Origin of the sequence: Paraburkholderia sp. BCC1886, assembly GCF_900996245.1 — a bacterium.
Classification (GTDB): Bacteria; Pseudomonadota; Gammaproteobacteria; order Burkholderiales; family Burkholderiaceae; genus Paraburkholderia.
In genome coordinates this window covers 226,477-338,364 of sequence record NZ_CAAJGK010000063.1, presented here as the reverse complement: position 1 = coordinate 338,364, position 111,888 = coordinate 226,477, and the positions used below count along the sequence as shown (strand labels likewise).

At 62.7% G+C, this 111,888-nt stretch carries 109 protein-coding genes, 1 tRNA gene and 1 riboswitch (2 of these 111 cut by a window edge); of the genes, 61 read left to right on the top strand and 49 right to left on the bottom strand.

Annotation, left to right across the window (positions count from 1 at the left end; genetic code table 11):
- From FQ746_RS23765 to ribB, 4 genes are all read left to right on the top strand, one after another.
- A protein-coding gene (locus FQ746_RS23765) for a VOC family protein (RefSeq protein WP_144112067.1) crosses the window boundary here: on the top strand, nucleotides 1-380 show its 3' portion. Its footprint begins 19 nt before the window's first position; 380 of the gene's 399 nt are visible here — the last part of the coding sequence; its start codon lies beyond the left edge, outside the window; its stop codon occupies nucleotides 378-380.
- Between the two features lie 17 nt (nucleotides 381-397).
- Complete coding sequence (locus FQ746_RS23760; protein ID WP_144112066.1) at nucleotides 398-1,564, top strand: MFS transporter; 1,167 nt, start codon at nucleotides 398-400, stop codon at nucleotides 1,562-1,564.
- 239 nt (nucleotides 1,565-1,803) lie between these two features.
- Nucleotides 1,804-2,493 carry a helix-turn-helix domain-containing protein gene (locus FQ746_RS23755; protein WP_144112065.1) on the top strand — a complete coding sequence of 230 codons (690 nt, stop codon included), beginning with the start codon at nucleotides 1,804-1,806 and terminating at the stop codon, nucleotides 2,491-2,493.
- A gap of 124 nt (nucleotides 2,494-2,617) precedes the next feature.
- Nucleotides 2,618-2,801, top strand: a riboswitch (FMN riboswitch).
- Between the two features lie 146 nt (nucleotides 2,802-2,947).
- Nucleotides 2,948-3,667 (top strand): 3,4-dihydroxy-2-butanone-4-phosphate synthase, encoded by a 720-nt coding sequence (gene ribB / locus FQ746_RS23750; protein WP_144112064.1) that lies wholly within the window; start codon nucleotides 2,948-2,950, stop codon nucleotides 3,665-3,667.
- Between the two features lie 100 nt (nucleotides 3,668-3,767).
- Here ribB and FQ746_RS23745 read toward each other — a convergent pair whose 3' ends face one another.
- The 3 genes from FQ746_RS23745 to glpD form a co-directional block, all read right to left on the bottom strand.
- Complete coding sequence (locus FQ746_RS23745) at nucleotides 3,768-4,454, bottom strand: HAD family hydrolase (RefSeq protein ID WP_144112063.1); 687 nt, start codon at nucleotides 4,452-4,454, stop codon at nucleotides 3,768-3,770.
- A 140-nt stretch (nucleotides 4,455-4,594) separates the two neighbouring features.
- Nucleotides 4,595-6,094 carry a glycerol kinase GlpK gene (gene glpK / locus FQ746_RS23740; RefSeq protein ID WP_144112272.1) on the bottom strand — a complete coding sequence of 500 codons (1,500 nt, stop codon included), beginning with the start codon at nucleotides 6,092-6,094 and terminating at the stop codon, nucleotides 4,595-4,597.
- A 93-nt stretch (nucleotides 6,095-6,187) separates the two neighbouring features.
- On the bottom strand, nucleotides 6,188-7,717 hold the full coding sequence (gene glpD, locus FQ746_RS23735; RefSeq protein ID WP_144112270.1) for a glycerol-3-phosphate dehydrogenase: 1,530 nt from the start codon (nucleotides 7,715-7,717) through the stop codon (nucleotides 6,188-6,190).
- A gap of 245 nt (nucleotides 7,718-7,962) precedes the next feature.
- Here glpD and FQ746_RS23730 point away from each other — a divergent pair, with 245 nt between their 5' ends.
- Entirely contained in the window at nucleotides 7,963-8,337 is a 375-nt protein-coding gene (locus tag FQ746_RS23730; RefSeq protein WP_144112062.1) for a hypothetical protein, read from the top strand.
- A 108-nt stretch (nucleotides 8,338-8,445) separates the two neighbouring features.
- Here FQ746_RS23730 and FQ746_RS23725 read toward each other — a convergent pair whose 3' ends face one another.
- Together FQ746_RS23725 and FQ746_RS23720 are read right to left on the bottom strand one after the other, a co-directional pair.
- Complete coding sequence (locus FQ746_RS23725; protein ID WP_186310821.1) at nucleotides 8,446-8,643, bottom strand: hypothetical protein; 198 nt, start codon at nucleotides 8,641-8,643, stop codon at nucleotides 8,446-8,448.
- 401 nt (nucleotides 8,644-9,044) lie between these two features.
- Nucleotides 9,045-9,824, bottom strand: a complete 780-nt coding sequence (locus FQ746_RS23720; RefSeq protein ID WP_144112268.1) for a DeoR/GlpR family DNA-binding transcription regulator — start codon at nucleotides 9,822-9,824, stop codon at nucleotides 9,045-9,047.
- A 303-nt stretch (nucleotides 9,825-10,127) separates the two neighbouring features.
- On the opposite strand from FQ746_RS23720, the gene ggt reads away from it, so the two are divergent.
- The 3 genes from ggt (at nucleotide 10,128) to FQ746_RS23705 (ending at nucleotide 13,564) form a co-directional block, all read left to right on the top strand.
- Entirely contained in the window at nucleotides 10,128-11,765 is a 1,638-nt protein-coding gene (gene ggt, locus FQ746_RS23715) for a gamma-glutamyltransferase (RefSeq protein ID WP_144112060.1), read from the top strand.
- A 307-nt stretch (nucleotides 11,766-12,072) separates the two neighbouring features.
- Nucleotides 12,073-12,900, top strand: a complete 828-nt coding sequence (locus FQ746_RS23710; RefSeq protein WP_144112059.1) for a ferritin-like domain-containing protein — start codon at nucleotides 12,073-12,075, stop codon at nucleotides 12,898-12,900.
- Nucleotides 12,901-13,030: 130 nt separating this feature from the next.
- A complete protein-coding gene (locus FQ746_RS23705; RefSeq protein WP_144112058.1) occupies nucleotides 13,031-13,564 on the top strand; it encodes a hypothetical protein in 534 nt (177 codons plus the stop codon).
- Nucleotides 13,565-13,643: 79 nt separating this feature from the next.
- Here the strand turns inward: FQ746_RS23705 and FQ746_RS23700 are convergent, their stop codons facing one another.
- The 4 genes from FQ746_RS23700 to FQ746_RS23685 form a co-directional block, all read right to left on the bottom strand.
- Nucleotides 13,644-15,221 carry a DEAD/DEAH box helicase gene (locus tag FQ746_RS23700; protein WP_144112057.1) on the bottom strand — a complete coding sequence of 526 codons (1,578 nt, stop codon included), beginning with the start codon at nucleotides 15,219-15,221 and terminating at the stop codon, nucleotides 13,644-13,646.
- Nucleotides 15,222-15,456: 235 nt separating this feature from the next.
- Complete coding sequence (gene trhA, locus FQ746_RS23695; protein ID WP_144112056.1) at nucleotides 15,457-16,077, bottom strand: PAQR family membrane homeostasis protein TrhA; 621 nt, start codon at nucleotides 16,075-16,077, stop codon at nucleotides 15,457-15,459.
- A 130-nt stretch (nucleotides 16,078-16,207) separates the two neighbouring features.
- Nucleotides 16,208-17,506 (bottom strand): c-type cytochrome, encoded by a 1,299-nt coding sequence (locus FQ746_RS23690; protein WP_144112055.1) that lies wholly within the window; start codon nucleotides 17,504-17,506, stop codon nucleotides 16,208-16,210.
- Nucleotides 17,507-17,527: 21 nt separating this feature from the next.
- The gene (locus tag FQ746_RS23685; RefSeq protein ID WP_144112054.1) at nucleotides 17,528-18,259 is read right to left on the bottom strand and encodes a c-type cytochrome; all 732 of its coding nucleotides are present in this window, start codon (nucleotides 18,257-18,259) and stop codon (nucleotides 17,528-17,530) included.
- A 305-nt stretch (nucleotides 18,260-18,564) separates the two neighbouring features.
- Between FQ746_RS23685 and copC the strand changes: the two genes are divergently transcribed.
- Nucleotides 18,565-18,990 (top strand): copper homeostasis periplasmic binding protein CopC, encoded by a 426-nt coding sequence (copC, locus tag FQ746_RS23680; protein WP_144112053.1) that lies wholly within the window; start codon nucleotides 18,565-18,567, stop codon nucleotides 18,988-18,990.
- Nucleotides 18,987-19,916: a CopD family protein gene (locus FQ746_RS23675; RefSeq protein ID WP_144112052.1), complete on the top strand. Its 930-nt coding sequence runs from the start codon at nucleotides 18,987-18,989 to the stop codon at nucleotides 19,914-19,916. The genes copC and FQ746_RS23675 overlap by 4 nt, the downstream gene beginning before the upstream one ends.
- A 185-nt stretch (nucleotides 19,917-20,101) precedes the next feature.
- Here the strand turns inward: FQ746_RS23675 and FQ746_RS23670 are convergent, their stop codons facing one another.
- From FQ746_RS23670 to dgoD, 3 genes are all read right to left on the bottom strand, one after another.
- Nucleotides 20,102-20,332, bottom strand: a complete 231-nt coding sequence (locus tag FQ746_RS23670) for a YodC family protein (RefSeq protein ID WP_144112051.1) — start codon at nucleotides 20,330-20,332, stop codon at nucleotides 20,102-20,104.
- A 23-nt stretch (nucleotides 20,333-20,355) separates the two neighbouring features.
- The gene (locus FQ746_RS23665) at nucleotides 20,356-20,658 is read right to left on the bottom strand and encodes a hypothetical protein (protein ID WP_144112050.1); all 303 of its coding nucleotides are present in this window, start codon (nucleotides 20,656-20,658) and stop codon (nucleotides 20,356-20,358) included.
- A gap of 290 nt (nucleotides 20,659-20,948) precedes the next feature.
- Nucleotides 20,949-22,097, bottom strand: coding sequence for a galactonate dehydratase (gene dgoD, locus FQ746_RS23660; RefSeq protein WP_144112049.1), 1,149 nt, complete (start codon nucleotides 22,095-22,097; stop codon nucleotides 20,949-20,951).
- 105 nt (nucleotides 22,098-22,202) lie between these two features.
- Here dgoD and FQ746_RS23655 point away from each other — a divergent pair, with 105 nt between their 5' ends.
- Nucleotides 22,203-22,934, top strand: coding sequence for a FadR/GntR family transcriptional regulator (locus tag FQ746_RS23655; protein ID WP_144112048.1), 732 nt, complete (start codon nucleotides 22,203-22,205; stop codon nucleotides 22,932-22,934).
- A gap of 30 nt (nucleotides 22,935-22,964) precedes the next feature.
- On the opposite strand, the gene FQ746_RS23650 is transcribed toward FQ746_RS23655, so the two are convergent.
- A complete protein-coding gene (locus FQ746_RS23650; RefSeq protein ID WP_144112047.1) occupies nucleotides 22,965-24,503 on the bottom strand; it encodes a DHA2 family efflux MFS transporter permease subunit in 1,539 nt (512 codons plus the stop codon).
- A gap of 145 nt (nucleotides 24,504-24,648) precedes the next feature.
- Between FQ746_RS23650 and FQ746_RS23645 the strand changes: the two genes are divergently transcribed.
- Entirely contained in the window at nucleotides 24,649-25,092 is a 444-nt protein-coding gene (locus tag FQ746_RS23645) for a MarR family winged helix-turn-helix transcriptional regulator (protein ID WP_144112046.1), read from the top strand.
- Between the two features lie 6 nt (nucleotides 25,093-25,098).
- Here FQ746_RS23645 and FQ746_RS23640 read toward each other — a convergent pair whose 3' ends face one another.
- The 5 genes from FQ746_RS23640 to FQ746_RS23620 all read right to left on the bottom strand — a co-directional run bounded on the left by FQ746_RS23640 (nucleotide 25,099) and on the right by FQ746_RS23620 (nucleotide 29,891).
- Entirely contained in the window at nucleotides 25,099-25,440 is a 342-nt protein-coding gene (locus FQ746_RS23640) for a hypothetical protein (protein ID WP_144112045.1), read from the bottom strand.
- Between the two features lie 106 nt (nucleotides 25,441-25,546).
- Nucleotides 25,547-25,623 (bottom strand) — tRNA-Met (locus FQ746_RS23635).
- A gap of 102 nt (nucleotides 25,624-25,725) precedes the next feature.
- The gene (locus tag FQ746_RS23630; protein ID WP_144112044.1) at nucleotides 25,726-27,384 is read right to left on the bottom strand and encodes an MFS transporter; all 1,659 of its coding nucleotides are present in this window, start codon (nucleotides 27,382-27,384) and stop codon (nucleotides 25,726-25,728) included.
- 103 nt (nucleotides 27,385-27,487) lie between these two features.
- Nucleotides 27,488-29,086, bottom strand: a complete 1,599-nt coding sequence (locus tag FQ746_RS23625; RefSeq protein ID WP_144112043.1) for a sensor histidine kinase — start codon at nucleotides 29,084-29,086, stop codon at nucleotides 27,488-27,490.
- A gap of 13 nt (nucleotides 29,087-29,099) precedes the next feature.
- Nucleotides 29,100-29,891: a response regulator transcription factor gene (locus FQ746_RS23620; RefSeq protein WP_144112042.1), complete on the bottom strand. Its 792-nt coding sequence runs from the start codon at nucleotides 29,889-29,891 to the stop codon at nucleotides 29,100-29,102.
- A 247-nt stretch (nucleotides 29,892-30,138) separates the two neighbouring features.
- Here FQ746_RS23620 and recA point away from each other — a divergent pair, with 247 nt between their 5' ends.
- The 8 genes from recA (at nucleotide 30,139) to FQ746_RS23580 (ending at nucleotide 38,673) form a co-directional block, all read left to right on the top strand.
- Nucleotides 30,139-31,221 carry a recombinase RecA gene (gene recA, locus FQ746_RS23615; protein WP_144112041.1) on the top strand — a complete coding sequence of 361 codons (1,083 nt, stop codon included), beginning with the start codon at nucleotides 30,139-30,141 and terminating at the stop codon, nucleotides 31,219-31,221.
- A 7-nt stretch (nucleotides 31,222-31,228) separates the two neighbouring features.
- Complete coding sequence (recX, locus tag FQ746_RS23610; protein ID WP_144112040.1) at nucleotides 31,229-32,044, top strand: recombination regulator RecX; 816 nt, start codon at nucleotides 31,229-31,231, stop codon at nucleotides 32,042-32,044.
- A 215-nt stretch (nucleotides 32,045-32,259) separates the two neighbouring features.
- The gene (locus tag FQ746_RS23605; protein WP_144112039.1) at nucleotides 32,260-32,961 is read left to right on the top strand and encodes a DUF2889 domain-containing protein; all 702 of its coding nucleotides are present in this window, start codon (nucleotides 32,260-32,262) and stop codon (nucleotides 32,959-32,961) included.
- Nucleotides 32,958-34,127: an ADP-forming succinate--CoA ligase subunit beta gene (sucC, locus tag FQ746_RS23600; RefSeq protein WP_144112038.1), complete on the top strand. Its 1,170-nt coding sequence runs from the start codon at nucleotides 32,958-32,960 to the stop codon at nucleotides 34,125-34,127. The genes FQ746_RS23605 and sucC overlap by 4 nt, the downstream gene beginning before the upstream one ends.
- 117 nt (nucleotides 34,128-34,244) lie before the next feature.
- Nucleotides 34,245-35,126, top strand: coding sequence for a succinate--CoA ligase subunit alpha (gene sucD, locus FQ746_RS23595; RefSeq protein WP_144112037.1), 882 nt, complete (start codon nucleotides 34,245-34,247; stop codon nucleotides 35,124-35,126).
- Nucleotides 35,127-35,269: 143 nt separating this feature from the next.
- On the top strand, nucleotides 35,270-35,974 hold the full coding sequence (locus FQ746_RS23590; RefSeq protein ID WP_144112036.1) for a TerC family protein: 705 nt from the start codon (nucleotides 35,270-35,272) through the stop codon (nucleotides 35,972-35,974).
- Nucleotides 35,975-36,151: 177 nt separating this feature from the next.
- Nucleotides 36,152-36,718, top strand: a complete 567-nt coding sequence (locus FQ746_RS23585; protein WP_260854150.1) for a pilin — start codon at nucleotides 36,152-36,154, stop codon at nucleotides 36,716-36,718.
- 170 nt (nucleotides 36,719-36,888) lie between these two features.
- Nucleotides 36,889-38,673, top strand: coding sequence for a PglL family O-oligosaccharyltransferase (locus FQ746_RS23580; protein WP_144112034.1), 1,785 nt, complete (start codon nucleotides 36,889-36,891; stop codon nucleotides 38,671-38,673).
- Between the two features lie 57 nt (nucleotides 38,674-38,730).
- Here the strand turns inward: FQ746_RS23580 and FQ746_RS23575 are convergent, their stop codons facing one another.
- Together FQ746_RS23575 and FQ746_RS23570 are read right to left on the bottom strand one after the other, a co-directional pair.
- On the bottom strand, nucleotides 38,731-39,201 hold the full coding sequence (locus FQ746_RS23575; RefSeq protein WP_144112033.1) for a hypothetical protein: 471 nt from the start codon (nucleotides 39,199-39,201) through the stop codon (nucleotides 38,731-38,733).
- On the bottom strand, nucleotides 39,192-39,707 hold the full coding sequence (locus FQ746_RS23570; RefSeq protein ID WP_144112032.1) for an ImmA/IrrE family metallo-endopeptidase: 516 nt from the start codon (nucleotides 39,705-39,707) through the stop codon (nucleotides 39,192-39,194). The genes FQ746_RS23575 and FQ746_RS23570 overlap by 10 nt, the downstream gene beginning before the upstream one ends.
- Before the next feature lie 560 nt (nucleotides 39,708-40,267).
- Between FQ746_RS23570 and FQ746_RS23560 the strand changes: the two genes are divergently transcribed.
- From FQ746_RS23560 to FQ746_RS35625, 6 genes are all read left to right on the top strand, one after another.
- Nucleotides 40,268-41,179: a hypothetical protein gene (locus tag FQ746_RS23560; protein ID WP_144112031.1), complete on the top strand. Its 912-nt coding sequence runs from the start codon at nucleotides 40,268-40,270 to the stop codon at nucleotides 41,177-41,179.
- 131 nt (nucleotides 41,180-41,310) lie between these two features.
- Complete coding sequence (locus FQ746_RS23555) at nucleotides 41,311-41,877, top strand: hypothetical protein (RefSeq protein ID WP_144112030.1); 567 nt, start codon at nucleotides 41,311-41,313, stop codon at nucleotides 41,875-41,877.
- Nucleotides 41,853-42,236, top strand: coding sequence for a hypothetical protein (locus FQ746_RS23550; RefSeq protein WP_144112029.1), 384 nt, complete (start codon nucleotides 41,853-41,855; stop codon nucleotides 42,234-42,236). Before FQ746_RS23555 ends, FQ746_RS23550 begins: the two co-directional genes overlap by 25 nt.
- Nucleotides 42,200-42,439 (top strand): hypothetical protein, encoded by a 240-nt coding sequence (locus FQ746_RS23545; RefSeq protein ID WP_144112028.1) that lies wholly within the window; start codon nucleotides 42,200-42,202, stop codon nucleotides 42,437-42,439. Before FQ746_RS23550 ends, FQ746_RS23545 begins: the two co-directional genes overlap by 37 nt.
- Nucleotides 42,440-42,983: 544 nt before the next feature.
- Nucleotides 42,984-43,574: a hypothetical protein gene (locus FQ746_RS23540; RefSeq protein ID WP_144112027.1), complete on the top strand. Its 591-nt coding sequence runs from the start codon at nucleotides 42,984-42,986 to the stop codon at nucleotides 43,572-43,574.
- Between the two features lie 251 nt (nucleotides 43,575-43,825).
- Entirely contained in the window at nucleotides 43,826-44,179 is a 354-nt protein-coding gene (locus tag FQ746_RS35625; RefSeq protein WP_186310819.1) for a lipoprotein, read from the top strand.
- A gap of 407 nt (nucleotides 44,180-44,586) precedes the next feature.
- Here the strand turns inward: FQ746_RS35625 and FQ746_RS23535 are convergent, their stop codons facing one another.
- The gene (locus FQ746_RS23535) at nucleotides 44,587-44,799 is read right to left on the bottom strand and encodes a hypothetical protein (RefSeq protein WP_144112026.1); all 213 of its coding nucleotides are present in this window, start codon (nucleotides 44,797-44,799) and stop codon (nucleotides 44,587-44,589) included.
- A 123-nt stretch (nucleotides 44,800-44,922) separates the two neighbouring features.
- Between FQ746_RS23535 and FQ746_RS23530 the strand changes: the two genes are divergently transcribed.
- The 4 genes from FQ746_RS23530 to FQ746_RS23515 all read left to right on the top strand — a co-directional run bounded on the left by FQ746_RS23530 (nucleotide 44,923) and on the right by FQ746_RS23515 (nucleotide 48,646).
- A complete protein-coding gene (locus tag FQ746_RS23530) occupies nucleotides 44,923-45,957 on the top strand; it encodes a hypothetical protein (protein WP_144112025.1) in 1,035 nt (344 codons plus the stop codon).
- A 42-nt stretch (nucleotides 45,958-45,999) separates the two neighbouring features.
- Nucleotides 46,000-46,995, top strand: a complete 996-nt coding sequence (locus tag FQ746_RS23525) for a restriction endonuclease (protein WP_144112024.1) — start codon at nucleotides 46,000-46,002, stop codon at nucleotides 46,993-46,995.
- A gap of 72 nt (nucleotides 46,996-47,067) precedes the next feature.
- Complete coding sequence (locus tag FQ746_RS23520) at nucleotides 47,068-48,234, top strand: FRG domain-containing protein (RefSeq protein ID WP_144112023.1); 1,167 nt, start codon at nucleotides 47,068-47,070, stop codon at nucleotides 48,232-48,234.
- A 145-nt stretch (nucleotides 48,235-48,379) separates the two neighbouring features.
- Entirely contained in the window at nucleotides 48,380-48,646 is a 267-nt protein-coding gene (locus FQ746_RS23515; RefSeq protein WP_144112022.1) for a hypothetical protein, read from the top strand.
- Between the two features lie 96 nt (nucleotides 48,647-48,742).
- On the opposite strand, the gene FQ746_RS35300 is transcribed toward FQ746_RS23515, so the two are convergent.
- From FQ746_RS35300 to FQ746_RS23475, 9 genes are all read right to left on the bottom strand, one after another.
- Complete coding sequence (locus FQ746_RS35300; protein ID WP_260854141.1) at nucleotides 48,743-49,180, bottom strand: site-specific integrase; 438 nt, start codon at nucleotides 49,178-49,180, stop codon at nucleotides 48,743-48,745.
- Between the two features lie 96 nt (nucleotides 49,181-49,276).
- Complete coding sequence (locus tag FQ746_RS35295) at nucleotides 49,277-49,666, bottom strand: hypothetical protein (protein WP_260854140.1); 390 nt, start codon at nucleotides 49,664-49,666, stop codon at nucleotides 49,277-49,279.
- 140 nt (nucleotides 49,667-49,806) lie between these two features.
- Entirely contained in the window at nucleotides 49,807-50,286 is a 480-nt protein-coding gene (gene moaC / locus FQ746_RS23505) for a cyclic pyranopterin monophosphate synthase MoaC (protein WP_144112021.1), read from the bottom strand.
- 54 nt (nucleotides 50,287-50,340) lie between these two features.
- Nucleotides 50,341-50,940 (bottom strand): DUF2946 family protein, encoded by a 600-nt coding sequence (locus tag FQ746_RS23500; protein ID WP_144112020.1) that lies wholly within the window; start codon nucleotides 50,938-50,940, stop codon nucleotides 50,341-50,343.
- Nucleotides 50,933-52,033 carry a YheT family hydrolase gene (locus FQ746_RS23495; protein ID WP_144112019.1) on the bottom strand — a complete coding sequence of 367 codons (1,101 nt, stop codon included), beginning with the start codon at nucleotides 52,031-52,033 and terminating at the stop codon, nucleotides 50,933-50,935. Before FQ746_RS23495 ends, FQ746_RS23500 begins: the two co-directional genes overlap by 8 nt.
- Before the next feature lie 148 nt (nucleotides 52,034-52,181).
- Nucleotides 52,182-52,628, bottom strand: a complete 447-nt coding sequence (locus tag FQ746_RS23490) for a nuclear transport factor 2 family protein (RefSeq protein ID WP_144112018.1) — start codon at nucleotides 52,626-52,628, stop codon at nucleotides 52,182-52,184.
- A gap of 188 nt (nucleotides 52,629-52,816) precedes the next feature.
- Nucleotides 52,817-53,842: a lipopolysaccharide heptosyltransferase II gene (gene waaF, locus FQ746_RS23485; protein WP_144112017.1), complete on the bottom strand. Its 1,026-nt coding sequence runs from the start codon at nucleotides 53,840-53,842 to the stop codon at nucleotides 52,817-52,819.
- 146 nt (nucleotides 53,843-53,988) lie between these two features.
- Entirely contained in the window at nucleotides 53,989-54,183 is a 195-nt protein-coding gene (locus tag FQ746_RS23480; RefSeq protein ID WP_007180502.1) for a zinc-finger domain-containing protein, read from the bottom strand.
- Nucleotides 54,184-54,235: 52 nt separating this feature from the next.
- A complete protein-coding gene (locus tag FQ746_RS23475) occupies nucleotides 54,236-55,159 on the bottom strand; it encodes a branched-chain amino acid transaminase (protein ID WP_144112016.1) in 924 nt (307 codons plus the stop codon).
- Between the two features lie 390 nt (nucleotides 55,160-55,549).
- Between FQ746_RS23475 and FQ746_RS23470 the strand changes: the two genes are divergently transcribed.
- From FQ746_RS23470 to FQ746_RS23440, 7 genes are all read left to right on the top strand, one after another.
- Nucleotides 55,550-56,743 carry a phosphoglycerate kinase gene (locus FQ746_RS23470; protein ID WP_144112015.1) on the top strand — a complete coding sequence of 398 codons (1,194 nt, stop codon included), beginning with the start codon at nucleotides 55,550-55,552 and terminating at the stop codon, nucleotides 56,741-56,743.
- Nucleotides 56,744-57,101: 358 nt separating this feature from the next.
- The gene (pyk, locus tag FQ746_RS23465) at nucleotides 57,102-58,538 is read left to right on the top strand and encodes a pyruvate kinase (protein ID WP_144112014.1); all 1,437 of its coding nucleotides are present in this window, start codon (nucleotides 57,102-57,104) and stop codon (nucleotides 58,536-58,538) included.
- A gap of 227 nt (nucleotides 58,539-58,765) precedes the next feature.
- Nucleotides 58,766-59,830, top strand: coding sequence for a class II fructose-bisphosphate aldolase (gene fba, locus FQ746_RS23460; RefSeq protein ID WP_144112013.1), 1,065 nt, complete (start codon nucleotides 58,766-58,768; stop codon nucleotides 59,828-59,830).
- A gap of 179 nt (nucleotides 59,831-60,009) precedes the next feature.
- The gene (locus FQ746_RS23455; protein ID WP_144112012.1) at nucleotides 60,010-60,900 is read left to right on the top strand and encodes a phosphoribosylaminoimidazolesuccinocarboxamide synthase; all 891 of its coding nucleotides are present in this window, start codon (nucleotides 60,010-60,012) and stop codon (nucleotides 60,898-60,900) included.
- Nucleotides 60,901-60,938: 38 nt separating this feature from the next.
- Complete coding sequence (gene purE / locus FQ746_RS23450; RefSeq protein ID WP_144112011.1) at nucleotides 60,939-61,457, top strand: 5-(carboxyamino)imidazole ribonucleotide mutase; 519 nt, start codon at nucleotides 60,939-60,941, stop codon at nucleotides 61,455-61,457.
- Nucleotides 61,458-61,630: 173 nt separating this feature from the next.
- Nucleotides 61,631-62,827: a 5-(carboxyamino)imidazole ribonucleotide synthase gene (locus FQ746_RS23445; RefSeq protein WP_144112010.1), complete on the top strand. Its 1,197-nt coding sequence runs from the start codon at nucleotides 61,631-61,633 to the stop codon at nucleotides 62,825-62,827.
- Nucleotides 62,828-62,836: 9 nt separating this feature from the next.
- On the top strand, nucleotides 62,837-63,883 hold the full coding sequence (locus FQ746_RS23440) for an L-threonylcarbamoyladenylate synthase (protein ID WP_144112009.1): 1,047 nt from the start codon (nucleotides 62,837-62,839) through the stop codon (nucleotides 63,881-63,883).
- 582 nt (nucleotides 63,884-64,465) lie between these two features.
- Here FQ746_RS23440 and FQ746_RS23435 read toward each other — a convergent pair.
- The 3 genes from FQ746_RS23435 to dacB form a co-directional block, all read right to left on the bottom strand.
- Nucleotides 64,466-65,617: an SGNH/GDSL hydrolase family protein gene (locus FQ746_RS23435; RefSeq protein ID WP_144112266.1), complete on the bottom strand. Its 1,152-nt coding sequence runs from the start codon at nucleotides 65,615-65,617 to the stop codon at nucleotides 64,466-64,468.
- 97 nt (nucleotides 65,618-65,714) lie between these two features.
- Nucleotides 65,715-66,647, bottom strand: a complete 933-nt coding sequence (locus tag FQ746_RS23430; protein ID WP_144112008.1) for a sterol desaturase family protein — start codon at nucleotides 66,645-66,647, stop codon at nucleotides 65,715-65,717.
- 230 nt (nucleotides 66,648-66,877) lie between these two features.
- Nucleotides 66,878-68,578, bottom strand: a complete 1,701-nt coding sequence (dacB, locus tag FQ746_RS23425) for a D-alanyl-D-alanine carboxypeptidase/D-alanyl-D-alanine-endopeptidase (protein ID WP_144112264.1) — start codon at nucleotides 68,576-68,578, stop codon at nucleotides 66,878-66,880.
- A gap of 200 nt (nucleotides 68,579-68,778) precedes the next feature.
- Here dacB and FQ746_RS23420 point away from each other — a divergent pair, with 200 nt between their 5' ends.
- From FQ746_RS23420 to FQ746_RS23395, 6 genes are all read left to right on the top strand, one after another.
- Nucleotides 68,779-69,441: a response regulator gene (locus FQ746_RS23420; protein WP_144112007.1), complete on the top strand. Its 663-nt coding sequence runs from the start codon at nucleotides 68,779-68,781 to the stop codon at nucleotides 69,439-69,441.
- Nucleotides 69,442-69,445: 4 nt separating this feature from the next.
- On the top strand, nucleotides 69,446-70,747 hold the full coding sequence (locus FQ746_RS23415; RefSeq protein ID WP_144112006.1) for an ATP-binding protein: 1,302 nt from the start codon (nucleotides 69,446-69,448) through the stop codon (nucleotides 70,745-70,747).
- Between the two features lie 111 nt (nucleotides 70,748-70,858).
- Entirely contained in the window at nucleotides 70,859-72,388 is a 1,530-nt protein-coding gene (locus FQ746_RS23410) for a DegQ family serine endoprotease (RefSeq protein ID WP_144112005.1), read from the top strand.
- A 284-nt stretch (nucleotides 72,389-72,672) separates the two neighbouring features.
- The gene (locus tag FQ746_RS23405; RefSeq protein ID WP_144112004.1) at nucleotides 72,673-73,170 is read left to right on the top strand and encodes a carboxypeptidase regulatory-like domain-containing protein; all 498 of its coding nucleotides are present in this window, start codon (nucleotides 72,673-72,675) and stop codon (nucleotides 73,168-73,170) included.
- 162 nt (nucleotides 73,171-73,332) lie between these two features.
- Complete coding sequence (locus FQ746_RS23400; RefSeq protein ID WP_144112003.1) at nucleotides 73,333-73,731, top strand: DUF427 domain-containing protein; 399 nt, start codon at nucleotides 73,333-73,335, stop codon at nucleotides 73,729-73,731.
- 35 nt (nucleotides 73,732-73,766) lie between these two features.
- The gene (locus tag FQ746_RS23395; RefSeq protein ID WP_144112262.1) at nucleotides 73,767-74,516 is read left to right on the top strand and encodes a CoxG family protein; all 750 of its coding nucleotides are present in this window, start codon (nucleotides 73,767-73,769) and stop codon (nucleotides 74,514-74,516) included.
- Nucleotides 74,517-74,567: 51 nt separating this feature from the next.
- Here the strand turns inward: FQ746_RS23395 and FQ746_RS23390 are convergent, their stop codons facing one another.
- On the bottom strand, nucleotides 74,568-75,209 hold the full coding sequence (locus FQ746_RS23390; RefSeq protein ID WP_144112002.1) for a TetR family transcriptional regulator: 642 nt from the start codon (nucleotides 75,207-75,209) through the stop codon (nucleotides 74,568-74,570).
- 430 nt (nucleotides 75,210-75,639) lie between these two features.
- Between FQ746_RS23390 and FQ746_RS23385 the strand changes: the two genes are divergently transcribed.
- The 3 genes from FQ746_RS23385 to FQ746_RS23375 are packed head-to-tail and all read left to right on the top strand — an operon-like array spanning nucleotide 75,640 to nucleotide 81,658.
- The gene (locus tag FQ746_RS23385; protein WP_144112001.1) at nucleotides 75,640-76,869 is read left to right on the top strand and encodes an efflux RND transporter periplasmic adaptor subunit; all 1,230 of its coding nucleotides are present in this window, start codon (nucleotides 75,640-75,642) and stop codon (nucleotides 76,867-76,869) included.
- A gap of 18 nt (nucleotides 76,870-76,887) precedes the next feature.
- Nucleotides 76,888-80,109, top strand: a complete 3,222-nt coding sequence (locus FQ746_RS23380) for an efflux RND transporter permease subunit (RefSeq protein WP_144112000.1) — start codon at nucleotides 76,888-76,890, stop codon at nucleotides 80,107-80,109.
- A gap of 1 nt (nucleotide 80,110) precedes the next feature.
- A complete protein-coding gene (locus tag FQ746_RS23375) occupies nucleotides 80,111-81,658 on the top strand; it encodes an efflux transporter outer membrane subunit (protein WP_144111999.1) in 1,548 nt (515 codons plus the stop codon).
- A 144-nt stretch (nucleotides 81,659-81,802) separates the two neighbouring features.
- On the opposite strand, the gene FQ746_RS23370 is transcribed toward FQ746_RS23375, so the two are convergent.
- Nucleotides 81,803-83,215 (bottom strand): nucleobase:cation symporter-2 family protein, encoded by a 1,413-nt coding sequence (locus FQ746_RS23370; protein WP_144111998.1) that lies wholly within the window; start codon nucleotides 83,213-83,215, stop codon nucleotides 81,803-81,805.
- A 356-nt stretch (nucleotides 83,216-83,571) separates the two neighbouring features.
- On the opposite strand from FQ746_RS23370, the gene FQ746_RS23360 reads away from it, so the two are divergent.
- The 3 genes from FQ746_RS23360 (at nucleotide 83,572) to fghA (ending at nucleotide 87,182) form a co-directional block, all read left to right on the top strand.
- Nucleotides 83,572-85,020 carry a xylulokinase gene (locus FQ746_RS23360; protein ID WP_144111997.1) on the top strand — a complete coding sequence of 483 codons (1,449 nt, stop codon included), beginning with the start codon at nucleotides 83,572-83,574 and terminating at the stop codon, nucleotides 85,018-85,020.
- A 179-nt stretch (nucleotides 85,021-85,199) separates the two neighbouring features.
- The gene (locus FQ746_RS23355; protein ID WP_144111996.1) at nucleotides 85,200-86,306 is read left to right on the top strand and encodes an S-(hydroxymethyl)glutathione dehydrogenase/class III alcohol dehydrogenase; all 1,107 of its coding nucleotides are present in this window, start codon (nucleotides 85,200-85,202) and stop codon (nucleotides 86,304-86,306) included.
- A 24-nt stretch (nucleotides 86,307-86,330) separates the two neighbouring features.
- Nucleotides 86,331-87,182, top strand: a complete 852-nt coding sequence (gene fghA / locus FQ746_RS23350) for an S-formylglutathione hydrolase (protein WP_144111995.1) — start codon at nucleotides 86,331-86,333, stop codon at nucleotides 87,180-87,182.
- A gap of 57 nt (nucleotides 87,183-87,239) precedes the next feature.
- Here fghA and FQ746_RS23345 read toward each other — a convergent pair whose 3' ends face one another.
- Genes FQ746_RS23345 through FQ746_RS23335 form a run of 3 tightly spaced genes read right to left on the bottom strand, consistent with a single transcriptional unit; the run spans nucleotide 87,240 to nucleotide 89,927 of the window.
- Nucleotides 87,240-88,022 carry a metal ABC transporter permease gene (locus tag FQ746_RS23345; RefSeq protein WP_144111994.1) on the bottom strand — a complete coding sequence of 261 codons (783 nt, stop codon included), beginning with the start codon at nucleotides 88,020-88,022 and terminating at the stop codon, nucleotides 87,240-87,242.
- Nucleotides 88,015-88,986 carry an ABC transporter ATP-binding protein gene (locus FQ746_RS23340; RefSeq protein ID WP_186310817.1) on the bottom strand — a complete coding sequence of 324 codons (972 nt, stop codon included), beginning with the start codon at nucleotides 88,984-88,986 and terminating at the stop codon, nucleotides 88,015-88,017. The genes FQ746_RS23345 and FQ746_RS23340 overlap by 8 nt, the downstream gene beginning before the upstream one ends.
- A complete protein-coding gene (locus tag FQ746_RS23335; protein ID WP_144111993.1) occupies nucleotides 88,983-89,927 on the bottom strand; it encodes a metal ABC transporter solute-binding protein in 945 nt (314 codons plus the stop codon). Before FQ746_RS23335 ends, FQ746_RS23340 begins: the two co-directional genes overlap by 4 nt.
- 375 nt (nucleotides 89,928-90,302) lie before the next feature.
- On the opposite strand from FQ746_RS23335, the gene FQ746_RS23330 reads away from it, so the two are divergent.
- The 9 genes from FQ746_RS23330 to FQ746_RS23290 all read left to right on the top strand — a co-directional run bounded on the left by FQ746_RS23330 (nucleotide 90,303) and on the right by FQ746_RS23290 (nucleotide 99,266).
- Nucleotides 90,303-91,085 carry an L-iditol 2-dehydrogenase gene (locus tag FQ746_RS23330; RefSeq protein WP_144111992.1) on the top strand — a complete coding sequence of 261 codons (783 nt, stop codon included), beginning with the start codon at nucleotides 90,303-90,305 and terminating at the stop codon, nucleotides 91,083-91,085.
- Between the two features lie 78 nt (nucleotides 91,086-91,163).
- Complete coding sequence (locus FQ746_RS23325; protein ID WP_144111991.1) at nucleotides 91,164-92,486, top strand: ABC transporter substrate-binding protein; 1,323 nt, start codon at nucleotides 91,164-91,166, stop codon at nucleotides 92,484-92,486.
- Nucleotides 92,487-92,644: 158 nt separating this feature from the next.
- A complete protein-coding gene (locus tag FQ746_RS23320) occupies nucleotides 92,645-93,580 on the top strand; it encodes a carbohydrate ABC transporter permease (RefSeq protein WP_144111990.1) in 936 nt (311 codons plus the stop codon).
- Between the two features lie 38 nt (nucleotides 93,581-93,618).
- Entirely contained in the window at nucleotides 93,619-94,452 is an 834-nt protein-coding gene (locus tag FQ746_RS23315) for a carbohydrate ABC transporter permease (RefSeq protein WP_409932422.1), read from the top strand.
- Nucleotides 94,449-95,150: an HAD family hydrolase gene (locus FQ746_RS23310; protein WP_144111988.1), complete on the top strand. Its 702-nt coding sequence runs from the start codon at nucleotides 94,449-94,451 to the stop codon at nucleotides 95,148-95,150. The genes FQ746_RS23315 and FQ746_RS23310 overlap by 4 nt, the downstream gene beginning before the upstream one ends.
- Nucleotides 95,151-95,208: 58 nt before the next feature.
- The gene (locus FQ746_RS23305) at nucleotides 95,209-96,318 is read left to right on the top strand and encodes an ABC transporter ATP-binding protein (RefSeq protein ID WP_144111987.1); all 1,110 of its coding nucleotides are present in this window, start codon (nucleotides 95,209-95,211) and stop codon (nucleotides 96,316-96,318) included.
- A 123-nt stretch (nucleotides 96,319-96,441) separates the two neighbouring features.
- On the top strand, nucleotides 96,442-98,199 hold the full coding sequence (locus FQ746_RS23300; protein WP_260854139.1) for a cholesterol oxidase substrate-binding domain-containing protein: 1,758 nt from the start codon (nucleotides 96,442-96,444) through the stop codon (nucleotides 98,197-98,199).
- A 94-nt stretch (nucleotides 98,200-98,293) separates the two neighbouring features.
- Entirely contained in the window at nucleotides 98,294-98,800 is a 507-nt protein-coding gene (locus FQ746_RS23295) for a hypothetical protein (protein WP_144111986.1), read from the top strand.
- A gap of 169 nt (nucleotides 98,801-98,969) precedes the next feature.
- Nucleotides 98,970-99,266, top strand: coding sequence for a DUF1330 domain-containing protein (locus FQ746_RS23290; protein ID WP_144111985.1), 297 nt, complete (start codon nucleotides 98,970-98,972; stop codon nucleotides 99,264-99,266).
- 25 nt (nucleotides 99,267-99,291) lie between these two features.
- Here FQ746_RS23290 and FQ746_RS23285 read toward each other — a convergent pair whose 3' ends face one another.
- From FQ746_RS23285 to dalD, 3 genes are all read right to left on the bottom strand, one after another.
- Nucleotides 99,292-100,239: a sugar-binding transcriptional regulator gene (locus FQ746_RS23285; RefSeq protein ID WP_144111984.1), complete on the bottom strand. Its 948-nt coding sequence runs from the start codon at nucleotides 100,237-100,239 to the stop codon at nucleotides 99,292-99,294.
- A 36-nt stretch (nucleotides 100,240-100,275) separates the two neighbouring features.
- Nucleotides 100,276-101,757: a xylulokinase gene (gene xylB, locus FQ746_RS23280; RefSeq protein WP_144111983.1), complete on the bottom strand. Its 1,482-nt coding sequence runs from the start codon at nucleotides 101,755-101,757 to the stop codon at nucleotides 100,276-100,278.
- Nucleotides 101,758-101,896: 139 nt separating this feature from the next.
- Complete coding sequence (gene dalD / locus FQ746_RS23275) at nucleotides 101,897-103,312, bottom strand: D-arabinitol 4-dehydrogenase (protein ID WP_144111982.1); 1,416 nt, start codon at nucleotides 103,310-103,312, stop codon at nucleotides 101,897-101,899.
- A 335-nt stretch (nucleotides 103,313-103,647) separates the two neighbouring features.
- Here dalD and FQ746_RS23270 point away from each other — a divergent pair, with 335 nt between their 5' ends.
- On the top strand, nucleotides 103,648-103,875 hold the full coding sequence (locus FQ746_RS23270) for a hypothetical protein (RefSeq protein ID WP_144111981.1): 228 nt from the start codon (nucleotides 103,648-103,650) through the stop codon (nucleotides 103,873-103,875).
- A gap of 17 nt (nucleotides 103,876-103,892) precedes the next feature.
- Here FQ746_RS23270 and FQ746_RS23265 read toward each other — a convergent pair whose 3' ends face one another.
- The 5 genes from FQ746_RS23265 to kynB all read right to left on the bottom strand — a co-directional run bounded on the left by FQ746_RS23265 (nucleotide 103,893) and on the right by kynB (nucleotide 108,189).
- On the bottom strand, nucleotides 103,893-104,342 hold the full coding sequence (locus FQ746_RS23265) for a hypothetical protein (RefSeq protein ID WP_144111980.1): 450 nt from the start codon (nucleotides 104,340-104,342) through the stop codon (nucleotides 103,893-103,895).
- Nucleotides 104,343-104,418: 76 nt separating this feature from the next.
- Entirely contained in the window at nucleotides 104,419-104,886 is a 468-nt protein-coding gene (locus FQ746_RS23260) for a hypothetical protein (protein ID WP_144111979.1), read from the bottom strand.
- A 373-nt stretch (nucleotides 104,887-105,259) separates the two neighbouring features.
- A complete protein-coding gene (kynA, locus tag FQ746_RS23255; RefSeq protein ID WP_144111978.1) occupies nucleotides 105,260-106,219 on the bottom strand; it encodes a tryptophan 2,3-dioxygenase in 960 nt (319 codons plus the stop codon).
- Nucleotides 106,220-106,229: 10 nt separating this feature from the next.
- A complete protein-coding gene (gene kynU, locus FQ746_RS23250; protein WP_144111977.1) occupies nucleotides 106,230-107,480 on the bottom strand; it encodes a kynureninase in 1,251 nt (416 codons plus the stop codon).
- A gap of 70 nt (nucleotides 107,481-107,550) precedes the next feature.
- Nucleotides 107,551-108,189 (bottom strand): arylformamidase, encoded by a 639-nt coding sequence (gene kynB / locus FQ746_RS23245; protein WP_144111976.1) that lies wholly within the window; start codon nucleotides 108,187-108,189, stop codon nucleotides 107,551-107,553.
- 130 nt (nucleotides 108,190-108,319) lie between these two features.
- Between kynB and FQ746_RS23240 the strand changes: the two genes are divergently transcribed.
- Nucleotides 108,320-108,835: an Lrp/AsnC family transcriptional regulator gene (locus tag FQ746_RS23240; protein WP_144111975.1), complete on the top strand. Its 516-nt coding sequence runs from the start codon at nucleotides 108,320-108,322 to the stop codon at nucleotides 108,833-108,835.
- Between the two features lie 79 nt (nucleotides 108,836-108,914).
- Here FQ746_RS23240 and FQ746_RS23235 read toward each other — a convergent pair whose 3' ends face one another.
- Entirely contained in the window at nucleotides 108,915-109,424 is a 510-nt protein-coding gene (locus FQ746_RS23235) for a flavin reductase family protein (protein ID WP_144111974.1), read from the bottom strand.
- 292 nt (nucleotides 109,425-109,716) lie between these two features.
- Here FQ746_RS23235 and msrA point away from each other — a divergent pair, with 292 nt between their 5' ends.
- Nucleotides 109,717-110,265, top strand: a complete 549-nt coding sequence (msrA, locus tag FQ746_RS23230; RefSeq protein ID WP_144111973.1) for a peptide-methionine (S)-S-oxide reductase MsrA — start codon at nucleotides 109,717-109,719, stop codon at nucleotides 110,263-110,265.
- Here msrA and FQ746_RS23225 read toward each other — a convergent pair.
- Entirely contained in the window at nucleotides 110,213-111,586 is a 1,374-nt protein-coding gene (locus FQ746_RS23225; protein WP_144111972.1) for a DUF72 domain-containing protein, read from the bottom strand. The two genes, msrA and FQ746_RS23225, sit on opposite strands and share 53 nt — an antisense overlap.
- Before the next feature lie 113 nt (nucleotides 111,587-111,699).
- Nucleotides 111,700-111,888, bottom strand: partial view of an SAM-dependent methyltransferase gene (locus FQ746_RS23220; protein ID WP_144111971.1) — the end only. The gene runs 1,026 nt beyond the window's last position; the window shows 189 of its 1,215 coding nt (coding positions 1,027-1,215); its start codon lies off the right edge, out of view; the stop codon is at nucleotides 111,700-111,702.

Here is a 111,888-nt window from a genome sequence, read left to right as displayed (position 1 = left end):
CGATCGTTACCGCCGACCTCGATACGGCCCGACGCTTCTTCGTCGATGTCGTCGGCCTTGCCGACGGCGCGAGGCCGCCGTTTTCGGTCGATGGCGCCTGGCTGTATGCGAACGGCCGCGCGCTGATTCATCTGATCGACGCAACCATGCCGGCCGCCACCGGGCGCAGCGCGCCGCGTATCGATCACATCGCGTTGCGGATCGACAGCGTGGCCGAGTGGCAGGCGCTGCTGCAACGCCTGCGCGCAACCGGCTGGCCGTATCAGCGCGCCGAGGTGCCGCAACGCGGCCCCCAAGCCGCCGAGGTGCAATTGTTCGTCGCCCTCGCGCCGGGCGTCGTCGTCGAATTCGTGAGCTCGCCCGAACACGCACAACCCTGAAACCCTGGAGTAGAAAAATGCCCATCCCTTTACTGGCGCTCGCGATCAGCGCCTTCGCCATCGGCACGACGGAGTTCGTGATCATGGGCCTATTGCCCGACGTGGCGCGCGATCTCGCGGTGTCCATTCCGTCAGCGGGGCTGCTGGTGAGCGGCTATGCGCTGGGCGTCGCGGTCGGTGCGCCGCTGCTCGCGGTGCTGACCAGCAAGATGCCACGCAAGCTCGCGCTGCAGTTGCTGATGGGCGTGTTCATCGTCGGCAACACGCTGTGCGCGATCGCGCCCAGCTATTCCGTGCTGATGATCGCGCGGGTGGTCACGTCGTTCGCGCACGGCTCGTTCTTCGGCATCGGCGCGGTGGTGGCGGCGTCGCTCGTGCCGGCCGAAAAGCGCGCCAGTGCGATCGCGCTCATGTTCACCGGCTTGACGCTCGCGAACGTGCTCGGCGTGCCGTTCGGCACTTTTGTCGGGCAGCAGTTCGGCTGGCGCGCGGCGTTCTGGATCGTCAGCGTGTTCGGCGTGCTGTCGCTAGTAGGTGTCACGGCGCTGGTGCCAAATCGTCACGACAGCGGACCGGTCGGCCTCGGCCACGAAGTGCGCGTGCTGAAAGACCCGCAAGTCTGGACCGCGCTCGCTATGACCGTGCTCGGCTTCGGCGGCGTATTCGTGGTGTTCACCTATATCGCGCCCATCCTCGAACAGGTGAGCGGTTTCTCGCCGCGCGGCGTCACGTTGATTCTCGTGCTGTTCGGCGTGGGGCTCACGATCGGCAACACGGTCGGTGGAAAATTGGCGGACCGGGCGTTGATGCCTTCGTTGATGGGCATTCTCGTCGCGCTGGCGGTGGTGATGGCGATCTTCGCGCGCACCAGCCATTCGCAGGTGGCGGCCGCCATCACCATTTTCGTGTGGGGCATCGCCGCGTTCGCCACCGTGCCGCCGTTGCAGATGCGCGTCGTCGAAAAGGCCGCGGCGGCGCCGAATCTGGCGTCCACGCTGAATATCGGCGCGTTCAACGTCGGCAATGCGGGCGGCGCGTGGCTCGGCGGGCTCGTCATCGGTCACGGTCACGCGCTCGATACGCTGCCGTGGGTCGCGGCGGCCGTGAGCATCGCGGCCTTGCTGGTGACGTGGATCGCGGCGCGTATGGATGCGCCCACCGCGCGTGCCGTGCAGCGCGCCTGAGTTGGACCGCAGACGGGCCTGAGACGAGATAAGGATCGAAGACTCGCCTTGCTCGCTGTCATTGTCTGCACAGCGCCTGCTCAGGCCATATGAATTTTTCGCACAAGCTTTGCGAGAATCGTCCTCCGCAATGCTGATAACAGTGTGAAGATAACTTCGTTGGGCTGAGCGTGACGCAATGCTATCTTGCTTCCACTAACCGCTTGCCCGCCTTCGTGGCGGTGCTTCAGGAGGCAATCATGCATTCCCCGCTTGCGCTCGTTCGCGATCCCGCTACCGACGCCGATCCGGCGGTTCGTGGCGCCGAACCTCTCGATGCGCTCGAACATCTGGTCGGCGTGAATCTCGCGCGTTTGCGCGCCGAGCGGCAACTGTCGCTCGACGCGCTGGCCCGCGCCTCGGGCGTCTCGCGCGCCATGCTCGCGCAGATCGAATCGGCGCGCAGCGTGCCGTCCATCAAGGTGCTCTGCAAGGTGGCAGCAGCGCTCAAGGTGTCGGTCGCCGCTTTCCTGCGCCGCCACGCAACCAACGGTTTCGAACATCTGCCAGCCGACCGCTCGTCGCGTCTGGTGAGCGCGAACGGCCGCTATTCGGCTCGCCCGCTTTATCCAGATGCCGAGCCGACTGCCGCCGAGTTCCACGAATTGCGGATTGCGCCGTTGCATACCGAAGCCGGCATTCGCCGCGCGCCGGGCACCACGGTGAATCTGGTGGTGAGCGAAGGCACGCTGGAAGTCAGCGTGCACGACCAGCGCCAGTTGCTGGCTACCGGCGACGCGATCGTGTTCGACGCCGACCAGCCGCACAGTCTGCGTAATCCGGGCGATACGGAAGCGCGCGCATTTCGCGTGACGCTGAAAGCGGAAACGCCGCCGCGTTGGGACGTGCCCGCCGCGACCGACGCGACGCGTCAGCCGGCACCGGTTTGAGTTTTTCGTTTGTTGCGTCGAGTCGTGCTTGCAGCGGTCAGCGCGTACGGCTCGCCGATTCGTGTTGCGCTGCATGCGCGACGCGACTGTTGTATGCTTTGCCCGCCGGTCAGTCCGGCAATCAGTGCGTCTTCAGGGCGGGGTGAAATTCCCCACCGGCGGTATGCCGGGCAGCGCGAAAGCGTGAGCCGGCGAGCCCGCGAGCGCCCGCGTTCATTTGGTTTTCAGTTCATGGAAAGCCGGCGGGGTCAGCAGATCTGGTGAGAAGCCAGAGCCGACGGTCAGAGTCCGGATGAAAGAAGATGTGCAGATAGTCAGGTTCGTCTCCGCCGTGTCGCAGGAAGTCTAGCGGTGCGCGTGCGTCGCCTTGTGCGGCGTTCAGCGGTGCGTCTTTGTCTGTTTGCAATGCCCTGAAACGTTTTTCGCCCCACTTTCTGCGATGAGCGTTTCAATTATGTCTTTTGCTACTTTTCCCCCTCCGTCCGTGATCGCCGACGACGCGTCGCTCGATCTCCCGTTGCTCGCCACCGAAGCCGTTCCGCCGCGTATCGCCGCCGCCTTGCAGGCCATGCGCGATGGCCGCGCCGTCGTGCTGCAGGACGACCACGACCGTGAGAACGAAGCCGATCTGATCGTGTCCGCCGAACGTCTGTCCGTCGAAACCATGGCGTTGCTGATCCGCGAATGCAGCGGCATTGTCTGCCTGTGTCTGCCCGACGAAAAAATCCGCGCGCTCGAATTGCCGCCGATGGCCGTCAACAACGAAAGCCGTCACGGCACGGCCTTCACGGTGTCGATCGAAGCGCGCGACGGTGTGACGACCGGCGTGTCCGCGCTCGATCGCGTCACGACCATTCGCGCGGCAATCGCCGATTCGGCGAAGCCGGCCGACATCGTCCGTCCGGGTCACGTGTTTCCGTTGCGCGCGCAACCGGGCGGCGTGCTGGCGCGGCGCGGTCATACCGAAGGAACGGTCGACCTCGCGGTGCTCGCGGGTCTGAAGCCGGCCGGCGTGCTGTGCGAACTGATGAATGCCGACGGCACGATGACGCGCGGCGCCGACGTCGAACGTTTCGCCCAGCAACACAATCTGCCGATGCTGACGATTGCCGAACTGGTGGAGTTTCGCCAGGCGTTGGCGATCGTGCGTGAGTGCGTGGCCGACGAGGCTTGACTCGCGGCTGAACCGCTTTGAATGACGAGAAGGCCGGCCGCCTGTGAAGCACGCGGCCGGCCTTTTTTGTCTGAGTCGATGTGTGTGGCTGCTGCGGCGGCTACGACTGCACGTCGCCGAACTCGCCGCGCACGCCGGCTTCGATCAGCGCAGGAAGTTCGTCCATGTGCTTCATGATCCGCGTCATGCCCATCTTGCGCAGCGCGTCCGCATAGCCATCGGGAATATGGCTCGCGCCGACGAAGGCGATGGTTTTCATGCCCGCCGCGCGCGCCGCGTTCAGGCCGGCAACGCTGTCTTCCACCACGACGCAGCGTGACGGCTCGACGCCCAGCGTGCTTGCCGCGAACAGATAGACATCGGGATAAGGCTTCGGCCGCGCGACCTGTTCGGCGCTGAAAATGCGCTCGCCGAAAATCTGCTGCAAGCCCGCGCGGCGCACGGACGCATTCACGCGCGACAGGCGGCTGTTCGACACCACGGCCGCCGGCAGGCTGACGCGTTGCAACGCATCGCGCACGCCGTTGATCGGACTAAGCGAGGCCGCCAGTTCGAGTTCGACGTTGTGTTCGATCGTATCGATGAAATTCGGCGGCAGCTGGATATCGAACGTTTTCTCGATGCCTTCGAGAAAACGCGAGGTCTGCTGGCCGAATGCCGTTTTGACGACGGGTTTGAAATCGACGCCGGGGAAGGTGGCGCTGAGCGTGTCGAGCATCACGCGGTCGGCGATGATTTCGCTGTCGACGAGCACGCCGTCGCAGTCACAGATGAGATGGTCGATCATGCTTGGGAACGGAAAAAGCGGGGATGCGGGGCAAGCCCCGCATGGAGTTTGAAAGCAGCATGATACGTGCTTTGCCGGCGACTGCGCGGCAGCGACGTCGCAGTGCGCGGCACCGCTTGCTGTCCCGCCAGCCGTTGTGCTCAGGCCGTATCCGCCCACGCTTTGGCGGCGCGGATCGCGCGGTGCCAGCCGTTCAGGCAGGCCTCGACCTCGGCGCCCGGCAGCGCGGGCGTGAAGCGGTGTTCGAGTTGCCACTGGCTTTGCAATTCCTCCACGTCTTTCCAGTAGCCGACCGCGAGGCCCGCCAGATAGGCCGCTCCTAGTGCAGTGGTTTCCACGACGCGCGGACGCACGGCATCCACCCCGAGCATGTCTGCCTGGAACTGCATCAGCAGATCGTTCGCGCACGCGCCGCCGTCCACTCGCAGTTCGTCGATGCGCATGCCGGAGTCGGCTTCCATCGCTTTCAGGACATCCACCGACTGATACGCGATGGAATCGAGCGCGGCGCGGGCGATATGCGCCGCGGTCGTGCCGCGCGTCACGCCGAACAGCGTGCCGCGCGCGCGCGCATTCCAGTGCGGCGCGCCGAGACCCGCGAAGGCCGGCACCATATACACGCCGTCGCTGTGCGGCACGCTGCGCGCGAGTGCTTCGATCTCCCCGGCATGACGGATGATGCCCAGGCCGTCGCGCAGCCATTGCACCACCGCGCCCGCAATGAAGATGCTGCCTTCGAGCGCATAGTCGACGCGCTCGCCGATCTGCCACGCAATCGTGGTGACCAGCGCGTTGCTCGACTCGATCGGCTTGTCGCCGGTGTTCATCACGAGGAAGCAGCCGGTCCCGTAAGTGTTCTTCACCATGCCCGAGCGCGTGCACATCTGGCCGAACAGCGCCGCGTGCTGATCGCCGGCGATGCCCGCGAGCGGAATCTGCGAAGCGAAGACGGTCGTTTTGACGGGACCGTACACCTCGGACGACGCGCGCACTTCCGGCAGCATGCTGCGCGGAATGTCGAACACGTCGAGCAGTTCGTCGTCCCATTGCAGCGTGTGGATATTGAAAAGCAGCGTGCGCGACGCGTTCGTGACATCGGTGATGTGCAGGCTGCCCTTGGTGAAATTCCACACCAGCCAGCTGTCCACCGTGCCGAAGGCGAGGCGCCCCTGGCGCGCCTTCTCGCGCGCGCCGTCGACGTTCTCGAGAATCCAGCGGATCTTGGTCGCCGAGAAATACGAGTCGATCGGCAGGCCGGTTTTCGCGCGGATCTGTGCTTCGAGGCCCTGGTCTTTCAGCTGGTCGCAGAAGTCGGCGGTGCGGCGGTCCTGCCAGACGATCGCGTTATAGATCGGCCGGCCGGTCTCGCGGTCCCACACGATGGTGGTCTCGCGCTGGTTGGTCATGCCGATGGCGGCGATTGCGCTGCCGTTCAGCCCGGCGCGCGTGACCGCTTCGGCCGCGACGCCGGCTTGCGTCGACCAGATTTCCTGCGGATCGTGCTCGACCCAGCCGGGGTGCGGGTAGATCTGCTGGAATTCCTTCTGGGCCGTCGACACGATATTGCCGAGCCGGTCGAACAGCATCGCGCGCGAGCTGGTCGTGCCCTGGTCGAGCGCGAGGATGTACTGGTCCTGCATCTGTCTCTCCATGCGTGTTTCGAATCGCCGCCATGGTAGGGCGGCGATGGGAACGGCTGGTTATGGTTAGTGTGCTGCGGGTCCGGGTTTGCGTCAGGCGATGTGGCGCTCCGTTGCGCCGGCAAACCACGCGTCGATCTCGCGCGTCACGCTGTCGAGCGTGCCGGCTTCGACGTGCAGACCGAGCTTCGAGCGCCGCCATAGTACGTCCTGCGCGCTGCGGGCCCACTCGGCGTCGCGCAAATAAACCAGTTCGTTTTCGTAGAGCCCGGGCGCGAACACGCGACCGAGACCGGTTAGTGCCTCTGCGTTGCCGATGACCTGCTCCGCCCGCGTACCGTACGCGCGGGCCAGGCGGTGCGCCAGATCGGCGGGCAGCCATGAATGCCGTTGCTGGAATCCGCGCAGGAAACCCGCGAAATCGGCCCGTGGAATATCGCCGCCGGGCAACGCTGCGCCGGCCGTCCACGCCGGGGCCGTGTTGTGCAGAGCGGGCGCGAGCTTATCGACGGCTTCTTCGGCGAGCTTGCGAAAGGTCGTGATCTTGCCGCCGAACACCGACAGCAAGGCGGCCCCGCCTTCGGGCGCGTCGAGTTCCAGCGAGTAGTCGCGCGTCACGGCCGAGGGATTGTCCGCGCCTTCTTCCTCAAGCAGCGGGCGCACCCCGGAGTAGGTCCAGCGAACGTCTTGCGGCGAGATTTTCTGTTTGAAATAGCGGTTGATCGAGTCGCACAGATATTGAATTTCTCCGGCGTCGATCGCGACCTTCGACGGGTCGCCGCGATATTCGATGTCGGTCGTGCCGATCAGCGTGTAGTCCTGCTCGTACGGAATCGCGAAGATGATGCGCTTGTCCGGATTCTGGAAGATGTACGCGTGGTCGTGCTCGAAGAGCCGACGCGTCACGATATGGCTGCCCTTGACGAGCCGCACGCTATGCGACGCCTTGCGGCCGAGCGCGCCTTGCAGCAGTTCGCCGACCCACGGACCCGCGGCGTTGGCGATGGCGGCGGCTGTGATGTCGAGGACAGTCCCGTTCGCTTGCTGAAGCCGTGCCTGCCACTCAGTGCCCACGCGTTTCGCACTGATCAGCCGGGTTCGCGTGAGGATTCGTGCGCCGCGCTCCTGCGCACCCAGCGCGTTCAGCACGACGAGTCGGGCATCGTCGACCCAACCGTCCGAATAGACGAAACCACGTTTGATCGAGTCGATCAGCGGCGCGCCGGCCGGGTGGTCGCGCATCAGCACGCCGCGCGAGCCCGGCAGCAATTCGCGCCGCGCGAGGTGATCGTAGAGGAAGAGGCCCGCGCGGATCATCCAGGCGGGACGCAGATCGGGCATGTGCGGCATCACGAAACGCAAGGGCCACATGATGTGCGGCGCGGCGCGCAGCAGCGTTTCGCGCTCCTGCAAGGCTTTGCGGACCAGGCCGAACTCGCGGTACTCGAGGTAACGCAGGCCGCCGTGGATCAGCTTGGTACTCGCCGACGAGGTGTGCGCGGCGAGATCGTCCTGCTCGCACAACAGCACCGACAGGCCGCGGCCGGCCGCATCGCGGGCAATTCCCGCACCGTTGATTCCGCCACCGACCACCAGCAGATCGTATTTCGAGCCTTGCGTCACCGGATGGATTCCTTGCTGGATGGTTTGGAGCACGTGGGGACACCAATCGAATTCTCACCGGGTTCCCCGCTCCCCTCGATGTTCGTTTGCGAACTCTAATGAACACATTCGAAAAAGTAAAGTTCGATTCAGGCGGTTCAACATCTGGCCGAAATCCGAAGCGCCCTTGGCCGATTGGCGATGAGGGTGGCGCAACGCGCGGCCACGGACGATACTCTCGACAGCACTCATTTCGAGGTGAATTCATGCGTGGAATCTGGATGATCGGCGCCGCTATGCTCCTGAACGGATGCGTCAGCTCGCCGAGTTTGAGCGGAACGGCCGGCGCGCCGTCGTTCGCAGCCTTGCAGCAGATGTGCAGCGCCCAGCCGGTCGATTACGGCAGCGACGCCCAGGGCGTCTACGCCGCGCTGTTCGATGCGTATGTAGCGAGCCGGCGGGGCAAGTTGCCGAAAGAGGATTTTTGCGGGTTTCAGGCTGCGCTTGCGCAGCACTATACGAGTGAGGGCGCGAGCGCCGACCCGCAGGTGCGCAATCAGTGGGTGGCGTTTCTAACCGATCAGCGGGCGCGGGCGTTGAGTTGGCGCGCGGCGGTCGATCCGACGCTGCGCAACGGGTGAGGCTTGGGATTGGGCTGTCGTTCCGGCAGCTTCGCGGCGGGGAACCTGGAGGGACGTGAAAAGCCGGATGCCGGTTCGACCGGCATCCGGCTCATTGCGGCGGTTGGTTCACGAGTGACGCTTGATGGCTCGCAAAGCGCTGTCGCCGGATTCGGTAATACGCCACTCCTCGTTGCCTGACGCGAGCCGTTCGAGTTGAACCAGCTGCCGTTCCAGAAGGGCGTCGAGCTCCTCTCTTTCCATATCGACCTGATTCGGGGCGTCTTTCACGAGCAACAACGTGGCGAATTCATGCGGACTCAGCATCGTTCTCTCCATGTCAAGCAAACGCGGACAGCCTGATTGGCGATCGGCCGGAAAGCCGTAGGTCCGCTGGCGGGTCGGGCGGGAGGCAGGACTCAACAGGTGCGACTGGGGTGAAGCTCGGGTTCAACTCAGGGTGAAGCTCAGCGCGCGGTGCGGTGCGGTGCGATGCCGTGCCTCGTGCTGCCGGCAAGTCCGCAGAACGCGGAACGAACGCCGGGGAACTGGAGTGTAGTCAACGGGCTGTTAAACGCCAAACGCGTGCTAGCAAATTTTCCCTTTGACAACGCGCGGCTGTTCCGGCGGTTTGGGGGCGCGGACCGAATCGCGATTTCACTCGAAGTTTTGTTTGCGCTGCAGCATGAGCGGGAGCGCTGGGCTAACCCCGGCCAATAGCACGGCAATTAGCCGGCGACGTACACCTGGCAGTTGGCGGCGGCGAGAATCTCGTTCATCTCGGCGGGCGGGGCGACGTCGGTGAACAACGCGTCTACCTGGTCGAGATGCCCTTGGCGAACCAGCGCGGGGCGGCCGAACTTGGAGTTGTCGGCGGCCAGAAAGACGGTGCGCGCGTGCTGCATGATCGCTTCGGCCACTCGCACTTCGCGGGTGTCGAAATCGCGCAGCGTGCCGTCGGCTTCGATGCTCGACGTGCCGACGATCGCGAAATCCACCTTGAATTGCCGGATGAAGTCGATTGCCAGTTCGCCGACAATGCCTTTGTCCCAAGGCCGGACGACGCCGCCCGTCACCAGCACCTCGCAATCGGGGTAGCCGCTCATCATGCTGGCGACGTTCAGGTTGTTGGTGATCACGCGTAAGCCGCGGTGCCGGTTGAGCGCCCGGGCCACCTCTTCGGTGGTCGTGCCGAGGTTGATGAACAGCGAGGCCTGGTCGGGAACGTGAGTGGCCACTAACGCGGCGATGCGCCGCTTCTCGTCGTGGAACATCCGCTGGCGCGCGGTGTACGAGACGTTTTCGGAGCTGGTCGGCAGGCTGGCGCCGCCGTGATAGCGCCGCAGCAGATTCATGTCCGCGAGCCAGTTGACGTCGCGGCGGATCGTCTGCGGGGTGACGTCGAAGTGTGCCGCCAGGTCGTCCACGGTCACGAAGCCGTCGCGTTGCACCCACTCCAGCAGTTCCTGCTGCCGGGCATTGAGAGTCAGGCGGGGGTCTCGGGTCATGGGTTCCGTTGATGTATGCACGAGGTGTGCGCGAAGCGTTCGCGGATGGTCGGTATTGTAAGACCCGCCCGGATTCAGCCGCTCGACGAATTCGTTCATGTAGCAAATGCATTTGTCTTTTTGCGTGGATCGCGCTGCAATCGCGGGTCCGCTGATTTACGCTGCGTTATTTGCGATACGTATTGCGCTACGTATTGCGCTACGTATTGCGCTACGTGTTGCGCTACGTTATCCGCGGCTGATCGTAACCTTCGGAGCCCGGCCTCCCCGACGAGCCGGCTCCCGCTATCGAGAGTGTCCGACATGACTGGCTTCAACTGGCAAAACCCCTACCCGACGCCGCGCCTGCCGGTATTTGCGCGCAACATCGTGTCCACCTCGCATCCGCTGGCCGCGCAAGCCGGACTGCGCATGTTGTGGAAAGGCGGCAATGCGGTCGACGCGGCGATCGCCGCCGCGGCCGCCATCACGGTAGTCGAACCGGTTTCGTGCGGGCTCGGCGGCGATGCGTTCGCGCTCGTATGGGACGGCGCGAAACTGCATGGTCTGAACGCGTCGGGCGTCGCGCCCGCTGCCTGGAACGTCGATTACTTCAAGCACAAATACGGCGAGCAGAACGGCCTCGCGCAGCAGCCCAAGCGCGGCTGGGACGCGGTGACGGTGCCGGGTGTGATTGCCGGCTGGGAGGCGTTGCATCAGAAGTTCGGCAGCCTGCCGTTCGCCGACCTGATGGAGCCGGCCATCGAAATCGCCGAGCGCGGACATGCGGTGGCGAGCATCGTCGCCTATAAATGGGCGGCAGCCGTGCCGGAGTTGAAAGACTTGCCCGGCTTCGCTCAAACCTTCATGCCGCGCGGGCGCGCTCCGGAAGTCAGCGAACTGGTGCGGTTTCCCGGTCATGCGAAGACCTTGCGCATGCTGGCCGAGCAAGGTCCGCGTGCTTACTACGAAGGTGAAATTGCGGAGCGCATCGTCGCGTTTGCCCGCGAAGGCGGCGGCGCGCTAAATGCCGACGACCTGCGCAACTACCGCGCCGATTGGGTCGAACCGATTGCCAAGGATTATCGCGGCTACACGGTGCACGAAATTCCGCCGAACGGTCAGGGCATCGCCGCACTGATCGCGCTGGGCATCCTTGAAAAATTCGACGTGAAGGAACTGGCGCTCGACAACGTCGAGTCGCAGCATCTGCAGATCGAAGCCATGAAGCTGGCGTTCGCCGACGTGTACCGCTACGTGGCCGATCCGCGCTCGATGGAAGTCACGCCCGAGCAGATGCTCGACGACGCGTATCTCACGTCGCGCGCGAAGCTGATCGACCACAAGCGCGCCACCCAGTTCGACTTCGGCATGCCGAAAGCGGGCGGCACGATCTACATGTCGGTGGCGGACGAGCGCGGCATGATGGTCAGCTTCATCCAGTCGAATTACATGGGCTTCGGCTCGGGCATCGTCGTCCCGGACATGGGCATCTCGATGCAGAACCGCGGCTGCGGTTTTTCGATGGATCCGAAGTCGCCCAACGTCGTCGCAGGCGGCAAGCGACCTTTTCACACGATCATTCCGGCCTTCCTCACGCAACAGGTGGACGGCGCTCAGGAAGCGGTCATGAGCTTCGGCGTGATGGGCGGCGACATGCAACCGCAAGGGCATCTGCAATCCATCGTGCGTATGCTGGACTACGGCCAGCAGCCGCAGGCCGCATGCGACGCGCCGCGCTGGAAGGTCAATCACGACTTCACCATCGACATCGAATCGACGCTCGATCCGAAAACCGCCGAGGCGCTGCAGAAGATGGGTCACACCATCAAATCGGTCGACGACCCGTATATGGACTTTGGCTCGGGCCAGTACATCTGGAAGCTCGATCGCAACGAACCCGAGCGCGGCTATGTGGCGGCCAGCGACAGCCGGCGCGACGGGCTCGCTGCCGGGTTCTGATTGCGAACTCGACGGCGCACGCGACCAAGGGCGATTGGTGTGTCGTGCGCCGACTGAATGTTTCGACTACGCGGGAATGGGAACTGCTGCGGCTCGGCATGGTCTGTGCTGGGTTATCTGCAGAGTCGCGAGACACCGGCTAAGATGCGAGATACAAAAGTGGTTGAGCCCGGCGGTTGAGCCCGTCGATTTGACCCAGCGATTAAATCCAATTCAAGGCGCTGTATCCGACACGACGGGCTGCCCAGGCAAGCGGGCGGTTTCCAGCATGCTCCCCGAGTCGATACAGCTTTCGGAGCAAGACACGATGCACACAGAGCTGAACCATGTCATGCCCTGGCGGATCGAGGACATCGACCTCACCCGCATCGACCGGCAAAAGGCCGTCGCTAACGAAGATCTGCTGCTACTGTTGTGCGCCGCTTCGTTCATCGAAAGCGGCACCGATCTTTACACCAGCAATCTCAGCACGTTCTTCGACGGCGACCCCGAAGTGTCGGCCTGGCTCAACCAGGAATGGGAGCCGGAGGAAATGCAGCACGGCCGCGCGCTGAAAACTTACATTGCGTATGTTTGGCCCGAGTTCGACTGGGACACCGCGTTTCAAAAATTCATGGAGGAGTATTCGCTGACCTGCTCCGTGGAAGATTTCGAAAAAACACGTGCGCTGGAAATGGTCGCGCGTTGCGTGGTGGAAACCGGCACGGCAACGCTGTATCGCGCCATCGGCGAATGCTCGGACGAGCCGGTGCTCAAGCAGATTACCGACAACATCCGCACCGACGAAGTCCGTCACTACAAGCACTTTTTCAAGTTTTTCAAGAAGTACAACAAGATCGAAGGCAACGGCCGTCTCGCCGTGCTCGGCGCGCTGATGCGCCGCGTGATGGAAATCAAGAACGAAGACTCCGAGATCGCGTTGCGTCATGTGTTCGCGATTCGCTATCCGGAGCGCGTGCACGACTCGGCGTACAACCGCGAGCGGGCAGCGCGTATCAACGCACTCGTGCGGCGCAATCTGTCGGCGGACATGTGCGTGAAAATGCTGCTCAAGCCGCTCGACCTGCCGGCGCGAATTCAACCGGGCGTGCATTACCCGCTCGCCAAGATCACGCAACATGTGTTCTTTCGTTGAGTCCGGCGACGGGCTCGCTGTAACAGCTTGAAAATTGAAGACAAATGGCCCGCTCATGCGGGCCATTTGTTTTGCGAGACGCGGTACTTGTTGCGTCTGCGTCGTTGAAAACCGGAACCGGATCGATCTCATGAGCCCACCCTCCATCCCCGCGCAGTCACTCGACCAGAATGTTTTCGACGAATGGCCCGCGCCCGTGCGCGCGCTGCTCGACGGTTCGTCGCTGGCCGGCAAGCTCGGCTTCACCGCGTCGCTTTTGACCGTCGATGCCGAAGGTCGCATACGCACGTCGCTGCTCGGCGTGGGCGAGTTGTATGCGCCTGACTCGCGCACGCTGTGCATCGCGCTGTGGCCCAACGCGCGGGCGGCCCGTGCGATTGCCGGAAGCGGTCGCGCGGCGTTGAGTTTCGTCTGCGAGGCGGCTTTTTATCAGGTGCAGTTGCAGGTCGTGCCGCTCGCCGACGTCGAAGGGGACGAGAGCGGGCTGATCTATCTGAGTGGATCGATCGACACGGGGGAAGCGCAGAGTGTCCCTTATGCGCGCCTGACGAGCGGCATCACGTTCGAGCTGGAAGGAGAGAAGGGTGCGGGAGAAGCGGTGCTCGACCGTTGGGAACGGCAGATCGAGCACCTCAAGCAGGCGGCCGCAGCGGGCGGCCGTTAGCCGGCAAAGTGCGGCAGCTATCGAGCCCCACGCGTGCAGCCCGCCTCGGACTGCGGCTTAGGGCCCTTACGCCGGAAGCTTACCGGCCGCGCTGGCCGCTACGCGTAGGCTGACCACCGCGCGGCGCGTCGCCGCGTTGCTTGGCGCCGCCCAGCAACGCACCCGGATTGCCGCCTTGCGGTTTGCCCGCTTGCGGCTTGCGCGGCGCGTGCTGCGCGCCACTGCCTTCATGCGCGGCGGCGCGCGGACGGTCGTCGTGACGTTGACCGTCGCGGCGAGCCTGCCCGCCATTGCCGTTCGCCTGATTACCGTTCGCGGCCGGCTTTGCGCCTTGCGCACGCGGCTGCTGACCGTTGTTGCTGGCCGGACGCTGTCCCGAACGCGGCGCCGGCTTCGCGCCCGCGCCGCCGTCACGCTTCGGCGCGCCTTGCCCCTGACGCGGCGAACGACCGCCACCGCCGCCGCCGCCGCCGCCCTGGCCGCGACGCAGAATCGGTTCCGGCTTCGCCGTCGGATCCGGTTCGAAGCCCGGAATCACTTCTTGCGGGACCGCCCGCTTGATCAGCTTCTCGATGTCCTTCAGCAACTGCAACTCGTCGACGCACACCAGCGAGATCGCCTCGCCCGTGGCGCCCGCGCGCCCCGTACGGCCGATGCGGTGCACGTAGTCTTCCGGCACGTTCGGCAGGTCGAAGTTGACCACGTGCGGCAACTGGTCGATGTCGATACCGCGTGCGGCGATGTCGGTGGCGACCAGCACCTGCAGCGTGCCGTCCTTGAACTCGGCGAGCGCGCGCGTGCGCGCCGACTGGCTCTTGTTGCCGTGAATCGCCAGCGCGCTGATGCCGTCCTTGGTCAACTGCTCGGCGAGACGATTGGCGCCGTGCTTGGTGCGCGAAAACACCAGCACCTGAAACCAGTTGTGCTGCTTGATCAGATGCGTGAGCAACTCGCGTTTCTTGTCGCGGTCGACCGGGTGAATTTTCTGCGCGACGGTTTCGGCCGTCGTATTGCGGCGGGCGACTTCGATCAGCGCCGGCGAGTCGAGCAGGTTATCGGCGAGCGTCTTGATCTCGTCCGAGAACGTTGCCGAGAACAGCAGGTTTTGACGCTTCGGCGGCAGCTTCGCCAGCACGCGTTTGATGTCGTGGATGAAGCCCATGTCGAGCATGCGGTCGGCTTCGTCGAGCACGAGAATCTCGAGATGCGACAGGTCGATGGTCTTCTGCTGCATGTGATCGAGCAGGCGACCCGGCGTCGCGACCACGATATCCACGCCGCTGCGCAGCGCGCCGATTTGCGGATTGATGCCGACGCCGCCGAACATCACGGTCGACTTCAGTTTCAGGTACTTGCCGTACGCACGCACGCTTTCTTCGACCTGGGCGGCCAGTTCGCGCGTCGGCGTGAGGATGAGCGCGCGGACCGCGCGCTTGCCCGACGCGGTGGCGACGGCGGGCATGGTGTTCAGGCGCTGCAGGATCGGCAGCGTGAAGCCGGCGGTCTTGCCGGTGCCGGTTTGTGCGCCGGCCAGCAGGTCGCCGCCGTTCAGCACGGCAGGGATGGCCTGCGTCTGGATGGGGGTCGGCGTGGTGTAGCCAAGTTCGAGGACAGCACGGACCAGCGGTTCGGACAAGCCGAGGGAATCAAAAGACATAAAAGATCTTTGCAATGCAGTGACGCGAACGGTACACGGGGCTCAGGCAGACACCTGAGCGGGCCCATACGGGCACGAGCACGGCAACAACACGCCTTCGACGGCGCGTTCGAGGCCAGAGCCCAGTTCCGGTCACGGAGAAATCGGCGGCACGCGGAAAATACGTGCCGAATGCTTCAACGCGCTATGCAGACACGTTGACTGGCCTTAAGTTGCATTTCGTCGCCGTGGCGTGTCACGCGACATAGCGCGCGACACTGACGAATTGACACAGACTGCCCGCCAGTACGAACAGGTGCCAGATACCATGTCCGTGCCGGATGCGCTCGTCGTTGATGAAGAAGTAGATGCCGGCGCTATAGATGACTCCGCCGGCCACGAGCCAGGCGGTGCCCGCAGCCGGCAACGCGCCGACCAGCGGACGGACGGCAACGAGCGCGAGCCATCCCATCAGGACATACAGCACCATCGAAACGCTGCGGGTGCGCCGCCCGAGCGTCAGTTCCTGCACGATGCCGAGGACTGCGAGCCCCCAGCTCACGCCGAACAGCGACCAGCCCCACGGTCCGCGCAACGTAACGAGTGTGAACGGGGTGTAACTGCCGGCAATTAGCAGGTAAATCGCCGAATGATCGCATTTTTGAAGAACTGCTTTGAGACGCGGATTGCGTACGCTGTGGTAAAGCGTCGAGATAGCATACAGCACGAACAGCATGGCGCCGTAGACACTGAAGCTGACCACCTTGTACGCGTCGCCGTCGAGTGCGCCCATCGTGACGAGCGTCGCCAGCCCCACGACCGACAGTACGGCGCCGACCAGATGGGTAATGCTGTTGAAACGCTCACCAATATGCACGACTCAGTCCTCCTGCACGGGGTTCTCATCAGGGTAATCCCCGTATGATACCGGTTGAGCCCGGTCCCTGAAAAACAAAGGGCGCGGCCGCGTGTTCGCGGGCCGCGCCCAGATTGCTACAAAAGCCGGTTTAGTCGAGCGGCGCCGAGCGCAGATCGGAGACCTGTTGCGGCGAGACAGCCGTACCGTGATTGCCCCAGGACATCCGGATATACGTGACGACCGCGGCCACTTCCGTGTTGGACAGCGCCTGCGCGAACGGCGGCATGCCGTACGGGTGCGGGTTGGCCTCCGTGCTCGGCGGGTAGCCGCCGTTGAGCACCATGCGGATAGGATTGACCGCCGACGGCATCTGGATGGACTGGTTGTTGGCGAGCGGCGGGAACGACGGCGGCATGCCGAGACCATTCGTCGCATGACACTTCGCGCAATTGTCCGCGTAAATCTTCTGGCCCTGCTTCAGCAGTTCGCCACCGAATTTTTCCGAGGTTTCCAGCTGCAGCGGTTCCGGCGCTTCACTCTTTTGCGGAATCGTCTTCAGGTACGTGGCCATGGCGTTGATATCCGCGTCGGACATGTACTGCAGGCTGTTGTGAACCACTTCGGCCATCGGACCGAACACCGCGCCCCGGTTCGACACGCCCGTTTTCAGCAGATCGGCGATGTCTTTGGTTTCCCAGTCGCCAAGGCCGGCTTCCTTGTTCGACGTCAGCGAAGGCGCATACCAGTTCTGCAGCGGAATCAGACCGCCGGCGAAGGCCGCCGAGCTGACCGGGCCGCCCATTGCGTTGATCGACGTGTGGCACATGCCGCAATGGCCGAGGCCCTCGATCAGATAAGCGCCGCGGTTCCATTCCACCGACTTGGTCGGGTCCGCCTTGTACTCGCCTTCACGGAAAAACAGCGTGCGCCAGCCGATCAGCATGTTGCGCTGGTTGAACGGGAATTTGAGCTCGTGCGGACGGCTCGGCACGTTGACCGGCGTGACCGAGCGCAGGTAAGCGTAAATGGCGTCCGAGTCGGCGCGGGTGACCTTCGTATAGCTGGTGAACGGGAAGCCCGGGTAGAGCAGGCTGCCGTCTTTCGAACGGCCGGTGTGCATGGCGCGGTAGAAATCGTCCTGCGTCCATTTGCCGATGCCGTACTGGTCGTCCGGCGTGATGTTCGGCGTGAACATGGTGCCGAACGGCGTGGCCATGGGCAGGCCGCCGGCAAACTGCTTGCCGCCGCGCACCGTGTGGCAGGCGATACAGTCGCCGGCGCGGGCGAGGTACTCGCCCTGTTTGACGAGCGAGGCCTGATCGGCGGGCGCGGCCGCCATCGCCACCCCGTCGTGCAGATGATCACCACCCGTCCACAGCACGGGGACGAGCGCGGCAGCCGCAGCCAGCACGACGGCCGAAAGGGCGAACAAAGGCTTGCGTTTCATGTGTGTGTCTCTCCCGGTGCCTTATTGCGGTTCGCTGCCGCAGGCGAGCGGTGTCTTCATCGAGCGGGCCGGAGCCGGCACGGGATTTTGCGGAGCCTGTTGCGTGGAAAGCCATGCAGCCACGGCGTTCACGTCTTCATCGGTGAGGCGGGTGGCGATGGTGTGCATGCAGTCAGGAGCGATAGCATGCCGCGAGCCCGAACGCCACGCGCCGAGCTGGGCGCTGATGTAATCGGAGTGCAAACCCACCAGACCCGGAATGGCCGGCTCCATCCCGGTCAAGGCCTTGCCGTGGCAGGCCGCGCAGGCCGGAATCTGCTTCGTCGTGTCGCCGTTCAGCACGATCTGCTGGCCGCGCGCCAGCGTGCTTTGAGAGACGGTCGGCTTGGCCGGTTGCGGGTAGGGCGGGCGCTGCTGGGAGAAATAGGTGGCGATCTGATGAAGGTAGTCGTCCGAAAGGTACGTGACGAGATAATTCATCGGCGGATACCGACGGCGTCCTTCACGGAAATTCTGCAGTTGGTTGTACAGATAATCGGCTGGCTTGCCCGCGAGGCGCGGAAAGTAATCGTTGTCGGTCCCCTGTCCCTTCGAACCGTGGCAGGCGGTGCAGCCTTGCACGCGCGCTTCCATGGTGTCGGGAGCCTTCGGTTGTGTCTGCGCTTTCGCAGCGCTATATACACCCGTGGACCCCACCAGCAGAAGGGCGAGCAGCGGGCGGAAAATGCGTCTTGAATACACGCGTATCTCCATCAGTATCGAGGACCTGGACCGAACTTCTGAGCGGTTCGGTGTGAGCGGCAGACAGGGCCGCGGCGCCGGGAATTCTATCATCGAAGGGTGATGGTGACTATTTGCCCCAGGAGAGTTTCAGAGGCCTGTCAACGTGATGCGACAGGTTGACTGGGCCCCCCGAAGTAAGGTATGCGAAAGCGATTTTCGGGTTGAACCGAAGCGCCGGTTGGGCATCGAAGCGTACACTTCCGGGCTCCCGCGTTTCGTGTCTTCCGGCGCCCCGGACGTCTTACGATTTCCTATTCATCCGCTACCGGTCTTAAATGAAGCTAATCGATCTTTCCCGCCTCGCACCGACCGCCCGGTGCACGCCCCCCACATCCTCGACACGCTCTACGCTGTCGGCTCTCGCGCTTGGCGCCGCAGCGCTGCTCCTGACCACCACGGCATTCGCGCATGCGCATCTGGTGTCGAGCGAGCCGGCGGCCAACGCCGAGGTCGCCGCGCCCACCCAGGTCACGATTCACTTCACCGAGCCGCTCGAGCCGGCCTTCAGCCGGATCGCCCTGGCCGATGCGAGCGGTCACGCCGCCGCCACCGCGCCGTCGCAGGTCGACAGGACCGACGCGAAAGTCATGCATCTGCCATTGCCGTCGGCGTTGAGCGCCGGCCACTACGCGGTGCATTGGACCGCCGTGGCGACGGACGGCCACCGCACTCAGGGCGACTTTGCGTTCGACGTCAAATGAGCATCGATGGATTGTGGATCGGGCAGGTCGCCATGGCCGCGCTCATGAATGTCGCGTTTGCGTTTGCAGTCGGTTCGGCTCTGCTCGGCGCGTGGCTGGCCAAAGACGGCCAGACCAAAGTCTCCCCGGCGCGGCCGGCGTGGTTGCGGGCACAGCGCGCGATGCTGACGGCAACCGTGGTGCTGGTGCTCGCGGATGTCGGCTGGCTGCTCTACCAGGCGGCGTCGATGAGCGGTACGGCGTTGCCGGCCGCGATCGGCGTGGTGCCGACAGTGCTGACGCAAACCCATGTCGGTTATGGCTGGAGCCTGGCTTTTGCGGGCGCGCTGGTGTTGCTGGGCACGGTCATGGCCAGCCACACCGGCGTGTTGCGCAACGGCCTGCTCTGGCTCGCCGTGATCATGATCGCCGCGGGTAAGGCGTCGCTCGGTCATGCCGCCGACGACGGTCCGCTGTCGGCGGCCATCGCCATGCAGACCCTGCACGTGCTGGTCACCGGCGTGTGGGGCGGGCTGGCGATGGCGGCGGGTCTCGCGGTCTTGCCGGCGCTGGGCGCGTCGACGGCTCGCGGAATGCTGATCCGCACGGCGACTCAGGTGTCGAACGTATCCCTGGTGGCGGTCGGGCTGGTTCTGCTCACGGGCCTTTTCAACGCTGTGCGCGGTTCGGGTGGCTCGTTCGATGCCATCGAGATGAGTACCTGGGGCCACGTGCTGACGCTCAAGCTCGCGCTGGTTGCGCTGGCGCTCGTGCTGGGCGGCCTGAACCGCTTCTCGGCGCTGCCGCGCCTGCGCCGTACCGCGTCGACGATGGATGCGCACACGTTCGTCAACGTGCTGTACCTGGAAGCGCTGGCGATGATCGGCGTGTTCGTGGCGGCTGCGGCGTTGTCGCACAGTGTGCCGGCGTTCGCGGCGCTGGGCTGAGACAGTCGCAAGCCGCAAGCCGCAAGCCGCAAGCCGCAAGCGGCAAGCCGCAAGCCGCAAGCCGCAAGCCGCAAGCGGCGGCGCAAGCCAAATCGAAACGCCAAAAAAAACGCCGCACTGCCGAAGCATGCGGCGCAACCCACACGGTCGCCGGGTCGAGGCCCGGCTGGTCCGTGTAACTGTCTTTACGCGGCGAGCGCGTCGTGCGCCCGCTCCAGCGTGACTTCCGGAAACATTTCCTGCTGCAGGTCGCCTGCGTCGCTGAACCACTGGCAGATCAGCCAGTTGCCCGGCGCGAACAGCACGGGCCCGCTCCATGTCACGGTCATCGGACGGCCGCCCGACTTGAGCGTGAGAATATCGCCGGCGCTATAAATCGGTTTGGCGGGTCTGGCCGGCTTTCGGATCAGTCGCATCGAGCGCATCTAACAGTGTCCGGTTATTCGAGACCCAGGCGGTGACCGAGAATCGGCGCGAAAAACAGCGCGATCGCGCAACCGGCCGCTTTGCCTTCGAGTTCGGCGCCCGCGCCGCGTGAGCCGTACATATGCGTCAGCACGTCGAAAAGTTGCGGCAGGCAATACAGCACCGCCGCGCCGATGAAGCAGCGCTCCACCACCGAAATGCGCCAGCCGCGCTCGTACGCGAGTACCGAACCGATGATACGAAGGACGCCGAAAACCACCAGCGCGCCGACGGCGGCCTGTTCGCGGATCAGATAGTCAGGAAGGAATTCGCCCATGATGTGCCCCGGATGCATGTGTCGTTTGCATCCATTTGAGCAAGGAGTGGGCCATGCGTATGTCTGGTGCCGAACAAATCTGCTGGAAGACCTGCTGGTCAAGGCTTTGCGCCGAATGAGCCGAGGCGGGGAAAACGTCGGAAACGGCCGTTCCGGCCTCGCGAGCCGGCGATGTTACGTTACTGCCGCGGCCGCGTGTCACGGCCGACGTAACGCGACCGCGAATACGGTTGCCGACCAAAGAAAACGCCGCCCGCAGGCGGCGTCCGTTCATCTGGCCAACTCGCGGATCACCATTCGGCGACGCTGCCGTCTTCGTGACGCCAGACCGGATTGCGCCAGCGGTGGCCGACCTTCGCCATCTCGCGCACTTTCTCTTCGTTCACCTCGATACCGAGGCCGGGGCCTTGCGGGATCGACACGAAGCCGTCTTCGTACTTGAAGACTTCCGGATTCCTGATGTAGTCGAGCAGGTCGTTGCCCTGGTTGTAGTGAATCCCGAGGCTCTGTTCCTGAATGAACGCGTTATAGCTGACCGCGTCGATCTGCAGGCAGGTGGCGAGCGCAATCGGTCCGAGCGGGCAGTGCAGCGCCAGCGCGACGTCGTAGGCTTCGGCCATCGACGCGATCTTGCGGCACTCGGTAATCCCGCCCGCGTGCGACGCGTCAGGCTGGATGATGTCGACGTAGCCGCCCGCCAGGATGTGCTTGAAATCCCAGCGCGAGTACAGCCGCTCGCCGAGCGCGATCGGCGTATTGGTCTGGTTGACGATGTCGCGCAGCGCCTCGGCGTTCTCGGAAAGCACCGGCTCTTCGATGAACAGCAGCTTGTACGGATCGAGTTCCTTGGCCAGCACCTTGGCCATCGGCTTGTGCACGCGGCCGTGAAAGTCCACGCCGATGCCGATGTTCGGTCCCACCGCTTCACGCACCGCCGCGACGTTGTTGATGACGCCTTGCACCTTGTCGAAGGTGTCGATGATCTGCAGTTCTTCCGAGCCGTTCATCTTCACGGCCTTGAAGCCGCGCTCCACCACTGCGCGCGCGTTGTTGGCGACGTCGCTCGGACGGTCGCCGCCGATCCACGAGTACACCTTGATCTTGTCGCGCACCTGGCCGCCCAGCAGCGCGTGAATCGGCACGCCGTGATGCTTGCCCTTGATGTCCCACAGCGCCTGGTCGACGCCGGCAATCGCGCTCATGGTGATCGGGCCGCCGCGGTAGAAGCCGGCGCGGTACATCACCTGCCAATGGTCTTCGATCAGCAGCGGATCTTTGCCGATCAGGTAGTCCGACAGTTCTTCGACCGCCGCCGCCACCGTGTGCGCACGCCCTTCGACCACCGGCTCGCCCCATCCGACGATGCCTTCGTCGGTTTCGATTTTCAGGAAACACCAGCGCGGCGGGACGATGAAGGTTTCGAGCCTGGTGATTTTCATGATGTGCGTCTCCTTGCGGCTTCGGCGCCAGCGAAATATTTCGAGGATTCACATGCTACAACAAAATGCCGATTAAGTAGTATTAATAGTATTATTGGCCAGATAATGAGTTTTGGTCCCAAGCTTCGGCGTGATTCATCCAGTTTCGAGGAGAAAACCATTCAGCACGACCTGCATGGGCGCACCGCCTATCTGCTGGCAACCGCGATTTTGCGCGGCGACTACGCGCCGGAGTCCATCCTGCCGCGCGAAGCGGAGTTGATGGAGAGCTACGGCGTGAGTCGCACCGTGCTGCGCGAAGCGTTGCGCACGTTGACGTCGAAAGGCCTGATCGAATCGAGGCCGCGCGTCGGAACACGGGTGCGGCCGCGGCAAGCCTGGAATCTGCTCGATGTGGACGTGCTGGACTGGTACTCGCGCGTCGCCGAGCCGATGGCGTTTGCGCTGAAGCTGCAGGAAATGCGCGAGATGATCGAGCCGTACGCTGCGGGCCTGGCGGCCGCGTCGTACACGGACGACGCGTTCGTCGAACTGACGGCGGCGCATTCGGCGATGGTGTCGGCACGCAATGTCGACGAATGGGTGCGCGCCGATCTGCAGTTTCACCTGAGCGTGTTGAGCGCCTGCAGCAACGAACTGCTGATTCCCCTCGGCACGCTGATAGAACGCACGCTGGAAGCGCAGTTGCGGCTGAACGCGAAGCGCGCCGAGGTGTTCAACGCATCGCTCGACGAACATACGGCGGTGTTCGAAGCGATCCGCGCGCGCAATGCCGCGGCGGCGCGGGACGCCATGGCGGGGTTGCTCGGCGTGACGCGCGGGCGGATCGAGGGCTAGGATGGGCGCGCGGGTTTTCCAGCGCTGGCGTCAGTCCATCGCCGCGTGCGCGACCGACGCGTCCGGCGCATGGCGCGACGGCCGGATCAGCAGCAGCAAGGGAATGACCAGCAGCGTGGCCAGGAACATCAGCTTGAAGTCGTTCAGATAGGCGATCATCGACGCCTGCTGCGTGATCGACACGTCCAGCACCGCGAGCGGGTAATTGGAACCGGTATTCAGCATCGGCTGCACGGCTGGATTGAACGGCGTGATACCCGCTGCGAGATCCGCGTGCGACACCTGCGTGTTGCGCGTCATCATCGTCTGCACGATCGAAATGCCGATACTGCTGCCGATATTGCGCATCAGGCTGTAGGTGGCGGTGCCGTCCGCGCGCAGTTCGGGCGAGAGTGTCGAGAAGGTCAGTGCGCTCAGCGGCACGAACACCAGACCCAGCCCGAAGCCCTGAATCACGCCAGGCCAGACGATGTCCGAGGCCGACAGCACGATCGTGTAGTGCATCATCTGCCACAGCGCGTACGCCGAGATCAGAAAGCCGCTGAGCAACAGCAGGCGGGCATCGATATGCTTGAGCAGGCGCCCGGCGAACAGCATCGCGATCATCGTGCCGGCGCCGCTGGGCGCAGTGACGAGTCCGGTCGTGGCAACGGGATAGTTCATCAGGTTCTGCAGCATCGGCGGTAACAGCGCGCGCGTCGCATACATCACCGCCCCGATGATGAAGATGAAAAAGGTCCCGGTCGCGAAATTCGGGTCTTTCAGCAACTCGTATTTGAAGAACGATTTCTTGCCGACCGTGGCTGTGTGCACGAGGAAGAACGCGAAGCTGATTGCCGCGACCAGCGCCTCGATGACGATTTCGTGCGAACCGAACCAGTCGAGTTGCTCGCCGCGATCGAGCAGCGCCTGCAGCGCGCCGATCGACAACCCGAGCGTCGCGAAGCCGAACGCGTCGAACTTCGCGTCGGGTTTGGGCGCGCGGGTCGGCAGGAACGTCGCCACGCCGAACAGCGCGAACGCGCCGATCGGCACGTTGATGAAGAACACCCAGCGCCAGTTGTAGCTATCGGTGAGCCAGCCGCCGAGCGTCGGGCCGAGAATCGGCCCCACCATCACGCCCATGCCCCACACCGCCATTGCCTGGCCCTGCTTTTCGCGCGGATTGATGTCCAGCAGGATGGATTGCGACAACGGCACCAGCGACGCCCCGAAGACCCCTTGCAGCAGGCGCGAGGCGACGATCTGCGTGAGCGTCTCCGACAACCCGCACAGCGCCGACGCCACCGTGAAGCCACCGATAGCCACGATCAGCAAACGCTTCACGCTGAGCCGGTCCGACATCCAGCCGGTGAGCGGCGTGGCAATAGCCGCCGCGACGATGTACGAGGTCAGCACCCAGGTGATCTCGTCCTGCGACGCGGACAGCGTGCCTTGCATGTGCGGCAGCGCGACGTTGGCGATGGTGCTGTCGAGTGTCTGGATCAGTGTGGCAAGCATGATCGACACGGTGATCATCGGCCGGTTGAGCGGCGCGGCGGCGCTCGTCGGCGTGGATTCGGAGGGCATGGATGGTGGGGTAGTCGCGGTCGGTCCAGATCATAAGCATGCTTATTATATCGACAGGTCTGCTCCCCGGTATCAGGATTTATGCGGAGGCTGAATTAGGCGCCGTTTCCTGCTGCCGCGAAGCGCGCTTTCGTATAATCCGCGCATGACAACACAACTCGAAGAGCGCTTCGGCTTTCTGATTTCCGACGTCGGCCGCCTGACAGGCAAGCGTTTCGACGACCTCGCGAAATCGTCGGTCGATCTGACGCGCGCACAGTGCCGCGTACTGGCTTACCTCGCTCATTACGGCGACACGAATCAGGCCCGGCTGGCCGATCTGCTGGAAGTCGCGCCGATTTCGGCTGGACGCCTGCTCGACCGGATGGAAGAGGGCGGCTGGATCGAGCGAACCGCCAATCCGCAGGATCGCCGCGAGCGCCAGGTGCGGATGACGGAGAAGGCCGAGCGCTCGCTCGGCAAGGCGCGCAAGGTGGGCGACGAAGTCGCGCTCGAGGCGCTGGACGGCTTTAGCGATGAAGAAGCCCGGCAACTGATCGCGTTGCTGCAGCGGGTGCGCGGCAATCTGAGCCGGCTGGTGGATCGCTGAGCGGGACTATTTGGCGTCCGGTTGCACGACCGTGCCGGATGGCGGGACCAGTTCGAAGCAGGCAGGCGCGGCGCGGGTCTTCCCGTCTACTTGCTGTGGATCGATACATTTGAACGCGCTCTGATCGCGCTGAACGAAGATCGTATCGGCCGGACCCGTCAGGCCGGACGCGCCGTTCACCACCGCAACGATCCTGAAGCCGTCCTGCAGCAAGGTGGAAAGGGTGGTCGGGGTTGGGCGCCACTGGCTGTCGGGCGCGGTTTGGGAGTGAGCGGCGAGCGAAAGGGTCGTGCTTAGAAAGGCCAGAGATGCAGTGGTCGCGGCAAGCGCGATAGTGCGAAATGTCACCAGGAAACCTCCTTGACTGCTGGGTGTGACCGGAGCAAAGCGAGGTGCAACTGAAAAGCGGGCGGAAACGAAAAAGCCCTGACGAGTCAGGGCTTTTTCTTGCAACTGGTGGCGAATCAGGGACTCGAACCCCGGACCTGCGGATTATGATTCCGTCGCTCTAACCAACTGAGCTAATTCGCCGAAAGAAGCGAGATTATGCTGACGCCGCCGGAGGCTGTCAACCCCCGGCCGACAACTTTTTCACCGGCATCAGCCGCTACGCGACAAGAGGCCAAGCCAGGCTCAGTCCTGAGCGTAGATATCCGAGTCCTTCGTCTCCTTGACGAACAGCATGCCGATCACGAGCGTCACCAGCGCGATGATGATCGGATACCAAAGACCGGAGTAGATATTGCCCTTCGCCGCGACGATCGCGAACGCCGTCGCCGGCAGGAAGCCGCCGAACCAGCCATTGCCGATGTGATACGGCAGCGACATCGACGTATAGCGGATTCGCGTCGGGAACATCTCCACCAGCATCGCCGCAATCGGCCCATAAACCATCGTCACGTAAATCACCAGAATCGCGAGGATGACCACGCTCATCGGCCAGTTGATCTGCGAGGGATCGGCCTTTGCCGGATACCCGGCGGTCTTGAGCGTCGTGGCGAGCGTCTTGTCGAATGCCTTGCCCTGGTCCTTGGCGTCCGCCGCCTTGCCGTCGAACGTGTTGACCACCGTGTCGCCCACCTTGATCTCCGCCAGCGTGCCCGCCGGCGCGGCGACGTTCTCGTAGTTCAGGCCGGCTTTGGACAGCGCGCTCTTCGCGATATCGCAGGAACTCGTGAACTTCGACGTGCCCACCGGGTTGAACTGGAACGAGCACTCGTCGGGGTTGGCGATCACGACGATCGGGGACTTCATCGTCGCGGTTTCCAGCGCCGGGTTCGTGTAATGCGCGAGCGCCTTGAACAGCGGGAAGTACGTGCAGGCGGCGATCAGCAACCCGGCCATGATGATCGGCTTGCGGCCGATACGGTCCGACAGCGAGCCGAAGAACAGGAAGAACGGCGTACCGATCAGCAGCGCGATCGCGATCATGATGTTGGCGCTGGCGCCGTCCACCTTCAGCGTCTGCGTCAGGAAGAACAGCGTGTAGAACTGCCCCGTGTACCAGACCACGGCCTGCCCGGCGGTCAGGCCGATCAACGCGAGAATCACGATCTTGAGGTTTTTCCATTGACCGAAGGCTTCGGTCAGCGGCGCTTTGGAGGTCTTGCCCTCCGCCTTGATGCGCTCGAACACCGGCGATTCGTGCAGTTGCAGGCGGATCCAGACGGAGACGGCCAGCAGCAGAATCGACGCGATGAACGGAATGCGCCAGCCCCACACGCCGAACGCGTCTTCACCCATCGCCGTACGCACGCCGAGAATCACCAGCAGCGACAGGAACAGGCCGAGCGTGGCGGTCGTCTGGATCCAGGCGGTGTAGAAGCCGCGGCGGCCCGCCGGCGCGTGTTCCGCGACGTAAGTCGCGGCGCCGCCGTACTCGCCGCCGAGCGCGAGGCCCTGCAGCATCCGCATGACGATGAAGATGACCGGCGAGGCAATGCCGATCGACGCGTAGCCGGGCAGGAAGCCGACCAGAAACGTCGACAGACCCATGATCACGATGGTCACGAGGAACGTGTACTTGCGCCCGACCATATCGCCGAGCCGGCCGAACACGATCGCGCCGAACGGCCGCACCGCGAAGCCGGCGGCGAAGCTGAGCAGCGTGAAGATGAACGCGGCGGTGGGATTGACGCCGGAGAAGAAGCTCTTGCTGATGAAGGCGGCCAGCGAGCCGGCCAGATAGAAGTCGTACCACTCGAACACGGTGCCCAGCGACGACGCGAAGATCACCCGCTTCTCTTCGCGCGTCATCGGCACGTGTGAAATTTGCCCGCCAACGGTAGCCATATGCTGTCTCCAATTATTGATATGCACGTGGTCCGCCCGGCTGGGGCGACCCGTGGCACCGATTATTGGAACCAAAACTTACGGCCTACTGACGTATTCGGGCTTAATTGCCGGCCTGGGGTAAGTCCCGTGCCCGCTCGAGTCGATGCAGGCTGACCCGCACCAGCGTGCCGGCGAGACGCGGCGAGGCCTGGTAGACGTGGTCGTCGATGGTCAGCTCGCCGCCATGCATGGTCGCAATCTCGCGGACGATCGCGAGGCCCAGGCCGCTGCCGTCGCCTTCGCGCCCGAGAATCCGGTAGAAGCGTTCGATGACCCGCGAGCGTTCGGCCGCCGGAATGCCGAGCCCGGTGTCCTCCACTTCGAGATGCACCTGCCGCCGCGCGGGCTCGCTCATCACCCGCACTGTGATGCGGCCGCCGGCCGGCGTATAGCGGATCGCGTTGTCGATCAGGTTCGACAGCATCTCGCGCAGCATCACCGGGTTGCCGTCGACGTCGAGCGGCTCGTCCGGCCCTTCGTAACCGAGGTCCATCTGTTTCGCGAGCGCGGCCGGAACCCAGTCGCGCACCGCGTTGCGCGCCACTTCGGTAACGTCGACGGGGGCGAAAATCTGCCCGGACAGCCGGTTTTCCGCGCGGGCGAGCGCCAGCAACTGCGTGACGAGCCGCGCCGCCTGTTCGGAGCTGGTGGCGATCTGTTCGAGCGAGCGATGCACTTCCGCCGACGCGTCCTGACGCAGCGCCAGTTCGGCCTGGGTACGCAGGCCGGCGAGCGGCGTTTTCATCTGATGCGCGGCGTCGGCGATAAAACGCTTCTGCAGCTCCACGTTCTGTTCGAGGCGCGTCAACAGGTCGTTGAACGAGGTCACCAGCGGCTCGATTTCCGGCGGCGCAAGGCGCGCCTCGAGCGGCGACAGATCGTCCGGGCGGCGCGCGCGAATGTGCGCCTGCAGCGCGTGCAGCGGCGCGAGACCGCGCGACAGGCCGAACCACACCAGGATGATGGCCAGCGGCAAGATCACGAACTGCGGCAGTATCACGCCTTTGATGATGTCGTTGGCGAGCTGGCTGCGCTTGTCGAGCGTTTCGGCCACCTGCACCAGCACGGCTTGCGCGCCTGGCGTCTGCGGGAACGCCACCGTGGTGTAGGCGACGCGGATGTCGTTGCCGTGCAGCACGTCGTCGCGGAATTCGACGAGGCCCGGCTGCGGACGGTCTTCTTCGTGCGGCAGCGGCATGTCCCGCTCGCCGCTCACCAGTTCGCCGCGCGTGCCGAGCACCTGGTAGAACACGCTGTCGACGTTGTCCGCGCGCAGGAAGTCGCGGGTGGAATCGGCCAGCGACAACTCGGCCACCCCGTTCGCGGGATGAATCTGCCGCGCCAACACGTAAGCGTCGGTTTCGAGCGCGCGGTCGAACGGGCCGTTGGCGATCGACTTGGCGACCAGATAGGTGACCGCGAGGCTCATCGGCCAGAGCAGCAGCAGCGGCGCCAGCATCCAGTCGAGAATCTCGCCGAACAGCGAGCGCGGGCGCGCTTCGGCGGCGGCCTCGGTCTCGTCGGGCGGGGCGAAGGGGTTGGCGTAACGGGTGTCGCGCGCCTCGTCGAGGTCGGGCACGTGCGGTGGAGTCTGCCCGGCTCGGTCTGCTTGCGCCACATGAGCTCCGTGCGCCGAAGCGCTGTCTGCGCGCGTGGCCATGGAGGGGGACCGCTTATTTGTAGTGATGGCTGGCCGGCATCGCGCCGGACGGTAGAGGGTCCGGCGGGTTGACAGTGGCTGCAGCCTGCTCGGCGGTGCTGTTGTCGGTGGTCGTGCTTGCGCTCGAGCCGGGCGCCGACACGGCCTTTTCGAGGCAATAGCCGAGACCGCGCACCGTCAGAATGCGCACGCCGCTCGGTTCGATCTTTTTACGCAGACGGTGTACGTACACTTCGATGGCGTTATTGCTGACTTCTTCGCCCCATTCGCACAGATGGTCGACCAGTTGTTCCTTCGACACCAGCCGGCCGATGCGCTGCAGCAGCACTTCGAGCAGGCCGAGTTCACGCGCCGACAGGTCGATCACCTGCTCGTTGATATAGGCGATCCGGCCGACCTGGTCGAACGACAGCGAGCCGTGGCGCACCACGGTCGGGCCGCCGCCCGCACCGCGCCGGGTCAGCGCGCGCACCCGCGCTTCCAGTTCGTTCAGCGCGAAGGGTTTGGCCATGTAGTCGTCGGCGCCGAGATCGAGGCCCTTGACGCGTTCGTCGACGCTGTCGGCGGCCGTCAGGATGAGAACGGGCAGGTTCGAATTGCGCGCGCGCAGGCGTCGCAGCACCTCGAGTCCCGACATACGCGGCAGACCCAGATCGAGGATCAATAGGTCGAACGTCTGCATTGACAACGCGGTATCGGCTTCCACGCCGCTCTTCACGTGATCCACCGCATAGGCCGATTGGCGGAGTGATCGAACCAGACCGTCCGCGAGTATGCTGTCGTCTTCGGCAATCAGAATTCGCATGGTGCGCCAACCTGGCGGTGCCGGCGCCGCGGGTGTCCCCGGCGCGCAGCGGTCTCCGAAATAATTCTGGGTAGTTTATTTAAATAGCGGGCGCGACGGTAAAAATGCGTGTTCGCATGAGAATCGCGCTTGCCAAAACTACTGTTTTTTTATACAGTGTCCGAGTTCCTGTGCTGTCCTTGCCGAATTTCAAACTCGCGGGCTGCACATTGCCTCAGACGCCGTTCATCATAGCAAAGGACGATTCATGGAAGAAAGCAAGAAAGGCTCGGCTGGACTGACTGCTGAAAAGAGCAAGGCACTTGCTGCCGCACTCGCGCAGATCGAAAAGCAGTTCGGCAAAGGGTCGGTCATGCGGCTCGGCGCAGGTGAGGTAATCGAAGACATTCAGGTGGTCTCAACCGGATCGCTCGGTCTCGACATCGCGCTGGGCGTCGGCGGTTTGCCGCGTGGCCGTGTGGTCGAAATTTATGGTCCGGAATCGTCCGGTAAAACCACGCTGACGCTGCAAGTCATCGCGGAGATGCAAAAAATCGGCGGCACCGCGGCGTTTATCGACGCGGAACATGCGCTGGACATCCAGTACGCCAGCAAGCTGGGCGTCAATGTCAACGACCTTCTGGTGTCGCAGCCGGACACGGGCGAACAGGCACTGGAAATTGCCGACGCGCTGGTGCGCTCGGGCTCTATCGACATGATCGTGATCGACTCGGTCGCGGCGCTCGTGCCAAAGGCCGAAATCGAAGGCGAAATGGGCGATTCGCTGCCGGGTCTGCAAGCGCGTCTTATGTCGCAGGCGCTGCGCAAGCTCACCGGCACCATCAAGCGCACGAACTGCCTCGTCATCTTCATCAACCAGATCCGCATGAAGATCGGCGTGATGTTCGGCAATCCGGAAACTACCACGGGTGGTAACGCGTTGAAGTTCTACGCGTCGGTGCGTCTGGATATTCGCCGTATCGGCTCGATCAAGAAGAACGACGAAGTGATCGGCAACGAAACACGCGTGAAGGTCGTCAAGAACAAGGTTTCACCGCCGTTCCGCGAGGCCATCTTCGACATCCTGTACGGCGAGGGTATTTCGCGTCAGGGCGAAATCATCGACCTGGGCGTGCAAGCCAAGATCGTCGACAAGGCCGGTGCGTGGTACAGCTATAGCGGCGAACGGATTGGTCAGGGTAAGGACAACGCGCGCGAATTCCTGCGTGAAAATCCGGAGATCGCCCGTGAAATCGAAAACCGTATTCGCGAATCGCTAGGCGTGAACGCCATGGCCGACGCAGTGACGGGCGCTGGCGCCGGCGCTGAAGTCGCGGACGAAGAAGAGTAACCGTCAAGTGCTACGTAAGAGCCGGTCGGGCTGGTCGTCGCCCCAAAGCGGACGTCGTGCCAGTCGTCAAACGGAAGGCTCGCGCAGCACTGACGAAGGTAGCAGCAACAGCGGCGACGATTCGTTCGACCCGTTCGAATCGTTCGACGCACACGACCGCGCTGCGAGTCTCGGCTCGCAGCGCGGTCAGTTCAAAGGCGCGCGATCCAAAGGCGCGAACTCCAGCAATTCCGCAGACGGGCGGTCAGGCGATTCGGACTTTCCCGACACCGCTGGGTCTGCCGAGCCTGCCGAATTCACCGAAGCCGTCTACAGTCGCTCCCGCCGCACACCCGGCGAGGCAAAGCCCGCACAAGACGACGACGCAAAGAAATCGAACCGCCCCGTTCGCACTTTGAAAGGACGCGCGCTCGGCTATCTGTCGCGTCGCGAATACAGCCGGTCCGAACTGGCTCGCAAGCTCAAGCCATTCGTCGAAGAGACCGATTCTCTGGACTCACTGCTCGACTCGCTTGAAGCCGAAAACTGGCTGTCCAATTCGCGTTTCGCGGAGAGTCTGCTCCATCGGCGCTCGTCGCGCCTCGGCGCGGGCAGGATCGTCGGCGAATTGAAGCAGCATGGAGTCGACCCGGAACTGGTCGAAGAGGCGAGCGCCCAGTTGCGCGAAACCGAGCTTGCCCGGGCTCAGGCGGTCTGGAGCAAGAAATTTCGCGGTCTTCCGGAATCTCCGGCCGAGCGGGCCAAACAGGCTCGCTTTCTGGCTTCGCGCGGATTCTCCGGCGCCACCATCGGCAAGATCCTCAAAGGGCTCGACGAGGAATAACGAGGCACATGGCGCCGGGCCTGTCAGTCAGTCAGGCATGCAGTCCATCAGGTAGCACCGTCGCTCCCCCCCCGAATCGCAATCAAAAAACCCCGCTTTGAGATAGCCCGATCCCCGCTCAGCCGCGCGGCGCGCGGCCCTGCGCATTCCGGCCTGTCCCAAATAGGCAGTATGCTAAAATTCGCAGGTTTTCCAAACCGGCCTTTCCTTTCCGCATGCCGCTCCCTCCGCCCGTTTCCCGTCAGTTGCGCCATCGTCGCGCAATCCGAGCGGAAGCCTATGAGCGAGCCGATGGCCTGTGGGACGTGGAAGCGTGCTTGACGGACGAAAAACCGCGCGATGTCGTGCTTGCGACGGGCGTCCGCCCCGAGGGGCAGCCGATCCATGAACTGTGGCTTCGCATCACCATCGATCGCCAGCTCAATGTCGTCGACGCGCACGCGTCGTCCGACTGGGTGCCCTATCCAGGCTTGTGTCAAGCCAGTAATCCCGCCTATCGCGCCCTCATCGGGCTCAATCTGCTCCAGAACTTCCGTCGCGATTCCGCCCGTTTGCTCGGCGGTACGGCCGGCTGCACGCATCTCACGGAGTTGTGTGCGGTCTTGCCGACCGCCGCGATTCAGGCGTTCGCCGGCGACGTCTGGAACACCGGTGACGGCTCGCCGGGCGAGAGCCAAGGCTCCGGAGACGGGCATTCCAACGACAAACCGCCATTCCAGCTGGGACGCTGCCACGCGCTGCGTTTCGACGGCGAGGCGGTGCAACAGTTCTATCCGCGCTGGTATAACCACGCCCCTTATCGATCCGATCGCGTTAGAGCAGAAGGCGCCAGGTCGAGCGGCGCGGCGTCGGGCATGAACGACGGCAGCGGAAACGAAGTTCAATCCAACTCTCAGACTGAAGGGAATCACGCATGAAGATTCACGAGTACCAGGGTAAGGAAATCCTGCGGAAATTCGGCGTCGCGGTACCGCGCGGCAAGCCGGTCTTCTCGGTGGATGATGCGGTCAAAGCCGCGGAAGAGCTCGGCGGCCCGGTATGGGTCGTGAAGGCTCAGATCCATGCGGGTGGCCGTGGCAAGGGCGGCGGCGTGAAGGTCGCCAAGTCGCTGGATCAGGTCCGTGAGTATTCGGAACAGATCCTCGGCATGCAGCTCGTCACGCACCAGACCGGTCCGGAAGGCCAGAAGGTGAATCGCCTGCTGATCGAAGAAGGCGCTGACATCAAGAAGGAACTGTATGTCGGCCTCGTGATCGATCGCGTGACGCAGAAGATCGTCGTGATGGCATCGAGCGAAGGCGGCATGGACGTCGAAGAAGTCGCGGAAAAGACGCCCGAGCTGATCCACAAGATCGCTGTCGATCCGGCAACCGGCCTGAAAGACGCCGAAGCCGACGAGCTGGCCACGAAGATCGGCGTTCCCGCCGCTTCGCTGCCGCAAGCCCGTTCGATCCTGCAAGGTCTGTACAAGGCTTTCTGGGAAACCGACGCATCGCTCGCCGAAATCAACCCGCTGATCCTGACCGGCGACGGCAAGGTCATCGCGCTGGACGCCAAGTTCAACTTCGATTCGAACGCACTGTTCCGTCACCCGGAAATCGTTGCGTATCGCGATCTGGACGAAGAAGATCCGGCTGAAGTCGAAGCGTCGAAGTTCGACCTCGCGTACATCTCGCTCGACGGCAACATCGGCTGCCTCGTGAACGGCGCAGGCCTCGCGATGGCGACGATGGACACCATCAAGCTGTTCGGCGGCGAACCGGCGAACTTCCTCGACGTGGGCGGTGGCGCCACGACCGAGAAGGTCACGGAAGCGTTCAAGATCATGCTGAAGAATCCGAACCTGACGGCGATTCTGGTCAATATTTTCGGCGGCATCATGCGTTGCGACGTGATCGCCGAAGGCGTGATCGCGGCGTCGAAGGCCGTGTCGTTGAAGGTGCCGCTCGTGGTCCGCATGAAGGGCACGAACGAAGACCTGGGCAAGAAGATGATGGCTGAATCCGGCCTGCCGATCATTTCGGCGGACAGCATGGAAGAAGCGGCCCAGAAGGTCGTCGCGGCCGCGTCGGGCAAGGCGTAAGCCAGCTCCAGCGCAGGATCAACCAGGATTACGAATGGCGGCGCGTAAGCGGCGCGGGCGGAGAACATCCCGCCTCGCGGCGTCACGGCGCGGCGCCAAACGAACAGAGGTCAATACATGTCGATTCTGATTAACAAAGACACCAAGGTCATCACGCAGGGCATTACCGGCAAGACCGGTCAGTTCCATACGCGTACGTGCCGTGAATACGCCAACGGCCGCGAAGCATTCGTGGCAGGCGTGAATCCGAAGCGCGCCGGCGAAGATTTCGAAGGCATTCCTATCTACGCAAGCGTCGCCGAAGCCAAGTCGGAAACGGGCGCGACCGTGTCGGTGATTTACGTGCCGCCGGCAGGCGCTGCTGCGGCAATCTGGGAAGCGGTCGAAGCCGACCTGGACCTGGCGATCTGTATCACGGAAGGCATTCCCGTCCGTGACATGATCGAACTCAAGGCCCGTATGCGCGCGGAAAACCGCAAGACGCTGCTGCTCGGACCGAACTGCCCGGGCACGATCACGCCGGACGAGCTGAAGATCGGCATCATGCCGGGTCACATCCACCGCAAGGGCCGCATCGGCGTCGTGTCGCGTTCGGGCACGCTGACGTATGAAGCAGTCGGCCAATTGACGGCAATCGGCCTCGGCCAGTCGTCGGCAGTCGGTATCGGCGGCGACCCGATCAACGGTCTGAAGCACATCGACGTGATGAAGATGTTCAACGACGATCCGGATACGGACGCCGTCATCATGATCGGCGAAATCGGCGGTCCAGACGAAGCGAACGCCGCTGAATGGATCAAGGACAACATGAAGAAGCCGGTCGTCGGTTTCATCGCCGGTGTCACGGCGCCTCCGGGCAAGCGCATGGGCCACGCTGGCGCGCTGATCTCGGGCGGTGCGGATACGGCCGAAGCCAAGCTGGAAATCATGGAAGCCTGCGGCATCACCGTCACGAAGAACCCGTCGGAAATGGCGCGTCTTCTGAAGGCCATGCTGTAAGACGAAATTCGCGCGCAATCGTGGCGCGGTTTTGATACGCTTACGAAGTCCTTTCGTGAGCGTGCCATATAGAGCGGGGGAGTTCACACTCCTCCGCTTTTTTATTGGCCGCGTTTTTTCGGTTTCTTTCTGGTCGTCCGGTCATGCTCGAATTCTTCGCCACGCTCCATTGGGGGGCGGTCATCCAGATCATCGTGATCGACGTTTTGCTGGGCGGCGACAATGCCGTGGTGATCGCGTTGGCCTGCCGCAATCTGCCGCCGGCGCAGCGCACCAAAGGCGTTCTGTGGGGCACCGCCGGCGCCATCGTGCTGCGGGTCGCGTTAATCGCGTTCGCGGTCGTGCTGCTCGATATCCCGTTGCTCAAATTCGCGGGTGGCCTGTTGCTGTTGTGGATCGGCGTGCGGCTCATGGCGCCGGCGCACGACGCGCACGAAAACGTCAAACCATCCGACAAGCTGCTCGCGGCCATTAAGACCATCATCGTCGCAGACGCGGTCATGAGCCTCGACAACGTCATCGCCATCGCCGGCGCGGCCGAGGCGGCCGATCCCGAACATCGGCTCGCCTTGGTGATTTTCGGGCTCGTGGTTAGCATTCCGTTGATCGTCTGGGGTAGTCAGTTGGTGCTCAAGCTGCTCGATCGCTTTCCCATCGTCATCACGCTCGGCGCAGCCTTGCTCGGCTGGATCGCGGGCGGACTCATCATCAACGACCCGGCTGGCGACCGCTGGCCGATCCTGGATACACCGGCTGCCGAGTACGGCATGAGCATCGCGGGCGCGTTGTTCGTCGTGATCCTCGGTTATCTGCTCAAGCGCCGCAACGCCGCGAGCGCCGAGGTATGAGAGGGACTCGACGCAACGTTAGCCATTCGGCTGACTGTGTGGAATGCCCGGCTCTGGCTACGATTGCAACGCCTGTCCCCGCTTCGTGGGGCAGGCGTTCTTCGTTTCAGGAGTCAGCCGATGATCGTTACCTTGCCGTATTCCCCTTATTCCCAATCCGCACGCGCCGAGCGTTCGATGTTGGCCCGTGCGCGCTGGCCGGCGCGCCTCGCGCGTGTCTGCCGACGCCTGCGCACCGGCTTCACGCTGATCGAACTGATGATCGTGCTGGCGATTGTCGGCGTCATTGCGGCCTACGCGATCCCCGCTTATCAGGACTATCTGGCCCGCAGTCGCGTGGGTGAAGGTTTGTCGCTGGCGGCGTCCGCGCGGCTGGCGGTGGCCGAGAACGCCGCCAGCGGCAACGCGTTCAGTGGCGGCTATGCGTCGCCGCCGGCTACCCGCAATGTCGAATCCATCCGCGTCGACGACGACACCGGACAGATTACGGTCGCCTTCACGAGCCGCGTCGCGCAGGTCGGCGCGAACACGTTGACGCTCGTGCCGTCGGTGCCGGACAACGCCGAAGCGCCAACCGCGCGCGTTGCGTTAGGCAAGGGCTCGGTGCAGGCGGGCGCCATCACGTGGGAGTGCTTTGCAGGTGGCAAAGCGGTGTCTTCCTTGCCTGCACCGGGCGCCGGCCCGGCACCCGCCGATTCGCCGACGTTGGCGTCGAACCTGGCGCCGCCGGAATGTCGTGCATGAGCCATCGGACAAGATGACCGGAGCGAGCGGGTAGAGCGGAAATGTCGCAGCAGTGGCTGCACGGTGCCTGCACGTAGAGGGCCGTTTCCGGGTTATTTCTAGCTGGCCGGCGCACAGCGGGAGGATTTTTTTGTATAGTGCGCCGGTTGCTGACGCCCACCGGTTCCTCGATGCCCACCCCTTTCGCGCGTTATCTGTCTTTTATCCTGTTGGCTCTTGCGTTGGTGCTGCCTTATGCGGTCGTCAACCATACGTATCCGATTCCGACGTTTTATGCCGAGTTCACCGCGCTCACGCTGTATCTGCTGATGGGCGCGGGCGTCGTGCTGCTGGTCGCGAGTGCGCGTCCGCGCGCATCGTTCGCCACGCCGACGGTCGCGCTGGTGCCTCTGCTGTTCGGCTTGTTGCTGGTGGCGCAGTCGGTGGTGTTGCCGGTGACGCAACCGTCGATGAACTGGCTCGGCGGCGGTTACCTGCTCGCGGCATGGATGGCCACGCACGCCGGCTTCGGCTTCAAACGCATGAAGCTCGATGAAGCGGCGCTGCGCTGGGCGGCGGGTGCGTTGATCGTCGGGGGGCTGTTCGCGGTGTTCTGCCAGGTGATCCAGCTGTTTCACCTCGAGGTGCGCGTGTCGCCGTTCGTGGTCGCCTATAACGTGACCACCGAGCGCCGGCCGTTCGGCAACATGGCGCAGGCCAACCACCTGGCCACCTACATTGCGTTCGCGATGGCCGGAGCGTTGTATCTCGTGCAGACGCGCCGCATCGCGCTCAGCATCTGGTTCCTGGTGTCGACCATCTTCGCGGTCGGACTCGCGCTGACCGTCTCGCGCGGACCCTGGCTGCAGATGGGCGTGATCGTGGTCGCCGGGTTCTGGATGGCGTTCGCGCAAACCCGTCAGCAGGTGCAACTGCGGCGCAGTCATCGCGAGTGGCTCGTGCCCATCGTGCTGGCGGTGCTGTTCTTCGTCGTCAATGCGCTGATCCGCTGGGCCAACGTGCGGTATCACCTCGAGCTCGGGCAATCGGCAGCCGAGCGCTTTCAGGACGCGGGGCAGATTGCTCCACGTCTCGCACTGTGGAAATACGGCTGGACGATGTTCAAGACGCATCCGCTGCTGGGTGTCGGCTGGGGCGAATTTCCGAGCTATCAGTTCGAATTCGTGAAGGCGCTGGGTGGCGTGGAGATCGCCAATAACTCGCACGACATTTTCATCGATCTGCTGGCGAAGACCGGCGTGGTCGGCGTGGCCATCGTGTTGCTCGGGCTCGCTGCGTGGCTCGTGCGTGTGGTGCGCGCTCCGCATACGGCTGCGCGCGTGTTCGGCATTGCGTTGATCGGCGTGCTGACCATGCATGCGCTCGTCGAATATCCGCAGCAGTACATGTTCTTCCTGCTGCCGGCAATGTTCGTATTCGGCTTGCTGGAAACGCGACCGCTGCGTGTCATTCCGGGGCGGGTATCGTTTGGCGCGTTCGCGGTGGTGGTGTTCGGCGGTCTGGCCGCGCTGTATCCCGTGTATCGCGATTACGCGCGTGCCGAGGTGCTGTATTACGGTTCGCGTCCGGCCGAGCAGTATCGGGCCGATCCCTCGTTTCTGTTTCAGGCGTGGGGCGAGTATGGAATGGCGACGCTGTTGCCGATGAATTCGATGGATCTGCAGCACAAGCTCGCGATGCATAAACAGGCGTTAGCGCTGCTGCCGGGCGAGACCGTGCTGCGTCGATATGCGGTGTTGCAGGCATTGAACGGCGACACGGCAGGCGCGTTCGATACGGTTGCACGACTGAAGATTTTTGCCGAGGAACTCAAGGACTGGCCGTCGCAGTTGGGCTATCTGTATCAGCTTTGCGACGAGCAGAAGACGCTGGCGGGGTTCAAGGCGGAGTTGGTGAAGCGTTACGGGACGCCGCCAAAAGACGTCAATGACGATGACGATAGTGATGAGGATTGAGGTGGGCCTGAAGGCAGAGCCGCTCAATGGGGCGAATCAATGCCAATGTAGATTGAGCTAATCCCGCTTCTTGCTCAGGTAACTGTTGAGAACTTCGAGCGCCTGGCTGCCAAGCGCTTGCATCAGCGAAACTGGATAGGGCTCATCGTCTTTTTTGTCATTCGACCTGAAAGCAAACTTAAGCAAAGCAAGCGTGAGTAACGCACCCAAAGTAGCCAACACGACGGTTGGGACGACAAATAGAGAGGCTCGGTAGTTCGTGGTGACATCGACCTCCCATATATGCGTACCCACCAGATTTACCCAGTGGAACATGGCACAGAAGACGAAAAAGATCAGCGTACAAGCACCATAAAACGCAACAGTCTGGAAGGCTCGAACGCGTCTCCGGTCTTTAATGTCCTCCTGCAGCAATCCTGGTATGTCGGCGGTGAGTCCGTTCGATAATTCGTTACGGTTGACGTGCGGCTCGGTAGGAAGAGTTGAGACTTCCTGTTTAGCGCTGCGATTAGAGTGCGTTAGACCCATCCCAATTTCTTCAGGCGGTACTTCATAGCGACAGCCGAAGTATTGAACATGCTGGCCAGCACCTCCGGATCAGTGACATTGCGAATACGGATCAAGCCATTCACGACGGCAGACGGCATTAATAATTCCGTAGCAAACTTGTTCGCCTCTGCCTCGACCGGATCATAGTTTGCAAGAGAGAACGCTTGCACCGAGTCACGTGGACGCGCGCCGTGCCGCAATGCGTAGTGCGCCAACTCGTGGGCAACGGTGAAACGCTGGCGCATTAATGGATCGTTACTGTTGAATTCGATGGTTGGCTTTCCAGTCTGCTCATCTTCATAAAACCAGCCGGCGTAGCGATCCATCTCGGGGTTTGTGTACACACGAACCCCTGCGGCTTTGGCGATGGCGACAGGATCGACGGGCAACTGCTGATCCCAGTATTGAGAGAGGAAGGACTGCGCAACGCGTTCGGGAGCGTCGGACGATTGCCATGCACCCGGAGATGTATTCATGTATGACATGGCTTCTCCTTGATCAGGTGCTGAGAGTACCACTGGGTATAAACACAGTGTCAAGAGGCGGTCACATCTTGAATTAGTTCGCGGCTCCGATCTGAGGATGCGTCAGAACAACATCAGATTTGGGTCATCAACCGATATCACCCCCCGCCACCCAATCCCCCGACTTCCCCCCGTGCTTTTCCAGCACCTTCACATCGGTAATCGTCATCCCTCGATCCACCGCTTTGCACATTCTGGATGCCGTTCGGCGTCCTGTGTGTCGGTCTTATAAAACAATGACTTATCCTGCGATATCCATTCGATCTTGACCCATCCAATTGGTTAAGTGGAGCGGCGTTGGAGAACAATTGGAACAGTCCAATGCGCGGTCCTAACGCCAGCCAATAGATTTACGCGATGCAGCCACGCATGAACATGCATCGAGTGACATGCTGCACCAAGATTGCTCCGATCTCATTACCGGTGTGTCACGGAACCACTGCCACAAATTAAGGCGGCAATGCTCTCTTTCTTCGTATCTTTCCGGTAATATTTCCTATCTTGTTACGGCAGGGCGGTAAATGCGATTACTCGAAGAGATCGTCAACCTTCTGAGCGACAAAGGTGGTTCATTGACGGATGCGCTTCTTAAAACGAAAGTGCTGATGCATCGGATCGGCCACAAGGAGCTGGCTGGTTGGGTGAATGACGAACTCAATGGCTACCCGAAGGATCGGTCGGTACCGGACTATCGAGTCATCCCAATACGTCTTCACGGTGACGTTTCTAACATTGCTTGGCGGCACCCAGCGACACAGTTGCCAACGGCGCATCTTGATAAAAAAATGCGGGAGAAATTCCGTATCGAGAAAATACGTCAATCAGTTCAGGTGTTGGAGCAACTGTCGAAGGGAACGGATTCCCTGATGAGACCCATCCAGCCAGAGTTCTATGCGCTTCTCGCCAAGGGTGGGATTGAACCAAGTTTTCATATAGAGCGGGCGTGGGTCCAGTTTGAGCCCACGCAGATTTTGCATGTGCTGATCGAAGTTCGGTCGCGGTTACTGGATTTCGCGCTAAATCTGCAAGGGGAGCTTGGTGACGTGACGGACGACAAGATGAAGGAAGCAGCGAAGGGTATCGACGCTCCGGGGATGTTCACATCTGCGGTTTTCGGCGACAACGCAACGTTCGTATTCGGGAACGAGAACACGACCACGATCACAAACACAGTGAGTAAGGGCGATCTTACCGCGTTGACGAAAGCGTTTAAGGCGACTGGCGTCAGCGAAGCCGAGATAGCGGAATTGGAAGCCGCCGTTGGTGATGACGATCCGAATGCCGTAGCCGAGACGAAGCAGTTCGGTCCGAAGGTGAAAGCTTGGATGGGGAAAATGTCCCAAAAGGCAATCGGCGGCGCATGGAGAGTCGGGATAGCGGCTGGTGGGAAGCTACTGGCTGATGCACTTGGCAGCTATTACGGCATCAAGTAAACCGCAATCCACTCTGATTGTTAATCGACGCTTCGCCGACAGATGGACGTTACACTCCTTCCCTATATTTGGGAGAAACACCCGCGTACCGTCCATGGCGGTGTTAAAGATTTGCTAACCGATAATTCCAAATGACATTGCCACCGCCTTATGAAAACGAGACGCTTAAATCCATCGAAGCGTCATTGGGCGATAATCCGATGAGTCGTTTGGAGGAGTTGCAAGCCAACGATCTAGCGCTGATTGCTAAGTTTATACAGACATTCAATGTCGTCGAATTCAATTTGCGCCGAGCATTATCGGTGCTCATCCTCGCTGGTTTAATTCCACCGAAAAAGCGAATTCTTCCCGCTGACTTAGTGCTCTTGACTACGGCAGCGGTGGAGAAAATGAACCCGGCCACTGAGAATATTCCTGACACTCTTGCGCGTCTTCAGGACTTGGAGATTCGCCGGCAGTTTCGCAATCTTCTGGCCCACTGGGCGGCTAAGCGGATTCATGGGGCCGACGCCCTTTTCCTTATGTCCCACGACGAGCGAGACGCGAACCAAGTGAAGGTCGGGCCACTTGGCTGGGATTATGCTGCGTATGCAATCGTGCGGTTGAGTGACTTGCTCGACCAGATCCAGCGCATCGTGGATCACGACCGTTGGTTAGCGCCGAAGACGGCAGAATGGCTAAAGCGTTACAGCAGATAGCTGTGCGTTTGCGGCAACTCGACCAGTGGCCGCAGCGGATGCATCGACTATTCTTTGACGGTGTCGAGGAAAGCTGTATGGAAAAGAAGCGAAGGCAATTGTTCTTGCGCCGGTGGCTTTGGTACACGTTTCGCGACGCGTTCTCGCAGACATTCGGTTGGCTCACGTTGTTCGGCGGATGGTTTGGCGGCTTTGTTCTTGTCAAGTTCGGTGTACAGATGGCTACGGATCAAGTCACCAGCAACGTCGTCGCGGCGGTTGGCGGTTTCGTCATTGGCGTAGCGGTATATGCGGTGGTCGGGTTGCCAAAACGCGCAGTCGAATGCAGCCGCTTATCCTCACGGTCGCGGACGATGTAAGGCCGCCAGACTTCACGTTCAACAATAAAATGCGCGGTTACAGTGTGGCCGCCATCGTGCAGAACCGGTCGGACGTGCATCTGAAGGACTGCGCAGCTTATGTTATGGACGCCCCGTTGTACGACGGGTCAATTGGTCCTCGCTTCGTCGAGAAATTCGACCTTCCGCCGAAGAAGAAGAAAGCGGTGTTTGTTGCTTACTAGTTTTCTCGGGAAGCTCCGAATCCAGACGACGAAGATATCGGCTTGGTCGGCTCTGTCAGTACCGGTTGGCGCGGCAACACCTGTCGGATGCCCGGACCGGCGATCCTTCATGTTCGCATCCATCCGCAAGACGCAGACAGCAGAGATATTGCGTGCCGCGTATGGATCGACGGCAGCGAACGACGACTCAGGGTCGCCCCGTTGCCCGAAGCCATGCTCAGTGGCGCAGCGATTGTAGGTCTGAGAACCTGAACTTCACTGGCGATCCGACATGGCGGACTATTCAAAAAATATAAATGAAAGGTTGACGAACCGTGGGCCGAACGTCGGGTACTGCGCGATCTGCCGGACACATGGTCCGCTAACAAAGGATCACGTTCCGCCCAAGGGTTGCGGGAATATCAATGACTCGGTAATCAGTCACGTCTATGGGAACAATTCGGAGAAGCCGGGTCGGCCTGTTCTGTCTCAAGGTGGATCGCATTTCCGAACGATATGTGGACGATGCAACAACACGCTGCTTGGAACTGAGTACGATCCGGCGTTGAGCGACGCCGTTCGCGGCGTCGAGGCGTATTTCCGAGTGGCATCGGCTAGTCGGCTTACCTTGCCGCGAACGCAGCTATTCGACTATCAGCCGAACCGCTTCCTTCGCTCGATGCTTGGACATCTCTTGGCGGCGAATGCGGTCCCGGATGTTACGGAGAAGGATCGTGTTATCCCACTAGACGACGCGTTGAGGGCATATGTGCTTGATCCTTCGGCAACTTTGCCGGATGAGGTTTGCGTCTACTACTGGTTCTATCCGCATCGACGACGGGTCGTCATGAAGCATTCGGCGATGGGGTTCTTTGGCGGGAATGGGGCGGTGATATACGGACACGTTTTCAAGTTTTTCCCATTTGGTTTCTGGGTCGTGTGGGATGAGCAAGGCGACCGAAGTAAGCGGTTCAACCTTCGCAGACTTACCGACTCCTCGTCAGTCATATCAGCGTCTTCGCGGTTGCTGTTAGACCTTTCTCAACTGCCGCCAGCAAACTTTCCAGAAGCGCCGACTGACAATGGCATGTGGCTGGTAACGGATTACCGTGTCTCACAGGCAGAGGATCGAACCAGACGGATTCCGCCGATCTAAAGTGTGCTTTTAGCAGCGAATGTAAGTGTTTCATGCGTCCGGGAAGCCGTTGATCTACCTGTGTATGCTTGACAGTCTGTCCATCTTGGGACGGCCTATTTTTTATCTGCAATTCCCGTCGGTGCCTTGTGGCCTGATCCGCTAACAGGGTATTCCCCGGTGCGCGGAGTCGGCATTTGTGTCGTTAGTATGCTGTGGCGGCGACTGGCCGTCCCTATGAGACTCATTAAAAGAGCAACCCGGGGTCGGGTATGAGAAAGTTAATTGCCGTAATTCTCGCGGCAGCGGTGCTTGCGGGCTGCACAACCGAAGCGCAACGAGAAGCACAGGAAGACCGGAAAACCTTCTTGGAATGCAGGAAAGCTAATCCGACGAGTTGGGGCGATAAGTGCAACGCCGAAATGAATATGTATTACACGACCGCAAGCGCTGCTCAAGCCGATTCCGCCCAGCGTGCACAGACGGCGAACGCTATAGCTTCCGGCCTTCTTGCAGGGGCGGCAGCAGTAGCAGCGGATGCGGCAGCGGCGGAAGCAAGCCGACCAGTTTATGTTCAGCCAGTCTACGTTCAACCGGTCGTGGTTTGTCGCTGGAACTGTTGGTAACGTTTGTCATCAGTGCGCCCTGCGCTGGGGCACTCACTTGCTGAAATCGATGTTGGCGGAGAGCAAAGGACGGCCGATTCGTCACTTACTGCGGGTATCGATGCTAACTGCTGCCCGGTCGTGTGACGTATCGCAACCGCATCATGAAATCCACGTTGCAGCTACGCTAGGAACGATTGACGCCGCAGTCCACAGTGCCGCTCGTTTGTTCTGCTTCGCCGCGTCGGCGCTTGCTTCAAGAATTCCGACGATCCAGCCGGTATCGGACGCCGATCCTGCGGCCGGTGGCTCAATGCCGCCATGCTTCGCCCAAGTCGGGACGATCTCAACCTTGCTTGATAGATACCACAACCACGCCGAATAGAGCGCGGCGCATGTCGATGCAAACTTAACCAAGTTAAGCATCGTTACGTGTTCCGACGCCGACGCGGGCAAGATTCGATGCCGTGTTCCGCCAGTTGCTTGCGGAGACGATGGTTCTCGGCGAAGAGGCCAATGATCACCACCGTCAGGATGACCGCACCGGACCATTCTCCTGCGTAACGGTAGAACGCCCAAGCACCAAGCGCACAGGCGATTGCGGCTAACAGCAATGCAATGCGGTCGAGAATCCAGTTCATGCCGTCGCGGCCCAAGGGATTGACGGGATTCCGGTCCGATGGTTGGAGGGATTGCGAGGGTACGAGATTGTCGAACCGCTGCTTGCGCTATTAGCTGGGATGCGCTGAGAATCCTGTTGTCGTATGATTCTCGGGGCGATTTTCCAGTTAGCTGACCACATCGACACGAAAGTGAAAACAATAACCCGTATCGCATACAACAGCGCCGATTGGCATCACCCCACAGGCGACGCGGCCCAGCAGGAAATGGAAGGCTCCTACAACAATGTCAATCGCTTCGGCCACGAAGATTGGCTATTTCGTGACGAGTGGCAGATCGATGGCTGGCGATATGCTTTTATACAAGGGGTCGGAAATAGTCGCACGAAGCTTGTTAGGGAGCGCAAGCCGTTCGACATCGTCCTATTCTCATTGCAGCCGGATAAGCGAAGGCGATACGTGGCAGAAATTGAAGACGCTGAGTGCCTTGATGATACCCAAGCAGAAGAGGCGGTTAGTGTCTTCAAGAGGAACGGATGGCTAAGGACTATGGAGGAAGAAATTCATGCCATAGGCGGCGCCGTTGAAGCGCTTGGTAACGCAAGGTGGGCGAATCATATTCTGAACGTCCGCTTTCGCCTTGGGAACGTATATCGCTTCCCACGCGACACCTTCGCCTCTGGTGCGGACCCAGTGCTTAAGCTGAATCGCTATACCTTAAGCGGCGTTGATCGCTTGCGCGAGAAGTTGGTGCGCAACGACAGGCGCAGAGGCGCTTCCGATTTTCCGAGCGTTGCCGATTACACCCGCCGCGCTGTCGGACCGGTTCAAGTAAGCCCGGAGCATGCTCGTATGCAGGCTATCCTTCTTAAGGAACTTCAAGGCGAATTTCCTGGCGCCCGTGTCGTCTGTGAAGAGAATTTCATTGATGTATTGGTGGAAACGAGCAGCGAACTCAGGCTGTACGAAATCAAATCTGACCTTGCACCACGGACTGTTCTGCGTCTTGCAATAGGCCAACTATTGGAATACTCCTACTTTCAGATAGCCGGCAAAGGCCGGAAGGTAACGCTCGTTGCCGTTGGCCGGAACCCACTTTCAAACGAAGACGCTGACTATCTCGCTCATCTTCGCGAAACAGTTGGACTGCCATTCGAATATCGAGCGGTAAGCGTATAACATTGGCGTCGCGACAGACCAATAGGGGACATGCGGGGATTTATGAACAAAATGTGGATGATTCGGGCTGAGGGCGGAAGGCTGTACGAGGAATTTCGAGAAAGAGGGATCGCGGCAATTGGTTGGACACAACTTGCTCCTCTCGCCAAGGTTGGCATGACGCGAAAAGCGCTGATCGATCTATACCGTTCCATCGAACCGGCGACCAAGGAAAAGACCGTTATATCGGGAGCGTCGCAGGTATGGCGCTTCATGAACGAAGTCAAGGTGGATGATTGGGTCGTCACATACTCGCCAGCGAACCGGACTTACTTGATTGGCAGGGTGACGGGCGAATATGAATATCGGGCCGACTTGGTCGATGCGGAGATGGCACTTGCGCGGCCGGTCGCATGGAAAGAGAAGGAAGTCGAACGCGATAGTCTGACTGACGCCACCAAGTCAAGTCTCGGCTCGACACTTACAGTTTTCGTGGTAGCGGACTTTGCAACGCAGGAACTGCTCGGCGAGGCCACCGGCAAGCCCGTGCAGCCAACCCCAGAGTTGCAGGAAGACCAAGTCGAGGCCGATCCATTGTCAGGGATGGAGACACTCGCGTTCGAACAGATCAAAGACATTGTTAGCAAGTTGGACTGGGCTGACATGCAAGAACTCATTGCCGGAATCCTTCGTGCGATGGGATACAAGACGCAGGTTTCGCCCGCTGGTAGTGATCGCGGCAAGGACATCATCGCGTCTCCCGATGGGTTTGGGTTTGAGCATCCAAGGATCATCGTCGAGGTGAAGCATCGAAGAGGTCAAATGGGGACTAGCCAAATTCGGAGCTTTCTCGGCGGTCGCCATCCCGATGATCGTGGCTTGTACGTTAGTACAGGCGGCTTCAGCAAGGAGGCGTATTACGAAGCGGACCGCGCCTCCGTGCCGTTGACGCTTTGGACGTCCGATCACGTTGTCCGTGCATTGGTTGACCACTACGAAGCAACGGACGCTGAGACGAAGCGTTTGGTGCCATTGAAGCGGACCTATTTACCCGCATAAAGCTGAACGGTGAGCCGGATGCCAACGATTGCTGTTGCGCATTCACAATCCCAAACATCGCCACCTATGTAAATGAAAAAGCAGCTATTCGGAACGATGGAGACGCGGCCCGGTAAAGCAAGCGTGATGATGTGCTTTGACGAGGACCGGCCAGACGAAATCATGCTTCATTGGTGGGGCGTCGCCGGTCAGCCGACAGCGGCGGCGCTAGGTCTCCGTATCTCGCAACAAGGCGACGTTTCCGAATATCAGGCCATTAGGCTTTTCTCGCATGATGAACGCGGTCAGGTGATGGAGCCGCGAGTCGATGAACACACCCGACGACTGCTGCTTTCGACTCGGGCAAGTCTAAAAGCGACCCGTACAGGACTAAGGGGTACTTGGCTAGATGCAGACGGACCCGGTGGAAAGATTTCGTTGAAGCCGCTTCCATCGAGCGGCGGGATTGCCGACATCCGTCAGTGCGGTTCGTGGGATGAGTTCAAGCAGTGGGCGGGCGAGGTACGGGCACAAGGTGGTGTCGCGTTTCGCGGGCATGGATCGCACCAGTTCAGATTAGAAACAAGTCTGTACCGGTCGGGTAGAACGCGGTTGAACAGGTATTGTGCCGAGACGTTGCCAATCTTTCACTCGCATGTGGAAGCTGTAACCAACCGCCGCATCAACCTTGGGGACTCGGTTGACTACTCGGTGTTACTCGGCTTGGCGCAGCATCATGGTTTGCCGACGCCGCTGCTCGACTGGACAGGGTCGCCGTACATCGCGGCATTTTTCGGTTTCGCCGATGCATTAGAAAATCGGTCGTTGCGGTCGAGAGACAACCGCGTGCGTGTCTATGCGTTGACCCGCGAATTTGTTGAGCGGTTTTCACCGCCAATCGTGACCATTCCATTCCTTGAACCGTACATGTCGTTCCTGTCTGTTTCAGCGAGAGACAATCCCCGCCTGTACGCCCAACAAGGACGCTTCCTCGTTTCCAACGTCGGAAACATTGAGCAGTTCATCTGCAACATTGAAAGACATCAGAATGTACGGTATCTCATGGCCGCAGAGGTTCCAGCAGCATTTGCGTCCGAAGCGCTGGGTGATCTCGCGTTCATGGGAGTAACAGCGGCCACCTTATTTCCCGGATTAGACGGAGTTTGCCGGATGTTGCGGCATGCTATGGCCTTTGAAACCACTTCGCTGCCAGCGCCGGGGAAGCCAAACGACGGCAGTGAATCAAGCGATTCCGCGTGAATTCTCGCCCGAGAAACCCAAGGCGGCGCGTCCATAGTGTTTCCGATAGGTGAATAAAGCGGACAGACAGTTATAGAATCGCAAGGTGTCGGCAAGATAATGAAAGAAAGTCGGCAACAACTCTATAGACCATCCGGGGACCACCATGAAAATCAAATTGATTGCCGTCTGCTTGTGCCTGATTTCAACCGTTGCATTTGCGCGGGGTGGCGGTCTCGGCGGCGGACACAGTAGCTATCACTCAAGCAGCAGCGGTGAACACTACGTCAGCGGATATACGCGTAGCAATGGCACCTACGTTGCCGGGCATAACCAAACCAACCCGAACGGCACGAAGTACGACAACTGGTCGTCGAAAGGGAACGTGAACCCCTATACCGGCAAGGAAGGGACCATCGATCCGTCGAAATAGAGCGAATCGACAGTCTCCCGAATTGGGGCTGGTTGTTTCAGCCAAGGTTCCGTGCCAACTCGGTAGCTGACGGGTGGTAGTACCGCTTTAACATCATCAAGCTGCGATGCCCGAGACAGCGGCCAGTTCGATGGCATTTTGCAGCTTCTGGGCTACGCGTGTAATTGCTGTATGTCGCAGGTCGTGCCAGTGAAGGTCCTTGATGCCAGCACGTTTGCATGCCTTCCTGAACGCCGCGTGCAGCGGGTTGCCCTTGACCGGGATGACCCTTCCGTCAACGGAGCGTGGAAGAGCAGCCAAGGTAGCAACCGCTTTCTTGGACAGTGGGACAGTCCGTGCCATCCCGTTCTTGGTCATTGGTAGATGAGCGGTCCGGTCTCCAAAGCTGGCATTCACCCACCGCATTTCGATGGGTTCACCATGCCGCATGCCCGTTTCCAGACTCAGGATGGTTGCGGGAAGCAGCCAAACGTTTATGCGACCAGCAGGGGCAAGTTCTGCAAGAAGCCGTGCTTCTTCGTCGGCAGACAACACCCGATCACGACCTTGAGGCGATGGTGGCTTACGAATCAACGCGACGGGGTTCGTGATGTTGATGTCCCACTCTCGACGCGCATGGTTGATGATCGCCTATAGATAGGCCAGTTCTCGAATCACCGTTGCTGGCTTCACTTGTTTGAGCCGTTCGTCGCGATAGGCCGCGACAGCCTTCGGGGTCAACGCGGCCATGCTGAGTTTCGCAAGTCGGGTGCGGCAAGTGGCCCGAAGCCGTGATATTTCGTCCGACCCGCTTCTCAGTGTTGGCATCACATCTGTGATGTAACGCTCGATCAAGTGTTCGAGCGTATTTGCCTCAGCCTCACTGCGACTCAGGAAGCTTCCCCGATCCATGTCGGTTTCGACGGATCGCGCCCACTGTTCAGCGTCTTGGCGGGTGTTGAAGGTTTTGACTTCGACGAGAAATCCTCGACGGCGGATTCGTACTTGCCATCTGTCTTTTCTACGCTGAATTGCGGCCAATCCTGTCCTCTAGTGGAGCAGGATTGGAGCAAGATCGATTTAAGCGTCCTTGTGTAAGCCAGCCGAGTTGGCAACGATCACCAAGGTTTGGCGGACAATGTCCTGAGCGCCGGTGAAAAAAAGACTATTGAAACAAAGTCTTAACCCCCCGCCACCCAATCCCCCGACTTCCCCCCGTGCTTTTCCAGCACCTTCACATCGGTAATCGTCATCCCTCGATCCACCGCTTTGCACATGTCGTACACCGTCAGCAGCCCGACCTGCACGGCGGTCAGCGCTTCCATTTCCACGCCGGTGCGCCCGAGCGTCTCGACCTGCACCACGCAGTGCACACCCGGCAGCGTCTCATCAAGCTCGAACTCCACCTTGACGCGCGTAAGCGCGAGCGGATGACATAGCGGAATCAGATCGGCGGTCCGCTTCGCCCCTTGAATAGCGGCAATTCGAGCGATGCCGATAACATCGCCCTTCCTGGCATTCCCATCGCGGATCAACGCGAACGTTTCCGGCAGCATGCGGATCGAGCCGCGCGCAATGGCGATCCGTCTGGTCTCCAGCTTGCCGCCGACGTCCACCATATGCGCCTGTCCGGCTGCATCGAAATGAGTGAGTTCAGGCATGATCGGGCTCCTTCAAAGGGCGCCAATGATAGCAGCGGGCCTGGCTCCAACCACCTAAGCCTTCCCGCCAGAAGAAGCCGAAGCAGCAAGCGCCGCGGGACTCGCCACAAAACCGAACCGCGCCGCAACCTCATCGCGCGGCACCTTCTGTAGCGGCAAATCCGCGGCGCCGTTCCAGCGAAACGTGCCGCTCAACGAATCGTCACCAAGCGCGGCGTGATCGGCGAACACTTCCAGGTCATGATCGTGCAGCACGGCCACGCGCGGTGGCGTCGAATCGTCGGTGAACAGAATCCCGCCTTGATCGTCGACGAACACCGCCACAGGCTCGAATGCCGAGCCCGCGTGATCGTTCAACACAAGCGCAGCGGCTTCATCGAGCGAAAGCCTCACCACCCAGGGCGTATATCCCAACTCCACATAAACCCGCTGCGGGCCGTTCTGAAAAAACCACTGCCCGCTGTCATCCACCGCGTAATTGCGATTGATGAACCCTAGCAGCGCTTCATGCCGGATCGGCTCGCCGGCCGAGCCGTTCGCCTGCGCCGCTTCATCGCGCATGCGCCAGTTACCGCGCCGGTCGAGCAGCAGCCAGCCGGTGCAACTCGGGACGTTCGGCCACTTGGCGAGCGCCTGTTTGACGATGTCATCCATGATCGATGTGCCGCTCCAGATAGCCGAACACGCGCCGCGACAGCCAGTCGATGCGGCCCGGGAACGGCCCGGTCATAAACCCGGCGTGTCCGCCGTGTTTGGGTTGATCGAGTTCGACGGCCGCCGATACGTCCTCGCGCGACGGCAGCGCCTCGGCCGGCAGGAACGGGTCGTTGCGCGCGTTCAGCACCAGCGTCGGCACGTCGATATGCGGCAGCAGCGGCCGCGTGGTGGCCGTGCGCCAGTACTCGTCGGTATTGCGAAAGCCGTGCAGCGGCGCGGTCACCACGTTGTCGAACTCGTACATGGTACGGCTCGCGAGCATCGCATCGCGATCGAACAGGCCGGGGAATTGCACCAGCTTCTGCTCGGCTTTGAGTTTCAGCGTCTTCAAAAAGCTGCGCGTATAGACCATGCCGAAGCCCTGCGACAATGCGCGGCCGCCGGCATGCACGTCGATCGGCGTGGAGATCGCAGCGGCAGCCGAAATCACCTTCGCGGCCTCTTCGCGCCGCTCGCCAAGCCAGCGCAACAGCACATTGCCGCCGAGCGATACGCCCGCGGCGACAATCGGTCCGCGATGCACGGCGCGCAGACGTCGCAGCACCCAATCGACCTCGTCGCTATCGGCGAGATGATAAAAGCGCGGCAGACGATTCAGCGTGCCGCTGCAACTGCGGAAATGCGGCACGACGCCGTGCCACCCCAATTCGCGCGCCGCGTGCATCAACGCTGCAGCATAGTGCGACGCCGAACTGCCTTCGAGGCCGTGGAACAGCACGAACAGCGGTGCATCGGGCGGCGGGGCGATAGAGTTCGCCGACGCCGCCGGGGCCTCGTGCACCACCCAGTCGAGATCGATGAAGTCGCCGTCCGGCGTATCCCAGCGTTCGCGCGTGAACGAGACCGTGGGGCGGCGCGCGAACAGCGACGGGACGATGGTTTGCGCGTGCCGGTTCGGCAGCCACAAGGGCGCGCGATAGAGGAGATCGACGGCGGCATCGACGGCCGCGACCGCGCTACGGGCGACGGCGGAAGTCGGGGAGGTGCTGGAGGCGCTTGAAGCGGCGGATTTATCTTGCGTCGTGCTCATACAGGCGTCGGAGCAAAAAAATCGCTGGGGAAAAAAACGGGAAAAACAGTGTGGGTCAGGGAAGCCCGACCCACGAACAACCCACGAACAACCCACGAACAACCCACGAACAACCCACGAACAACCCACGAACCAACGACGGAGCACGTCAGTGCAACGACCCCTGGCCGTGTCGCATCTTGGTGGCGAACTGGCTGGCCGTGTCGTTCGGCATCGGGCTTGCGTGAATGTGGGCGATACGCCATTCGCCGCGTTCGTGGACCATCACGTAAGTGGTGAAAACCATGGCCGGCGTCGCCTTCGGATCGGCCGGACGATGCGCCTCGGCAATCGCGTAGACGACGGTGCCGAGACTGTCGTACACGCGGATATCGAGTGGTTCGATCGACACCGGCGCGGCTTCGAGCTGCATCTGCAAGCCGGCGCGAATGTTATCGAGGCCGTGCAGATGCGAACCATCGGCGCAAATGCAACTCACGAACTCCTCGTCGATCCACAGGCCCATCAAGCTGTCGATATTGACCTCGGCGATGGCCTGATAGTAGGCGTTCAGGGTATCGGCGGCGGCTTCGAAGATATGGGCAAAACGTGGCATGGCTCGTCAGTCTCTTGTGCGCAGCGCGCGGTTGCGGGGCAGCGGTCAGCGGGACAGTCCGGAGCACCGGACAAACGTCCCGTTGCGCGAGGATGCCCGCGCCGTGAGGCGCGAGCACGACGCGACGCGCTCGGGGCGTGCGGTGTTGCGTGCAGTGCTACTCGAGAAAGCGCCAGCGCCCGGAGGCTTTAGCGTTGCGCGACCAGCATGCCGCGCAAATCGCCGAAAACCTGCTCGGCGCTCAACTGCTTCAGACAGTTCAGATGGCCGAGCGGACACTCGCGCTGGAAACAGGGGCTACATTCGAGATGGAGCCATTGTACCTTCGCAAGCTCGGACAAGGGCGGCGTGTGGCGCGGATCGGTCGAACCGTACACGGCCACGAGCGGGCGGCGCAGTGCGGCGGCCACGTGCATCAGGCCGGAGTCGTTGGTGATCACCGCGTTGGCCCGCGCAATCAGCGCGCACGCTTCGTTCAACGCAGTCTGTCCGCACAGATTGCGCACGTTCGGCGCTTTCTCGGCGATGGCCTGGGCGAGCGGCGCGTCTTTCGGCGAACCGAGCGCAACGATCTGCGTGTACGGGAACGACTGGCCGACCATTTGCGCGAGCGCCGCGAAATGCTCGGGTGGCCAACGCTTGGCCGGCCCGTATTCGGCGCCCGGGCAGAACACCAGTAGCGGCACGCGCGTATCCAGATTGAAGCGCGACGACACGCGGGACGCTTCGTTCAGATCGGCGTCGAGCCGGGGCATCGGCAGGTCGTCCGGAACGCGGGCGCCGGGCGCGTAGGCGAGCGCGGCGTAGTGGCCGACCATCGGCGGCCGCTCGTCTTTACGCGGATTCGCGTGACGCACGTTGAGCAGCCCGTAACGGCTCTCGCCGGTATAGCCGATGCGCAGCGGAATCCCCGCCATCCACGGAATCAGCGCGGATTTGAGCGAGTTCGGCAGCACGTAGGCCGCGTCGTAGCCGACGTCGCGCAAGTCGCTCGACAGTTGCCAGCGGCGCAACATCTGCAGCTTGCCGTGCGCGAGGTCGGTGGCATAGACGTCGCGGATTTCCGGCATGCGCTCGAGGACGGGCGCAACCCAGGAAGGCGCGACCGCGTCGATCACCATGCGCGGATGCAGTTTAACGAGGCGCGCAAACAGCGGCTGCGCCATCAATGCGTCACCGATCCAATTCGGTGCGATAACCAACGCGCGACGCATCAGAGGGAATATCCGGTGTCGAAGCGAAGCGCCGCGCGCGCGAGGCGCGTGGCGTTCGGGTAGGTAAGAAAGGGAAGCGGCGCGGGTTCGGCCGCGCCGCCCCGCACTCGTCGTTCAGCATTCTGCGTGCGTAGAGCGGCGTGGGTTCAATGACCCTTGACCACTTCGCCGTCGCGCAGCTTGTAACGCGTGCTGCAGTACGGGCATTTGGCTTCGCCATGCGTCACATCGATAAAGACGCGCGGATGGGCGCTCCAGCGCGGCATGGCCGGATTCGGGCAGTAAGCCGGCAGGTCTTTCGCCGACAGTTCGACCAGCGGCATTTCCTTGATTTCGCTCATGGACTTTCTCGTTGTATGCAGGGTGCGGGCGGCGCGCGTCGGACAGCGCGCGTCAGATTTTCGTGAGCCAGTGCGCGTACTTCTCGCTCTTGCCGTTCACGATATCGAAGAAGCCCGACTGCAGCTTTTCCGTGATCGGGCCACGCGCGCCCGAGCCGATCGTGCGGTTGTCGAGTTCGCGGATAGGCGTGACTTCGGCGGCCGTGCCGGTGAAGAACGCTTCGTCGCAGGTGTAGACCTCGTCGCGGGTGATGCGCTTCTCGATGACTTCGATACCTGCGTCGCGCGCCAGCGTGATGATGGTGTCGCGCGTAATGCCGTCGAGGCACGAGGCCAGGTCCGGCGTGTACAGCTTGCCGTTGTTCACGAGGAAGAAGTTTTCGCCCGAACCTTCCGACACATAACCGTCGACGTCGAGCAGCAGCGCTTCGTCGTAGCCGTCGGTAATGGCCTCCTGGTTGGCGAGGATCGAGTTGACGTACCAGCCCGACGCCTTGGCGCGGACCATGGAAACGTTCACGTGATGGCGCGTGAACGACGACGTCTTCACGCGGATGCCCTTGGCAATGCCGTCTTCACCGAGGTAGGCGCCCCACGGCCACGCGGCGATGGCCGTGTGGATGGTGTTGCCCTTGGCCGAGACACCCAGCTTTTCCGAACCGACCCAGATGATCGGGCGCAGATAACACGATTCCAGCTTGTTCTCGCGGACCACTTCGCACTGCGCGGCGGCCAGCGTTTCGTGGTCGTAGGGAACGTCCATCTGGAAAATCTTGGCCGAATTCAGAAGCCGCCTGGTGTGCTCCTGCAGCCGGAAAATGGCCGTGCCGCCGTCGACCGTCTTGTAGGCGCGCACGCCTTCGAAGACGCCCATGCCGTAATGCAGCGTGTGGGTAAGGACGTGGATCTTGGCGTCGCGCCAGTCGATGAGCTTGCCATCCATCCAGATCTTGCCGTCGCGGTCGGCCATTGACATACGATTCTCCAACAGGTGCTTGTGCGGTTGTGAGGTCTTGCGAGGAGCGTCATTTTAGCGTCTTTTGCACACGAAACGGGCATTCGGCCGCATTCACGGCGCTATAATTCGGCGCGCGCATAATTCCAGTCCGGCGCCGCCGCAGCCTTGGCGGCGGGACTTTCAAATACGGGACATTCGCCCAGTTGCGGGTCAGAAGGTCATGGGGATCGGTTAAAATGCGTTTTTTCCGGGATAAGCGCGCCGTTGCAGGAAGGCGCGTGAGCCGCAGCCATGCCGCCGGCACCCGATTCAGTGGAGCCGCTGCCGTGCCGAAGCGCTGAAGTCCACCGCGCCGGAGCGTCAGTGCGCCGTCCGCCACCGCCTTCTCATCAACTCGCACCCAAGCCCATGACTAAGGTATTGCGTCTCACCGATCTGATCGCCGAAGGCAAGCTAGCCGGTCAACGCGTGTTCATTCGCGCGGATCTGAACGTGCCGCAGGACGATCAAGGCAACATCACCGAAGACACCCGCATACGCGCCTCCGTGCCGGCTATCAAGGACGCGCTCGAGGCGGGCGCTGCCGTGATGGTCACCTCGCACCTGGGCCGCCCGACCGAGGGCGATTTCAAGCCGGAAGATTCGCTCGCGCCGGTCGCCAAACGTCTCGCCGAACTGCTCGGCCGCGACGTGCCGTTGGTCGCGAACTGGGTCGAAAACGGCGTGAACGTGGCGCCGGGCCATGTCGTGCTGCTGGAAAACTGCCGCGTCAACAAGGGCGAGAAGAAAGACTCCGACGAGCTCGCGCAGAAAATGGCGAAGCTCTGCGACATCTACGTGAACGACGCGTTTGGCACCGCGCACCGTGCCGAGGCCACCACCCACGGCATCGCGAAATACGCGCCGGTCGCCTGTGCCGGCCCGCTGCTCGCCGCCGAACTGGAAGCGCTCGGTAAGGCGCTGGGCGCGCCGAAGCGCCCGCTGGTCGCCATCGTGGCCGGCTCGAAGGTGTCCACCAAGCTCACCATCCTGAAGTCGCTCGCCGAGAAGGTCGATCAGCTGATCGTCGGCGGGGGCATCGCCAACACGTTCATGCTGGCCGCGGGCCTGAAAATCGGCAAGTCGCTGGCCGAAGCCGATCTGGTCGGCGACGCGAAGGCCATCATCGACGCGGCCAAGGCGCGCGGTGCGTCGGTACCGATCCCGGTCGACGTGGTCACGGCGAAGGAGTTTTCGCCGGCCGCCAAGGCCGAGATCAAGGCCGTGGCGGACGTCGAAGACGACGACATGATCCTCGATATCGGACCGGAAACCGCCAAGGTACTGGCCGCGCAGCTGGAAAAAGCCGGCACGGTCGTGTGGAACGGCCCGGTCGGCGTGTTCGAATTCGACCAGTTCGGCAACGGCACCAAAACGCTGGCCGAGGCGATCGCCAGGTCGTCGGCGTTCTCGATCGCAGGCGGCGGCGATACGCTCGCAGCCATCGCCAAATACGGCATTCACGACCAGGTCAGCTATATCTCGACGGGCGGCGGCGCTTTCCTCGAGTTCCTCGAAGGCAAGAAGCTGCCCGCCGTCGAAGTGCTGGAATCGCGGGCTTAACGTGGCGACACGCTCCCCAACGGCGAAGTCGGCAAAGGGGCGCGGCGCTCAGGCGCCGCGCAATACGGCGGCAGGATCGGCAGGGGAGCGCGCCGTGCGCGCCGCTGCGGTGGTCGCGCCAGTTCCGGCGCCCCAGCCGGAGTCCTCGCAGGCGGCCGTGCAGACGCCCTTGCAGACGCCCGACTCCACCCCCGTGCCCACGCCCGCTCCTCCAGTCCTGCTCCCGAACACCGCTTCACACAATAAAGCGACGCCGGTTTCAACCGGCGCGCAGCCCCAGCCAGCTTTCTTCGGTGCGCAGCCTCCGCATCCGACTCGCAGCGCTCTTTCCAGCGATCAAACCCAGACGAGGAGACTCATGCATCGCGCCACCAAGATTGTCGCCACCATCGGCCCGGCTTCCAGCACGCCGGAAATTCTGCTCAAGATGATTCATGCCGGACTGGATGTCGTCCGGCTCAATTTTTCGCACGGCACCGCCGACGACCACCGCCAGCGCGCCGAATTCGTGCGCGAGGCGGCCCGTCAGGCCGGCCGCGAAGTGGCCATCATGGCCGACCTGCAAGGCCCGAAAATCCGCGTCGGCAAATTCGAGAACGGCAAGATCCTGCTGACGGCCGGCGAGCCGTTCATTCTCGACGCCGACTGTGAACTGGGTAACGAACAGCGCGCCGGCCTCGACTACAAGGACTTGCCGCGCGACCTGAAATCGGGCGACGTGCTGCTGCTCAACGACGGCCTGATCGTGCTGGACGTCCAGCGCGTGATCGGCAGCGAGATCCACACGGTCGTCAAGATTGGCGGCGAGTTGTCGAACAACAAGGGCATCAACCGGCAAGGCGGCGGACTGTCCGCGCCGGCGCTCACCGCGAAGGACATGGAAGACATCCGCACGGCGATGTCGATCGGTGTCGATTTTGTCGCGGTATCGTTTCCGAAGAACGCGACGGACATGGAAATGGCCCGTCAGCTCGCGAATATCGCCGGCGCGCCGCACGGCATCAAGCCGAAGATGATCGCCAAAATCGAGCGCGCGGAAGCCATTCCTGCGCTGCAGGGGATTCTGGACGCATCGGACGGCATCATGGTCGCGCGTGGCGATCTGGCCGTGGAAGTGGGGAATGCCGCAGTCCCCGCGCTGCAAAAGCGGATGATCCGTATGGCGCGCGAATCGAACAAGTTCGTGATCACCGCGACCCAGATGATGGAGTCGATGATCTACGCACCGGTGCCGACCCGCGCCGAAGTGTCGGACGTCGCGAACGCGGTGCTGGACGGCACGGACGCGGTGATGCTGTCGGCGGAATCGGCGGCCGGCAAGTACCCGGTGGAAACCATCGAAACGATGGCGGCCATTTGCCTCGAAGCCGAGAAATCGGAGCAGTCGGAGCTGGACAAGGATTTCCTCGACCGCACGTTCACGCGCATCGACCAGTCGATCGCGATGGGCGCGCTGTTCACCGCCTATCACCTGGGCGCGAAGGCGATCGTGGCGTTGACCGAGTCCGGTTCGACCGCGCTGTGGATGTCTCGCCACTGGTCGCACGTGCCGATTTTCGCGCTCACGCCGCGGGTCGGCAGCGAGCGCGCCATGGCGCTGTACCGCAACGTGACGTCGCTGCATCTGGACACCAACACCGACCGCGACATCGCGTTGCAACAGGCGCTGGAAACCGTGGTCAGCAAGGGTTACGCGTCGCGCGGCGACATGGTGGTGCTGACGGTCGGCGAGCCGATGGGTCAGGCGGGCGGCACGAACACGCTGAAGATCGTGCGGGTCGGCGAACCGTATTGAATGCGTTGAACAGGTTGTAGATGGCTCGACCGTCACGGGCTCGATGAGCGAAGCAGGCCCGCACACCCCGCGAGAGGCGGCACACGGACTTCGATTGCGCGTGCTGGGCACGGCGCCTTAGGGAACGTGTGAAACGGGTATGCGGTTTGCTTCGCGATAAAATCGCCCAAAAAAAGAACGGCGGCCGTCAGCGGCACAGAATTCGTTTCAATCTAAGGAGTGACAGCATGCCTCTCGTATCAATGCGTCAACTGCTGGACCATGCCGCGGAAAACGGTTATGGCCTTCCGGCATTCAACGTGAACAACCTGGAACAGGTGCAGGCGATCATGGCGGCGGCCGACAAGGTCAACGCACCGGTCATCATGCAGGCTTCGGCCGGCGCGCGTAAGTATGCGGGCGAAGCGTTTCTGCGCCATCTGATCGAAGCGGCGGTGGAGTCGTATCCGCACATTCCGGTCGTGATGCACCAGGATCACGGGCAATCGCCGGCGGTGTGCATGGCGGCGATCCGCAGCGGTTTCACCAGCGTGATGATGGACGGTTCGCTCGAAGCCGACGGCAAGACGGTTGCTTCGTACGAGTACAACGTCGACGTGTCGCGCAAGGTGGTGGAAGCGGCGCATTCGATCGGGATCACGGTGGAAGCGGAACTGGGCGTGCTCGGTTCGCTGGAAACCATGAAGGGCGACAAGGAAGACGGCCACGGCGCAGAAGGCACGATGACCCGCGAGCAACTGCTGACCGATCCGGAGCAGGCTGCCGACTTCGTCAAGCTGACCCAGTGCGATGCATTGGCGATTGCCATCGGCACGTCGCATGGTGCGTACAAGTTCAGCAAGAAGCCCACGGGCGATATTCTGTCGATTCAGCGCATCAAGGAAATCCACCAGCGCATTCCGAACACCCATCTGGTGATGCACGGCTCGTCGTCGGTGCCGCAGGAACTGCTGGCCGAGATCCGTGAATTCGGCGGCGACATGAAGGAAACCTACGGCGTGCCGGTCGAGGAAATCCAGGAAGGTATCAAGAACGGCGTGCGCAAGGTCAATATCGACACCGACCTGCGTCTGGCCATTACCGGCGCGATTCGCCGCTATATGGCGACCAATCCGGGCAAGTTCGACCCCCGCGATTACCTGAAGCCCGCGCGCGACGCAGCGATGAAAATCTGTATCGAGCGTTATACGCAATTCGGCTGCGAAGGCCAGGCTGGCAAGATCAAGCCGGTTTCGCTTGATAAAATCGCGGAAAAGTACAAAGCTGGCGAGCTTGCGCAAGTCGTCCGCTAGGTTCTGATCAGATTGCGCCAACCGACGCTTCGTCGGGCGCGCAATCTTCCGCGCGCCTGGCCATCCGGCCAGGTTGTCGTTCGATCGCCGTTCCCGCATCATCCGGGGAACGGCGTTTCCCTTTTGTTCGGGTCACAGTTTTTGTCCCCTTTTTGTTCCATTTCTAGCGAACCACGACGATGTCTACCCTTTACGAATCCACGCTCCGCTCGCTGCCGCTGCTCGGCCGCGGTAAAGTCCGCGACAACTATGCGGTGGGCAACGACCAGTTGCTGATCGTCACGACCGACCGTCTGTCGGCGTTCGACGTCATCATGGGCGAGCCGATTCCGAACAAGGGCCGCGTGCTCAACGAAATGGCCAACTTCTGGTTCGAGAAACTCAAGCACGTGGTGCCGAATCACCTGACGGGCGTGGCGCCCGAGTCGGTGGTGTCCGCCGACGAAGCGGAGCAGGTGAAGGGCCGCGCGGTCGTGGTCAAGCGACTCGAGCCAATTCTGGTGGAAGCCGTGGTGCGCGGCTATCTGGCCGGCAGCGGCTGGAAAGACTACCAGGCGACCGGTTCGGTTTGCGGCGTCGAATTGCCGCCGGGCCTGCAGAACGCACAAAAGCTCCCCGAGCCGATTTTCACGCCGGCAGCCAAGGCCGAGATGGGCCACCACGACGAAAACATCACGTACGACGAGATGGAACGGCGCATCGGCACCGAACTGTCGGCCACCATTCGCGACATCTCGATCAAGCTGTACAAGGAAGCCGCCGACTACGCGGCGACGCGCGGCATCATCATCGCCGACACGAAATTCGAATTCGGTCTGGACGATCACGGCAAGCTGTATTTGATGGACGAAGCGTTGACGGCCGATTCCTCGCGCTTCTGGCCGGCCGACGAATACAAGGTCGGCACCAACCCGCCGTCGTTCGACAAGCAGTTCGTGCGCGACTGGCTCGAAACCCAATCCTGGAAGAAAGAACCGCCGGCGCCGAAGCTGCCGGACGAAGTCGTCACGAAGACGGGCGAAAAGTATCAGGAAGCGCTCGAACGTCTGACCGGGCAAAAGCTCGCCTGAGCGACGCGCTGGCCGAACGGGAAACCAGGAACCACAAGATGAGTGAAGCTCAAACCGCCCATACGCACGACGCGCCGCTGGTCGGCGTGCTGATGGGCTCCAGCTCCGACTGGGAAGTCATGAAAAACGCCGTGGCGATTCTGCAGGAATTCGGCGTGCCGTACGAAGCGAAGGTGGTGTCCGCGCATCGCATGCCCGACGAGATGTTCGCCTATGCCGGGAGCGCGCGTGAACGCGGCCTGCGCGCCATCATCGCGGGTGCGGGCGGCGCGGCGCATCTGCCGGGCATGCTGGCCGCCAAGACGACGGTGCCGGTGCTCGGCGTGCCGGTCTCGAGCAAGTATCTGAAGGGCGTCGACTCGTTGCACTCCATCGTGCAGATGCCCAAGGGCGTGCCGGTGGCGACGTTTGCGATAGGCGAAGCGGGCGCGGCCAACGCGGCGTTGTTCGCGGTGTCGATTCTCGGCGGCACGAGCGCCGCGTTTGCAGACAAGCTCGCAGCGTTCCGTTTGCGTCAGAACCAGGCGGCGCATGCGATGGTGCTGCCCGCGCTGTGAAGCGGATGTGAAGCCGCTCTGACTCGACTGTGACGCGGATGTAACTCGCTTGCGAGGCATACGAGAAGCAAAGTAGAAGCGCAAAGCTGATTGATTCCAGAAGTCCCCTTGCCTGACCCCCGGCCGACGCGCTCCGTTTTATGCGAGCGCGCCGGCCGCGACCGACCACTAAGATGAATCCAGACAACACACCGGTTTCACCGATTCTGCCCGGCGCATGGCTTGGCATGGTCGGTGGCGGCCAGCTCGGCCGCATGTTCTGTTTTGCCGCGCAGGCCATGGGCTATCGCGTCGCCGTGCTCGACCCGGACGAAAGCAGTCCGGCGGGTGCAGTCGCCGATCGTCATATTCGTGCGGCGTACGACGACGAAGCGTCGCTGACCGAACTCGCGCGGTTGTGCGCGGCGGTCTCGACCGAGTTCGAAAACGTGCCGGCAACGAGCCTCGACTTCCTGGCCAAAACCACGTTCGTGAGTCCGGCCGGCCGTTGCGTCGCGGTGGCGCAGGACCGGATTGCCGAGAAGCGGTTTATCGCGGCGTCGGGCGTGGCAGTGGCGCCGCACGTGGTGATCGAATCGTCCGCGGCGCTCTCCGAGCTCGGCGACGCCCAACTTGAAGCCGTACTGCCCGGCATTCTCAAAACGGCGCGCATGGGTTACGACGGCAAAGGCCAGATTCGCGTGCGCAATGCCGAGGAAGTGCGCGAGGCGCATGCGTCGCTGGCTGGCGTGCCCTGCATGCTGGAAAAGCGCTTGCCGCTGAAGTACGAAGTGTCCGCGTTGATTGCGCGAGCGGCGAGCGGCGCGTCGGTGGTGTATCCGCTGGCGCAGAATACACACCGCGACGGCGTGCTGTCGCACACTATCGTCCCCGCGCCGGATGCGAGCGCGACGGTCGTCGAGCAGGCGCAGCAGGCCGCACTGCAGATTGCCGACAAGCTCGGCTATGTCGGCGTGCTGTGCGTCGAATTTTTCATTCTCGAAGACGGCTCGCTGGTCGCCAACGAGATGGCGCCACGTCCGCACAATTCCGGTCACTACACGGTAGATGCCTGCGCGACGAGTCAGTTCGAGCAGCAGGTGCGCGCGATGACGGGCATGCCGCTCGGCGACACGCGCCAGCACTCGCCGGCGGTGATGCTGAACATTCTCGGCGACGTCTGGTTCCCGAGCGGGCCGAAGGGCGCGGCAGTGACGCCGCCGTGGCAGGAAGTCGCTGCGATGCCGGCAGCGCGCCTGCATCTGTATGGCAAGGAAGAGGCGCGTTGCGGCCGCAAGATGGGTCACGTGAACTTCACGGCTGCGACGCTCGAAGAGGCGCGCACGGCGGGGCGCGATTGCGCGCGGCTGCTGCATATCATCACGAGCTGACGGCTGGCCATGTCGGATCAACAGAAACCACCCGTTGCTGCGGCGAGCGCGTTGCCGGTTAGCGCGGCGGAGATCGCACACGCGGCCGCCTTGCTGGATGCGGGCGAACTGGTCGCCTTTCCCACCGAGACGGTGTATGGCCTCGGCGGTGATGCCGAGAGTGCGGACGCGGTGGCGCGTATTTATGCGGCGAAGGGGCGGCCGGCGAACCATCCGGTGATCGTGCATCTGGCGCCGCAGGGCGATCCGGGCTACTGGGTCGAGCATTTGCCGGCGCAGGCGCAGCGCTTGATCGACGCGTTCTGGCCGGGGCCGCTGACCTTGATTCTCAAGCGTGCGGCGCATATCGATCCGGCGGTCAGCGGGGGGCAGGATTCGGTGGGACTGCGGTGTCCGTCGCATCCGGTTGCGCAGGCTTTACTGGAGGCGTTCAGCGCGTTGCGCGGTGGGCATGGCGGCGTTGCCGGGCCGTCGGCCAACCGGTTTGGGCATGTGAGTCCGACGACGGCGCAGCATGTGCGCGATGAGTTCGGCTCGGCGATTCACGTGTTGGATGGCGGCGCGTCGGAGGTGGGGATCGAGTCGACGATTCTGGATTTGTCGCGGGGTTTTCCGGCGCTGTTGCGGCCGGGGCATGTGACGCCGCAGCAGATTGCCGACGTGATCGGGGAGGCGCCGCGTCTGCCGGATGGGTCGGATGCGACTGCACCGCGGGCTTCCGGGACGTTGAAGGCGCATTACGCGCCGAGGACACCATTGGTGTTGTTGCCGTTCGAGGCGCTCGAAAGGGTGCTCGCGGGGCTCGGGGTGGGTGAACGCGTGGCGTTGGTGGCACGGGTTTCCCGGGCGGGGGACTGGGCTCGCGCGGAGGGGGTCCGGTTTTTGGCTGCGCCTGAAGAACCGATGGTTTATGCGCGGGAGCTTTATGGGATGCTGAGGGCGCTCGATCGCGCGGGGGTTGGGCGGATTCTTGTTGAGAAGCTGCCTGAGGCGGCAGAGTGGGATGCGGTTAATGATCGGTTGGGGAGGGCGGCTGCGGCTTTTGAGGCGGAGTGAAGGGTGGGTTTTATCGTTGCACTGGCTTTTTTGGGCTTTGGCCTCTCCTTGCTTTGGTAGTGGTCTATTAGCGTTCCCCCTGTGCGGGGGGGCACCTACTTTTCTTTGCCGGCCGCAAAGAAAAGTAGGCAAAAGAAAGCGGCTCACACCGCTAGCTTATAAGTGGGCCCCGTAGCATTTCCCTATTAGTGGTGCATCTGGAATCCGTGCTCTCGCACACTTCGCCTTGGTGACAAGGCAGTCATTCTTCCGGCGACGCTTCGCGCGCCCCCCGGGTCGTTCTACCACCCTCGGTTTTTCGCTTTCCGTGGTGTACCCATCCGCGACGCACGCAGTGCGGAGTGGGAGCTGATGAGTGCTTTGTCACTAACGTCGAATGCGCGCGGGACCGGATTCCAGATGCACCACTACCAAAGAAACCCGCGCGGTCCCCGCTTAAGAATTAGCGGTGTGAGCCGCTTTCTTTTGCCTACTTTTCTTTGCGGCGGCAAAGAAAAGTAGGTGCCCCCCGCACAGGGGGAACGCTAATAGACCACTAACAAATCAAGGAAAGGCCAAAAAATCCAGACCAACAAAAAACCCTTACTTCCCGACCCCAGCAGCAGCCACCTGCTGCTCCACATACTGCGCAAAAAGCGCATGCGTATGCGTCGTAGGATGCACTTCATCGGCATACATATAGCTCTGATCCGCCCCAGCGACGGTATAGGTCTGCGGTGAGCAGAACAACGAAGAAGCAAACGCAGTAGGATCGCTCTCCCCATACTTGGCAGCAGCCGTAGCCATCGCAGTCAAATTACAGGCAGTCCCCGTATTGGTCACGCTAAACCCATTAGCCGCAGCATTAGTCGTCAAATTATCCTGCCAGGAATAAGCATCGATCGGAATGATCTTGCTATACAGCCCCGCCTGCTGCAAAGCCCCAAACAACGCGGTGTTGTACACCGTCGTAATCGCCGACAACAATGCCTGCCCCGCCGGCCCCTCCGATAACCCCAGCGGCGTCTGCCCAATGTCCGGCACATTCGACACCACCACGTGCGTCGCGCCATTCTGCAAGATCACACCCACCTGCTGCGCCAACGCAACCGCCACCGGTACCAGCGTTCCCTGCGTTTCCTTCACCACGGCAGCCTGCGCCGTCATGCCACCCGCAATGTCCGTCTGAATCGCGGTCGTCAACGAAGTCGCCAGCTCGAAAATGTCGTTCGCGCCGCCATTCACCAGCACCAGTTGATTCGAATTAAAGCTGCCGTGCGCGGCCAGATAGTTCTGCACCTGCGTCACGATCGGCACCGTCGTCGCCTGCGCATAGTCAGGCTGTCCCGTCGCGGCATGACCTTCGCCATCCGGGTCGGTCACGCGCGAGCCGCCCTGTGCGTATCCATAACCGCCCGCCGCCGCCAACGGCTGACCAAAGCCGCCCAGATACGCCGCCGTCAACGTGCCGCCGTAATACTCTGCGACCTTCTGGGTCCACACTTCGCCCGGGTTCGTCGTGAAGCGGCCGCCGCCGAAGTTCGCCTGGATTACCGGCGCATACGTGCCGACGTCCGAGAGACTGTCGCCGAACGAGACCACTTGCAGTTTCACCCCGCCCGCAGGCGTCGAACTGCCCGAATTGTTGTCGTCGCCACCACCGCCGCAAGCGGTCAGCAACGCAAATGCCGCGCTCGCCAAAGCGATTTGCGTGATGCGGGAACCATGCTGTTTCTTCGATGCTGTTGTTCGAATCATGTTGTTTCAATCTCCTCGTAGGTCTGGCCGATATGCCATTTATTGCAGGCAGCGCCCACCGCGTCGGCGGCATGACGACAGCTTACAGAATCTTCTAATGCCTGCGTGTTGTTTGAAACGCGGCCGTGTCGTTGTCCGGCGCATCTGCTTCCGGAACCGCGAGGCCGGCGGCGCGACGCGCATGATATTGCGTCGCCCACGCGGGCGGAGCGAACAGCGCGCGCAACTTGTTGCGCACACCTCGCACGCTCACCACGTCGGCGGCCATCGAGCGCCATTCGTGGAACGTCGCCGTTAGCGGGTTATAAGTGGACAAAGGTTCGACGATGCCGTACACCAGCGCATCGTGCGGATCTTCCTCGACGAAACTGCCGAACAGCCGGTCCCAGATCACCAGCACGCCCGCATAGTTCGTGTCGATATAACGATCGTTGCGGGCGTGATGCACGCGGTGAATCGACGGTGTATTGAGCACGTATTCGAGCCAGCCGAGCTTACCGATCGCCTGGGTATGAACGAAGAACTGAAAGCCGAGATTGATCAGCACGATGGCGACAATCTGCTTCGGCGGAAAGCCCAGCACGGCCAGCGGAATCCAGAACAGCCACATGCCGGCGATGGGATACATCAGGCTCTGGCGAAAGGCGGTCGAAAAATTCATCCGCTCGGACGAGTGATGCACGACGTGCGCGGCCCATAGCCAGCGAACCCGATGACTGCAGCGATGGAATACGTAATAGAGAAAGTCCTGCGCCACGAACAGCACGACGAGCGACACCCAGCTAGCCGGCCACGTATGCACGCGGTAGCGGTCGTAGAAAAACGCGTAGACGGGAATGATGGCGAGCCAGGCGAGCTTGTCGGCCGCCTGCTGCAACAGCGCCAGCGCGGCGTTGCAGAGCGTGTCGCGCCAGCTATAAAGCTGCGCGCCGGGGCGCGTGCGCCGCAGGTGCCAGGCTTCCCAACCGATGCATGCGAGAAAGACCGGCGCCATGGCAAGCAGCAGCAATTCGGCATCGAATCGCATGGTGTCGTCCTCCGTGGTCGCTGTCCGCCGGGTGAGTCCCCGCGGGTACGCTGATTATTATTTCCGGCAATGCAGCAGGTCATGCAGCGGACCGTCGTTTGAGCGGATCACGCGAGCGCAATCGCTGCAAGGCTCGTGCATGACAGCCCGCGTTTACACGCGCGCCGAACATTGCCCGACAGCGTACACGTTAGAGCGAGCCGCGGCGCGCGGCTCGGTAGAAGGAATCCTCAATGGGCGCCGCGCTTCTTCGGGTTTTTCCTGGGCTTGCCGCGCGGTTCTGCAAACGGCGCGTTCGACGGGGCACTCGTGGCTTCGGCCACTCGGGTCAAGCCCTGCGCCGGTCCCTGATACACCCACTCGAGCAGCGCATCGTGCGCAGCGCGTGCGGCTTCGGCGTGCGGATCGTTGATCAGGCTCACCACCACGTAGCTATTGCCGTCCGCCGACGCCACGTAGCCGGCGATCGCACGGACGTCGCGCAAGGTGCCGGTCTTGATGTGCGCATAGCCGCCGGCGCCGAGGTTGGTCAGCCGGTTGCGCATCGTGCCGTCGACACCCGCGATCGGCAGCGAATCGACGAACGGTTGCGCGACCGGGCTCGCGTTCGCCCGCTGCAACAGGTCGGCCAGCGCCAGCGCGGTCACATGCTCGTCGCGCGACAGACCCGAGCCGTTGTCGAGCGTCAGATATTCCATGTTGATGCTGTCGCGCTGCAGGAACGCCTGAATGGCTTCGGCCGATTTGGCGGGCGTCGCGGGCGGCTTCTCTTCGGCCGCGCCGATGGTCAGAAACAGATTGCGCGCCATCGTGTTGTTGCTGAACTTGTTGATGTCGCGAACGATGTCGCCCAGCACCGGGCTCTGATGCGTGGCGACGAGCCGTGCACCAACCGGAACCGCGCCTTCACGCGTCGCGCCATGGAACGTGCCGCCGGTCTGCTGCCACAGCGCGAGAAAACCGCCGGCAAAAAACGACGAGTGATCGAGCACGGCGAGGTTGATCGTGCGCGGGCCGCAGCGCACCGAGTACCTGCCGGCGAACGATGCGACTACCGTGCCGTTCGGCTGCGGCGTGACCGTCGGCGACACGATCGATGCATCGCCGCGGCAAGGGCCGTTTACCGCATGCATCTGATTGTCGATCTGCAACTGCGCGAGCGCCGGCACTACGTCGATCGCGACGCTGCCGTCGGGCGACGGCGTCAACGTGAACGACAGTGCCTTGAACGCGTACAGCAGCGGGTCGGGGCCGACGTTGTAAGGAGCGGTCGCGTCGTCGTCGAACGGCGGCAGGTCGCGCGTGGACGGATCGAAGTAACGCTTGTCGAGCACCAGCGCGCCGTCGATGCCCGTGATTCCCGCCTGGTGGATCTTCTGCACGAGGTCGATGAGTTCCTCCGGCACCAGTTTCGGGTCGCCGGTTCCCTGGATGTACAGGTTGCCGTGCAGGACGCCGCTCGCGTCGAGCGTGCCGTCCGAATAGGCGCTCGTGCGCCAGCGGTAATCGGGGCCGAGAATCGACAGGCCGGAGTAGGTGGTGACGAGCTTCATCGTCGAGGCGGGCATCATCGGTTTGCCGGCGTTCAGCGCGACGATCGGCGTGCGGTCGCCCACCTTCTCCACGACCACGCTGATCGCCGATAGCGGAACGTGCGCGCGCTGCAGGCCGAGCATGACCGGCTGCGGCAGCACGGTCGTGACATTGACGCTGGGATGCGCGGCCTTGACGCGGGCCTGCGCGCCCTGCGGCGATAACGCAGCGCCGCTTAATGCAACGCATGCGAGCACGCTCAAAGCCGGACGCAAGGCGAACCGGTCGATGGGTGAATCATTAGCGGATGCAATCGCGGATGCAAAGGTAGAGGAAGAGACGGCCCGGCGGCGCAACGTGGCACGGCGAGCAAAAGCGGACAGCAAGGCAAGCGTCATGGACTGGCGAGGATGCAAGAGTTCGGGGCGGGTCGCGAATCCGGCGACGCAAAAACGCATCGCATGGCATTGCGCCGCGACGCAAAGCGCACATTGTAGAGACATGCCGCGAGCCTGCGGTGTCAAAACCGCCACGCAGCGTCCGCGCGAAGCGAACGCTAGAATGCGGCATCCTCGAACCGTTTCGGAACTCCATCACCATGCGCATATTGCTAGTCGAAGACGACCGGATGATCGCCGAAGGCGTGCGCAAGGCGCTGCGCGGCGAGGGCTTCGCGGTCGACTGGGTGGAAGACGGCGAAGCCGCGCTGAGCGCCGCGGGCCATCAACCTTACGATCTCGTGCTGCTCGATCTGGGCTTGCCCAAGCGCGACGGTCTCGACGTGTTGCGCACGCTGCGCGCTCGCGGTCACGCGTTGCCGGTGCTGATCGTGACCGCGCGCGATGCGATCGCCGATCGTGTCAAAGGTCTCGACGCGGGCGCCGACGACTATCTCGTCAAACCTTTCGATCTCGACGAACTCGGCGCCCGCATGCGCGCGCTGATCCGGCGTCAGTCGGGCCGCAGCGATTCGACTATCCGGCATGGCAACCTGACGCTCGACCCGGCTTCGCACCAGGTCACGCTCGACGGCGCGCCGGTCGCGCTGTCGGCGCGCGAGTTCGCGTTGCTGGAGGCGCTGCTCGCCCGGCCGGGCGCAGTGCTCTCGAAGAGTCAACTCGAAGAAAAAATGTATGGCTGGGGCGAGGAGATCGGCAGCAATACCGTCGAGGTCTATATTCACGCGCTGCGCAAGAAACTCGGCGCGGAGCTGATCCGTAACGTCCGCGGTCTGGGTTACATGATCGCGAAGGACGCCTGAGCCGATGCGTTCGATCCGACGTCAATTGCTGATCGGCCTGCTGGCGCTGGTGCTGCTCGGCGTGGGCATCGCGGGCTGGCTGATCTACCGGCAGGCGCTCGCCGAAGCCAACGAGCTGTTCGATTACCAGTTGGAGCAGATCGCCGCGGCGTTGCCGGCCGAGCCGTTCTCGCAGGTGCTGGGTTCGCGCGACACCGGCGAGGAAGGCATCGTGCTGCAAATCTGGAATCGCAACGGCGTGCTGATGTATTACTCGCGACCGCGCGCGCCGCTCGCGCCGCGTGCGGAACTCGGCTTCTCGACCGAACACACGGAGCGCGGCGACTGGCGCGTGTATGGCGCGATCGTCGGCGATAACGTCGTGCAACTGGCGCAGCCGGTGTCGGTGCGCAACAAGCTCGCGGCGAGCGTCGCGCTGCGTACGCTGTGGCCGCTCATCGTGCTGTTGCCGTTGATGGGACTCGCGGTGTGGGTGATCGTCGGGCGTGGGTTGCGGCCGCTGCGGCGCGTGACCAGCGCGCTCGACGCGCGCCATCCGGAAGCGCTCGATCCGTTGCCCGACCAGCGTCTGCCGCTCGAAGTGCAGCCGCTCGTGCGCGCGTTGAACGGCCTGCTCGAACGGCTCGCGACCGCGCTCGATATTCAGAAGGCGTTTGTCGCCGATGCCGCGCACGAGTTGCGCACGCCGCTCGCCGCCGTGCAGATTCAGTCGCAACTGGTGGCGCGCGCGAAAGACGACGTGTCGCGCACGGAAGCGCTCGCCGATCTGCAGGCGGGGGTGACGCGCGCCACGCGTCTCGCCGAGCAATTGCTGGCTTTGGCTCGCTCGGAGCCCGATGGCCTCGCCGTCACCGATGCCATCGATCTGCGCATGCTCCTGCAGGATTGCGTGGCGGCTTACGCGCCGCTTGCGCAGAATCGCGGCGTCGATCTCGGCATCGATGCGAGCGAGCCGGCCACGGTCATCGGCGACGCCGACGCGCTGCGTGTGATGTTCAACAACCTCGTCGATAACGCCACCAAGTACACGCCGCGCGGCGGCCGTGTCGACGTTTCGCTGGTGGTGGAAGAGGGGCATCCGCTGGTGCGGATCGCCGATAGCGGGCCGGGCATCGAGCCGGCCGAGCGCGATCGCGTGTTCGACCGCTTCTATCGCTCGGGCGCCGGTGCGACGCGTGCGCGCACCGATGTGGCGGGCAGCGGACTGGGACTCGCGATCGTGCGACGCATCGCCTTGCAGCATCACGCGGCGGTGTCGCTCGACGAATCGCCGACGGGCGGCTTGCAGGTCGACGTGCGGTTCTGAGGTCGACTCGAACGGGCAAAAAAGCGCGGGTTCTGCTTAAGACTCCTTTAAGCGATGGCACGTACGCTGCGTGTCATTCCAAAGCCTTTTTCTCCCCGTCAGGAGTACCAGATGAACGCGAAAACCTTGTCCCGCAGCGCCGTTGCCGTCGCCGTTGCCGTGGCGCTCTCCGCCGGCTATGTGGCGGGGCATCGCGACGTGCCCGCGCCGCAGGTCATCACGCCGGCGCAAGCCGCGATGATGCCCGCGGAAGCCGCCGCCAAAACCGGCATTCCCGATTTCTCCGGACTCGTCGAAACTTATGGTCCGGCTGTCGTCAACATCAGCGCGAAGCACGTGGTCAAGCGCACCGCGTTGCGCAGTAACGGCGATGGCGACGGTGCCAATGGTGGCGGTAATGGCAACCAGTTGCCGATCGATCCGAGCGATCCGTTCTATCAGTTCTACAAGCACTTCTTCGGCGGCGTGCCGGGCATGCAGGGCGGCGACGGCGGCGATGCGCCCGATCAGCCGAGCGCGAGTCTGGGCTCCGGCTTCATCGTCAGCAACGACGGCTACATTCTCACCAACGCGCACGTGGTGGACGGTGCCAATGTCGTCACGGTCAAGCTCACGGACAAGCGCGAGTTCCGCGCCAAGGTGGTCGGCGCGGACAAGCAGTCGGACGTCGCCGTGCTGAAGATCGACGCGAGCAATCTGCCGACCGTGAAGATCGGCGATCCGCGGCAGAGCAAGGTCGGGCAGTGGGTGGTCGCGATCGGCTCGCCTTACGGTTTCGACAACACCGTGACGTCGGGCATCATCAGCGCGAAATCGCGTTCGCTGCCGAACGAAAACTACACGCCTTTCATCCAGACCGACGTACCGGTGAATCCGGGTAACTCGGGCGGCCCGCTGTTCAACCTGCAAGGCGAAGTGATCGGCATCAACTCGATGATCTACTCGCAGACCGGCGGCTTCCAGGGCCTGTCGTTCGCGATTCCGATCAACGAAGCCATCAAGGTGAAGGACGACATCGTCAAGACCGGGCACGTGAGTCGCGGCCGTCTCGGCGTCGCGGTGCAGGGCCTGAACCAGACGCTCGCCGACTCGTTCGGCATGCAGAAGCCGCAAGGCGCGCTGGTCAGCTCGGTCGATCCGGGCGGCCCCGCCGCCAAGGCGGGTCTGCAACCGGGCGACGTGATCCTCTCGGTGAATGGCGAGCCGGTGATCGACTCGTCGGATCTGCCGTCGCAGATCGCCGGCATCGCGCCGGGCAGCTCGGCCAGCGTGCAGGTATGGCGCGACAAGGCGACCAAGGATCTGAAGGTGACCATCGGCTCGCTGTCGGATAGCAAGGAAGCGTCGGCCAAGCCCGATCAGCCGACCCAGTTGCAAGGCCGCCTGGGGGTTGCCGTCAGACCGCTGACGCCGGAAGAGAAGAATGGCGCGTCGGTGTCGCACGGCTTGCTGGTGCAGCAGGCGGGCGGCGCGGCGGAGAACGCCGGCATCCAGCCGGGCGACGTGATCCTGGCGGTGAACGGCCGTCCGGTCACGAGCGTCGATCAGCTCAAACAGATGATCGCCGGCGCCGGCAACAGCATCGCGCTGCTGATCCAGCGCGACAACGCGCAGATCTTCGTGCCGGTGGATCTCGGCTAATAGCCCACGCCGCACCTGCCGCGTCGCTCTGACGAGCGGCGCGGTTTCGATTTCGAATCCCCGATGTAACCGTGTTTGCCGGTCCTTGCATTAACTGCAGAGGGACCGGCTTTTTTTCGTCTACTGAAAGCACAGGCGGCGCGCCGTGCCGGGCCGCATGGAGCCTCGTTATGGATCGGGACTGCCCGGGCTGCGGCCGCGCGTGGCACGCCAGTTGCGTCTGCAACGATCCGGACCCACATCCCGGGCGCCGGACGACAAGGACCTTAATAAGGAGCGAACCGATGAAAACCGAACGCAAACAGCGAAGGATCGTAGCCGCTGCCCTCTGTGCAGCGCTCACGCTCGGTCTGGCAGGCGGCGCTTATGCACAGCAGGCGAGCGACACGACCGGCGGCAGCACGGCCGACCAGAGCAGTGCCGGTAACGACAACGGCGGCGGGCTGCCGCAGATCCAGCAGCAGGGCGACGTTTCGTACGTGTCGGGCGGCGTCGGACTCGACGAGTCGAAGGCGCTGCAACATGCGCAAAGCCAGTGGCCGCTGTCGCTGCGCTTCACCGGCCCGGGCTCGGACTTTCTCGCCGACGTACACGTGCGCGTCGTCGATGCCCACGGCAGCGACGTGCTAGGCACGACCTCGCGCGGACCGTACATGCTGGTCAAGCTGCGCCCGGGTCGTTACACCGTGCACGCGCAATACAAGGATCACGATCAGACGAAGTCGGTAACCGTCCCCGCGAAGGGCACGGCGAAGGCCGCCTTCTACTGGACGACGCAATAAGCCGCTAATGACCGCTGTGGCCGCGGCGCCCTCACGCGGCTGATTGCAGGAAGGTCGCAGGAAGGTCGCGCGCCCGGCGAAAGTTTCGCCGATAATGAAGAAGCCACGGCTCACCCGTGGCTTCACTGTTTGCAGGACCTCCCCACACCCCGGAGCCCGGACATGAGCGATGCCTTGACACCTCACGGAACTCACGGCGCCGCTTCGGCTGCCGGCGGACACACTATCTCCATCAGCGGCAACGACCATCGCCAGCGGGTCATTCAGGGCGGCGTAACGATGGCCGACACGCAGGCCGCGCTCACGTTGAGCGAAACCGGTTTGCCCGACGTGGTCTACTTTCCGCGCAGCGATGTGAACATGGCGCGGCTCGAGCGCTCCACGCATACGACGCACTGCCCGTTCAAGGGCGACGCGTCCTACTACCATCTGCGCACGGAAGACGGGCTTATCGAAAACGCCGTATGGAGCTATGAAACCCCGCTCGAACCGGCTACGCAAATCAAGGAATATCTGGCGTTTTACGCGTCGCGGGTCGACCGTATCGACCAGACGTCCTGATCCGGCAATCGGGTGGTGGGGAAGCGGTCATGGCCATGGAACTGAACGACGCGTTGCGGATTCCGCTGGCGCCCTCCGCCGTGTGGGACGCACTGCGCGATCTCGCCCTGTTGCGGGCCAGCCTCGACAATTGCGAGTCGCTCGATCGACTCGCGCATGGCGAGTACGAACTGATTACCACCGTGCCGCTCGGGCCGCTGCGCGCCCGTTACGAGGCACGCGCCCACGTTGCGGGTCGCGATTCCGGGCCGGCGGACGCCGAGCATCGCACCATCAACTTCAAGGCGAAGGCCGAGGGAATCGGCTCGCTGCGTGGTCAGATCGAATTGCGTCTGCGCGCGGAAGACGGGGCTCGCGGCAGTGACGCCGAGCGGGCCACCCGCATCGAGTACACCATCTGGGCGACCTCGTCCGGACCGCTCGCCGAATTGCCGAGGCGGCAACTCGAAAACGCGCTGCGTCATCTGACCGACGATTTTTTCGCGGAGTTCGAAGCGGTCGTGCGCGCCAAACATGGCCAGGGGCCGAACCGCGCGCGCGGTGCGACGGTGCGTCGACAAAATGTGTTCTTGCGGCCGATCACGTTGAGCGGCATCGCGCGACGCCCGCGCGTCCAGCATGGTCAGACGCTCGCCGGGCGCGCGGCGAGTGCGTCGCATGGTGTGCCGAACGATGTCTCGCATCAGGAGCGGGGCGCTCATGCAGTGCCGAACTGGGCGTGGGCGGCGATGATCTTCGTGGTCGCGCTGCTGTTGTATGTGGCGCGCTGGATCAGCGAGCATTGAGGCGGGTGGCGTACCCAGTCACGCCGGGATTCGCGCCTCGCCTGGCTTGCCTCAGTTTTGCGTGAGACGGAGCGCCGGACTCATCCGCAGCGCATCGAAAATTCCCTCGACCATCTGTTCGGCCTGCGTGCCGAAGTCCGTTGCATCGGGCAAAAACAGCATGTCGCGCAACGAGCCGCCGACGAACGCATGCACCATCGAGGCCGCCATCTGCGTATTCAGGTCGGCGGGCAACTGGCCTCTGGCAATGGCGTTGCGCATGCCGAGCTCGATCTTGCCGAGCGCTTCGCGCATGTTGGTCTGATAGCGGACCATCACCGGTCCCATCTCTTCGACTAGCTCGCACTTCAAAAACAGGATGTCGAATACGCGCCGGCGGCGCGGGTCGTTCGCAGTGTCGCGCAGGCAGACTATGCAGACATGCATCAATCGGCCGAGCGGATCGGGCTCGTTGGGATCGAGCGAAGCGGCTTTGAGTTCGTCCAGCGGCAACAGCACGCGGTCGAACATTTCGGTGAATAAATCGCTCTTGTGTGCGAAATGCCAGTAGATGGCGCCGCGCGTGACGCCGGCGGCCTGGGCGATATCGGCGAGCGAGGTACGCGACACGCCTTTCTCGAAGAAAACCTGCTCGGCCGCGTCGAGAATGCTGTTGCGCGTCTCCTTCGCCTCTTCCTTGGTTCTTCTGACCATATTGGTATAACCTGCCTGACTATGGGGGTTTTCCCGGATCCGGCTCACAACCCGGCAGATTGCAATCTGTCTACTGTTAAGCGAATTTTGAAATTATCTTGCAGCGAGACGCGCTGCCAGCAATGTAAACGCACTTTTACATGCATTCGTGAATGTATATATAATAGCACCCCACGACTGGATAGCCCAAGCCGTGACGACCGGTTAATATCCGTCACTGTTGCCTTTCAAAACACTTTTGCGCCGAGCCTGGAACGAAGGCGCCATGCGGCTTTTGACCGGCATGGCGCTCTCGCTCGGGATGCCGTGTAGTTTGAATTTGCATCCATGGGCTTCCGGTCAGGCGTCACGAGACGTATGTGTGCGGTGTCGTCCACGGGGTAGGGATGCCCGCACTTTTTCATTCTCAGTCTTAGACAGAGGTCGCTCCATGCGCGTCGAACGGGTTCCATTCCGCTTAATCAGTGCCGCGACGGCTGCCGTATTACTGGCAGCGTGCGGACCAAAACAATCTGCCCCGCCGCCGCAAACGCCGGAAGTGGGCGTCGTCACCGTCCAGCCGACGGCCGTGCCCGTCGTCACCGAACTGCCGGGCCGCACCAGTGCTTTCCTCGTCGCGCAAGTGCGCGCGCGGGTCGACGGCATCGTGCTGCGTCGCGAATTCACGGAAGGTGGCCAGGTCAAAGCGGGCCAACGCCTGTACAAGATCGATCCGGCGCCGTACATCGCCACGTTGAACAACGCCAAGGCCACGCTGGCCAAGGCTCAGGCGAACCTCGTGTCGACCACCGCGCAGGCTAATCGCTATAAGGTGCTGGTCGCCGCCAATGCGGTCAGCAAGCAGGATTACGACAACGCGGTCGCCTCCGAAGGTCAGGCCGCCGCCGATGTTGCCGCCGGCAAGGCAGCGGTCGACACCGCGCAGATCAATCTCGGCTACACCGACGTCACGTCGCCGGTCACCGGTCAGATCGGCGTCTCGCAGGTCACGCCGGGCGCCTATGTTCAGGCGAGCGCGGCCACGCTGCTGGCCACGGTTCAGCAGCTCGATCCGGTCTATGTCGATCTGACGCAATCGAGCCTCGACGGTTTGAAACTGCGCCGCGACATGCAGGAAGGCCGTCTGAAGACGAGCGGCCCCGATGCCGCCACGGTCTCGCTGATTCTCGAAGACGGCCGTACGTACTCGGAAAAAGGCAAGCTGCAGTTTACCGACGTGACGGTCGACCAGAGCACCGGTTCGGTCACCGTGCGCGCGATCTTCAAGAACGCCGACAAGGTGCTGCTGCCGGGCATGTTCGTGCGAGCGAAGATCCAGGAAGGCGTCAACGAAAACGCGCTCGTCGTTCCGCAAGTGGGCGTCACGCACGACCAGAAGGGTCAACCCACCGCGCTGGTAGTCGGCGACGACAACAAGGTTGCGCTGCGACCGCTCGTCACCTCGGGCACCTTCGGTTCGAACTGGGTGGTCGACAGCGGCCTGAAGGCCGGCGACCGCGTGATCGTTCAGGGCACCGACAAGGCTAAACCGGGCATGCAGGTCAAACCCGTCGCCGCGCAACTTCCCGCCACACCCGCTTCCGACGCATCCGCTCAGGGTGCGCCGGCCGCCAGCGGTGCGCAGACGGCACAACCTGCCTCCGCTGCATCGGGCGCGTAATAACAGGGAGCCCGCTTCATGGCAAAGTTCTTTATTGATCGCCCAATTTTTGCGTGGGTGATCGCCATTATTCTGATGCTCGCGGGTATCGCGTCGGTGTTCACACTGCCGATTGCGCAATACCCGACCATCGCGCCGCCGGCCGTGCAGATCAGCGCAACGTACCCGGGCGCGTCGGCGAAGACGGTGGAAAACACCGTCACGCAGGTGATCGAGCAGCAGATGAGTGGTCTCGACCACTTGCTGTATCTGTCGTCCACATCGGATGACTCGGGTACGGCAACCATCACGCTGACGTTCGCCGCCGGCACCAATCCGGACATCGCGCAGGTGCAGGTGCAGAACAAGCTGCAACTCGCCACGCCGTTGTTGCCGCAAGCCGTGCAGCAGTTGGGCACCAAGGTCACGAAGTCGAGCAGCAGCTTCTTGCTGGTCATGGCGTTCGTGTCCGAAGACGGCAGCATGAGCAAGTACGACCTGGCCAACTACGTCGCGTCGAACATCGAAGACCCGGTCAGCCGGCTCGACGGTGTGGGTACGGTGACGCTGTTCGGCTCGCAGTACGCCATGCGTATCTGGCTCGACGCGAACAAGCTGACCAACTTCGGCCTCACGCCGGTCGACGTGCAGACGGCGTTGACCGCGCAGAACGTGCAGGTCGCGGGCGGCTCGCTCGGCGGCACGCCGTCGGTGCCGGGGCAGGTGTTGCAGGCGACCATCACGGAAGCCACGCTGCTCAACACGCCCGAGCAGTTCGGCAACGTGCTGCTGAAGGTCAACCCCGACGGCTCGCAGGTTCGCATCAAGGACGTCGGTCACGTCGATCTCGGCGGCGAAAACTACAACTTCGACACCAAGTACAGCGGTCAGCCGACGGCAGGCTTCGGTATTCAGCTCGCCACCGGCGCGAACGCGCTGGCCACCGCGAAGGCGGTGCGCGAGAAGGTCGCCGAACTGTCGAAGTACTTCCCGCACGGCCTGGTGGTGCAGTACCCGTACGACACGACGCCGTTCGTGCGCCTGTCGATCGAAGAAGTGGTCAAGACGCTGCTCGAAGGTATCGTGCTGGTGTTCCTGGTCATGTACCTGTTCCTGCAAAACCTGCGCGCGACGTTGATTCCGACGATCGCCGTGCCGGTGGTGCTGCTGGGCACGTTCGCGGTCATGGGTCTGGTGGGCTTCTCGATCAACACGCTGTCGATGTTCGGGCTCGTGCTGGCCATCGGCCTGCTGGTGGACGATGCAATCGTGGTGGTGGAAAACGTCGAGCGGGTGATGCAGGAGGAGGGCTTGTCGCCTCGCGACGCCACCCGCAAGGCGATGGACCAGATTACCGGCGCGCTGGTCGGCGTGGCGCTCGTGCTGTCGGCGGTGTTCGTGCCGGTGGCGTTCTCGGGCGGTTCGGTCGGCGCGATTTACCGGCAGTTCTCGCTCACCATCGTGGCGGCCATGGTGCTGTCCGTGCTGGTCGCGTTGATCCTGACGCCGGCCCTGTGCGCGACGATCCTCAAGCCGATTCCGAAAGGACATCACGAGAAGGACACGGGCTTCTTCGGCTGGTTCAACCGGAACTTCAACCGCAGCCGCGACAAGTATCACTCGGGCGTGCACCACGTTATCAAGCGTTCGGGGCGCTGGCTGATCATCTATATGGTGGTGATCGTCGCGGTCGGTCTGCTGTTCGTGAAGCTACCCAAGTCGTTCCTGCCCGACGAAGACCAGGGCACGATGTTCGTGCTGGTGCAGACGCCGTCCGGCTCCACGCAGGAAACCACGGCGCGCGCGTTGAAGGACGTCTCCGACTACCTGCTCGACAGCGAGAAGAGCATCGTCGAATCGACCTTCACGGTGAACGGCTTCAGCTTTGCCGGTCGCGGGCAGAATGCCGGTCTGGTGTTCGTGCGCATGAAGGACTACGCGCAGCGCACGCATTCGGACCAGAAGGTTCAGTCGCTGGTGGGCCGCCTGTACATGCACTTCGCGAGCTACAAGAACGCGATCGTGTTCCCGGTGAATCCGCCTTCGATTCCTGAACTCGGCACGGCCGCCGGTTTCGACTTCGAACTGGAAGACCGCGCGGGCGTCGGCCATGAAAAGCTGATGGAAGCTCGCAACATGCTGCTGGGCATGGCCGCGAAAGATCCGACGCTGGCTCAGGTGCGACCGAACGGCCTGAACGATACGCCGCAGTACAAGGTGAATATCGACCACGAGAAGGCTTCCGCACTCGGCGTGTCGCTGACCGCGATCGATCAGACGTTCTCGATCGCGTGGGCGTCGCAGTACGTGAACAACTTCCTCGACACCGACGGCCGGATCAAGAAGGTGTACCTGCAAGCCGACGCTCCGTTCCGTATGAAGCCGGAAGATCTGAACCTCTGGTACGTGCGCAACACGAGCGGGACCATGGTGCCGTTCTCGTCGTTCGCCAGCGGTATGTGGACGTACGGTTCGCCGAAGCTCGAGCGCTACAACGGTATTTCCGCGGTGGAAATCCAGGGTGCGGCGGCGCCGGGCAAGTCGACCGGTCAGGCCATGACGGCGATGGAAGCGTTGGTCGCGAAGTTGCCCGCGGGTGTCGGCTACGAATGGACGGGTCTGTCGTTGCAGGAACGCCAGTCGGGTTCGCAGGCGCCGATTCTGTACGGCATCTCGATCCTCGTCGTGTTCCTCTGTCTCGCGGCGCTGTATGAAAGCTGGTCGATCCCGTTCTCGGTGATCATGGTGGTGCCGCTCGGCGTGATCGGCGCACTGCTGGCCGCTACGCTGCGTGGGCTCGAGAACGACGTGTTCTTCCAGGTGGGTCTGTTGACCACGGTGGGCTTGTCGGCGAAGAACGCGATTCTGATCGTGGAATTCGCCCGGGAGCTGCAACAGGGTGAAGGGATGGGGCCGGTCGAGGCCGCGCTGGAAGCCGCACGTCTGCGGTTGCGCCCGATCCTGATGACCTCGCTCGCGTTCATTCTCGGTGTGTTGCCGCTCGCCATCAGTAACGGCGCGGGTTCGGCAAGCCAGCACGCAATTGGTACCGGCGTGATCGGCGGGATGTTGACGGCGACCTTCCTCGCGATTTTCATGATCCCGATGTTCTTCGTCGTGATTCGCGCGAAGTTCGGCGGCGAGAAGGAAGATCCGGACGAGGCGCTCGCACACTACAACCAGCACCATCCGCATGATCCGCAGAGCGGCGGTTCGGCCGGCGGGTCGGCTGATCAAGGCTCGGGCAAGGACGGACATTGAGATGCAAAAACACTCTCTGATAGCAGTGGCGGTCGCGCTGTTCGCCGCGGGTTGCACGATGGCGCCGAAGTACGAGCGCCCGGCGCCGCCCGTGACGGGCACGTTCCCCACCGGCGGCGTGTACGACACGCAACCGGGCGCGACGCAACCGGGTCAACCGCAGCCCGGCACGTCGGGCGCGGCGCGCAGCGCGAACGGTCAGGCTGCGCCCGATATCGGCTGGCGCGATTTCTTCGTCGATCCGCGCATGCAGCGGCTCATCGAAATCGCGTTGAAGAACAATCGCGATCTGCGTGTGTCGGTGCTGAACATGCAGGCTTCGCAGGCGCAGTACCGCATCGTTCGCGCGGGGCTGTTCCCGACGCTCGAAGCGGCGGCGTCGCAAAGCAAGTCGCGTACGCCGAAGGACCTGTCGTTCTTTAACCAGACCATTTCCAATTCGTACTCGGTGGGTCTGAACGCCTCGTGGGAAATCGACTTCTTCGGGCGCATTCAAAGCCTGAAGGACCAGGCGTTGGCGCAGTACTTCGCGACCGCGCAGGCTCGCAAGGCGGCGGAAATCGCGCTCGTCTCGCAGGTGGCGAATCAGTACTTTACGGTGCTCGAACTGGACGATCTGCTGAAGGTCACGCAGAACACGTTGAAGACGGCGCAGGAGTCGTATCGCATCACCAAACTGCAGTTCGACAACGGTACCGGTACGGAACTCGATTTGCGGCAATCGCAGACGGTGGTCGAACAGGCCACCGCCAACCTGCAGTCGCAACAGCGTCTGCGGGCGCAAGCCGACAACGCACTGGTGCTGCTGCTCGGCGAACCGTTCCCGGCCGATCTGCCGGACGGTCAGCCGCTCGACAGCCAGAATCTGCTTACGGACATTCCGGCCGGGTTGCCGTCCGATCTGCTCACGCGTCGTCCGGACATCATGGAGGCCGAAGAGAATCTGCTCGCGGCCAACGCGAACATCGGCGCGGCGCGCGCGGCCTTCTTCCCGAAGGTGTCGCTCACCGGCAGCTTCGGGACGCTGAGCCCGACGCTCGGCGGTCTGTTCAAGCCGGGTTCGGCGGCGTGGAGTTTCGCGCCGTCCATCACGCTGCCGATTTTCGAAGGTGGCGAGAACAAGGCCAACCTCGACGTGGCCAACATCCAGAAGAACGTCCAGATTGCCACGTATGAAAAGGCGATCCAGACGGCCTTCCGCGAAGTGGCGGACGGACTGGCGGCGCGTGGCACGTACGATCAGCAGATCGAGGCGCTGGAGCGCGATAACTTCGCCGAACAGCGCCGTCTCGATCTGTCGAATCTGCGCTATACGAACGGCGTCGACAGCTACCTGTCGGTGTTGACCGCGCAAACCGATCTGTATTCGGCGCAGCAGTTGCTGGTCACGGCACGCATGGAGCGTCTGCAGAACCTGGTGACGCTTTATCAGGCACTCGGCGGCGGCTGGCTCGAACACAACGGCGATCAGCCGCGTCCGGCCGATGCCCCGGTCGATTACGGCGCGGCCAGCGCACCGGTTGCCGCTTCGGCGGCAACGGCGGGCTAAGGTTACGCACCGCACCGCACCGCACCGCACCGAACTGCATCGAACTGCATCGAACGCAGAAGCAGAAACGCCACGGCATGCCGTGGCGTTTTTTTATGGCGAGCGGCCTTAAAGTTGCCACCGCGCCGTGCTAAGACCTCAAGCTCAGTGTAGATCCACCGCACGCAGCATTTCGTCGCGCTTGGCCTGTTCCGCACCGCCGCGCCCGTCGAAATCGCGGCCGGTTTTATGAATATCGCACTGCGCCTTTTTCTCGCTCTTCACACCGTTGAAGATCAGATTCAGCACGACCGCCGACACCGACGCCAGCAGAATCCCGCTATGCAGCAGCGGCGAAAGCGCCGGCGGCAGCTTCGCGAAGAACTGCGGCGACACCACCGGCACCAGGCCCAGACCAATGCTGACCGCGACGATGAACAGGTTGTGGTGATTCTTCACGAAGTCGACCTTGGACAGCACCTTGATGCCGTTCGCCGCGACCATGCCGAACATCACGATGCCCGCGCCGCCGAGCACGAACGCCGGCACCGAGGCGACCACTTGCGCCATCTTCGGAAACAGGCCGAGCAGCACCAGGATCACCCCGCCCATCGCGCAGACAAAGCGGCTCTTCACGCCCGTCACGCCGATCAGCCCGACGTTCTGCGAAAACGAGGTATGCGGAAACGAGTTGAAGATGCCGCCGATCAGCGTGCCGAGTCCATCGACACGCAGGCCGCGTACGAGGGTCTTCTGATCGACCGGCCGGTCCACCATGTCGCCGACGGCGAGAAACATCCCGGTCGATTCGATGAAGGTGACAAACATCACGGTGACCATCGTCGCGATCGACAGCGGATCGAAGTGCGGCAGGCCGAAGTGGAACGGCATCACGAAGCCCACCCACGGCGCGTGCGTCACGCCGTCCATGTTGACGCGGCCGAGTGCGAGCGCCACCACGAAGCCCGCGACGATGCCCAGCAGCACGGAGATGTTGGCGAGAAAACCTTTGGCGAATTTGTTGATGAGCAGGATCAGCATCAGCACGGCGAGCGAGAGACCGAGATAGACCGGGTTGCCGTAGTCCGGATTGCCGACGCCGCCGGCCGCCCAGTTGATGCCCACTTCCATCAGCGAGAGGCCGATCACCGAGATCACCACGCCGATCACCACCGGCGGGAAGAACCGCAACAGCTTGCCGACCGCCGGCGCGAGAATGATGCCGACGACGCCCGCGGCGATCGTCGAGCCGAAGATGTCGAGAATGCCCAGCGACGGATTGGTGCCGATCGCGACCATCGGCCCGACGGCGGCGAACGTGCAGCCCATGATCACCGGCAGACGGATGCCGAAGATCCACAAGCCGAGTGTCTGGATGAGGGTGGCGATGCCGCAGGAAAAGAGATCGGCGCTGATCAGGAAGGCGATCTGGTCTTTCGGCAGCTTGAGCGCCGCGCCGACGATCAGCGGGACCGCAACGGCGCCCGCGTACATCACCAGAACGTGCTGAATGCCGAGAGTGAGCAACTGCCCTGCGGGTAGTCGCTCGTCGCACGGGTGAACCGTGTTCGATTGCATATCTCTGTCTCCACCATCTCGTTTTTAGGGTGCATCAAAGGTATCGGGGACGAAAAGGCACAACAAGACCGCTGCAGCCTATTCCGGCATTCCCGGTGACGATATGCGGTACCGGCTTTTGAAAGGCAAATCGAAGCTTCGCACCGCATCGATTCGCGCCGGCTGCGCGCCGTTCCCTTTGCAGTGGCGACGCGCGGCCGTGAGCGTCTCGATTCCGGCTCGCCGGGATATGTGTGAGAATCGATGAGGTGTATCTCGTTCGCCGCATAGTCCTGTTTTCGTGCGGCTCGAGTCGTGGCGGGGTTAACCCGCGATCCGGTCTTGTCTCCCATGTTTCTATCGACGCTCCCTCGCCCATGAGTTTTCTTGGCATCGACCTCGGCACCGGCTCGCTCAAAGTCGCGATCATCGACGAAGACGGGCGCGAGCAGGCCGTGGCGAGCGCCGCTTACGCACTCGAAACACCGCACGCGGGATGGGCCGAGACCTCGGTGCAAACCTGGTGGCGCGCGCTCGGCGAAGCGGCGGCGCGTTTGCCGGTAGAGGCGCGGCGCGGCGTACGGGCCATCGGTTTTTCCGGGCAGATGCATGGCGTCGTGCTGATCGATGCAGAAGGGAATGCAGTGCGCCCGGCGATGCTGTGGCCGGACACACGCGCGTTGTCGCTGCTCGATGCGTGGCCCGACCCGCAAGCGAATCCGGTTGCGCCGGGCATGGCCGGACCGTTGCTGCGCTGGATCGTCGGCAACGAACCAGAGACCGTGCGCCACACGCGTTGGGCGCTGCAACCTAAAGACTGGCTACGTGTGGCACTCGGCGGCGCGATCGTCACCGATCCATCCGACGCCTGCGCCACCGCGCTCGCCGATCCCGCAGGCGTATGGGACGACGCGCTGCTCGCGCGACTCGCCGTTCCGCGCGAGTGGTTCGCGCCGTTGGCGCCGTCTTATGCAGCGGGCGGCGCGCTGTCGAAGCACGCGGCGGATGCGTTGGGCTTGCCCGCCGGCATCCTGCTGGCGGTCGGCGGCGCGGATACGCCCTGTGCCGCGCTCGGCAGCGGACTCGAACGCGACGGCGATGCGTTGCTCACCACTGGCACCGGCGGCCAGATCGTCGTGCTGTCGGCCGGGCGCCCGGCCACTGCAAGAGGTTTGCATTGCTACCGCGCCGTGAGCGATCACTGGTATCGCATGGCGGCCATGCAGAACGTCGGTATCGCGCTCGAACGGGTGCGCGGCTGGCTGGCCTACGAATGGGCCGATGCGTATCGCGAAGCATTCGACGAAGTCAACCTCGACGCCGGCCCCACGTTCCTGCCGTACCTCACCGGCGAACGCACGCCGTGGCTCAACCCCGCCGCGCGAGGCGGCTGGCTCGGCCTGGCGCTCGACCATACGCGCGGCGCGATGATGCGCGCCGCGTTCGAAGGCGTCGCATTCTCGCTGCGTGCCGGACTCGACGCGATTCGCGCGAGCGGCGCTCCGGTGACGAGCCTCAAGCTCGCGGGCGGCGGTTCGGTCGATGCACGCTGGCGGCAGTTGCTGGCGGACGCATTGAACGTCGAACTGCACGCCGTCGATTGCCCGAACGCGGCGCCGCGCGGCGCCGCGATTCTCGGCGGTCTGGCGAGCGGACACTGGCACGCGGGCGATCTCGCCGCGCTGGCGCCGGGCGCGACACGCGTGGCGAGTCCGCGCAACGACACCGCGCTGGCCGACCGTTATGCCCGTTTTCTCGATCTCTACGGCCGCGTCGAAGATTGGTTCGATGTCATCGACCGGCAAGATCGTGACGCACAGCGCTAGTACGCTTTGTTTTTTTGAAGGCAAGCTGATGAGCGCAAAATACTGCCCCAGGCGACCTTCGCCAAACCGCGAGGCGCGGCCTTACACTGACGCGCCGCGTTATCTCGCATCCGGCGTAACGCACTGCAACGTAACGCGACGCGACCCGCATCACCGACTCACAGGAAGGAGCATTCATCATGAAGACCAAAGCAGCCATCGCCTGGAAAGCCGGCGCCCCGTTGACGATCGAAGAAGTCGACCTCGAAGGCCCGCGCGCCGGTGAAGTCCTGATCGAAGTGAAGGCGACCGGCATCTGCCATACCGACTACTACACCCTGTCGGGTGCCGACCCGGAAGGCATTTTCCCGGCGATTCTCGGCCATGAAGGCGCGGGCGTGATCGTCGATACGGGTCCCGGCGTCGGCACGCTCAAGAAGGGTGATCACGTCATTCCGCTCTACACGCCGGAATGCCGTCAATGCAAGTTCTGCCTGTCGCGCAAGACCAACCTGTGCCAGGCAATCCGTTCCACCCAGGGCAAGGGCCTGATGCCCGACGCGACCTCGCGTTTCTCGCTGGACGGCAAGCCCCTGTTTCACTACATGGGCACGTCCACGTTTTCGAACCACATCGTCGTGCCGGAAATCGCGGTGGCCAAAGTGCGTGAAGACGCGCCGTTCGACAAGATCTGCTACATCGGTTGCGGCGTGACGACGGGTGTCGGCGCGGTCGTGTATTCGGCGAAGGTCGAAGCAGGCGCGAACGTCGTGGTGTTCGGTCTCGGCGGCATCGGCCTGAATGTGATTCAAGGCGCGAAGATGGTGGGCGCTGACAAGATCATCGGTGTCGATATCAACCCGGGGCGCGTCGAACTCGCGAAGAAGTTCGGTATGACGCACTTCATCAATCCGACCGAAGTCGAGAACGTGGTCGACCACATCGTGCAACTCACCGACGGCGGCGCGGACTACTCGTTCGAATGTATCGGCAACACCAAGGTGATGCGTCAGGCGCTCGAATGCACGCACAAAGGCTGGGGCCAGTCGTTCATCATCGGCGTGGCGGCGGCGGGCGAGGAAATCAGCACGCGTCCGTTCCAGCTGGTGACGGGCCGCGAGTGGAAAGGCTCGGCGTTCGGCGGCGCGCGCGGTCGCACCGACGTGCCGAAAATCGTCGACTGGTACATGGAAGGCAAGATCAACATCGACGATCTGATTACGCACCGTTTGCCGCTGGAGCGCATCAACGAAGGCTTCGATCTGATGAAGAATGGCGAGTCGATCCGCTCGGTGGTGTTGTACTGATGTCGTCGACCAGGGAGCCGCGCGATGCTTGAACTACTGTCGTCGCATGCCTGCCATGGTGGCGAGCAGCGCATCTATCAGCATGCTTCGCAGACCATCGGTCTGCCGATGCGTTTTTCGGTGTATCTGCCGCCGCAGGCACTCGCGGCCAACGCGAACGTGCCCGCGTTGTTCTATCTCGCGGGTCTCACCTGCACGGAAGAAACGTTTCCAGTCAAGGCGGGCGCGCAGCGCTTCGCCGCGCAACACGGCATCGCGCTGATCGCGCCGGACACGAGTCCGCGCGGTGCGGGCGTGCCGGGCGAAAGCGCGGCGTGGGACTTCGGCGTGGGCGCGGGTTTTTACGTCGACGCGACCCAGCAGCCGTGGGCAACGCACTACCGGATGTACTCGTACGTGCGCGACGAGCTACGCGAAACGGTGCTCGCGAATCTGCCGGTGGACGGTGCGCGGCTCGGCATCTTCGGGCATTCGATGGGCGGTCATGGCGCGTTGATGCTGGCGCTGCGCAATCCGGAGATCTATCGTTCGGTGTCGGCGTTCGCGCCGATCGCCGCGCCGTCGCGTTGCCCTTGGGGCGAGAAGGCGTTCGGCGGCTATCTGGGCGACGATCGGGAAACGTGGAAACAGTACGACGCGAGCGAACTGGTCGGCCACGCGTCACGCAAGTTCGAAGCGGGGATCCTGGTCGATCAGGGACTGGCGGATCAGTTCCTCGCCGGACAACTGAACCCGGACGTGTTCGAGGCGGCGTGTGAAGCGGCCGGCCAGCCGCTGAGCTTGCGGCGTCATGCCGGGTACGACCACGGGTATTACTTCATCTCGACTTTCATCGAAGATCACCTCGCGCATCACGCAAAGGTGTTGCTCGGCTGAATGAGGAGTGCGGTGGCGCACGATGCCGTGTGCCGCCGCTTTTGCCCGGCGGCAGGCTCAACGCCGCCGCAACAGACTCCCGCCATACACCAGCGCCGAGAGCACGGTAATCCAGAAGCTCGTCGGCCAGTCGGTATAGAAAGCGAGCGTCAGGCCGACCCATGCCTGCACCAGCGCGAACAACGCGGCCAGCACGAGTCCGGTCGACAAACGCGTCGTGACGTTCTGCGCCGCCGCCGCCGGACCGACCATCAGCGTGAACACCAGCAGCACGCCGACGATCTGCGTGCAGGCCGCCACGGCCAACGCGGCAATCGCCAGGAACAGCACCGACACCCGCCGCAACGACACACCCTTGGCCTCGGCCAGTTCCGGTTGCAACGAAGCGAACAGCAGCGGCCGCATGATCGCGGCCAGCGCCAGCAGACTGACCACGCCCAACGCGGCGAGCACGCCGAGCGTCGCCGCATTCACGCCGAGCACGTTGCCGAACAGGAGCGCCGTGACCTGCGTCGCGTACGCGGTGAAGAAGTGCAGGAACAGCAGACCGAAGCCGAGCGACAACGACAGGATCATGCCGATCGCCACGTCGCGTCCGGCCAGCCGCTCGCCGAGCGCGCCCATGCCGATGCCGGCCGCCAGCGTGAAGCCGATCATCCCCCAGATCGGCGAGATGCCGATCAGCACCGCGCCCGTCGCGCCGGTGAAGCCGACGTGCGAGAGCGCGTGGCCCGCGAAGGTCTGTCCGCGCATCACCAGAAAATAGCCGACCACACCCGCCAGCACCGCGACGATCCCCGACGCCGCGAACGCGTTGACCATGAAATCGTATTCAAACATCTTGCGTGTGTCCGTCGCGTGAGTCGTGCTGATGGGCGTGGCCGTGCGCATGCCCGTGGGAATGTCCGTGCGGGTGAGCATGCGCATGACCGCCGGTTTCGTCGTGTTCGTGCTCGTGATCGTGCTTCTCGACTTCGACGTCGCCTGACATCACGAAGATGCGGCCGTTCACGCGCATCACGTCGATCGGCGAGCCGTACAGGCGCGACAGCACCGGCCGCGTAATCACTTCGTCGACGGTGCCGAGCGCGGCCACGCCGCTGCCGAGATACAGCACGCGGTCCAGCGAGTTCAGCAGCGGGTTGAGTTCATGCGCGGAAAACAGCACGGCGATGCCGAGTTCCTGCTGGACGCGCCGCACGAGTTCGACGACGCTGGTTTGATGATGCGGATCGAGACTGATCAGCGGTTCGTCGAGCAGCAGCAGCTTCGGGTTGCCGAGCAGACATTGCGCGAGTAGCAGACGTTGCCGCTCGCCGCCCGACAACTCCGACAAGGGCCGCTCGGCCAGCTTGCGGCCATCGACCAGATCGAGCACGCGCTCGACATCCGCGCGCGTGCTGCGATCGGCATGCGGCAAACCCCAGCGGTGGCCATCGGCCGCCATCGCGACGAAGTCGCGCCCGCGCACGCGCCGGCCGGCCAGCGCGCTGCGCGTTTGCGGCATGTAGCCGATCGACGCGTTGCCGCGTTCGACCGGTTGTCCCAGCACGCGGATCGCACCGCTTGCCGCCGGCACGAGGCCGAGGACGGCGCGCATCAGCGTCGTCTTGCCCGCGCCATTCGGTCCCAGCACGCCGATGAATTCACCCTGATTCACCACCAGACTCGCGTCGCGCAGAATCGTGCGCTCGCCGAGTTCGAGCGCCACGTGCTCGAGTTCGAGCACGGGCGCATGGCTGGAGACGCGGCCGGATGACAGCGGGACGTCACTTGCCGGCGCGCGGGGGCCAGTCACGGTCATGGTGTTTTTCCTTGGAAGCCGGCTGCCTTGCTCGTGCCGTTCGCGCCTTTCGCTGCGCCCGCGGCGAGCGCCGTGGCGAGCGCGTCGAGTTGCGACAGCATCCAGGTCTGATACGTCCTGCCGGCCGGTTCGGTCTCGGTGACGCTCATGGTCGGCACCTGCGATTGCTGCGCGATCTTCAACATGCGTTGGGTCAGGGCCTCGGTTGCCTGGCTGTTATAAATCAGAACACGCACGCGCTTGTCGCGCAGATCCCGTTCGAATGCGGCGATGTCGGCCGCGCTGGCTTCGGTGTCGTTCATCGTGGCCATCTGGAACGGCAGATTGCGCATCGACAGGCCCACCGCGTCCGACATATAGCCGAACACCGGTTCGGTCGCCGTGACCGGCACGCCCGCATAGCGGCCGTGCAACTCGGCGACCTTCGCGTCGATGGGCCTCAGCGAATCGAGAAACTTCGCGAGGTTCGCATCGTACGCCGACTTGTGCGCCGGGTCAGCCGCGACGAGCGCCGCACTCACGGCGTGCGCGACTTTGGGCATCGTCGCCGGGTCGTACCAGAGGTGCGGATTATCGCCGCCTTTCTTGCCGACGAGGTCGGCCGCGACAATCGTGACACGCTGCGAACCCTTCGACGCAGCCAGCAATTTTGCCATCCACGGATCGTAATCGGCGCCGTTATAGACCACAAGGCTCGCGTGCTGCAAGGCGCGCGCGGTCTTCGGGCTGGCTTCGAACAGATGCGGATCCTGGTCCGGGTTGTTGAGAATGCTCGTGACCGCGACGCGGTCGCCGCCGAGTTGCTGCACGACGTCGCCGTAGAAGTTCTCCGCTGCCACGACCGGAATCTTCGTGTCCGCTGCGAATGCGCCGGTTGCGAGTGTCAGTGACAACGTCAGCGCCCCGAGCGCGCCGTTCAACATCGAGCCGAATTGTTTCATCGTGGTGTCCTGCTGTCTGAAAGTAATCGTGGAAGGTCGTGATTCACGAAAGCGTGAGCGCGACGTGCGGCCGCACCTCGTCCCCTCTGCGCGGCCCGGTTATCCGCGAGGCCAAAATGATATAACGTATCAAGAAAATTTGGCGACGACTTACGCAAAAAGTGACCTCGACCTGAGTCCTGCCCGACACCAGGGTTGACCCGAAGCCTTGTAGGCTGGGCCTATGAGCTGTCGCGCTGCACCATCGAAATCTTCCAGAGCGCCTTGACACGACCCGCCGCGTATCCGATCATTCGACCACAAACAGAGCAATTGATCGCGCAATGAGCGTTCGCTCACCGCGACTCGAGAAGCAAAACGAACCGGAGACGAGCAGTGTCTGCACGATTGCAAGACAAGGTTGCCATTCTGACGGGCGCAGCCAGCGGTATCGGTGAAGCGGTCGCCCGACGCTATCTGGACGAAGGCGCGCGCTGCGTGCTGGTCGATGTGAAATCCGCCGATTCGTTCGCTCACGCGCTGCAGGCCGACTACGCCGATCGCGTGTTGACGGTACGCGCCGACGTCACACGTCGCGAGGACATCGAGCGCATCGTCGCCGAGACGCTCGCGCGCTTCGAGCGCGTCGATATTCTTTTCAACAACGCGGCGCTGTTCGATATGCGCCCGATCCTCGACGAATCCTGGGATGTGTTCGACCGCCTCTTCGCCGTCAACGTGAAGGGCATGTTCTTCCTGATGCAGGCCGTGGCGCAGAAGATGGTCGAGCAGGGCCACGGCGGCAAGATCATCAATATGTCCTCGCAAGCGGGACGACGCGGCGAAGCGCTGGTGTCGCACTACTGCGCGACCAAGGCGGCGGTGCTGAGCTACACGCAATCGGCCGCACTGGCGCTCGCGCCACACAAGATCAACGTGAACGGAATCGCACCGGGTGTCGTCGACACGCCGATGTGGCAGGACGTCGACGCGCTGTTCGCGCGTTACGAAAACCGGCCGCTCGGCGAGAAGAAGCGTCTGGTGGGTGAAGCGGTGCCGCTCGGCCGCATGGGTGTGCCGGAGGACCTGACCGGCGCGGCACTGTTTCTGGCGTCGGCGGATGCCGACTACATTACGGCGCAAACCCTCAACGTCGACGGCGGTAACTGGATGAGTTGACCCGGCCCATCGCCTATACGATGACGTCGGTGGGAAAAAACGCAGCACCATATAAACGAACGAGAAAGGAGACAACACATGAAGCCAGTCCTCAAAACCGCGTTGAAAGCGGCTAGCGCCGGCGCCGTCGCCTGCTTTGCGCTGCATGCGTCCGCTGCCACGGTGACCATCGCAACCTTGAACAATCCGGACATGATCGAGTTGAAGAAACTCTCGCCCGCGTTCGAGAAAGCGAATCCCGACATCAAGCTGAACTGGGTGATCCTCGAAGAAAACGTGCTGCGTCAGCGGGCCACGACCGATATCACCACCGGCAGCGGCCAGTTCGACGTGATGACGATCGGCGCCTATGAAACGCCGCAATGGGGCAAGCGCGGCTGGCTCACGCCGCTCACCAACCTGCCCGCCGATTACGATCTGAACGACGTCGTGAAGACGGCGCGCGACGGCCTGTCGAACGGCGGTCAGCTGTATGCGCTGCCGTTCTACGTCGAGAGCTCGATGACGTATTACCGCAAGGACCTGTTCGCCGCCAAGGGGCTGAAGATGCCCGATCAGCCGACTTACGACCAGATCGCGCAATTCGCCGAGAAGCTGACCGACAAAGCCAACGGCACCTACGGTATCTGCCTGCGCGGCAAGGCGGGTTGGGGCGAAAACATGGCGTACGCGACGACGGTGGTGAACACCTTCGGCGGCCGCTGGTTCGACGAGAAGTGGAACGCGCAACTGACCTCGCCGGAATGGAAGAAGGCGATCAATTTCTACGTCGACATGTTGAAGAAATACGGGCCGCCGGGCGCCAGCTCGAATGGCTTCAACGAAAACCTGACGCTGATGTCGTCGGGCAAGTGCGCGATGTGGATCGATGCGACGGTCGCGGCCGGCATGCTCTACAACAAGCAGCAATCGCAGATCGCCGACAAGGTGGGCTTCGCCGCCGCGCCGACTGCCGTCACGCCGAAGGGCTCGCACTGGTTGTGGGCGTGGGCGCTGGCAATTCCGAAGTCGTCGAAGCAGGCTGACTCGGCGAAGAAGTTCATCGCGTGGGCCACCTCGAAGGAATACATCGAAGCGGTTGCGAAGGACGAAGGCTGGGCGTCGGTGCCGCCGGGCACGCGTCAATCGACGTATGCGCGCCCCGAGTACAAGCAGGCTGCTCCGTTCGGCGACTTCGTGCTGAAGGCGATCGAATCCGCCGATCCGGATCACCCGACGTTGAAGCCGGTGCCGTACACGGGCGTGCAGTTCGTGGGCATTCCCGAGTTCCAGTCGTTCGGTACGGTGGTGGGTCAGAGCATCTCCGGTGCGATTGCCGGTCAGATGACGGTCGATCAGGCGCTGGCAGCGGGTCAGGCTACGGCTGACCGCGCGGTGAAACAGGCCGGCTATCAGAAGTAAGCAGCAGACGTAACGCGCAGCAAGTAGCAACGTCTCATCGGCCACCCGATCCAGGTGGCACGCGCCGGCTGACGTCCGTCAGCCGGCTCACGCAGCACAGCGGGCCGCACGATCCGTCCACGCGCCGCGCCCGCGCTTTACCGAACAGGTGGTCAACCATGCGTCCTCTGCGCCTGCCCCTCATGCATGCCCAACCCCAGACCGAAAAAGAACGCGAAGTCCGTAAGGCCAATTCCGCCCGCTGGCTGGTGTCGCCCTCCGTCGCCGTACTGGTGCTGTGGATGGCGATTCCGCTTGCGATGACGATCTGGTTTTCGTTCTCGCGCTACAACCTGCTGAATCCGGATGTCAAAGGTTTCGCGGGTCTCGACAACTACAAGTACCTCGCCACTGACCCGTCGTTCGGTCCTTCGATCGGCCACACGCTCGAACTGATTATCTCGGTGCTGGTCATCACCGTGGTCGGCGGCGTGTTGATGGCGATCCTGTTCGACCGCAAGTTCTATGGTCAGGGTATCGCGCGCCTGCTGGCGATCGCGCCGTTCTTCGTGATGCCGACGGTAAGCGCGCTGATCTGGAAGAACATGATCCTGCATCCGGTGTATGGGCTGATCGCGCAAGGCATGCGCGCGATGGGCATGCAGCCGATCGACTGGTTCGCCGAATATCCGTTGTTCGCGGTGATCATGATCGTCGCGTGGCAGTGGTTGCCGTTCGCGTTCCTGATTCTGTTCACGGCGATCCAGTCGCTCGATCAGGAGCAGAAGGAAGCCGCGCGAATCGATGGCGCGGGTCCGTTCTCGATGTTCTTCTACATCACGCTGCCTCACCTGAAACGGGCGATCGCAGTAGTGGTGATGATGGAAACGATTTTCCTGCTGTCGATCTTCGCTGAAATCTATACGACCACGGGCGGCGGTCCGGGCACCGCGACCACCAATCTGTCGTACCTGATCTACTCGTTGGGTCTGCAACAATTCGACGTCGGTCTGGCCTCGGCGGGCGGCATTCTCGCGGTCGTGCTGGCCAACATCGTGTCGTTCTTCCTCGTGCGGATGCTCGCGAAGAACCTGAAAGGGGAGTACGAAAAATGAGTCACGTTGCCTCCACTCCGGCGTCGCCCGCGACGCCCATGACGGTGCCGGCCAAGTCGCCGTTCGCTGTCATCAAACGCGGTATTCCCGGCGTGATCGCCTGGCTCGTCGCGCTGCTGCTGTTCTTCCCGATCTTCTGGATGACCATCACCGCGTTCAAGACCGAGCAGCAGGCGTATTCGTCATCGCTGTTTTTCACGCCGACCCTCGACAGTTTTCGCGAAGTCTTCGCACGAAGTAATTACTTTTCGTTCGCGTGGAATTCGGTGCTGATCTCGCTGGGCGTCACCGTGCTGTGTCTGCTCCTCGCGGTGCCGGCGGCCTATGCGATGGCTTTCTTTCCGACGCGCCGCACGCAGAAAGTTCTGTTGTGGATGCTGTCGACCAAGATGATGCCGTCGGTCGGCGTGCTGGTGCCGATCTACCTGCTGTGGAAAAACAGCGGCCTGCTCGATACCGTGTCGGGTCTGGTGATCGTGTACACGCTGATCAATCTGCCGATTGCCGTGTGGATGTCCTTCACGTACTTCGCCGAGATTCCGCGCGACATTCTGGAAGCCGGCCGGATCGACGGCGCGGCGACGTGGCAGGAAATCGTCTATCTGCTGATGCCGATGTCGTTGCCGGGGCTCGCCTCCACCGCGCTGCTGCTCGTCATCCTGTCGTGGAACGAAGCGTTCTGGAGCATCAACCTGTCGAGTTCGAACGCCGCTCCGCTGACCGTGTTCATCGCTTCTTACTCGAGCCCTGAAGGGCTCTTCTGGGCCAAGCTGTCGGCGGCGTCGCTGCTTGCGGTCGCGCCTATCCTGATCGTCGGCTGGCTGTCGCAGAAGCAACTTGTGCGTGGCCTGACCTTCGGAGCGGTCAAATGACAGTCGCCACGATCGCCAGCAACTACGCACTGATCTGCGATTGCGACGGCGTGCTGATCGACAGTGAAGCGGTCGCCGCCCACATGCTGGTGCACGAACTCGAAGCCCGCTGGCCGGGCGCCGATGTCGAGCCGGTGGTGCTGCCGCTGCTCGGCCTGCGCATCGAGAAGGTGCTGGAAGGCACTGCCTCGCAACTTGGCTATACCTTGAGCGCGGCGGATGTCGAATCGATTCGCCGCGCAGTGGAAGCCGCGGCCATGCAGGCGCCGGCGGTGGACGGCATTGCGGCCGCGCTGGCTCAGGTGCCGCTCATCAAAGGTTGCGCCAGCAACAGCTTCCGCCCGTATGTCGAGAACGTGCTGGCGCGCACGGGACTCGTCAAGTACTTCGGCGAGCGGCTTTTTTGCGCGGATGCCGTCGCGAATCCGAAGCCCGCGCCCGACGTGTATCTGGCTGCGGCGAAAGGACTGGGGCTTGCGCCGTCCGCGTGCCTCGTGGTCGAGGACAGCGTGACCGGCGTGACCGCGGCCACCGCGGCGGGCATGACGGTGCTCGGTTTTATCGGCGGCGGTCATGCAAGCGACGCGCAGATCGACAAGCTGCATGCGGCCGGCGCGCGCCACGTGTTCGACGACATGCAGCAACTCCCGGAACTGGTCGCGCAATGGACGCTGAGCGCCACGGCGCCCGCGCCTTGAGCATCGCCCTTTCAAAGACACGAATCAACGCTGCAAGAGCAAGACACGGAGACACATCATGGCAAGCGTAACGCTGCGTAACATCAGAAAGGCCTACGACGACACCGACGTCATGCGCGACATCAACCTCGACATCGCGGATGGCGAGTTCGTCGTGTTCGTCGGACCTAGCGGTTGCGGTAAATCCACGCTGATGCGAATGATCGCGGGCCTCGAGGAGATCTCGGGCGGCGAGCTCGCCATCGACGGCACGCGGATGAACGAAGTGCCGCCCGCCAAGCGCGGCATTGCGATGGTGTTCCAGTCGTACGCGTTGTATCCGCACATGACGCTGTACGACAACATGGCGTTTGGTCTGAAACTCGCGGGCACGAAGAAGCCGGAGATCGACGCCGCGGTGCGAAACGCCGCGAAGATTCTGCATATCGATCATCTGCTGGATCGTAAGCCGAAGCAGCTGTCCGGCGGTCAGCGTCAACGGGTGGCGATCGGACGCGCGATCACGCGTAAGCCGAAAGTGTTTCTGTTCGACGAACCGTTGTCGAATCTCGACGCCGCGCTGCGCGTGAAAATGCGGCTCGAATTTGCGCGTCTGCACGACGAGTTGAAGACCACGATGATCTACGTGACGCACGATCAGGTCGAGGCGATGACGCTGGCGGACAAGATCGTCGTGCTGTCGGCGGGCAATCTCGAACAGGTGGGCAGCCCGACCATGCTGTATCACGCGCCGGCCAACCGGTTCGTCGCCGGCTTTATCGGCTCGCCGAAAATGAATTTCATGGAGGGCGTGGTGCAGTCGGTCACGCACGACGGCGTGACCGTGCGCTACGAAACCGGCGAGACGCAACGCGTCGCGGTGGAGCCGGGCAAAGTGAAGCAGGGCGACAAGGTGACGGTCGGAATCCGCCCCGAGCATCTGCATGTGGGCACGACCGACGACGGCATCTCGGCGCGCACCATGGCGCTCGAATCGCTCGGCGATGCCGCGTATCTGTATGCCGAATCCGGCGTGGCGCCCGATGGCCTGATCGCGCGGATTCCGCCGCTCGAGCGACATGCGAAAGGCGAGATGCAGAAGCTCGGCGCGACGCCCGAGCATTGTCATCTGTTCGATAGCGAAGGCAAAGCGTTCCAGCGCAAGATCGTCGAAGTGCTGGCAGCGTAAGTACAACCGCGCTCGTCGAGCGCGGTTTTTTTCAAGGGTCGTAATTAGTCACCACCTCGGGTACGCCGCGAAAAAATAGCATTGGGAAACGAATTTCCTTCCCAGCTAGAGGCGCCCGAGAACGTGACCCAAGACTTTCAACACACAGCACCGCTGCCGTCGTCCCGGCGGCAGTTCATCGGCGATCTTGCCCGGCTTTCCGCAGCCGGTATCGTCACCGGATGGACGCCGATCTATCAGATCGCGGCCCACGCGCAAGGCGCGGCCAACGTGCCGCCGGGTTTCCCTGCCGGCATTGCGCTGTACAAACAGGCGTTCCAGAACTGGAGCGGCGAAATCGCCATAGCGGACGTGTGGACGGCTGCACCCGACACACCGGCCGCCGTCGTCGCCATCGTCAACTGGGCGCGCTCGTACGGGTATCGCATTCGACCACGCGGTTACATGCACAACTGGTCGCCGCTCACCATCGACAGAACCGGCGGAACCGGCAAAGTCGTGTTGCTCGACATGACGAAGTCGCTCACCGCGGTGTCGGTGGATACGTCCTCGCAGCCGGCGCGCGTCACGGCGCAGACCGGCATCGCAATGGAAGCGCTGCTGGCGGCTTTGGAGAAATCCGGCCTGGGCGTCACGGCTTCGCCCGCGCCGGGAGACATCACGCTGGGCGGCGCGCTGGCGATCGGCGCTCACGGAACCGCCGTGCCCGCTTCCGGCGAAACGCCATCGAAGGGGCACACGTATGGCTCGCTGAGCAATCTGGTGCTGTCGCTCACCGCCGTCGTGTTCGATCACGTGAAGCAGCAATACGTGCTGCGTTCGTTCAGGCGGAACGATCCGGATATCGGCGCCTTTCTCGTCCATCTCGGCCGCGCGTTGATTGTCGACGTGACACTGCAGGTGGGCGCGAACCGACGTCTGCGCTGTCAGAGTTACGTGGATATTCCCGCCTACGAACTGTTCGCGTCGTCAAAAGCAGGCGGCCGGACGGTCGCCTCTTTTCTCGACCGCGCAGGTCGTCTGGAAGCAATCTGGTTTCCGTTCACGACCTGTCCGTGGCTCAAGGTGTGGAGCGTGCAATCCACCAAACCGTTGTTCTCCCGGACGGTGAACCAGCCGTACAACTACCCGTTTTCGGATTCCATTTCGCAGCCGCTGTCGGATCTGGTCAAGCGCATCGTCATTGGCGGCGAGCGTCATTTGACACCGCTCTTCGGGCAACTGCAGATGGGGATCGTCGTTGCCGGTCTGGGCGTCACGCTCAGCGCCGATATCTGGGGCTGGTCGCGCAACGTGCTGCAGTACATCCGGCCGTCGACCTTGCGCGTGACCGCGAACGGCTATGCGGTGCTGGCGCGGCGTGCGGACGTGCAGCGCGTGATCGCCGAATTCGTGCAGTTCTATCAGAACCGGGTCGAGGCTTACCGGCAACGCGGCGAGTATCCGATGAACGGGCCGGTGGAAATTCGCGTGACCGGGCTCGATCAACCTGCCGATGCGGGACCGGGCGCCGTAACGCCGACCCTCGCCGCGCTCAAGCCGCGCCCCGACCGTCCCGAGTGGACCGTCGCCGTCTACTTCGACATTCTGACGATGCCCGGCACGCCATCGGCGAACGCTTTCTATCGGGAAATCGAGCAATGGATGCTGTCGAACTACGCGGGCTCTTACGCGACCGTTCGCCCTGAATGGTCGAAGGGCTGGGCGTACACCTCTGCCGCCGCGTGGCAGGACGACGCGATGATCGGCAGCGCGATTCCCGCGCTGTACACCGAGGGACAGCCCGCGGGCAGCACGTGGAACGCGGCCCGCGACACGCTCGATCGCTACGACCCGGGCCGGATCTTCTCTTCGCCGTTGCTCGACCGGCTGTTCGGCTGACATGCACATTGACCGGCGACTCGTGCCGAGCCGTCGTCCATGACCCGGCCAGACGGGCTTATCTGGCGTGTAATTCGATCCAAGGAAAATCACGATGCAACTCACATCGACCAGAATCGATGCGTTTGCCGGCGCTGCATTCACGTATTCGAATGCGTCGGCCGCGCAATGCAAAGACCACTCCGCCAGTGACGCTGCGCGCCGCAGCGGTTGCGGGCAATGGGGTGCCGCTGTCAACGACGCGTCGATCCGGCAGACCACATCGTCGTGCGCTCCCGCCTCCACCCGCGTGTGCAACGAGTCCGGCCAATCTGCTCAAGCCGGCGGGAAGGGCGTGCTCGGCTCGATTGGCTCGGCGCTGATCGGCTGCGTCTCGAAGTGCAACGACTTGCTGAATACGCCGCTTGTTTCGTCAGTCGGGCAACTCTTCAACAAGTTCGGCCTGTGCGGGAAGCTCTGCCACATCGTCCCCGATCTCGGCGGTTACGCGTTGTCCAAAGTCGCCACCGGCATCGGTCAGGCACTCGGCGGCACGGGCTCGCCGAACTATCACTTCGAACAGGAATGGTTGCGCGACAGATCGTCCAGCGGACGTTCCTGAGCATCCGCCAAAACGCAGCGAATCGCGCAGCATGGCCATTTTGTCCGACAGCGAAGGGAAAGCATTCCAGCGTAATATCGGCGAAGTGCTGGCCGCGTGACCGAGCAGGAAGGCGGCGCTCGCGCCGCCTTCCGCTCAAGTCACGTGTCGTTACGCTCAGGAAATGCTCATGCCCGCTTACGTCGTCATCACTCGCGAGAAAACGCTCGATCCCGCCAAGCTCGACGAGTACAAACAGGATGCCCCCGCCGTCTTCGAACAGCATCAGGTGATGGTGCTCGCGAGTCGCGGGCGCACGGAAGTGGTGGAGGGCGCGCCGATCGACGAGATCCTGATTCTCGAATTCAACGGTTACGACGAAGCGCTCGCGTGGTATCGCAGCCCGGCGTATCAGGCGTTGAGCGAGACGCGGCTGCAGGGCGGCGACTATCGCATCATCATCACGGAGGGTTTGCCGGTGTTGTAACGCGGACTTGCGGACGTTGCTGGTTCTACGCTTCCAGCGCGGCCCGCGCGCAAAGTTCGTCCGTCACCAGGCCCGACAGCCAGCCGCCCTTGAGCACCGCGATCAGCGCTTCGCGTTTGCGCTCGCCACCCGCGAAACCGATGGTCGGCCGGCGCGGCGGCGAGTCCAGCGCGATGCTCGTCACCCGTCGACCGGTTGGCGATTCCACGTGTGCGCCGTCGGAATCGATCGGCAGTCCGAGCATTTCGGCGACCGCCCCGTTGCGCATCAACTCGTCCACCTCGGTGCCGGTGATAAAGCCGTCGACGAGCAGCGGACAACCCGGCCCGATATTGCCGATGCCGACGAACGCGACATCGGCCTCGGCCGACAACGATTCGACGATCCGGTAGAGCCGGTGATTACACCACTGCGCGCGTTCGGCTTCGCTATCCGCAAGCAAGGGTGCGGGCAACAGAAAATGCTTGCCGCCGGTCTTTTCGGAAATGTGCAGCGCGACGTCGTAACGGTTCGAGGAGCCGTCCTGAGCGATTGCTCCGACCATCGACACCAACCGGTGCTGCGGACGCTCCAGTTGCGCGATCTGATCGACCGAAGCCTTGAGCGTGCGGCCGCTGCTGACGGCGACGACCATCGGCTTGTCTTCGCCGAGATAGCGTTCCATGACCTGCGCGCCGGCGACCGCGAGCTTGCGGTCCACTTCTTCGGAGGTGTCGCCGTCGATCGGGACGACTTCGCACATGCTCAGGCCGTAACGCTTCGACAACTGGTCGGCGAGCGCGAGGCAATCCGCCAGTTGATGATCGACGCGCACCCGGATCAGATTCTTTTCCACCGCGAAGGCGACCAGCCGCTGGGCGACCGGACGCGACACCTGCAATTTTTCGGCGATCTCGTTCTGGGTGTTGCCCGCGACGTAATAGAGCCACGCGGCGCGGGTGGCGAGATCCAGTTTTTCTGTGGACTTGGGCACGGTGACGGATTGTTGGTGGTTCGGCTTGCCGTTGTCTTATGCGAGCGGTCGGCGCGCGGGGTCGAACAGCGGCCGCACATGACGATACAGCGCGCGATACGCTTCGAGCCGCAAGCGCAACTCCGCATGCCGCTGCGCATTCGGCGTGAACTCGCGTTCGATCGGCGGCTTGGTCAGCACCGTCGAAGGCGCGCCGCCGGCCGCGAGCCAGCCGAGCCGTGCCGCGCCGAGCGCCGCACCGGTTTCGCCGCCGCCGTGTTTGCGGGTCGCGGTATCGAGCGCGTCGGCCAGCAACTGCGCCCAGTAATCGCTGCGTGCACCGCCGCCGAGCAGCGACAGCGCTTTCGCTTCGGTGCCGGCTGCGCGCAATGCGTCGAGCCCGTCGGTGAGTGCGAGCGTGACGCCTTCGAGCACGGCATAGCCGAGCAGCGCACGGTCCGTCGCGTGATTCATGCCGAAGAACACACCTTGTGCATACGGATCGTTATGCGGCGTGCGCTCGCCCGACAGATACGGCAAAAAGAGCGGCGCGGTATTCAGCGCGTCGGGCGGTAACGCTTCGATTTCGCCGAGCAGAGTCGGTTCGTCGGTCGAGGTGAGCTTGCAGACCCAGCGCAGACAACTCGCCGCCGACAGAACCACGCTCATCTGATGCCAGCGATCCGGAATCGCATGACAGAACGCGTGCACCGCCGAAGCGGGGTTCGGCCGGAAACTGTCGCCGACCACGCACAGCACGCCCGACGTGCCGAGCGACACGAAGCCGTCGCCCGGTTGCGTCGCGCCGATGCCGATTGCGCTGGTCGCATTGTCGCCGCCACCGGCTGCGACCACGACGTCGTCGCTCAAACCGAATTCGCGCGCGACGGCGGGCAACAGCGTGCCGGACGGCGCGCTGCCTTCGCACAGGCTCGGCATGTGTGCGCGTGTCAGGTTGCAGGCGGCCAGTAGCGTGTCGGACCAGTCGCGTTTGGCTACGTCGAGCCAGAGCGTGCCGGCTGCGTCGGATGGGTCGGACACCTTGCCGCCCGTCAGTTGCAGGCGCAAGTAATCTTTCGGCAGCAGGACGCAGGCCGTCTTCGCGAAGATCTCCGGTTCGTGACGCGCGACCCACAGCAGTTTCGGCGCGGTGAAGCCGGGCATCGCCAGATTGCCCGCTATCGCGTGCAGGTCCGGCGCGCGTTCGGTCAGCTCAGCGCACTCCTTGTCGCTGCGCATGTCGTTCCACAGAATCGCCGGACGCAGCACGCGATCTTCCGAATCGAGCAGCACCGCGCCGTGCATCTGACCGGATAGGCCGATGCCGCGAATCTGCGCGAACTCGTCGGGATGTTTCGAGCGCAACGAAGCCAGCGCGGCGCGCGTGCCGGCCCACCAGTCTTCGGGATTCTGTTCGGCCCAACGCTGATGTGGACGCGAGACCGTAAACGGGGAGCCTGCTGTGCCGATCACGCGTCCATCGGAGGCGAGCAGCAGGACTTTCACTTCGGACGTGCCGAGGTCGATGCCGAGATACATGGGCGCAGAACCTTCGTCGGTAGGGTTGCGGCTACTTTAGCCGCACAGGGCACGCGGCGCCATGCGCGTTATGCCTGGCGTGGGGGTGGATGGCTGATTTCGTTTCGTGTTTGTCGAACGCTTTGGGGCGCGTGGTCGATCAGGCCGCGCCGCGTTTGGCGAGCCATGCGTCGACTCGCGCGAGCGCGCCGGCCAAGGCCGATTCGAGTTCCGGCGTTTGCGCCATGCTGCCCCACAGCAGTCGGTCCGCTGCAAAAGCCGGCAGCGGGTCCGTTGCAGCGAAGAAAGCGTGCGCGACGCGTTCGTCCATCACGCCATCCTGGTACGCGTAGGGCAGCTTGCCGGTGTGCCAGCGTTGCAGGAAGCGGAAGAACAGCGCGGGCAGCATCGCGGTGGCTGCCGGCGTGACGCCGCGCTCGAAGCACTCCGACAACGTCGGCGCAATAAAGCCCGGCAGCTTGGAAAACCCGTCGGCCGCGACGCGCTGGTTGGTGTCCTGGATATACGGGTTGCTGAAACGCTCGAGCACCACGTCGCGATAGCGCTCCAGATCGAGCGGACTCGGGGTGAGGCAGGGGATTACGTCTTCGGTGACGTAGTCGAAGGCGAACGACTGGATATCCGCGTCGAGCGTGCCTTCGTGGATGTAGTTCAGCCCGACCAGCGTGCCCGCCCACGCGATGCAGCTATGCGTGGCGTTCAGGATGCGGATTTTCGCTTCTTCGTAGGGCATGACCGAGTCGACCAGTTCCGCGCCGACGTGCTGCCATGCCGGCCGCCCCGCGATGAAGTGATCTTCGATCACCCATTGGATGAACGCTTCGCCCATCACCGGACACGCATCGTCCACGCCGGTCGCGGCTTTGACGCGCTCGCGCACGTCCGGTGTCGGCCGCGGCGTGATGCGGTCGACCATCGAACTCGGACATGCCGTGTTGGCATCGAACCATTGCGCGAGATCGGTCGCGCCGCGTTGTGCGAGAAACGCGCGCATGCCGGCTTCGAAGCGCTCGCCGTTGCTGCGCAGGTTGTCGCAGGTTTGCAGTGTGACGGGGCCTGCGTTGCGCTTCATGCGTTCTGCGAGGATTGCCGCGAGGGCGCCGTAGATGGTGGTGTGGCCGCCTGCCAGGTCGGCCGCGAGGTCGGCATTGGCGGTGTCGAGTTGATCTTCTTCGTCGAGGTAATAGCCGCCTTCCGTGACGGTGAAGGAGATGATCTTGCAGGCCGGATCGGCACCGGCTTCGATGAGTCCGTCGAGATTCTCGGTCCAGGGGACGACACGCTCGATCGAGCGGATGGTTTCGTACGCGCGCTCGCCTTGCGGCGTGACGGTTTCGAGCGTGTAGACGCCGTGCTGTGCGGCGAGCGCGTCGAGCACCGCGTTCATGTCGCTGCGGATGTTGCCGACCGTGAGCGACCAGTGCGGTTCGCCCGCGACCTTCGCCTCGTTCAACCGATGGAGATACCACGCCTGATGCGCGCGATGAAACGATCCCGCGCCGATGTGCAGGATCACGTTTGCGGCCGTGCCGCCGTCGCCTTGTCCGCTGTTCATGTGCGTCTCCTGATTGTTTTGACTGCGCGGCTTCGAGCCGGCTTTTTTCTGGAATGGAGCATTTGCTCGATGTGTGAGCGAATGATCGTACTGGGTGGGGGGATTGTCAAGACGGGGTTATGGGGGTTTTCGTGGCGCAGCGCGGGGTGGGGTGGGGGAGGAGGATCTGTTGGGCTGCTTTGGGACGTGACGCGTGGGGCTGTTGCGCTGCGTCAAATCGCAACTGTTCTGCGGAAAAGAGTCGGGGTAGTTGCGGATCTTTCTGTGAGGGCGATGGGCTAGATTCTTATTCCTGTATCGATGCCCCCGCATCCGACGCTAAAGGAAGTCTAAAAATGATCGAAGACAAGAACACCGCGACTGAAGTGGTGACGTTGCTGTACGACGCAAACAGGTCAGTGAACGACGCAATAAAAATCGTGCAGGCGAATTGTTCGGCGGAAGTTTTTTCGACTTTTCGGCGCGGAATGGCCGATGTCATTTACACGCTATTCGAAACGGCGATCGTGCCTATTTGCAAGCAGCATCCTGAATTGATACCTGAAGGGGAAACGCTCGACTGAGGAAGCGGCGTACCGCATCACCGCTTGAGAAGTCGATAAACCCTTACGGTCCGAAGCCATGACAAGAGCGACCATGCGTTGATCGCCAGGACCGTGAGGAACAATACAACTGCTTGAGCAGTACTGGTATCCGGCCGCATCGCTTTCACAGAAAATGCCACCCCTATCAGCATCGTGAACCCACATAGCGCGAGTCGCTCAACCGGTTCTTTCACGCCGCAAATTTGACCGCTTGCGTGGTTCAACCAGCCGACGAGCGTTTGCCAGTTCTCTGGATCGCGCAGTACCGCGGTCACGACCATGCCATTGTCCAGGCGCGGCGCTCCGCGTATCTGCACCGCGTAATGGCGCTTCCCTGCAACGGTAACGTTGAAAGTGAGGCCGAGCGTGGTATAGCCATGTGCGCTTTTCGTGGCGACGATCCCGCTTATGTTTTCAAGCGTGACCGTGATGGCGTGGTACGTCATAAATGCATCGGGTGATTGCCAGCAGGACTCTTATATCTCACCTTCCATCCTGTTGCGGCTGTGATTTCCAATAACTTCAATGCTGCACGGAACCGAGCTTCTCCGCAGACCGTCTTTGCGCCGCAGCCTTCACCCGTTCCTGTTTGCGAGTCACCTGCTGTTCCTCAACCGCCTCTTCACCCTCTTCTCCATGCTCGCCCGCCTCCGACAGCAACTTCGCCGCTACTTTCGCGGTAATCCGGCTATGTGGCACGCCCTTCGCATCGAGCGCGATGACCTGATACAACTCGCGATCACACTCGGCTTCCTGCTTGTATTGCTCGAGGGTATCGATGAAATGCTCGAGTAGATTGCGCTCGCGCCGTCGCTCGTCGAGCGTGACTGCCGGTGACGTGACGAAGGCCGTCGCAAGATCGAGCAGCGTACCAAGCTGACGAATCTGCCGGTCGCACGCCGAGAACGCCGAAAGCGCCAGCTTTTCGTATTGCTGTGCATCGACAGGCGGTCGCGAGGGGGGACGGGTTTTCTTGCTGGCTTTGCTCATGGTGCGATTTCCGGTTCGTTCCTGATATCCCGACGATCCCCCGTTGAGTGAGGGTGAGCAGGCACATGACGAGTTTGAGAGTCCGGGCGTAAAACCATAACCGGCGAGCCTCACGGCTCCCTCACCATGGCCTGCCCATAGAAGCACGTGCATGGTTGCGCACTACCCATTCGCGTGGATAGCGCAGTTTTACGCTGCGGGCTCTCACACCCGGCCACCTTGTCTAGCGGCAACGGGAAATCTACCTCAGCTATTTTTCGAGACGGTCAACTACCCAAGCAAAACACGCGGATCTTAACCAATCTTTACAACCAAACCCATGCGTCGCTCATTCGCCATTCACGACGCATTGCATCGCTCAAAATAAACGTTCCTAAAGCATCGTCCGCACGTGCCAAAGCTCGGGGAACAACACCACGTCGAGCATCTTGCGCAGATACGTCGCGCCGCTCGTGCCACCCGTGCCCTGCTTGAACCCGATGATCCGCTCCACCGTCGTCACATGCCGGAAGCGCCATTGACGGAACGCATCTTCGAGATCGACGAGTTCTTCCGCCATCTCGTACAGTTCCCAATGCTGCGACGGATTGCGATACACCTCGAGCCACGCGGCCTCCACCGACGCATCGTGCTCCGTCGGCAAACTCCAGTCACGCTGCAAACGCTCGGGTGAAATCGCAAAGCCACGCCGCGCCAGCAACTGCACGACTTCGTCGTAAAACGAAGGCGATTCGAGCGACGTCTTCACCTGCTCGTAAATATCCGCGCGATGCGCATGCGGCTTGAGCATCTGTTCGTTCTTGTTGCCGAGCAGAAACTCGATCTGCCGATACTGATACGACTGAAACCCGGACGACGCGCCGAGATACGGCCTCATGGCCGTGTACTCGGAAGGCGTCATCGTCGCGAGGACGCTCCAGGCCTGCACCAGTTGCTCCATGATCCGCGACACGCGCGCGAGCATCTTGAACGCGGGCGGCAACTCGTCGTTATGCACGGCCTTGAGCGCCGCGCTCAGTTCGTACAGCGCGAGCTTCATCCACAACTCGCTCGTCTGATGCTGGATGATGAACAGCATCTCGTTGTGATCCGGCGACAGCGGATGCTGCGCTTCCAGCACCGTGCCGAGCGACAGATAATCGCCGTAGCTCATCGAATCCGAAAAATCGAGCTGGGCGTCGTGCCAGCCGTCGCCGGATTCATCGGCCGATGCATCGGTCCGCCCGGCAGAAGACGTAGCAGTCGAAGCAGCCGCCCCGCCGCCATACCCGAACGGACAACCCTGCGCGGGCTTGTCTTCCGGCGCAGCCGGTGTTTGCGTGTGATCGTTCATGACGGCGTCCTCAGGTCACGGCGCCGCGAGCGGCAAATTCAGGCGCACGCCAGGTCTCTTCGGCAAGCACCTCGCGCAGCGTTTCGACGGCATCCCACACATCGACGAAGCGCGTGTACAAAGGCGTAAAACCGAAACGCAGCACATACGGCTCACGGTAATCGCCGATCACCCCGCGTGCGATCAACGCCTGCATCACTTCATAGCCATGCGGATGCTCGAAGCTCGCATGCGAGCCGCGCTGCGCGTGCTCGCGCGGCGTCACCAGCTTCAGCGGAAACTCGCCGCAACGTGCTTCGACCAGTTCGATGAACAGATCGGTCAGCGCTAGCGACTTCTTGCGGATCGCCTGCATGTCGGTCTGCAAAAACACGTCGAGGCCGCATTCGACCAGCGCCATCGAGATCATCGGCTGCGTGCCGCACAGGTAGCGGCCGACGCCTTCGTCCGGTTGATACGCCGGGTCCATCTTGAACGGCGCGCGATGGCCCCACCATCCCGACAGCGGCTGCGCGAAGTCGTTCTGATGACGCTTGGGCACCCACACGAAAGCCGGCGAACCCGGGCCGCCGTTCAGATACTTGTACGTGCAACCGACTGCGTAATCCGCACCGACGCCGTTCAGATCGACCGGCACCGCACCCGCCGAATGCGCGAGGTCCCACAGCGCGAGCGCGCCCTTGTCGTGGATCAGTTGGGTCAGGGCGGCCATGTCGTGCATGTAGCCGGTGCGGTAGTTCACGTGCGTCAGCATCGCGATGGCAGTGTCGTCGCCGATCGCGGCGGGTAACTCCGACGGGTCGTCGACCAGACGCAGCTCGTAGCCGCGATCGAGTTGCTCGATCAGGCCTTGCGCGATGTACAGATCGCTCGGGAAATTCGAACGCTCCGACACGATCACGCGACGTTTCGGATCGCGCGCATTCGCCACGCGCACGGCGGCCGACAACAGCTTGAACAGGTTGATCGAAATCGTATCGGTTACCACGACTTCGTTCTCCGCCGCGCCGATCAGCGGGGCGAGCTTGTTGCCGAGGCGGCGCGGCAGCGCGAACCAGCCGGCGCTATTCCAGCTGCGGATCAGGCCCTCGCCCCATTCGGCGGCGATCACGGTTTGCGCGCGTTGCGCGGCGGCGGCCGGCGGCACGCCGAGCGAGTTGCCGTCGAGGTAGATGCTGGTCGACGACAGCGCGAACTGGTCGCGCAGCGGGGCAAGCGGGTCGGCGCGGTCGAGCGCCAGTGCTTCGTCACGGTGGTTCATGGTGAGTCCAGTCAGTCGGATCGTAAAAGTTCGGTAAGTCGGTGTTGATTCGAATCTTCAGGGCGCTGGTTCAGCGCGACGCCGGCAACGCGCGCAGTACCGCGCGCACCGGGCTCGCGTCGAGGGTCGTCAGTTTCAGCGGGAGGGCGATCAGTTCGTAGTCGCCGGGCTCGACGTCGTCGAGCACGATGCCTTCGAGAATCGCCATCCGGTGCGTGCGGATGCGGTGGTGCGAATCCATCGTCTTGGATTCCTGCGGATCGAGCGACGGCGTATCGATGCCGAGCAGTTTCACGCCACGTTCGGCGAGCAGGTCGACCGTCTCGGGCGCGACCGCGCAGAAGTCGCTGTCCCAGTCGCCCGTGGGGGCACGCCTGTAAGTCCTTAGTAAGACTCGCGGCGGCAGATCGTCGAGCGAGCCGACCAGGTGTTGTGGTGTGACAACAGGCGCGGCGCCGATGCAATGAATCACCCGGCATACCCCGAGATAAATATCGAGCGGCACTTCGCCAATTGCCGCACCGTCGACGTCGTAATGCAGCGGCGCGTCGGTGTGCGCGCCCGTATGCGGCGACAGCGTCAGACGCGCGACATTGACCGGCGAGCCCGCTTCCATGCGCCATACGCGCTCTATACCGACCGGCGTGTCGCCCGGCCAGACAGGCGTCGCGGTATCCACGGCGGGGGAGATATCCCAAAGTCTCTGCATGTCGTCGTCGTCAAGTTGGGTGAGTGGGGCAATGATAGGTGCGCAACCGCAGAATGTGATTGCGAAAAAATCTCCTTCTAAGGCCTGTCTTGGAACATAATTTGAGATAAATGGGAAAGGGAGACCGAATATGAACGCGATCTCGCTCGACGCCACCGATTGCCGTATCTTGACGGTGCTTCAGCAAGAAGGACGGATCAGCAATCTCGATTTGGCGGAGCGCATTTCGCTCTCGCCGTCGGCCTGTCTACGGAGGTTACGCCTGCTCGAAGAGCAGGGCGTGATCGAACATTACCGGGCCTGTTTGAATCGTGAAGTACTGGGTTTCGAACTGGAAGCGTTCGTGCAGGTGTCGATGCGCAACGACCAGGAGAACTGGCACGAGCGCTTCGCGGAAGCGGTGCGGGACTGGCCGGAGGTGGTGGGCGCGTTCGTCGTCACCGGCGAGACGCATTATCTGTTGAGGGTGCTGGCGCACAACCTCAAGCACTATTCGGATTTCGTGCTGCAGCGGTTGTACAAGGCGCCCGGCGTGATGGATATCCGTTCGAATATCGTGCTGCAGACCTTGAAAGAAGATTCCGGCGTGCCGGTGTCGCTGGTCACCAGGACGAACGGACACGGCGCGACGCATAACGACCGTTGAGGTCGGTGGCCTCTAATCAGCCAAACCGCTGCGAGACCGCTGGCCGGGCGCCGCGGTCTTATCTCACCCGGCAAAGCCCTCAGAGCTTCGCCAGCCCATGGAATTGCCCGTTCTGGAACACCAGCGGCGCAATCTCCGCGGCGTTTTCATGCACGCCGCAACGCTCCACTTCACCGACGAAGATAACGTGGTCGCCTTCTTCGTAGCGGCTGCGGTTATGACATTCGAACCACGCGAGCGCACCGTCGAGCACCGGCATGCCGGTGTCGCCCTGCGCGTGCGACACGCCTTCGAAACGATCGCCCTTCACCGTCGCAAAGCGCTTGCACAGGTCGAGCTGCGAGGCGGCCAGCACATTGACGACGTAGTGACTATTCGCGCGGAACACCGGCATCGACGCCGAGCGCGTGGCGAGACTCCACAGTACCAGTGGCGGATTGAGCGACACGGAGTTGAAGGAACTGGCGGTAATGCCGATCAACTGGCCGGACGCCGCACGCGTCGTGATGACGGTCACGCCGGTGGCGAATTGACCGAGCGCCTGTTTGAAAGCGGGCTGATCGAAGTTGGGCGGGCTGGCGTGCTTCATCGGACGTACATGGTCGACGCCCATGCCAACGCCAACGGGGAAGACCCCCGGCCGAAGCCATCGCGTGTGAAGCGGGAAACAAATGATTCGAAAGTCATAGTGAAAATCGTCGATTTGGCCCAATTTTAACTGCAATCGCGGAGCACGGGCCGCGTGCCCGGCCGGTCGCCGGAAAAACCGCTAAGCTGGCAGATCCCGGTCGCGGCACGAGCATTGCGAATCGACAGGCTCGGCAACGCGGGTTCGAACAGCGCCGGCATCGGTCAAAAATCAGTTTGAAGGAGCGAGCAGCATGAGTCAGACAGGCGAAGTCGCCACCTTGGGTGGCGGGTGTTTCTGGTGCCTCGAAGCCGTGTATCTGGGCGTCGACGGCGTGAATTCGGTGGAGTCGGGTTATGCGGGCGGTCAGACGAAGTCGCCCACGTATGAACAGGTTTGCGATGGCGTGACGGGCCACGCGGAAGTCGTGAACGTCGACTTCGATCCGTCGAAAATCAGCTACCGCGAGATTCTGGATATTTTCTTTGCCATCCACGATCCGACCCAGTTGAATCGGCAGGGCAACGACGTCGGCACGCAGTATCGCTCGGTCATCTTCACGAATTCCGAGGCGCAGCGCGAGGTCGCGTTGCAGGCGATTCGCGAGATCGGCGAACAGAAGATCTACGACGGGCAGATCGTCACGCAGGTGTTACCGCTCGACGGCAACTACTGGCCCGCCGAAGCCTATCATCAAAACTATTTCGAGCAGCATCCGAACCAGGGCTATTGCTCGTTCGTGGTCGCGCCTAAGGTGGCGAAGTTTCGTCAGAAGTTTGCGCACCGGGTTCGGGCGGGCTGATCTCCGGTTCGTGCTCGGGCTCAGGCTCAGGCTCGGGCTCGTGGGCGATCCTCGAATACGCTTCGACGATCGCCCGCGCAAGTTCCACGCAACTCAAAGGCGCCGAGCCTTCCGCCTTGTTGTTGACCGCGATTACCACCGGCTGGCCGGCGAACGCGTAGCGCGCGGCCAGTTCGGCGAGCGATGCGCGGGTCGACGGGTCCTCGTCGATCAGCCGGTCGAACGGCTCGTATTTCGCCTTCGCCTGCTCGTATTTGAAGCCGCCGTGCAGACTCCAGCGCACGATCAGCGGTCCTGCCGGCTCGCCGTCCAGTAGCGCGAGTGCCGCCGCCTGGCGCAGCGGATCCGGCATCCGCGCATGAATACCCACGCAGTAGCGCACGCCGGCGGTTTTCAACGTACGGATGAAACGCGGCGTCAGGAGACTCGCATCGCGGATTTCAATCGCATAGCAGGTGCCGTCCGGCAGCGCCGGCAGCGCGGTCAGAAACGCCGCGAGACGTTCGATGAACGCCGCGGGTTGCGCCAGCATCTGATCCGGCAACGGCGAAAGCTGGAACACCAGCGCACCGGCTTTCGGTCCCAGACCTTCCAGACACGGCGTGACGAAATCGTCGATCGCCATCTGCGCATTCAGAAAACATGGGTTCAGCGACACTGGCTCGCCGCGTTCGGCACGGACGGTAGCGTCGGTAATCGTCATCGGCGCCTTGACGATGAAGCGGAAATGCTCCGGTACCTGTTGCGCGTAACGCAAATACTCGGTAACGGTGAGCACCGAATAAAACGAGCGGTCGATGCTGACGGTTTTCAGCAGCGGATGCGCGCCATAAGCGCCGAGGCCGTCGCGCGAAAGTTTGGTCTTGCTGTATTCGTCGCCGTAGACGATGCCGTTCCAGCCAGGAAACGACCATGTCGAGGTGCCGAGATGCACTTGCGGCGGAAGCTGGGAGGCGAGTGCCGCGAGTTCGTCGGAGGGTGGGGCGGGCAGTACGTCGCGGGAGCGGCGTTTTTTGGGCGCGGGCGTGGCTGCTGGTGTCTCGCCGACTTCACTGACGAGGTCGTCGGTGGCAAGGTCGGAGACTTCGTCTTCGTCGGGCCACAGTGAAGCCGCGTCGACTGACTTCGTGCGAGATGAAGATCGTCGGCGTTCCGCAGATGAACCGCCAGCCTGTGTCGTCGGCACATTCGCCGCCGGCGCACCCAGCGCACCCGGCGGCGTGGCCGCTACCGCCATCGGCATTCCGAACAGATCGAATTGCACTTCTTCAGAATCGCCGCTCACCGGCTCGTCGACGTCGCTCGTCCCGCTCTGGTCCATCGGTGTTCGACCTGCCGTTCAAAGGTTATGCCGCGCCGGCCGGCTTCACGCGTATCTTTGGCGCGAAGCCCGGCCGGCGCGCGGCCACGGCGAAGGCCGTGGCCGCAACCGTATCACAGTGGCTTGTCGTAAATGTAGCGGCGCGACCACGGGAGGGTCTTCGCACTACGGCCGGCTTTGCGGCAGACCACCTGGTAGATCGACACGTCGTCGGTCTCGAACGCGTAGGCGCAACCGGCCAGATAGACACGCCAGATGCGGAATTTTTCGTCGTCGACCAGTTGACGCGCTTCATCCGCGCG

Excerpts from the sequence above, each read along its gene's own strand:
- kynB (WP_144111976.1), bottom strand. The coding sequence starts at position 108,189 with ATGCAGAGACTTTGGGATATCTCCCCCGCCGTGGATACCGCGACGCCT.
- FQ746_RS23325 (WP_144111991.1), top strand. The coding sequence starts at position 91,164 with ATGAAGCCAGTCCTCAAAACCGCGTTGAAAGCGGCTAGCGCCGGCGCC.
- FQ746_RS23395 (WP_144112262.1), top strand. The coding sequence starts at position 73,767 with ATGGAACTGAACGACGCGTTGCGGATTCCGCTGGCGCCCTCCGCCGTG.
- FQ746_RS23410 (WP_144112005.1), top strand. The coding sequence starts at position 70,859 with ATGAACGCGAAAACCTTGTCCCGCAGCGCCGTTGCCGTCGCCGTTGCC.
- FQ746_RS23315 (WP_409932422.1), top strand. The coding sequence starts at position 93,619 with ATGACGGTGCCGGCCAAGTCGCCGTTCGCTGTCATCAAACGCGGTATT.
- FQ746_RS23415 (WP_144112006.1), top strand. The coding sequence starts at position 69,446 with ATGCGTTCGATCCGACGTCAATTGCTGATCGGCCTGCTGGCGCTGGTG.
- FQ746_RS23515 (WP_144112022.1), top strand. The coding sequence starts at position 48,380 with ATGAAAATCAAATTGATTGCCGTCTGCTTGTGCCTGATTTCAACCGTT.
- ribB (WP_144112064.1), top strand. The coding sequence starts at position 2,948 with ATGTCTTTTGCTACTTTTCCCCCTCCGTCCGTGATCGCCGACGACGCG.
- FQ746_RS23235 (WP_144111974.1), bottom strand. The coding sequence starts at position 109,424 with ATGAAGCACGCCAGCCCGCCCAACTTCGATCAGCCCGCTTTCAAACAG.
- FQ746_RS23400 (WP_144112003.1), top strand. The coding sequence starts at position 73,333 with ATGAGCGATGCCTTGACACCTCACGGAACTCACGGCGCCGCTTCGGCT.
- FQ746_RS23530 (WP_144112025.1), top strand. The coding sequence starts at position 44,923 with ATGATTCTCGGGGCGATTTTCCAGTTAGCTGACCACATCGACACGAAA.
- FQ746_RS23345 (WP_144111994.1), bottom strand. The coding sequence starts at position 88,022 with ATGTTTGAATACGATTTCATGGTCAACGCGTTCGCGGCGTCGGGGATC.
- FQ746_RS23670 (WP_144112051.1), bottom strand. The coding sequence starts at position 20,332 with ATGCGACTGATCCGAAAGCCGGCCAGACCCGCCAAACCGATTTATAGC.
- FQ746_RS23455 (WP_144112012.1), top strand. The coding sequence starts at position 60,010 with ATGTCTACCCTTTACGAATCCACGCTCCGCTCGCTGCCGCTGCTCGGC.
- FQ746_RS23760 (WP_144112066.1), top strand. The coding sequence starts at position 398 with ATGCCCATCCCTTTACTGGCGCTCGCGATCAGCGCCTTCGCCATCGGC.
- FQ746_RS23225 (WP_144111972.1), bottom strand. The coding sequence starts at position 111,586 with ATGGACCAGAGCGGGACGAGCGACGTCGACGAGCCGGTGAGCGGCGAT.
- FQ746_RS23525 (WP_144112024.1), top strand. The coding sequence starts at position 46,000 with ATGAACAAAATGTGGATGATTCGGGCTGAGGGCGGAAGGCTGTACGAG.
- FQ746_RS23430 (WP_144112008.1), bottom strand. The coding sequence starts at position 66,647 with ATGCGATTCGATGCCGAATTGCTGCTGCTTGCCATGGCGCCGGTCTTT.
- FQ746_RS23620 (WP_144112042.1), bottom strand. The coding sequence starts at position 29,891 with ATGCGAATTCTGATTGCCGAAGACGACAGCATACTCGCGGACGGTCTG.
- pyk (WP_144112014.1), top strand. The coding sequence starts at position 57,102 with ATGCATCGCGCCACCAAGATTGTCGCCACCATCGGCCCGGCTTCCAGC.
- sucD (WP_144112037.1), top strand. The coding sequence starts at position 34,245 with ATGTCGATTCTGATTAACAAAGACACCAAGGTCATCACGCAGGGCATT.
- FQ746_RS23490 (WP_144112018.1), bottom strand. The coding sequence starts at position 52,628 with ATGCCACGTTTTGCCCATATCTTCGAAGCCGCCGCCGATACCCTGAAC.
- FQ746_RS23390 (WP_144112002.1), bottom strand. The coding sequence starts at position 75,209 with ATGGTCAGAAGAACCAAGGAAGAGGCGAAGGAGACGCGCAACAGCATT.
- FQ746_RS23270 (WP_144111981.1), top strand. The coding sequence starts at position 103,648 with ATGATCGAAGACAAGAACACCGCGACTGAAGTGGTGACGTTGCTGTAC.
- FQ746_RS23570 (WP_144112032.1), bottom strand. The coding sequence starts at position 39,707 with ATGTCATACATGAATACATCTCCGGGTGCATGGCAATCGTCCGACGCT.
- FQ746_RS23260 (WP_144111979.1), bottom strand. The coding sequence starts at position 104,886 with ATGAGCAAAGCCAGCAAGAAAACCCGTCCCCCCTCGCGACCGCCTGTC.
- FQ746_RS23675 (WP_144112052.1), top strand. The coding sequence starts at position 18,987 with ATGAGCATCGATGGATTGTGGATCGGGCAGGTCGCCATGGCCGCGCTC.
- FQ746_RS23700 (WP_144112057.1), bottom strand. The coding sequence starts at position 15,221 with ATGTCTTTTGATTCCCTCGGCTTGTCCGAACCGCTGGTCCGTGCTGTC.
- FQ746_RS23290 (WP_144111985.1), top strand. The coding sequence starts at position 98,970 with ATGCCCGCTTACGTCGTCATCACTCGCGAGAAAACGCTCGATCCCGCC.
- FQ746_RS23405 (WP_144112004.1), top strand. The coding sequence starts at position 72,673 with ATGAAAACCGAACGCAAACAGCGAAGGATCGTAGCCGCTGCCCTCTGT.
- sucC (WP_144112038.1), top strand. The coding sequence starts at position 32,958 with ATGAAGATTCACGAGTACCAGGGTAAGGAAATCCTGCGGAAATTCGGC.
- FQ746_RS23355 (WP_144111996.1), top strand. The coding sequence starts at position 85,200 with ATGAAGACCAAAGCAGCCATCGCCTGGAAAGCCGGCGCCCCGTTGACG.
- FQ746_RS23480 (WP_007180502.1), bottom strand. The coding sequence starts at position 54,183 with ATGAGCGAAATCAAGGAAATGCCGCTGGTCGAACTGTCGGCGAAAGAC.
- FQ746_RS23370 (WP_144111998.1), bottom strand. The coding sequence starts at position 83,215 with ATGCAATCGAACACGGTTCACCCGTGCGACGAGCGACTACCCGCAGGG.
- FQ746_RS23645 (WP_144112046.1), top strand. The coding sequence starts at position 24,649 with ATGACAACACAACTCGAAGAGCGCTTCGGCTTTCTGATTTCCGACGTC.
- FQ746_RS23725 (WP_186310821.1), bottom strand. The coding sequence starts at position 8,643 with ATGCTGAGTCCGCATGAATTCGCCACGTTGTTGCTCGTGAAAGACGCC.
- FQ746_RS23295 (WP_144111986.1), top strand. The coding sequence starts at position 98,294 with ATGCAACTCACATCGACCAGAATCGATGCGTTTGCCGGCGCTGCATTC.
- moaC (WP_144112021.1), bottom strand. The coding sequence starts at position 50,286 with ATGCCTGAACTCACTCATTTCGATGCAGCCGGACAGGCGCATATGGTG.
- FQ746_RS23335 (WP_144111993.1), bottom strand. The coding sequence starts at position 89,927 with ATGAAACAATTCGGCTCGATGTTGAACGGCGCGCTCGGGGCGCTGACG.
- kynU (WP_144111977.1), bottom strand. The coding sequence starts at position 107,480 with ATGAACCACCGTGACGAAGCACTGGCGCTCGACCGCGCCGACCCGCTT.
- dacB (WP_144112264.1), bottom strand. The coding sequence starts at position 68,578 with ATGACGCTTGCCTTGCTGTCCGCTTTTGCTCGCCGTGCCACGTTGCGC.
- FQ746_RS23535 (WP_144112026.1), bottom strand. The coding sequence starts at position 44,799 with ATGAACTGGATTCTCGACCGCATTGCATTGCTGTTAGCCGCAATCGCC.
- FQ746_RS23665 (WP_144112050.1), bottom strand. The coding sequence starts at position 20,658 with ATGGGCGAATTCCTTCCTGACTATCTGATCCGCGAACAGGCCGCCGTC.
- FQ746_RS23385 (WP_144112001.1), top strand. The coding sequence starts at position 75,640 with ATGCGCGTCGAACGGGTTCCATTCCGCTTAATCAGTGCCGCGACGGCT.
- FQ746_RS23500 (WP_144112020.1), bottom strand. The coding sequence starts at position 50,940 with ATGGATGACATCGTCAAACAGGCGCTCGCCAAGTGGCCGAACGTCCCG.
- FQ746_RS23560 (WP_144112031.1), top strand. The coding sequence starts at position 40,268 with ATGCGATTACTCGAAGAGATCGTCAACCTTCTGAGCGACAAAGGTGGT.
- FQ746_RS23520 (WP_144112023.1), top strand. The coding sequence starts at position 47,068 with ATGAAAAAGCAGCTATTCGGAACGATGGAGACGCGGCCCGGTAAAGCA.
- FQ746_RS23630 (WP_144112044.1), bottom strand. The coding sequence starts at position 27,384 with ATGGCTACCGTTGGCGGGCAAATTTCACACGTGCCGATGACGCGCGAA.
- FQ746_RS35625 (WP_186310819.1), top strand. The coding sequence starts at position 43,826 with ATGAGAAAGTTAATTGCCGTAATTCTCGCGGCAGCGGTGCTTGCGGGC.
- FQ746_RS23545 (WP_144112028.1), top strand. The coding sequence starts at position 42,200 with ATGCAGCCGCTTATCCTCACGGTCGCGGACGATGTAAGGCCGCCAGAC.
- FQ746_RS23555 (WP_144112030.1), top strand. The coding sequence starts at position 41,311 with ATGACATTGCCACCGCCTTATGAAAACGAGACGCTTAAATCCATCGAA.
- fba (WP_144112013.1), top strand. The coding sequence starts at position 58,766 with ATGCCTCTCGTATCAATGCGTCAACTGCTGGACCATGCCGCGGAAAAC.
- FQ746_RS23585 (WP_260854150.1), top strand. The coding sequence starts at position 36,152 with ATGTTGGCCCGTGCGCGCTGGCCGGCGCGCCTCGCGCGTGTCTGCCGA.
- FQ746_RS23320 (WP_144111990.1), top strand. The coding sequence starts at position 92,645 with ATGCGTCCTCTGCGCCTGCCCCTCATGCATGCCCAACCCCAGACCGAA.
- FQ746_RS23340 (WP_186310817.1), bottom strand. The coding sequence starts at position 88,986 with ATGACCGTGACTGGCCCCCGCGCGCCGGCAAGTGACGTCCCGCTGTCA.
- FQ746_RS23475 (WP_144112016.1), bottom strand. The coding sequence starts at position 55,159 with ATGTCAATGGCCGACCGCGACGGCAAGATCTGGATGGATGGCAAGCTC.
- FQ746_RS23580 (WP_144112034.1), top strand. The coding sequence starts at position 36,889 with ATGCCCACCCCTTTCGCGCGTTATCTGTCTTTTATCCTGTTGGCTCTT.
- FQ746_RS23710 (WP_144112059.1), top strand. The coding sequence starts at position 12,073 with ATGCACACAGAGCTGAACCATGTCATGCCCTGGCGGATCGAGGACATC.
- purE (WP_144112011.1), top strand. The coding sequence starts at position 60,939 with ATGAGTGAAGCTCAAACCGCCCATACGCACGACGCGCCGCTGGTCGGC.
- FQ746_RS23445 (WP_144112010.1), top strand. The coding sequence starts at position 61,631 with ATGAATCCAGACAACACACCGGTTTCACCGATTCTGCCCGGCGCATGG.
- waaF (WP_144112017.1), bottom strand. The coding sequence starts at position 53,842 with ATGCGTCGCGCGTTGGTTATCGCACCGAATTGGATCGGTGACGCATTG.
- FQ746_RS23690 (WP_144112055.1), bottom strand. The coding sequence starts at position 17,506 with ATGAAACGCAAGCCTTTGTTCGCCCTTTCGGCCGTCGTGCTGGCTGCG.
- FQ746_RS23590 (WP_144112036.1), top strand. The coding sequence starts at position 35,270 with ATGCTCGAATTCTTCGCCACGCTCCATTGGGGGGCGGTCATCCAGATC.
- kynA (WP_144111978.1), bottom strand. The coding sequence starts at position 106,219 with ATGAACGATCACACGCAAACACCGGCTGCGCCGGAAGACAAGCCCGCG.
- FQ746_RS23685 (WP_144112054.1), bottom strand. The coding sequence starts at position 18,259 with ATGGAGATACGCGTGTATTCAAGACGCATTTTCCGCCCGCTGCTCGCC.
- FQ746_RS23650 (WP_144112047.1), bottom strand. The coding sequence starts at position 24,503 with ATGCCCTCCGAATCCACGCCGACGAGCGCCGCCGCGCCGCTCAACCGG.
- FQ746_RS23360 (WP_144111997.1), top strand. The coding sequence starts at position 83,572 with ATGAGTTTTCTTGGCATCGACCTCGGCACCGGCTCGCTCAAAGTCGCG.
- msrA (WP_144111973.1), top strand. The coding sequence starts at position 109,717 with ATGAGTCAGACAGGCGAAGTCGCCACCTTGGGTGGCGGGTGTTTCTGG.
- FQ746_RS23420 (WP_144112007.1), top strand. The coding sequence starts at position 68,779 with ATGCGCATATTGCTAGTCGAAGACGACCGGATGATCGCCGAAGGCGTG.
- FQ746_RS23495 (WP_144112019.1), bottom strand. The coding sequence starts at position 52,033 with ATGAGCACGACGCAAGATAAATCCGCCGCTTCAAGCGCCTCCAGCACC.
- dalD (WP_144111982.1), bottom strand. The coding sequence starts at position 103,312 with ATGAACAGCGGACAAGGCGACGGCGGCACGGCCGCAAACGTGATCCTG.
- FQ746_RS23310 (WP_144111988.1), top strand. The coding sequence starts at position 94,449 with ATGACAGTCGCCACGATCGCCAGCAACTACGCACTGATCTGCGATTGC.
- FQ746_RS23605 (WP_144112039.1), top strand. The coding sequence starts at position 32,260 with ATGCCGCTCCCTCCGCCCGTTTCCCGTCAGTTGCGCCATCGTCGCGCA.
- FQ746_RS23240 (WP_144111975.1), top strand. The coding sequence starts at position 108,320 with ATGAACGCGATCTCGCTCGACGCCACCGATTGCCGTATCTTGACGGTG.
- FQ746_RS23575 (WP_144112033.1), bottom strand. The coding sequence starts at position 39,201 with ATGGGTCTAACGCACTCTAATCGCAGCGCTAAACAGGAAGTCTCAACT.
- FQ746_RS23265 (WP_144111980.1), bottom strand. The coding sequence starts at position 104,342 with ATGACGTACCACGCCATCACGGTCACGCTTGAAAACATAAGCGGGATC.
- FQ746_RS23720 (WP_144112268.1), bottom strand. The coding sequence starts at position 9,824 with ATGACCCGAGACCCCCGCCTGACTCTCAATGCCCGGCAGCAGGAACTG.
- FQ746_RS23625 (WP_144112043.1), bottom strand. The coding sequence starts at position 29,086 with ATGGCCACGCGCGCAGACAGCGCTTCGGCGCACGGAGCTCATGTGGCG.
- FQ746_RS23470 (WP_144112015.1), top strand. The coding sequence starts at position 55,550 with ATGACTAAGGTATTGCGTCTCACCGATCTGATCGCCGAAGGCAAGCTA.
- FQ746_RS23375 (WP_144111999.1), top strand. The coding sequence starts at position 80,111 with ATGCAAAAACACTCTCTGATAGCAGTGGCGGTCGCGCTGTTCGCCGCG.
- FQ746_RS23305 (WP_144111987.1), top strand. The coding sequence starts at position 95,209 with ATGGCAAGCGTAACGCTGCGTAACATCAGAAAGGCCTACGACGACACC.
- recA (WP_144112041.1), top strand. The coding sequence starts at position 30,139 with ATGGAAGAAAGCAAGAAAGGCTCGGCTGGACTGACTGCTGAAAAGAGC.
- FQ746_RS23380 (WP_144112000.1), top strand. The coding sequence starts at position 76,888 with ATGGCAAAGTTCTTTATTGATCGCCCAATTTTTGCGTGGGTGATCGCC.
- FQ746_RS23440 (WP_144112009.1), top strand. The coding sequence starts at position 62,837 with ATGTCGGATCAACAGAAACCACCCGTTGCTGCGGCGAGCGCGTTGCCG.
- fghA (WP_144111995.1), top strand. The coding sequence starts at position 86,331 with ATGCTTGAACTACTGTCGTCGCATGCCTGCCATGGTGGCGAGCAGCGC.
- FQ746_RS23705 (WP_144112058.1), top strand. The coding sequence starts at position 13,031 with ATGAGCCCACCCTCCATCCCCGCGCAGTCACTCGACCAGAATGTTTTC.
- FQ746_RS23730 (WP_144112062.1), top strand. The coding sequence starts at position 7,963 with ATGCGTGGAATCTGGATGATCGGCGCCGCTATGCTCCTGAACGGATGC.
- xylB (WP_144111983.1), bottom strand. The coding sequence starts at position 101,757 with ATGTATCTCGGCATCGACCTCGGCACGTCCGAAGTGAAAGTCCTGCTG.
- ggt (WP_144112060.1), top strand. The coding sequence starts at position 10,128 with ATGACTGGCTTCAACTGGCAAAACCCCTACCCGACGCCGCGCCTGCCG.
- copC (WP_144112053.1), top strand. The coding sequence starts at position 18,565 with ATGAAGCTAATCGATCTTTCCCGCCTCGCACCGACCGCCCGGTGCACG.
- FQ746_RS23550 (WP_144112029.1), top strand. The coding sequence starts at position 41,853 with ATGGCTAAAGCGTTACAGCAGATAGCTGTGCGTTTGCGGCAACTCGAC.
- dgoD (WP_144112049.1), bottom strand. The coding sequence starts at position 22,097 with ATGAAAATCACCAGGCTCGAAACCTTCATCGTCCCGCCGCGCTGGTGT.
- FQ746_RS23755 (WP_144112065.1), top strand. The coding sequence starts at position 1,804 with ATGCATTCCCCGCTTGCGCTCGTTCGCGATCCCGCTACCGACGCCGAT.
- FQ746_RS23655 (WP_144112048.1), top strand. The coding sequence starts at position 22,203 with ATGAGTTTTGGTCCCAAGCTTCGGCGTGATTCATCCAGTTTCGAGGAG.
- FQ746_RS23745 (WP_144112063.1), bottom strand. The coding sequence starts at position 4,454 with ATGATCGACCATCTCATCTGTGACTGCGACGGCGTGCTCGTCGACAGC.
- glpK (WP_144112272.1), bottom strand. The coding sequence starts at position 6,094 with ATGCAGGACCAGTACATCCTCGCGCTCGACCAGGGCACGACCAGCTCG.